This is a genomic window from Gilliamella sp. LMG 34359, from assembly GCF_984569085.1.
In genome coordinates this window covers 1,845,484-1,960,826 of record NZ_OZ474906.1, presented here as the reverse complement: position 1 = coordinate 1,960,826, position 115,343 = coordinate 1,845,484, and the positions used below count along the sequence as shown (strand labels likewise).

The following is a 115,343-nucleotide window of genomic DNA, read 5'->3' as shown; positions in this document are numbered from 1 at the left end:
TTTGTCACCATTAGGTTTAAAGTAACCACTTTCTTCCCAATGTTGATAGATAGGTTGTTCGATTTCTTGTGGATTATAAGTCGTATTTTTCATAATAAAGGCATCAATCCTAATTCAAGGCATAAAAATGGCCTTTATTCTACAGTAAAATGATATAACAATAAATTGTTAGACGCATAAAATCGATTTTGGCGAGAGTAACAATAACAATACGTACAATAAAAGAACATTTATTAATAAACAATCTTGTTTTATCACCGATTTAGATGATGAATTTTGATGATGATAGATAAACTTGTCGATTAATTTCATTTACCCAATATAAACCGTTAATGCCTATAAACTATTATGTTTTAACGTAACAACTACCATTAGCGGCTATAATAAGATAACCTCTTAGTAATTTGGCTATGGCTTTATGATAAAAATTATTGGACTACTTATGTTAACCGCATTAGCCGAAATCTTTGATTGTTTTTGTGTTTGGTTTAAAAAAAGCAGCATCCAACTGGTTTTTAGCGTTAGCAGCATTAAGTTTAATGTTGTTTGTTTGGTTACTTTCCTTACCCCCCCTGAAGCTAGCGGTCGGATTTATGCTACTTATGGTGGAATCTATATTGCTCTATCAATAAGTTGGCTTAAATTTGTAGATAATATTAAGCTGTCTACTTTTGATTTAATTGGCGCAGGGATTATCTTACTTGACACATTGGTGATAGTTTTAGGCTGGCGTTCGTAAACTAACCACAGAAGCAGTTGATATGTGTTAATGTACTCGTTTACATGTCGCTTCTATATTGAATTCCATAATCGATTTTTGAATATCACAACGTTCATATTTGGTAAATGAGCTCTCTTTTAATTCATCTTCTGAAATAAATTTATACTCCATTTCAGTTATGATATTGTTGATTTGATATTTCGATTTACATTCAAGGGCACCTTTAAATTTTGTGTAATTATTATCAGGTGAAATCGGCACAATAAGCTGATAATATTTAGATTGCACCAAAAGTCTTTCTTCCTCTTTCCCTATAAGTACAACATAATCAGCATTATTTAACGTATAAGGTTGCATTGTTCTCAACTTTGAACCGTCAAAAACGTATTTTGTGCCCCGACTATTATCGACTTCACAACGCCAAGTTCCTACCAACATTTCTGCAGTAATCTTCTGTCGCTCTTGGCAACCGATTAAAGCTAAAAAAGATATGAGGAGCACCAATAATTTTTTTAACATTTTATTTTTGGCTTAAGATTAATAATTGGTTACTATAACAAAAGTTCTAATAAATTTTTATAAATTTATTGAGTTCTGTATTAGCATGGTATGATTCTTAAGACATCAAAAACTGCATCATAACAAGCTAATCGCTGATCTTTATCAGAAATAGATTTACATGAATCAACTTTTGACTGTATTGAATTTTCGGCAAAAGCAAAAGTTGTAAATATGACGGGGAGTAATAAAACAAAAAATATTCTTTTCATACCATTTTTCTTAATTTATTAAATTATTTTTGATAATGGTATGTTATTTATAAGATTTGGGTAATAAAACGCTCCTCCCTCAAATTTTAGGGTTCTATGAGTTTCGGACATTTTATTATTAGGTGACTAATTCAATAATGTAATTACGCCCGAGTAAAGAGAGTTTACGCGAACTCTTTTTACAAATTGTAAATATATTTTTATGTTATCGATTTTTATGATTTTTTATCCCTAAAGAAGAATTGTGATGCTTTAATAGGTAATTTTAAGAATAGACGCTGTATTTATTCTAAATCTACTTTAAAAACTAACTTTATCATATTTCTATAAACTAGTTAGGCTGAAGTCATTTTTTTATGCTTTTGTTCATCAACACGTAATTGGAATAGTTTTAAGATTAAAACCAGCTTCTTTATAAGCTTTATATCTTGCTCTGGCTAACGATTTTTGTTGATCATCGACAGGAACAAAATCGATAATATCACGATAAACACCAGCAAATTCTGGAAATTGTTGTTGTAGGTTTATTAATAAATGTCGTGCACCACTACTACGCTTTTGTGGCCAACAAATTTCTACAGGAGATCCACCTTTAAGACCTTCCCCTGCTAGATTATGTGGAACAAAATTGTTGGTATCTAGCTGCCATAAATATTCGTCGATTCTTTCGGCTTGTGCTTGATCTTGACAGGCAACTAGCACCCGCTGTTTATTTTGCCACGCTTCGACGATTTTTTCGCAGGCAAGCTTTTCTTGGAATAGTACCCCAGCGTCATTAGCTGGGGTTGGGTTTTCTAATAGGTAGAAAATCACTTTTTTCATGTCAGTTAGTTACTCATTTTTGGTCAAGTAAGTATTGAATTAACATGGCAACCGGTCGGCCTGTCGCACCTTTGTTGGCACCAGATTTCCAAGCTGTACCGGCAATATCAAGATGAGCCCATTGATATTTTTCCGTGAAGCGAGATAGGAAACAAGCAGCGGTAATGGTTCCACCGTCTCGACCGCTTGCATTAACAATGTCAGCGCAGGTTGATTTGATTTGTTCTTGGAAGTCACTATCAATAGGTAGTGACCATGCTTTGTCGCCCGCTTTATTGGATGAGTTTACCAATTCTTCAATAAGTTGTGGGTTGTTGCCCATCACGCCAGTATAATGATGACCGAGAGCAATAATACAAGCGCCAGTAAGTGTGGCAATGTCGATCACCGTTTTCGGTTGGAAACGTTCAACATAGGTTAACACATCACATAACACTAAGCGCCCCTCAGCATCGGTGTTGATGATTTCCACAGTGGTACCGGACATAGTTGTTAAGATATCACCAGGGCGGTAGGAATTACCATCTGGCATATTTTCACAACCTGCCATTACACCAACCACATTGATAGGTAGTTTTAATTCAGCGACAGCTTGCATGACACCAAAGACAGTGGCAGCACCACACATGTCATACTTCATTTCGTCCATACCAGCTGAAGGCTTAATAGATATACCACCTGAATCGAAAGTTAACCCTTTACCAACTAATACATAAGGCTTGGCTTTTTTGTCTTTGGCACCATGGTACTCAATGACGGTCATAATTGATTCGTTGGCCGATCCTCGTCCAACGGCTAAGTAAGCATTCATATTGAGTTTGGCTAGTTCTTTCTCACCTAAGCAGGTAACTTTTAAGTTGATATATTGTTTGCCTAAACTTTCACCCTCCTCCGCTAAATATTTGGCATTACAGACGTTAGATGGCATGTTGGCAATGTTTTTGGTACTGGTAATCGCATCGGCAATAATTTGCCCTTGGAATAATTGACTTTCAACATGGTTGATCGTCTGTTTATCGCTATAAAGCAAAGTTATTTTTTGTAAGCTTGGTTGTTTTGATTTTGTTGATTTGAATTGGTCAAAACTGTAGGTTAAATCGCTGGTAATTTGAGGTAACTGCTTAGCGATTTCACCACTAATTGCTGGATTGAGAGTTAGAATATCCCAACAAATGTTTTTAACTTTTTTGGTAGTTAGCTCTTTTATAGCAGCTTGAATCACTTTTTTGGCTGCATTGATATCAAAATTTTTGCCTTGGCCACATCCAACTACTAATATTTTTTGTTTAGTTGAATTTGGGGTAACATATAAAAAAGTCGTTTTACCCAATTCACCGCTAATATCACCTGAATTAATTAATTGGCTTATCATGTCATTAGTCGATTGATCTATCTCTTTGATTAAGTTAGATTGTATTTTGTCAGAATTGACGGTAACGACTAAACATTCTTCTTTTTGTTTGATGATAGATATACTGTTTTTGATTGCGTATTGCATAGCGTTCTCTTGTAAGATTTTTGTGGTCAATAGTTACATTTTATCGGTTCATTAAACGATAGCAACAAAAAGATAACTAAACAACGCAAATCTGATTATAATAGTGAGATTTTATAAGACCGATAGATAGGTAAAAGAGTGATAATTCGCCGATATTTAATTAAAGAGACGATGAAAACGCAAAGCGCAATACTGTTTATTTTATTGCTGATTTTCTTTTCTCAAAAATTAATCAGAATTTTATCCAGTGCAATTGATGGTAGTATTCCTCGTGATTTGATTATGCCACTTTTAGTGTTGGGTGTGTCAAGTATGGCTGATCTTATTTTGCCATTAAGTCTGTTCTTAGGGGTATTGGTGACATTTGGACGACTCTATTCTGACAGTGAGATGGTAGCGATGCATGCTTGTGGAATTAAGAGGAGACTTAATTATCAAGTAGTTCTATTTCTCTGTGTGATTACCTGTATATTAACTACGGCCAATAGCCTTTGGTTTGGTCCTTGGTCGAGTGTGAAACAAGATCAATTAGTGGAAAACGCCAAGATCAATCCAAGTTTGGCCGGTCTGTTAGCAGGTCAATTTCAACAAACCCCAGATGGCAATTCAGTCATTTATATTGGTAATGTAGATCGAAATAAGATGGATAATGTATTTATTGCTCAGATCAATCCGAAAAACAGTCAACGTCCATCTATCATTATTGCCAATAGAGGAAAAACCGAAGAAGATAAAAACGGTAACCAATTCATTACTCTTGAGGATGCAAACCGCTATGAAGGAACAGCGCAGCTAAAAGAATTCCGAATTTCTAATTTTCATAATTATTTAGCTATTATTAAACCTAAGGAGTTAGATACCAATGTTGATGAAGATAAAATAGATGTTCAGCAATTAGGAATAATGGAACTTCACGACAATCCAACAGCCAAGGCTAAAGCTGAATTTTTTTGGCGATTAACGTTAATTATTTCGGTTCCTTTGATGGCTTTTTTGGTAATTCCCCTGAGTGTTTCTAACCCAAGACAAGGGCGACTTGCACAAATTTTGCCAGCATTATTGCTTTATTTGGTCTACTTTTTACTTTCTAGCTCGGTTAAAGCCAATGCTGGTAAAGGACGATTAGATCCAGCTTTGTGGTTTTATATGATTAATTCGGGTTATTTTATACTGGCTTTAATTTTGAATTGTTGGGATAACTTATTTATGCGTAAACTTCGTTTAAAATTTACTGCGTCTTAAGGGGAGAACGATGTTTTCGATTTTAGATCGCTATATTGGTAAAACTATTTTAAATACCATTGGGATTTGCTTATTTTTATTAATTAGTTTATCAGGAATTATCCGTTTTATCGATCAGCTTAGAAGAATCAAATTTGATTATGATGCGTTGTCTGTTGGTCTTTATTCTTTATTAATGGTTCCTAAAGATTTAGAGATATTTTTCCCTATGGCAGCACTTTTAGGTGGCTTAATCGGCTTGGGGATTTTAGCTTCACGTAGTGAGCTTATTGTAATGGAAACTTCAGGCTTTAGCCGCTTTAAAATCGCTTTAGCTGTCATGAAAACCGCTTTACCATTGGTACTAATTACAATGGCAGTTGGTGAGTGGGTTGCGCCGATCAGTGAACAAACAGCACGAAATATGCGGTCTGAAAAACTCTATGGTAACTCATTATTATCTGAACGAGGTAGTTTATGGGCGAAAGATAATAATGATTATATTTTTATTGGTCATGTCAATAGCGACAACTCAATCTCGAATATTGATATTTATAGTGTCGATAAAAATAGGTTGTTATCAATTACCCATGCTGATAGTGGCACATTTGAAAATGGCGAGTGGACGTTATCACAGATTGAAATGAATGATCTAACTAATCCACAGCAAGTAATAGGTACCAATCTTCTGAATATGCCGTGGAAGACGAATATTACTCCTGATAAGTTAAGCATAGTGGCTTTTGATCCTGAATCTTTGTCAGCTTCTGGACTTTATCAATATTCGCAATATTTAAAAGTTTCAGGTCAAGATACTAAATATTATGACTTGTTATTTTGGAAGAAATTGATTAAACCGATTTCAGTTGCTGTAATGTTGTTACTGGCTTTATCATTCATCTTCGGACCGTTACGCAGTGTCTCCATGGGTGTTAGGGTGATTATTGGTATAAGTTTTGGTTTTATTTTTTATATCGCCGATAATCTTTTCGCACAAACCAGTATCGTGATAGGTATTTACCCTTTTGTTGGTTCAATGCTAACTAGCTTAGTTTTTTTATTGATCAGTTATATTTTATTTAAACGAAAAAATTAGCTTATAAATAATTAGTTTATAAACAATAGGTATAATTACCGATTAATACTATGATATCGATATATAAAAAGGTATTGGTTCATAAAAAGATGTTGGTGTATAAAAATAAGACGTTATATACCAACTACATCGCTCTATTAAGTAAAATTGTCTCTATATATCCGGATTAAGTTCAATAATAGATCTGTGAATTCGGTGCTCATTGGCTAGTTTGCATCCCCTAATTGTATAAGGGATGCATAACAGCAATTTATTTAAACAATCTTAAATATTCTCCATAACCTTGAGCTTCAAGCTCTTCTTTGGGGATAAACTTTAGCGCAGCTGAATTAATGCAGTAACGCAATCCTCCTAATGCTACAGGTCCATCATTAAAAACATGCCCAAGATGTGAATCAGCCTCTAATGAGCGAACCTCAACACGGTTCATTCCGTAGCTGTTATCTTCTTTTTCTACTATCTGCTGTCGATTAATAGGTTTGGCGAAGCTTGGCCAACCACAACCTGAATCAAACTTGTCCAGAGAGGTAAATAGTGGTTCGCCAGAGACAATATCAACGTAGATCCCCTCACGATGATTGGCGTGGTATTGGTTATCGAATGGTGGTTCGGTACCATTTAGTTGTGTGACTTGATATTGCATAGGTGTTAGTGCTGATATGGCCTTTTCTTTCATTGATTTTTTCATCATATATCTGCCTCACGCTACGTTACTAATGTGATAACTACTCAAATGCGATAACTACTACAGAAGTTTTGTATTCGTATTAATCACGGCTATTTAACATCGATTGTAATACTTTATCTTTAACCCCAAAATAGTGGTACAACGCAGCTAATATGTGAAATAGCACTAAAATTGCTAAGAGGTCTGAGCCGATTAGATGCATTGTATGAAAAATTTGATGTAGGTTATTTGACATATCAATAGCAGGAATCGATATCAGCCAAAAAACATTAAGATCTCTCCCACTCATTAAATAACCCGATAAAGGCACAATAAGCAGTAATAGATAAATAAATCCTTGAGTAGATTTTGACAATATCCGTTGCAGTTTTTGCTCTTTAGGTAAAACATCTGGTACACCTTGCTCTCGAATTACTATTATTCGCCATACCGTTAATAGCCAAACCACGACACCCAAAGATTTATGCAATAAATAAACAATTGGCATACCACCTAAAATATTCGACATTGTCACTTTAGCAAAAAGCAGAAAAGTGACAATCACGATTAACAAGGTGGATGACCAATGGATCCATTTTTGTTTACTGCTATACTGCGGATAACTTTGCATTGCTTACTCACTTTTTGTTGCTGGCTTATCTTGCCAATTGTCAGCAATAAAATTGGCTCGTCCAGATAAGCGATAATAACGATTGTAATGTTCAGGTTGTTTCTTATAGTAATCTTGGTGGTAATCTTCAGCTGGATAAAATATTGTTGCTGGCTCTATAGCAACATTAATGGGATGATTAAATCGTTTACTTTCTTCTAATGCTTGTTTAGATGCGATTGCTTGCTGCTGTTGAAATTTATTATGATAAAAAATCACAGGTCGATAAGAATCTCCCCGATCAGCAAATTGTCCTTGAGAATCAGTCGGATCAATCTGCTGCCAAAAAATGTCGAGTAATTTTTTATAGCTGATCATCGCTGGATCAAAGGTAATTTGCACCGCTTCAGTGTGGCCAGTGTTACCTTGGCAAACTTGTTGATAGGTTGGATTTACCGTATGACCACCTGTGTAACCGGAGGTCACACTAATAACACCTTCATATTTGTCGAAAGGTTTTACCATACACCAAAAACATCCTCCTGCAAATGTTGCTTGTTCATAATGTTGCATAAAAACCCCCAATTAACTGATATTAACAGAAACGATCTTTATTTAAAATTACAACACTTACTTACCCTAAAAACAATATGTTCATATTACTTGAAACTGGTCAAATAATCACCATATTATTCATCTAATATAATTTTTAGGAGGTGTAAATATGGCTAGTGGCTGGGCATCTGATGATGCAGTTAACCAACAAATTGAAAGCACGATCACTGATGCTATCGAAATTGCCAGACGCCAACTAAAACACGATAAGCCTAGTGCCGAGTTTTGTGTTGATTGTGGCGATGCTATTGCAAAAGCAAGACAACTTGCTCTACCCGGCGTGCAATACTGTTTGGCGTGTCAGCAAGAAGTGGATAAGCAATTGGCAAAATCCGCCATGTTATACAATCGTCGTGGCAGTAAAGATAGTCAACTTCGCTAATAAGTTTCCAATAAGAGGGGGGGCCGAGTTTCTCCCCTCCCCTTTTATTTTGCATTTTTCGTCATTATTTTTTACTCTCTGATTTTGACTTACGAACGTCATCGTAAGGGTAAACCAATAATTTATCGTCAAACCATTCTGCACAAAAGATTTCTTTAATATCTTTATATCCTTGCTTTTTAATTTCATGTTTAAGCCAAGTCTCGCTTTTATGAAGTTGTTCAAGATTGTCTTGGCTAATAGCTCCATTTTCAATCACTAATACCGCAATATCTTTGTCGCCTTTTTTGATAATGGTTAATGATCCATTTAATTCGTACCAAACTTGTTTTAATTCATTAAAAGCGCAAATTCCTTGAATATTAATTAACGTTTCGAAATCTCTAACCGGTAGATTGGCTTTAATAAAATTTTCAGAGAGTAGATGACCATTTTTAACCAGTTGTATCGGCTCGCCGTCGATGGCGTCACGTAATTTTGAGTTTTTAGATTTGATGAATCGAACTAAAATAAGCAGTCCTGCCCAAATTGCCACGGCGCCAGCTGATTCCCACGCTGAAACATTAGCATTAAGTAACGTTCCCCCTACCAAAGCACCAATAACCATGCTACCAACTTGATCTAATTGCGACATCGGCGCTATCTGGCTTTTACCAGATAATTTAACGTAAATCAGTAAAATAATAAGTGCAACTAAAAATTTTGGTGCCATTTCGAGTAAATACATTCCTACCTCCAAGTGTCGATCCAATTTAAACGACAATGTTTTTGGCGTAATTGGATAAATAACAGTTAACAAGATGTATCAGGAACTAAATTTTTATTTATTTGAAATTAACGACTAATTGTTTTTTAATAGAGAGATATATTTGAGAGCATTGCTATTCTACTCTAAAAAGGAATTTAAAAAAATGATACTTGCAATAGATGTTTACTATTTAGATGATAAAGCGAAAACCGTCGGTATTTTGTTTGAGCAATTTACTGATAGTATCAAGGAGATAAAATCCGTTATCACTGATTACCAATCAAATGTTGCCCCATATCAATCAGGTCAGTTCTATCAACGTGAATTACCTTGTATATTAGCGTTATTGTCTCAGGTCGATCTCAATACAATAGATGCGATTATTGTTGATGGTTATGTCCATTTAAATGACGGTAAGCTTGGTTTAGGCGGTCATCTATATCAAACCCTTGATAAAAAGATACCTATTATCGGTGTTGCAAAAAAATCCTTTGCTGATAATAGTCAATATGTCATAGAAGTGACACGCGGTCAAAGTAATAAGCCGTTATATGTCACGTCATTAGGAACAGCATTAACCAAAGCTGCACAAGACATTAAATCGATGGCAGGCAAACATCGTATGCCAGATTTACTTACCTACTTAGATCAACAAACTAAGTTATTTAAATTTGAGTAGTCTTCTCTTGACTAACAATAGATTAAGACTCTTTTTTACTACTGAACAGCGCCAACCAATAAACTGGCCAATGAGTTTTGTTGAAAAGATTATTAGTTATATAAGCAATAGCAACTAATATTACTGCGCCAGACAAAACTGCACAAGACATTAAATCGATGGCAGGCAAACATCGCATGCCAGATTTACTTACCTACTTAGATCAACAAACTAAATTGTTTAAATTTGAGTAGTCTTCTCTTGACTAACAATAGATTAAGACTCTTTTTTGCTACTGAACAGTGCCAACCAATAAACTGGCCAATGAGTTTTGTTGAAAAGATTATTAATTATATAAGCAATAGCAACTAATATTAGCGCGCCAGACAACACTGGAAATAAAAGAAAATTAAAATCATAATCGATATTGTCCGCAGTCAATAAAATAACCAATGGATTAGCGCCGGCTGGTGGATGCACCGCTCGAAAATATTGCATTGCAACAATTGCAATGGCTACAGCTGATGCAGTAACAATCATATCATTACCGAATAGTTTAAGAAAAGCTAACCCAACAAAGGCCGATATCAAATGGCCAAAGATAACATTTCTTGGTTGCGCTAATGGTGACTGAGATACGGCAAACAAAATCACACAACTAGCCCCAAATGGCGCCATAATATAAGTGTAACCAGTTAAATGGCTTAAGCCAATAAGACACAATATAGAGACAAAACCACCAATTAAGCTTTGCAATAATTCAATATTTTTAGGCTTTGCCGGTAACTTTTCCTTGCTGAAAAAAAATGATTTCATTATTTTTTATCCTATTAGATGAGTGAGAATAAGAGTACAAACTTAAAAATGAACAATCCTGTACACTTTTATGTTAGTACAGATCTGTTCACTTATCAAACCATTTGAATCAAAAAAATAAAAAACATTCAAATTAATCGCTGATATAGCCGAATGACTCTTTTATCAAAAAGGATTGAGAAATGTCGTGAAGATGAAATTAGAGAACAATCGGGATGTATTAAAACAATGTTATATAAATATTTTGATAATAAAGGATTCACTTTCTAAACAGAAATTTACTGAAGTAAAAGCTGATCTTGGTCACTATGCGTCAATTATACAAATGGCATCTTGATTAGTTTAATCAACGAGATTTTGATGGCTTTTTATTGGTAAGAGCAAAAGAAGAAATTCATAACAATTAGGCTGTGCAACAACTGTTGATTGAACATAAAAAATTCATATAATTATGACCTCTCAATAATTATTTAGTATGTATACTATTAAATTAGTTTAATAACTGAACATTGATATTTTTATCAAAATATCGAAATTATAAGGTCTAAATTTATAAGCCAAAATATTATGAATTTATTTCGCATCACATAAATTCTTTATCCAAAAATTATTTTATTTCACTTTTTAGATAACATTGTTTTATATGAACCTGTAGCAAGGATTACACCACAGATGACAATTAATGCTCCACTAATTTGTAGCAGATTAGGCACTGATCCAGTAAATAATGCTAAAATCATAGTAAATACATGTAACTATCCCCTAAAATAGTACAGCAAAAAAGTAGAAAATTCTCTATGATAAAAGTAAAGGGGATTTAATTATGAAAAAAATGACTGAACATCAAATAGTAGCTATTTTAAAAGAAGCTGAAGCGGGTATTCCTGTCAAAGAGCTCTGTCGTAAATATGGCATGGGTAATTCAACTTTCTATAAATGGCGGGAAAAATATGGCGGAATGGAAACTTCGGATATCAAACGCTTAAAGGAGCTTGAGGCTGAAAACGGTAAGCTTAAGCAGATGTTTGCCGAACTGAGCTTAAAATCCCAGCTTCAGGAAGAAATTATAAAAAAGCTTTAGAGCCCACAAAAGCACGTAAAACGTGGGCACAGCAACTACAACAAAATCATTCTATTACTATTGCTATGAGTTGTGCCATTGTTGGCTTAAGCCGTTGTGCTTACTATTATCAACCTAAGTTACTGGATGATTCGGTGATTGTTTCGGTGTTGAATGCTATCACAGACCGGCATTTACGCTGGGGCTTTCCTAAATGCTTTAATCGTATCAGAAAGCTCGGCTATAAATGGAATCATAAACGAGTATATCGGGTGTATTGTGAATTAAAGCTTAATCTCAGGGTAAAGCGTAAAAAACGCATTCCCCCACGAACCCCAGAAAGGCTATCAGCACCCAATAAACAAGGTGAATGTTGGTCAATGGATTTTATGAGTGACAGTAGTTGTAATCAACGTCACTTTAGGACATTCAATGTCATCGATGACTTTAATCGTGAGGCGCTAGGCATTGATATTGCTGTAAGCTTACCAGCAGGGAGAGTTACCCGTTACTTAGATAAATTGGCTGAATATCATGGGTATCCATTAAAAATACGAGTCGATAATGGGCCAGAATTTACAGGAAAAACCTTTATAAACTGGGCTAAATCCCATGATATAGCCATTGATTATATCCAGCCCGGTAGTCCTTATCAAAATGGCTATATTGAACGATTTAATCGTACCTATCGTACTGAAGTACTCGATTTATATCTTTTTAACAACTTAGCACAAGCAAGGAGAATAACCGAAGAATGGTTAACGATTTATAATACCGAAAGACCGCATGAGGCATTAAATAACATGACACCGATTGAGTATAAAACACTAAAACAAGCAGCATGATTTTCTACTTGAATCTTGTACTAGGTTTGGGGTATTTACATACAGGTACTAGGTTGAAAAATACGGCTGTATTGGCTGCCCCTATTTCTTTTATGCCAAAATTCCAAAATAAATACGCCAATACCGTACCACAAACGGCCATATATACTAATATTAAATGATTTTTTATTGTTATATTACTGAGTGATATAAGTAAATTGTTGTTATAAACAGTAAATAATAAGATACCCTATGGTACCAAATAACATTGTATAAGTTGTAGTTTGTAAAGGTGTCGAGTTAGAAATATATTTTCTTGAACCAACAGTGTAAGTTGCCCATGCGAGATTACCCAATATAATAATTAGATCGCCTGAACTGAAATTAAGCGAAATTAAATTCATTATTGAACCATTACTTACGACAATAACCACGCCAAATAAGCTAATCAGCATACCGACAGTTTGGATTAGAGTAATTTTATGTTTATCAATCATTGCTGCCAACAATGCTGTTGTTATCGGAGATGTAGCCATTATCAATGCTCCATTGATAGCTGACGTAGTTTTTAAACCAATAAAAAACGCTAAATTAAAGCCGGTTATACCTAATAAACCTAGAGCTATAAATGCAATCCAGTTCTTTTGTAGTGCCATAAGATTATTTCGATCTTTTAATAACATGAAAATCATTATAATTATCGTCGCAAAAACAAACCTTTCGGTTGCAATAACATAAGGAGATGCATCCGCAACGACTGATGCGCCAGCATTAAAATTAGATCCCCAAAAAAAGGTGGAAAGAGTAATTGCTAGTAACACTCAATATCTATTGTTAGGCATGAACTCTATCTCCATAAAAATACATTAAGGATGGTCGAAAATAGATGATCTCTTTCTTGTAATAATCTAAAAGCCATTTCATTACCAATCTCACTTTCAGTGCCTGTTGTAAATACATTCATAATTAATATCCTTATTTTGATAGTATGATTGGTGTAAAATAATATTATTATCTCATTTAAAGCACAATTAACATGTTTTAAATACAGAATTCCAAAAATGAAAAAATTAATTTCTTTAAATGACCTCAATCTTTTTATAAATGTTGTTCAGGCAGGTAGCCTTACTAAAGGCTCAGAAAATCTTTCAATTCCTATGGCCACTATTAGTCGGCGCTTAACTCAATTAGAAGAATCAATAGGTGAACATCTGTTAAACCGCACTACCAGATCTGTATCATTAACTACATTAGGGCAGATGTATTTTGATCAATGTATTAATCCTTTAACAGAATGTGTAATGGCCGTAAATCACTTAAATGACAGCCACTACCAGTTATCAGGAACGATAAAAGTAACAGCACCGAGTAATTTAACTCACAAATGGCTAGCGAATTGTATTTTTTCTTTTATGAAGCAATATCCAGATATCAAGATTGATTTAATGGTAACTAACCGTATTGTTGACCTAACTGCATTGAACATTGATATTGCAATTCGAGTAGGAAATTTAGATGATAGCAATTGGGTAGCAAAAAAATTGTTTCTATCAAAAAATATTTTATGTGCATCCACTAAATATTTAGAATCAAATTCGATCCCTTTACATCCAGTAGATTTAAAGAATCACAAACTAATATGTTCTACCATTAGTAATGGATGGACATTGAAAAACACTAAGACACAAGAATTGTATGTTACAGATATGACGTTTCACTTTGTTGTTGATGACACTCAGCTAATGATAAATGCATCTAAGCAGGATTTAGGCATTTGCTTTGTCCCTGAGCAATTCGTTTATTCTGACATTCAAGATGGGAAGTTAATCCCAATTTTACCAGAGTGGATTGGTAACTCAAGTCCAGTTTATATGATGGTTAGAGATAGAGGCTACATTCCTAATAGAGTGAAAATATTTAAAGAATACATAGAGCAATACATTCGGGATGAAAATGTTAATTATCAAATTTAACATCCGAAATGTATACATCTGACACTTCAATTATAAAGATTAATTGAAGTGTATTATTTATTATCTAGGCTGATATTGTTTGCTTTGTTTTCATAGTATAACGAGTATGTATAAAGAGAATGTATATAGTGCAAAATATCATTAGGTAAAAATGTATTTTTTTCGTGGTTTTGATTTATTCTATACTACAAAGTAAAAACATAGCTAACTGGGTAATTAAAATTCATGGTTTGCCCCATTAATCGTTTATATTTTAATAATCCTTTGACCTGAATTGGCTAAGCAAATCTAGCTCTGCACAATAAAGAAAATACCAATAATAAGGACTTAAAAGGTAACAATGACTCAAGGAAATTAGACTAAAGTCTAATGTGTGAAAAACATCTGAATTAAATTCTAGTATAAGCTAATTAACTCATACAAATACCTTTACTATAGAAACTTACTGGTAAATTATACTTTATAAACAATAAGTTTTAATCAAATTCTGTTACTTACAATACCAGATAAACTGTGTTATATTTTTGACCAATAACTCTAACTAAAAATGACCTATGGACATTAAGCTCAGTAAAAACAATAAACTCTACATACATAACACGGATGATGTTTATGACATCATGCAACGTATTTTACGCCGTGAAAACAATATAGACAGAGAAAAGGGACACTTATGGATTATTGGCATGATCGAGGTGAGTTATATCCTCTATATCGAACTTATGGCTTTAGGTACAGTCAGGTCAGTAGCAGTAGATCTGATGAACGTGTTTCGTGTTGCTGTTATGAAACACGAGTTATTACTGTCCATAACCATCTATCAGACAGATTACTACCCTCAGAGGTTGATAAAGACATCACTGACCGCCTTATCCAAGTAGGCCGTATACTCAATATTCAGCTAATAGATCACCTGATTATTACAATAGAAATTATGTCGCCTACAAAGGGCTTTGGTTAATGGAAGAATTAGAGAAAAACCTTAAGTATGTTCCAACTTATCAGGTAATTGAGCAGATTAGGAAAGAAGAGAAGAAGATTGCTAGAGCAAAATTAGCATTAGAGAAAGATAAGACGAAAGTTGCTCGAGAAAGATTGGAAAAACGTCAACTCACTATGGTTACTACTCTTCTAGATAAAAGTGTTTCTATTGAAAATATTGCAAAAATAATATAGATTACAACAAAATCTATTGAGAAGATTATAAATAGAACCGGATAATTAGTGAACACCAAAAGTGTATTTATCAGGAATTACAATGAAGAATTTCCGTTTACTAAAAGATATTTCTATAAAGTTAGAAAAAGATATTACTTTAATAATAGGAAGAAATAGTAATAGAAACTATTTATATGAAGTATGGAGCATATAATGGAAGACTGGATGCAATGCCAACATATTCAATGGTTTTCGCAACAAAGTTCTGTTAATATCAATGGGAATCGAATAGATATTTTTGAGTTTAATCATCTGCCTGATAACAATATTCTTTCAGCTTGGGCAATACATTTTAGAAATCATTATTGCTTAGATACGCAAATTGATCTGTTAAGACACCCAAATAAATCAAGAAAAGATTATTTAAATGATATAAAGTTACCTACTCTAAGTGGATTTGGCCCTGGAATAAGATCTGGTGATTTTGCAGAAATTCTTGTTGCAGATTATTTAGAGTTTATATTGAATTATGATGTACCTCGCTATCGCTGGCAATCAAAAATAATAAAGGATGAGTCACCTAAGGGAAGTGATGTTATAGGTTTTTTAATAGATAATCCACAAGAAAATGACACATTAGCTATATATGAAGTTAAAGCTAAGCTATCTAGAAAAGGAGAAAACACTCTACAAAAGGCCATTGATGACTCTGCTAAAGATGAGATAAGAATAGCTGAATCTCTTAACTTTATTAAACAAAAATCAATTGATTCTAATAATTTTATTAGAACAAATATCGTTGAGAGATTTCAAAATCCTACAGATTTTCCCTATAAAGAAAGATACGGGGCGGTTTGGCTAGTATCTGATGAGTGTTGTGATATCGATACAATAATTTCAAATATAAGCACTAGTAAGCACCCTAAACAAGATGCTCTTTTTCTTCTTATAATTAAAGGTCACCAAATGATGGATCTTGTTCATGAACTTTATAGGAGAGTTGCAGATGAGGCCTGAAAGTCAATCTAAACATCTTCTAAAAACAACTCAATCCAAAGCGAAAATGTATGAGTACAATGTTCCTTCACAATACCATATACGGTTAGAGAGAGATCCTTTAGAACTTATAAGATTAACTATTGGTATTCTAGGAGATATTACAGCACAAATTAATCGCTCTCCTAATACACATACATCTAATATTGTTATAAATAACGATTATAAAGAAAACCTCATATTTTGTGCACAATTTTTTGATAATTATTTAAATGCCCAATTAAATACTCACTCTGAAACAATTCAATATCTTCTATTACTCGGTGCTTCTGCATATTATTTATGTGATCAGCCTGGAAGTGCAAGTATTTTAGCCAATGGTATAACTGAGGACTTAGCAGACTTTGAATGTGATGGGATAGAAAACCTATTATTGTGGATTTTAAAAGGAGATTTAAATAACAGCTATGGTGGTTCAGAAGGAATATTTTCGCAATACATCGATAATATTTTCATTTGTTATGAAAATTATTTTTTATCCGGTATTAATCTAGATGAATTAATTCAGAATCTGTCTAACTTAAGAGAAAAATTGTATTTTTCAGGCTCCCCTAGACAATTACTATTTATAGATATCCTTTTTGCAGTTATCAAAAAGAAAACAGAGAATGCTAGTTGGTCAGTTTTATCTAACTACTCGGGGCTACCTATTGACTATTGGGCACAAGCTTTACAAAAGAAAAGTTTTATAAAGGAGTTTTGGCCAGCTCAACATTACATTGGTCAACAAGGGGCCTTAAAAGGTATATCTTCAGTTATTCAAATGCCAACAAGTGCAGGTAAAACGAAAGCAGTTGAACTTATTTTGCGTAGTAGCTTTCTTTCTGGCAGGACATCTTTAGCACTGATTATTGCTCCTTTTCGTGCCCTTTGTCATGAGATTAAAGCTAGTTTAGCTCAGACCTTTCAAGGAGAAAATATAGATGTAGAAGAGTTATCTGATACATTGCAAATGGATTTTAATTTAGACAAACTATTTAGTTTTAACGTTTATGAAACCTTTGGAATAAACTCACCTCATAAGCGTGTTGTCGTTGTAACCCCTGAGAAGCTATTATATGTTTTACATCATTCCCCAGAGATTGCTTCACAAGTTGGACTAGTTATTTTTGATGAAGGACATCAATTTGATAATGGGAGTCGTGGGATTAGTTACGAACTACTTCTCACATCATTAAATTTATTATTTCCAAAAAGAATACAAAAAGTTTTTATCTCAGCAGTAATAAGTAACAGCCAAGCCATTGCTAATTGGTTAAATCATAATGATACTGTCATTGATGGGTCTAATTTAGTCCCCTCTTTCAAAACTATTGGGTTTACAAGTTGGACTGGCAGATTAGGAAAAATTTATTATTATTCTAGTAATATAGAACTACAGGATTACTTTGTTCCTAGAGTGATAGAACAATTAGAATTACCATCTATTGGACGAGAAAGAAATCAACGAGTATTTCCTAACAAAAACGATGGAAAATCGATAGCTCTCTATCTTGGTCTTAAATTAATACATAATGGTAGCATTGCTATTTTTTGTGGACAGAAAAGAACCGTTTCAAGTTTATGCAATACTTTAATCGATGCTATACAACGGGACTTACCTGTAAGACTCCCTAGATTTTACTCTTCAGATCCAGAGATTATAAAACTATACCAACTAATAAAGGCAAATTTTGGAGCTGCTTCTGCAGTCACAAAATGTGCCTACTTTGGAGTATTTAGTCATCATGGAAATATCCCTCAGGGCATACGTTTGGCAATAGAACATGCTATGCGAGAAAATCTAATTAAATTTGTTATTTGTACTTCAACTTTAGCCCAAGGAGTTAATCTCCCTATTCGGTACTTAATTGTAGCCGATGTACATCAAGGCCAAGAAAACATTAAAACTAGAGACTTCCAAAACTTAATTGGTCGAGCTGGGCGTTCAGGAATGCATACTGAAGGAAGTATTTTATTTGCTGATAATACAATTTATGATAATAGAAAATTTAGAAGCGATAATTGGAGATGGTACCAGATAAAGAAACTTTTAAATCCTAATGAATCTGAACCTTGCATTAGTAGTTTAATGGAAGTATTCAAACCTATTACAAGCGATAATAGAAAAATTTCTTTAAATTTTACTTATGAGCAGTTTGTAAGTACATATTTACAAGCTCCTAAAGAACTACCGATTAAAATTCTATACTATATTTTAGAAGAAAAGGCGCATTTCAGTATTGAAAATTTAAAACGACAAATTTATTTTAAAATAGATTTAATATCAGCAATTGAAAGTTTTTTGTTATTCCACTTATCCAATAATGAGATACAAAATGTTACTCAATTAGCACAATCGACACTGGCTTATAGATTAGCCCAGAATGATACTGAAAAAAATAATATTATTAATTTATTCCAGCTAATAGCTCAAGATATATCTAGAAAGGTTACAGATCCTAAACAAAAAGCTATTTATAGCAAAACGCTATATGGTCGTAATGATATAGATAAAATTAGATTATGGTTAGATGATAATATTAATCATCTTCTACTTATTGAAACACAACTTGATCTACTGAATTATATTTGGCCATTGCTAGTAGAGTTTATCAACAATGTAAATTTCAATAAATTTTCTGATCCAAATATAAGATCAACTCTTGCTCAACAATGGATTGATGGTACATCGTTCTATGAAATATTCAATTATATTTCAGTTAACTACATTAAAAAAATTCATGGTCAAAGAACTACTAACTTCAAGATAGATGATATTATTGATATGTTTGAAAATGGGCTATCTTATGATGGAACATTATTCATTAATGCTCTAATTATTTTAATAGAAGCATCTGATCAAGAGAATATAAATGGCTTAGTTAATAACCTCAAATTCCTTCAAAAAAGAATAAAATATGGCTTACCATCTAAAACTGCAATTACAATTTACGAGTTAGGTTTTATGGATAGATTTATATCAATGGATCTGGCTAATTTTATAGATATGCACGAGGCAGATAGTATAAGAGTAAAAGATATTATAAAAAATCCGTCAAAAGCACTTTTTGATAAAATTAAAACTTATCCTAGTTATTTTGTAAATTTGGCATCCACTATACAATAAATTAGTTAAAATGTTATGAGAATTCTAGCTTGGCCCAAAATGCTCCATCTCCTAGCTGACGGTTTCCAATGCTTTTACTCTGTTTAATCTGCAATTTACTTGTAGCTCCACCATTCGCTCCTGCGCATAACTATGCCGTACCCCATGAAGCATCCGTTGACCAACCTAATACTCGTTTTGAGACAGTAAAAACGAACTTGACCAACGATTACCGCCATTAATGGCATAGTGCTGTTGATAATAGATACGTCTGTCAGTTATGGTTATTGGCTCAGGCAATCTTAGTTCTTCTAAACGATTGGCTAAATGGTGAGGTATTAATACCTCCCGTATTAGCCCACCTTTACCTTTTACCGTATAAAGTACACCCTCACGCCCTGCAAATTTAGTAGTGGAATGTCTACCCTTTTTCATACAACAAAATTAAGGGGTAACTGTTTATTAAATGCCATCGGCGTCAAATAACCTAATGATGAATGCAGCCGATTGTTGTTGTACCAATATGCATAAGCAGAAAAACGTTGTCGTAGTTCATTAGTATTGGTGAATATCTCATTTTTGACAAATTCAGTTTTAATTGTCTTAAATGTTGCTTCAGCAACAGCATTATCGTAAGGACATCCTTTATGGCTCAATGAGCGAGTGATACCAAATACTTCAAAACAACTATCGAGTAATTGATTATCAAACTCTTTTCCTCGGTCTGAATGAAATAGTGCGATTGAGGATAATGGTGCTTTAATTTGGCTTAATGCTTGCATAACAAGCTCTGCTGTTTTGTGTTGTCCAACACTGAATCCGGCTATCTTTCGTGCTGAGAGTTCGAGTAATACACACAGATAATTCCATTTTTGTCCAACTTTTATATAAGTCAAATCAGCGACAATAACATTTGCTTTTACACCTACAGTAAAATTTCGCTGTAATACATTGGCAATCGCAACTGAATTAACTTCTTTAGAATGGTTTTTATAACGTTTAACGGTATATTTTGATTTCAATTATAATGCTTTCATGACTTTAGCCACATAACGACGCGATACGGTTATACCTTGATTTGACAACGCTTTTCGTATCCTTCGCGTACCATAAGATTGATAACTACGATTAAAAATAGATTGAATCTCTTGTGCATACTTTAGAACTTTTTTCTCAAGCCGCGTTTTGCACTGATAATAAAAGTAATGCCTTGATACACCTAAACATCGACACAACCAACTCAATGAATGGCGATGTCGATTTGATTGTATCACTGCGATTTTCGTGCCATTATCAGTGCGGCTTGCTTTAGGATATCGTTTTCCATCAATAACCTTTTATTCTCTTTGCGCAAGGCTAGCAACTCATTATCTTCAGTACTTCGATTATCTTTAGTTTTGAATGAACCCGTTGTGGAGTATTGTGTTAGCCATCTATCTAATGCTGATGGCGTTAACTCATACTGTAAAACTAATTCACTGCGGGTTTTACCTTGTTGATAGAGCGTTACCATCTGCTGTTTAAAATCATCTGTATAGGTTCGTCTTTCTCGTCGTTTTATTTTCATCGTATTTTCCTTTTTTAGAGTAGTTTATCTTATCCCTTAAAAAAGTTGTACGAATTAGTGTAGCCTATCCATAGCTAAGGCAGGTCGTTTATCGGAGATTCTTTCTGTATCGGGGGAGGAGAGTAAGTAATTCATGGGCACGCAAACCAGCACGATAGGCTAATTCTGTAGCAAAAGCGTTAGGGGCGATTGAGCATCAACAATTAACGCTAATTGTTGCTGACTATAAGCATGACTTTCAAATATCTGCTGATGTTCAGACTTAATTACGGGTAACTTTGTATTAGGCTCCACCACATGAGTAACATGTGTCATCATTGCTTGCATTGCCTGACGCTTCATATCAAGCGTTTTTTGTCCCACTTCTTCAGAACGCTGCTCAAAATAAGTTACTGCTATTTCAGATGTTAACTCATATACATTGATACGGTTATTAGTACAATACTGTGCAATCCGTTTCAGAGTTCATTCATAATTGCGAATAGTCCCTTTTGAATGAATAATACAACCTTGTAGACGCTTCATCACTGAACCAGCTTGTATCTCTGCTTTAGCAAACTTAGCCATTATATTTAGTTATAAAACGGCTAACCGTACTATGAGCTACATTAAAACCCTGCTTACGTAACCAACGCTGCAAATCAGCTACCGTTGCCCCTAATATACAAAGCCAATAATTCAGTCTTAAAGCGTATTAATCTTGAAAGTCGAGGCGTTCGCCTAACACCCTCTGCTATTTTAAATCAGCCATCACAGCTTGAGCATCAAATACTGTCATCATCATAATCGCTTCTTAATCTGGGCATACTCAGCAAGGGTTAATCTGTTTTGCAACACTTTGCTGGCAGATTTTAATACACTCTTTCTTCCAGTACGCGGGTCAATGCAAGAAGCAATTAAATCCTGCGCCTGTTGCTGTAAAGAACGTGCTTTCTTTAAATATACATCAGGGTACACCCCAAAAGAGATTAGTTTTTGTGTATTCTCCACCTAAAAGCGAAACAGCCGTTGTTTAGTGCCGGTAAGCTTTACGTTAATGTACAAACCTGCACCGTCTTTTGGGATATAGGTTTTAGTGGCTGGCTTGGCAAGTCGGATTGATAAATCAATTAGCAGTGTCATGGTGGTATATCCTCTTGTTCGTTGTTCAAAGTTTTTTTCATGTCAAAACTTACTGGGAACAAGGAAACAGAACGGCGTAATCACCAAATACTTACCCTACCTAAAACAACGACGAAATAGGAAAGAAGGTAAAATATCCAGTTATACTGCTGTCTAAGATAAATATAGTGGTAGACTTAAATGCACTTACTTTAAGTGCACGATAATGGTATTTAACGAAGATAATTTTACAGTTAACACTGCAATTTCAATAGGCTATGTACTTTAATAGAAGTATTTAGAAGAAGAATTGGAGCGGGAAACGAGGTTAGAACTCCCGACTTCAACCTTGGCTTTGAAGTTGGAGTTTCATTAAGTTTAATCGGTTTAGGAATGATAATAGGATCATTTTTATATAAAATTATATCGAAAAAAATTAGTTTTGGTTTTCAACTGACTTTAGGGCCTATTTCAGCTTTTATGGCTTCAATTTTGATATTATTAACTCTAATATATTCTACCAACATATTAGTTTTTATCGCCTTTTTCTTCTTTGGATTTGGACCTATTATCTGGACTATATCAACAGTATCACTAAGACAGCTAGTCACACCGAGTAATATGATAGCTAAAGTATCGTCGGTGATCATGACGGTTACTTTTGGGGCTCGGCCTTTGGGGGCTGCCATAGGAGTGTACATAAGTGTAAATTTTGGTGTGAATAGTTGTATATTTGCAGTTTTTCTTGGTTTTTTAATTCAGTTGATCATAATTCTTTTTTCAAAACCGGCCAAATTAAAAAATTTATCGGATGCAGAAGAATAAAAGCACTATTGATTAAATAACTATATTATAGAGGTGAACACTGTCAAATATTTTGGCCGTGCTCACTAATATGACCTTAAATTTAATTACCTCCACAGAACCCTAGTTATCAATTGAAAAAAGTCTGCTTACTATCTAAGTACTCCTGAAAACTTGCTTAATATATGCTCCCCAACCATAACCATGCCCCAAGCAAATCTAACAATATTTTAATTTGAATTTTAGATTGACTCTAGCCAGGTTTGGGGTATTGATCTATTTACTCTTGGGCGAAAGAATAATCTAAACTATGAAGTGAAATCTATCCTTTTAAACTTAATCAATAAGTACTATTTGGCAAGTTGTTCATGGCTTGATTTAAATTAGGTTTATCATATTATCGCTACCAATATATTCCCAAACAATAGGAATACGAATAACAACAGTGACAGTGACAGCAGTACCTATTACGAGTGATGTGGCTTCAATAGTACCAACAACCGCGAATACAGGAATAAAGATATTACTAGCAGATAATTTAAGAAAAACTAATCTATCAAAATGGCAATTAAATGGCCAAAGATAACATTCTGGATTGGGCTAATGATGGCTTAAATAATGCTAACAAAATCACATAACTTGCTCTAGAAGTCATCATCTTAAATGGCGTAATATGTAAATTGACTAGAACCAATAAGAAACCATATAGAACCAAAGTCACTAACTAAACTTTGCAATAATTCACTATTTTTGGCTTTTGGTGGTAACTTTTCCTTGCTGAAAAAAATTGATTTCATTATTCTTTATCTTAATAGATGAATGAAAGTATGAATACAAACCGCAAAAATGAATAATTCTGTTTACTTTTTATATTGGTAAGATCTGATCACATATCAAACACCTTGGATAAAAAATGAAAAAAACACCTAAATTAATAGCGAATACAGCTGAACAACTCTTTTATCAAAAAGGATTTGCAAATGTCGGAGTTGATGAGATACGAGACCAATCAGGTTGCTCTAAAACAACGCTATATAAACATTTTGGTAATAAAGATAACTTAATTTTTGAGGTTTTGAAGATAAGGAATTTACGCTTTCAACAAGATCTTAGCACGGCGATTAAAGATCTCGACCAAAATGATGCGATCATTCAGATATTCAAATGGCACCTAACTTGGTTTAAGCAAGATAATTTTAATGGCTGTTTATTTATAAGAGCAAGCGAAGAGCTTCATCATGATCAGGCTATCAAGCAACTAGCGATTGAACATAAGGAATTTATTCGTCAACTCATTAGCCAACAACTTCCTCAAACGCCACAACATATAACTTTAACTAACCAATTAATGGTAATACTAGAAGGATTACTTAATATTAGTATTGTCTACAAAGATGATAAAACACTTTATGATGCGATGATTAATGATAGTTTTGCTTTAATTACCAGTCTTCTTTGTAACTAATAGGTAAACATACTCAATTTTATAGCTATTAAAGTAATTATGAATGTGAATAATAAATTAGAATTTACTGAAAATATTATCCAAATTAAGTTAAATAATATGGAATAATTATTGATTATAGAAAACGAACCTTATTCAAAGGATGCAAGCAGTTATTTTGCATATTTTTATTAGCCAACAAATATGCAAAATTTTATAATTTAATTTATATCTATTATTTTCAAAGCAGTATTGAGAGAATCCTAAAACATTTTATTCATTATAGAGTTTATAGTTTTTTATCCCTTTATCGATCGCTTCTTGATAATTGCTAATATCATACTGTTTAGCATTAATAATCGATGAACATCTATTATGCGGAAATAATAGATAACTATAATCTAAACTTAAATCTTCTCTACCTTTTTTTTCATTATCTTTTATTTGAGCGTAAATATTATCCATTTCTTTTGGGGCTTCGTTATCATCAAGATAATCTCTAGACATACCCCAAAACGCTGATAAAGAATCTGACATTGCTGGCATTTGCTCTAAAAAATCTCTATAACATTGTGCATAAATTTCACAATATGAATAATGATTAGCTTCACAATATCTCGTTGCTTCAGTAGTTACATAATATCGCATTCTCTTATCTATATCACCATAAATACAACCAGATAATAATATTACTGTTGCTAAAAGAGAAAAACTGTAACCTAATATTCTCATAAATAAATCCTAATTATCCAATATCATCTTGATATGGCCTTATTTAACTACTTTTATAACATACCCTAAATTAATCGTATAATTGCTAACAAATTTTTGATATTTTTGTGGAGTTTTTTTAAGATCGGTAATTATAATCAACACAATTATTAATCTAACGTCCAGCATTGGTTGCTTTAGATTGGTTAATGATTTCTAATTAAAGCGTTCAACTCAAATAATATTAATACTTTTTTATATTAAAATTCCTATTACATATCTAAATTTTTCATTATTATTTTGCTTTTCTTTTCGTACAACATTTTATCAATATGATATTGATGACGAGTAATATCATATGATTTAGCATTAATTATTGAGGAGCATTGATTATGAGGATATAACATAACGCTATAATTGAAAATAGAATTTTTATCACTCTTTTCTTCACTATCTTTTAATTTAGAGTAGATGATATCCATTGGATTTTTCTGCATATTAATCGTATTTTGTTCCGATTCCGGCATGATATTAGATAGTAATTTGAGTGTATATTGCGCGCTTTCATTCAATTGATTGAAAATATTGATATAGCATTTGCCATAGATTTCACAGTAAGAATAATTGTTAGCCTGACAAGATTTAGTCAATTTATCCTTAATCTCAATTCCAGCTTTTTCCTCTAACTTTTCATGATTTGAACTACATGCACTAAGTAATAACAATGGTGCTAGAATAACAATTTTACACCTTAATATATTCATTTTAATCTCCGTTTAAATTTTCATCCTTTGCCCAAAGGATGAAAACAGTTATTTCCCTAATTTTTATTAGCCAACAAATATGTATAATTTTATAATTTAATTTATATCTATTACTTTCCGGGCTCTATTGAGAAAATCCTAAAACATTTTATTCATTATAGAGTTTATAGCTTTTTATCCCTTTATCGATCGCTTCTTGATAATTGCTAATATCATACTGTTTAGCATTAATAATCGATGAACATCTATTATGCGGAAATAATAGATAACTATAATATAAACTTAAATCTTCTCTACCTTTTTTTCATTATCTTTTATTTGAGCGTAAATATTATCCATTTCTTTTGGGGCTTCGTTATCATCAAGATAATCTCTAGACATACCCCAAAACGCTGATAAAGAATATGCTCTTGCTGGCATTTGCTCTAAAAAATCTCTATAACATTGTGCATAAATTTCACAATATGAATAATGGTTAGCTTCACAATATCTCGTTGCTTCAGTAGTTACAAAATATCGCATTCTCTTATCTATATCACCATAAATACAGCCAGATAATAATATTACTGTTGCTAAAAGAGAAAAACTGTAACCTAATATTCTCATAAATAAATCCTAATTATCCAATATCATCTTGATATGTCCTTATTTAACTGTTTTTATAGCATATTCTAAATTAATTGTATAATTTTTATTAAAATTTTGATACTTACGTGACAGATAAAAAAGAGATAGCATCATAATCAATATAGACATTCATCAACTATGTAACATTATTCGGTTTAGACTATTTACTATTTTAGAAATCAAACTTGAGAATTTGAATATAGGAATAATCGGATATTGCAACTGCTATCGTATAACTAAGACTATCATATTGGTTATATTAAAAATTAAGCATTTATATAATACTTTTTAGTATCAATGATATCTTTAAGTTTAATACATTTTTCATCGGTGATTGACACTATAACCAATTAGAAATAATAAATATTCTTTAAATCAAAAAAATAAGATTTAGTAAAAAAATCAGCAATAATTGAAAACTAGATATTCTAAAAATCTAAAAAAGTCATAACATATCCGTAATTATTGAACAATATTAGTTTATTTCTGATTCTACTTGATTTTCAAGCTCTTGCTGAAAAGCATGAGCAATTTGTAATGAAATTCCTTCCATCATCGACATCTCCACCACTATCATCAAATTTTTATAAATCCACACAAAATTTCCGCTCAAATATGTAGATTTAGCCGAAAAGGTTCCAAGATTATCCATCTTTTCAAACAAAGGCATGGGAAATGAACTACGAGATTCGAGATACTCAAGTAGTTCTTGTTCTGTTCGTAAATAGGCTTGTTTTATATTTTTCGACTCATTTATCGTAACAAATATTTCGGTTTCTCCCAGTATGTTATTATTATCATCAGTTAAAATAATCTTATAATGGTGAATAATAGCATCATTTCGGTTTTCAATTACTTCTGGTTCTGTTCCGAGAATTCCAATTAGTACTGGTTTTAATCGCCTAGAGCCCTCAAATTCGAGCTTTAAATGTACATCAGTTTTAGCCAATGCCTTTTTTAATAATTGCATTACTTGTTCTTGGCGAAAAGAGTAGTTAGCCAACTTATTTCCTTGCTCAAATGGAGTTATAAACTGTAAATACTCATCGACTTCAATATAATGCTTAATGTTCCAATCTTCATAATTTGGATTTATTTTTTCAAAACCTGTTGTAACAATTTCTTTTAATATTTTCTTTTTATTTTCTTTCTCAACATCACGACCAATATTGGCAACTACAATAGATGAGAATACAATTGCAATTGATAATATAAATATTTTTAATAAATTAATATAAGTCATCCGTTTCAGTTTTATCCTTCTAGTTAAATACCAATAGCACATTCTTTAATGTTCCCAACATAACATTTTGAATATCTTAGTTAAAGTTTGTAACTTTTTTAATCTTAATACTAAAAATAATGAGTGACAAAATGATTTGATGAACAACTATCGATTTTGATTTGTAAAAAATCTAGACGACTTAGAAAGTCGTGTATAATTATCTATAATTTAATATTTAAATAAAATACGAATAACCTCAAAATATTATTTAATTTAAAGTAAAGCTACATACTAATTTATCGCTATAAATAGTTTATAGTTAATAAACTATTTATAATTAATTGTTAATTATGAATTTTTCATACTCATCTTTAAAATCAATAAGATCAACAATTCGGTATTTTCTATTTTCATGATTATATAACAAAGCCCACCAAAACGAATTCGAATTGTTATTTTCTATTTGTCGTAATTCACCATTTTTTTGTTGATAAAAAAAAGTTGTATCATCATGTTTATTTAAATAGGGTTGATGTATGTCTGATAAATAATCGTAAATTAACGATTTATAATAATTGGCATCATCAGCCATAACATAAAAATCGTCTCCGTCTTCCATGATATTTTTTAAATGTTCTATAGTGTTCTCGCTTGGACTAATCAAAATGACCATATCTTTATCTAAAATGAATTTTGGTTCTGTCGGTAATAATTTATTTTGTTCGGCAATGCTAGTTCCAAAAGGCAAAATTATTAAGAATAAAAACATAGATATAACTTTTTTCATTTTACTCTAAACCTTATTATTAATTAGAATATTTATGTATTAACACTTTTAATCACCAATCATGATTTAATTTAAATGTTTTATAGGTTATTTGTAGCTAAATTATATATTAATTAGCCCTTGTTTAATAACAATGCAACTATAAGTAAAGATATTATCTTTTTACCTTAATTGTTTTAATTCAACTTCAAAGCTATTTAACTTAAGTATATTATAAATTATAGCTTAGAATTTTTTATTATTTATTTACCGATTATTGATTATGTTTAAAATGTAAAGCAAAAAATTTATTTAAGTAACAAACACTCAATTTAGGTTATATGTTTGTTAGTAATGATCTTGATGGCCATCGCCAAAGAGTTTATGCCACTGATACGTCAAAATTTGAGTTAGGCTTACTTTAGATTGTATAGTAGGGAACGCATTATAGGTTCCCTTTTAATGATTATTCTATTGAAGAATAAAAAGCTAGAAGCATTGATAGTCACATAGCTTACTTATATAGTTAGATAGCATAACTAGATAGCATAGTTTACATCTACACCACGAATATTATGTGCTCGACTTCTTTCTATAGATTGAATAGCAGCGATAACATCACGACCTTCTCGCATTCCATCAATTAATTTTCTTGCTTGTTTGCAATCACCAATTTGTTGGAATTGATAGTGGTTTTTATCGGCATGTTGTCGGAATTGTTCAGTAAATTCTGACACAGGGGTTAAACCTAAGCAGACAAATCCATAGTCGAAATCGAGTTCTTCAATTTGACCATTTCGAGAAACAATAAAGCGGTCCTCTTTAACTTCTTGTAATGTAGTTTCTAACATTACGTTGACGTGATTATCATCAATCATTCTCATCATTGATAAACGGCCAATCATATCTAAGTCTTTTGCTAATGCCGTCTGCATTTCAACAATAGTGGTACTTTTGGCTTTATTTTCAGAGAAATATTCAACCACATCTAAACCAACAGCCCCTCCTCCGATGACGACAATTTTTTTATCAGGAATATCAGTAAAGTATTCAAAATTGTCCATAAGATCAAAAATTGAGAAGACGTTGCGTTTCTCTTTTGCTAATTGTTCATGTAATCCTTTGATAGGAGGCAATAGAGCCTTAGCACCTGTGGCTGCAACAACCAGATCAGGGTGATGACTAGCCACCATTTCTGGCGTTGCTTTGGTATTTAAATGGATTGTGACATTATCTAATTTGTTAATACGGTTGATCAAAAATTTTGGAAGATCCGCTATACGACGTTTATAAGGAAAACGAGAAATAATGGATGATAAGCCACCAAGAAATGATTTTTCTTCATATAGGGTTACGTTACAACCAACTTCAGCTGCGGTGGCAGCAGCTTCAAGCCCAGCAGTCCCGCCCCCTATAACCACAACATTAAGTGGTGCGGTTATTTGATAACGTTTATAATCTTCATAACTGATAATATCAGGATTTACTGTACAGCGTATTGGTTTAGATTTGGCAATTCGATGATCAGCACATCCGATATTACATGAAATACAACGTCTTAAGGTATCAATTTCGTTATTTTTAACTTTTTCAACCCAATAAGGTTCGGCAATTAAACCTCGTCCCATTACAACAAAATCGGCAACGCCGTTTGCTATGGTATCAGCAATAATTTTTGGATCACGGAAATTTCCTGAGGCAATGGTTGGTTTGTTGAATTTATCTTTTACTGCTTTCGCCATATATGAGCGCCAACCATCTGGTAAGTTCATTTGATCTATTTGCATAAATAAAGTGTCATTTTGAGCAGCTGATACGTCAAAGATATCAACACCTTCATTTAAGTATTCTAGAATTTCTAATGTATCTTCTAAACTATTACCGCCTTCAATAAAATCATCAGCACTAAAACGTAACATAATTAAAAAATTAGGGCCTACATGTTTACGAATTTCATCGATGACCATACGAACAATTCGCGCACGATTTTCGACACTTCCACCGAATTCGTCAGTACGTTTGTTAAATAATGGTGATAAGAATTGACTGAGTAAGTAGGAGTGTCCGGCATGAATTTCGACAGCATCAAATCCTGCTCGTTGTACTCTTGATGCTGCTAAGCCATATTGTTTTACCACATAATAAATTTCATCGACTGACATAGGTCTTGGGGCATTGCCACCCGTTTTTGATGGAATATTTGATGCGGAAATAGGCTGCAAGCCGTTTAGTCGGCCAAAATAGGCTGAGGCCCCAGCATGGTTGATTTGTACAGCGACGGTTGCGCCGTGTTTATGCATCCGTTCAGTAAATCGAAATAGTCCCGGTATATACTGGTCATTATCAATGCGCAGTTGTGTTGTCCCATTTGTACCATATGGATAATCAATACAGACGTTTTCCAGAATAATTAATCCGGTTCCCCCTTTGGCTCGTTGTTCATAATACTGTATATGATCATCAACAAATTCACCACTTAGGGTTGCAAAGTTAGTTCCAATCGGCGGCATTACAATTCGATTTTTAATCGTGGTGCGTTTAATTGTGATAGGTTGAAAAATTGAAGAGAAATCGCTCATGTTACTCCCTCATACCATCACACAACTCTGGAGTTGTGCTTACTTTTAATTTTAAATTGATATTCGATTACCCCTATTATACACAATTTATCAATAAATATATTCTTTATTTTTCAATTAATTTATATATTTTTTCTATAGATTAATCAAAAACAGAGTTATTATTTATCAAATGGTTATGAGTTTTTGGTTCTATTTTAGTAACAAAATTAGCTTAATTTACCTGTTAATCAATGAATTAAAAATTTTCAATACAACAAGTTACCATCATTATTGAATGATCATATGAAAATGTGTTTCAAACAAAATTCAGTTTATTTTTTATTGAATTTATAAATATTTTTTATCTTTTTAATTTATTTTTTAAATAGAAAACACCACTCTTTAAGTGGTGTTATGGTAGAAATTGATCTAATTAAGGTTAGATAATGAGATGATTGCGGGCGTTTAGCTTTTATTCGCTTGACGTGAATTAATTGCAAACTGACGGCGTCCACCTGGTCTTGGTACTAAGTCACCCAACATAATCTCATAACCACCGTCAACAACTAATTCAGTACCATTAGAATAATCTGAACGTTTGCTGGCTAAATATAAAACAGCATTTGCAATATCAATTGTTTCACCAATACGACGACTGGCAATCATTCGTGTACGGCCTTCTTCAACTTCTTTATCTTCATAGAATTTTTTTGATAATGGAGTTTTAACAAAACAAGGGCAAACAGCGTTAGAACGAATGCCAAATTGTCCCCATTCGGCAGCAATTTGTTTTGATAACATGGAAATAGCAGCTTTCGTTGGGCTATATGCGCCACTATAGGTTTCTGGCGTATGTGAAGCTACCGTTGAAATATGCACCATGCGACCAGATTTTTGTTCGATCATCATACGACCAAAACGTTGAGACATAAGGAAGTAACCAGTCATGTTGACATCAATAGTTAATTGCCATTCATCAAGAGGTAAATCTTCCAACGGACAGAATTTTAAAATAGCAGCAGTATTAACCAGTACATCACACCGGCCGAACTGTTGCTTAACTAAAGCAACGGCATTATCCACACTTTTTTCATCAGTGGTATTACAAGCCAAACCTATGGCTTTGATGCCGTATTCTTTGGCTAATTCAGAGGCAAAATCTTGGCATTTGGTTTCATTAAGATCGATCAGTACTAAATTTGCTTTTTGTTTAGCAAATTCCCGGCAAATTTCAGCCCCCATACCACCGACCGCACCAGTGATGACACAGACATCACCCTCTAAACCTAACCAATTATTATTCATACAGACTCCTAATATTATCTTTATATTAATCGTCGTTATTTACGATTAATCATTTTAACTTGACGGTTTATATCTTTGACTTGCTTCACGACAAACTTTTTTAATCACTTAATCTTTTTTAGATTATTTGTAAGAAAGTCATTATTTTTAAGCTAAACTTCTATGCAAAATATTCAAAATTTGTCTTAGCTCTTTAACATCAAGCTGCCCAGGTGCTGAAGCATTTTTTGCTGCGCCGAAGGTAAGGTCAGAACCAAAGGTTTCACCAGCAACTCGACTAATTGCGCCTTTTCCTGCCATTGACATGGTAATGAGTGGTTTACGCGCATATTTGTCTTTCATTTCAGCTGTTGCGGCCAGTAAGTTTATAACGTCTTCACGCGAACGCGGCATTACTGCGATTTTCGGAATGTCTACACCGAGATCTTGCATTTTGCGTAATCTTGCGACGATTTCATCTTTTGCTGGTGTCTTATCAAAATCATGATTTGAAGCAATAACTAAAACGTTATGTTGATGAGCTAATTCAACAATTTCTTCAACATATTGATCACCAGTGAAAACTTCGATATCGACAAGATCTATCAAGCCAGTTTTAATCATCTGTTTATTTAGATTGATATAAAATTCCACCGGAGCTGGATAGACACCGCCTTCATTAGCTGTTCGAAATGTGAATAAAATTGGTTTGTGACCAATGATTGCGTGTAATTTGTTTGCTGTTTGTTTTACTTTTTCAACATCATCAACATGTTGAAAATGATCCACTCGCCATTCAACCATATCGAAATCGATTTGCGTTAAAAATTCAGTTTCATTTACTAACTCTTGTTCTGTTTTACCTACAATTGGAACGATAATCTTAGGCGCTCCAACGCCTATATCTAAACCTTTTACTGTAATCTTTGTCATCTGATCACCAATTTATTTTTTTCTTTACTCTTAATCAAAATTATTAAGAGGATAATTTATGCTGATATTAATATTTATATTAATTATATTAAGTTAACTAAAATTTTTTAGTCATTAAAACCCATTTTTTCTTTTACATAATCAATCGGAGCATCTTGTCCTGTCCAAATTTTTATTTGTGCATGACCTTGCCATAACATCATTCCGATACCGTTTAAAGTTTTACAACCTTGTGCTTCGGCAATTTCCAGTAATTTTGTTTTACGTGGGCTATAAATACAATCGGTTACAACGAGATCTTTCCTTAACATGCTAGGATCGGTAATCAAACTCTGTCCTTCTAACGGTTTCATACCGACACCAGTAGCATTGCATAATACGGCACTTTCAGCAATTTCTTGACGCAATTTAGCTTGATCATCTAAATCATAAACCGTGGCTTTACAATCAGTTTTTTCATTGATTCGCTTAGCTATTTCAACAATTTTATCAAAGCACTCATCTTTTTGGTTGAAAATAGAAATCGCTTTAACGCCGTCGAGTGCAGCCTGTACAGCAATAGCGCTTGCGGCACCACCACCACCAAGTAATGTCATTTTTTTACCAATAATATCAACACCTGCCTCTTTTAATGAACGCATGTATCCCATTCCATCCGTGTTATATCCGGTTAGAACACCGTCATCATTAGAAATGGTATTACAAGCGCCAATAAGCTCAACAGCCGGTGTTAATTTATCTAAATATTGGCAGACCAGTTGTTTATTTGGCATTGATACCGCACTACCTCGTAAACCTAATGCGCGTAATCCTTTTATCGCATCAGGTAATTTTTCTTGTGTCACCTCAAAAGCTAAATAGACATAAGGAACGTCTAGTTTAGAATAAATTATATTTTGCATTTTCGGTGATAAGCTATGTCGAATTGGATAAGCCATTAGTCCGATTAATAAAAAATGTCCATCGATGTTTGCTCTCATACTTCTCTCCAATTAGTTATTATTAAGATTCAGCGACTTGTTTAAGTAATTTTTTGGTATCTTCAAGATACATTTTAGCTCGTTCAATTGGAGAATGACTCAACGCAAATTCATCATTACAACATTCAATTGAAATCGGCATTTCTGGTAAAGCTTTTAATAATGATACTAAATCAATGCCGCCACGTCCCGGTGATAATCGATAATTTCTTGCCTGATAAAGTAATCCTTCGGTATCTTTTGGTTTCTCTTTAGTTCCATCGCATAATTGCATATAGCGCCAACAATCCTTAGGTACTTTCTGCAAGTCCTCCAGAGTATTAGCTCCACGATCAAAATGCAATGGATCAATAATCATACCTTGATTGTTTTGGTTGGCGGCTTTGAGTAATTCTACCCCAGAATTAACGGTAGGAATATCTGTCCAAGGCATTGGTTCAATATTGATTGCGATACCTAATGGGGCTGCAATTTCACATAACCGTGCAAAATTATCAGCTAAACGATTTTTATCAGGATCATTACCGGCTAATAATACTTGGCTTGCGCCTAAGCGAGCTCCTGTTTCTAATACCGGCAAAAAGTTGATAACTCGGGTATCTGGTTTGAGCCGAAAAATTTCAATATCTAAAACTTTGATACCTGTCTCTTTTAATCGTCGCTCGACTTCCCGAATTAATGGGGTATCACCAACTGTTGCATAAACCGGCTCAGTAGGTGTGGCAGGAATAAGTCTTAAACCAACATGAGTATAACCAGCTTCTGCGGCCACAATAACTTGATTTGCTGGAGATACATCTAATACCGTTAAGGCCGCAAGCCCTATAGGACGTTCAATTGCCATGCAATCCTCCTGAAATTTTAAATAATTTAGCTGAATTTAGTAAAAATAAGATGCTAATAATGTAAAACAATAAAATAAATTTATCTATAGATTTTGTTATTTTAATTTATTTTTTTTATAAATTTATACATAATAAATAAAATAATCGCTAAAATTATTTAGGTAAGATTATGAAATGAAGAAATAAAAAAAATCTATTTCACTGATTTATAGAAATAAAACGATATTAATTACTCAGTAATCAGATGCGAATTAAATTATCGGTAACTAAAAAACTATTTTATAAAATAAATTGTTTTTAATAATTGGAATGACATAACAGTTGTAAAATTAAATTATTCAACAAAGGATGCACTATGAAAAATAACTATATCCCTACTTCGATATGCTTATACATGAACTATTTTGTTCATGGTATGGGGGCAATCATTCTCGCCCAAAATATGAATTATTTGGCTAATCAATTCAATACTGATAGTGAGGGGATTGCTTATGTAATCTCAGGTTTAGGGATTGGACGCTTAATAGTTTTGTTTGTTATGGGAGCATTATCTGATAAATTTGGTCGTAAACCATTCGTTTTTTTAGGTGGACTTTTTTATATAGGCTTTTTGCTTGGCATTTTGATTAGCCCAAATCTGCAAATCGCATTTATGTTTGCTGTTTTAGGCGGTATTGCTAATTCAACGCTAGACGCAGGTACTTACCCAGCATTAATGGAATCATTTCCTAAGGCAACCGGAACCGCATCCATTTTAACCAAAGCGGCCATTGCTGGTGGACAATTTGTGTTACCGATTGTGATGACGTTAATTATCGTTTCTAATGCTTATTATGGTTGGTCATTCCTTTTCTGTGTTGCTATTTTAGCCATTAATGCTTTAGCTGTACTAAACATGCCTTTCCCAAATCATAAACAACCAATAGCTGAAGAAATTGCAAAAGAATCCGTCGAACAAGAGACCAAACCGTTACCAAAATTAAAACAAAAAGCTAACTTTTGGATTGAAGGTGTTTGTTTTATCATTATTGGTTATACATCCACCGCGACATTTTATTTAGTATCAATATGGTTACCTAAATTCTCTGAATCGGTTGCAATGATGAGTCCTTCTGCATCTGCGCAAACTATTAGTTATTATGCTATTGGGACTTTAGCCAGTGTTATTTTAACCTCAATATTAGTTAAAAGCTGGATTCGTCCGGTTTATATAGTGTTTGTTTACCCTTGTTTATCGGCAATTATGTTGTTCGTTTTATTCTTGTTCCCTTCGCCAACTTTATGTATTGCAGGTGGATTTATTTTAGGATTTACAGCAGCTGGGGGAGTTTTACAATTAGCATTAACCACCATGTCAGAATTTTATCCTGAAGGTAAAGGTAAAGTCCTTGGTATTTTCTTTACCTCTTCTAGTTTAGCTACTTTCTCTATACCAGTTGTGACCGGAATTATTTCCAAAACCAGTATCGCTAATATTATCTTGTTTGACGCCTTTATCGCGGTATTAGGGGCAATTTTAGCCTTGGTGATTATTGCTAGATATCATAAAATTTTTGAACTACCAAATCGTAGATAAGATTGTGTTATCAATTACAATCAACAATGATTAACTAATAAAAAGCCACAAGTATGCTGAGTAAGACTTGTGGTTAATCATTCAACAACCTTCCGTAGATAATCTCTTAATAAAATATTATAAATATAGGTATCGATAAACGATTTGTATCGATAGCATAACAATCCCAAATATCAAAGATAATAAACCAACGTATTGGATCGGAATGGCAAAAAAAAGTGTATTTAGTATCTTTCACTTTAATGTAATTAGTGCCACTAGAAATTATAGATGGTGCAATAAACTCTTTTTTATAATTTAGTTTAAGTCCTAGAAAGTATATATATCCCATATATTATCCACAGGATAGGCATTAAAAAATAGGAACCAATTTTCGCATGTGAACCATAAATATGGCTGAAATTAGGATAGATAATATCAATAATTATCTCAAGGATTACTGACAAAACTAGATAGCTACCTATTAAAATCCAACTTGATTTTGTTTTGGGAATAACCATAAAGTTAATAATGCTGATGCCGATTATTTTGCAGTAACATTATTATGAATGGTAAAGCACCTTATTGCAATAAGATGCTTTTTTAAAATTATGACGCAAATAAGTTATTAAATTTTCTTCATATCAATAACTTTTTTGAAACGTGAATAAACAATTAAACCTAATATTACACTTGTTGATGCGATGACAAGATCAACTAAGATGGCGTAACTAACATTTGTTACTGCTAATTTTGGTACCACTAAAGGGATAACAATAAATGATAGGCCACTTAGGGTATACATGGTTCCAACTGCAAAGCCTTTATGATTAGGAAATAATTGTTGCATAACAACCAGGGTAAGTTGTAATACACCTCCGGCTGCTGTCAACCCCATGCCAATTGCCGCTATTAAGCTCATTGTCGAATTAAGATTAAAGAGGAACATTAATAAAATTAATGCTGATAGTAGGGGCAGAATAATAATACAATAAATTGGTTTTATGAATTTTTTAACAATATAAGCAGTAGTAAACACGGAAATTATTGATGCAATACTATAATAGCTAATCAATTGTTTAGAGGCGATTGGATCCATTCCAATACCTTTTTCGGCAATCGCTGGTAACCACTGTAAAATGATGATAAAAGTAGCTGTAGTGGTAAAGCCCATAATAATTAATAAAAATCCTTCAAACAAAATATTTGGCTTGCCAATAAAATAGTCACTATGACCTTCATTGCCACAGATAACCGTATTTTTAGAAGGAAATTTTCTTGGTGTTAAAAATAAGAAATTTATAACAATACAAGCGACAAAACCAAGGAAAGCATAACCATACCATAAATCATAAGCATGGAATAGAGTAACAATAAATGGTAAGACTAATGTACCCATTGAGATAAATGCTTTAATTAAAACACTCGCTGTACCTGCGGAACGCGGAAAGCATTCGGTTAATGCTGGCATTGAACCTGTATCTAAAAATGAGTTCCCTGCCCCAATAAACATAGCCAAAAAGAATGCAACATCTATATTATGACAAAAAAGCATCCCAATAAAAAAGATTATGTAACAACACATCCCCATAAGGATAAATGGTTTACGTCCAAATTTGTCAGAGAGTATTCCACCAATAAACATTAACAATATTTTACCTACACCTATTCCTGAAGCAACATAACCTACACCAACTATATCAGTGTTAAGTTGCGCTGAAATTTCGACAGAAAATTGCATAATTACGATTAAAGCGATACTTTGAATAATGTAATTAGCATAGATAGACCCTGCTATGGAACAGGAGCTGCTCTTATAGTCATTCATTAGTTAATACTCCATTATTAATTTAAAAATTTTATAAATCTATTTAAGTTAATATTAGCGGTAAATGTGTTTTAATAAAAGAAAAAATAACCTTAGGAATTGTGCCATTAATTAATTATTATTTATATTCAAATAGTTATAATAAATAATAATATTTAAAATGGGCAAACGGAGGAATTTCATCTCAATGGTAATGAACTAATCATAAAAAAACAAATTTTTTAGTCGATATTGAGCACTTCTAAAAATTGCCCTAATATTTGCATCTCCGGACAATCAACATTGATTACATGACTTGCAGAGTCCATATAGAGATGATGACGATCTTCAAGCACTTTTTCCATCTCGTCAGCAATAGATAAACCTGTTAACGAAGGGCGTTGAGCAATATTCGGATCTTTCATTAAACGTTCTGCTAGAATGTTTGCTGGAGCCGATAAAAAGAATACTATCCCCCTTTTTTGCATATGAAGACGATTTTGATCAGCTAAAATCATTCCGCCACCGGTTGCTATAACTCGACATGGTTGGGTAACATCCTTTAAAACTTGGCTTTCTTGCTTTCTAAAACCTTCCCATCCCTCTTTTTCTACTATTTCAGCCACAGTTTGTTTGGTGGTTTCATATAGGTAAACATCGGTATCAATAAATGAGTAATGTAATTTTTCAGCAAGTAAACGCCCCATTGTTGTTTTTCCTGACGCTCGCGCTCCAACGAGAAAGATGGTTTTATTCATTTTTAAAATCTCATATCAATAACCTAGTACACTTATATGTTATTCTTTATATACATAATTGCAACAATTATTTACATATAACCATAAAATATTATAAACAGCAATTATATCAAATAATTAAACAACAAATATCTGTAAACATTTTATTACAACCAAAACAGTTTTATTAATAACTACTGGTGATTTAATTAAAATAAAAATTAGGTATCAATATTAAAAAAATTAAAAACTGCTAGATGTGACTGATTAATTTAGCCATGAGGAACGATTTATAGAAAAGTTTTCTAACTAGAAGAGAGATAAGAATATGTAATCTTAATTTAATAACTTAAATAATGTTTTAAAATTATTCTAAGAACTAAAGTATTAAAGATTACATATGTTATATTTTAAAAACCATTTTTTTGATAAACATCATCAGGATTTGGGCCTGTTCTAAAGTTTTCATTCAAACTATCGATTTGCAGCATTTCATCTTCAGTGAGTTCGAAATCAAAAATTTGTCTATTTTCCGCTATACGCTTAGGGTTAACCGATTTAGGGATAACAATAAGATCTTTTTGCACATGCCAACGTAATGTTACTTGTGAAGCAGATTTTTGATATTTTTTACCAATATTTATTAATAAAGGTTCATCAACAACCCGACCTCGAGCTAACGGACTCCAAGCCTCGATCGCAATTTGTTCTTTATTTAAGTATTCGATTAACTCTTTTTGTACTAAATAAGGATGAATCTCAATTTGGTTAATCATTGGCTTGATATTTGCTTTCGTTTTTAACAATTCAAAATGAGATTGATGAAAGTTACAAACACCAATTGCCCGAGCCATTTTTGTTTCATAAATTTTTTCTAGCGCTTTCCAAGTATCGAAAAAATGATTTTTTAATGGCCAATGGACTAAGAACAGGTCTAGATAGTCTGTTTGTAAATCTTTTAAGGATTGTTCAACCGATTTTAACGTTAGTTCATAACCTTGATTGAGGTTACTTACCTTAGTGGTTAAAAATAGGTCTTGCCTAGCGACACCCGAATTAGCAAAAGCTTCGCCAAGTATTTTTTCATTATTATAAAGTTGAGCCGTATCAAATGAGCGATAACCATCGTTTAAGGCCGTCATGATAGCGTTATTGGCTTCTTGCTGATCAACAATTTTAAAAGTACCAAAACCTAACTGTTCAATTGATACAGAATTGCTTAAGCTAATTTTTTTAATTAATGGTGTCATTTTTCTCTCATCAAATTATTCTAGCTACCGAAATTAATCAATTTTTAAAACAACATATGTTGTTTTAAGTTTATCATTTAAAAAATATATTTAAATTATCTATGTAAATAACAACATTTATTAAATAATTATATGAATAGTAGCACAAAATTAATTATTAAAAAAACTATCTCCACAATATTGGGTTAAAAATCGATAAAATTTTTGCGCTACCGGCATCAGTGGTCTGTTTTTAACGGTTGCGACATAAATTTCACGTTTTTGACGATTTTTATTCATTGGTATCAATGAAACATTTGCTTGTTCTGGAACAGGTACGTTTATCATCATGCCTATACCGTAATTGATGGATACTAAACCAATCATGGCGTTTTCACTTTCAACATGACTAACCACATTGGTCAGTTTAACCCCTGATTCGCTAATAATACTATCCAGATAACCTTTCATACCGCTACGCTCGGTATATAAAATTACCGGCTCATTAGCAATATCTTTTAGATCTAGTTTTTTGCGTTTAGATAGCGGATGTTCATTCGAGATAATAAAAACAATTTCTTGCTTAGCTAAACGCGTGAATTCTATTTCGGGATCATCATGCAAATAAGAGCATAATCCGATATCATAACGTTTACTTTTGAGCTCTTGCACAATATTAGCGCTTAAATCTTCATAAAAAGAAAATGAAATATTTTTATATTCCGGTAAGCTAGTAAACGCTTTAATAATTTTGGGTACATACCCCATACATAATGAATAAACAAAAGCTAATCGGATATGTCCATGCGATATGCTAGTTAATTCTTTTATAAATTGTTCACCTTCATTTAACGATTGTAATGCTTGATTAACGTAGAGGAGATACTGTTCCCCTTCTTTGGTCAACTCTACATTACGTCCCTTCTTCTGAAATAACTTAATACCAACCTCTTTCTCTAATTCAGCAATAGCATGACTAAGACTTGGTTGACTAATAGAAAAATATTCGGAAGTGTAAGTATAGTGTTGATTTTTAGCGAGTATCTGAAAGTATTTAAGTTGTTTTATATTCATGAATGCATTACTCTAATCAATGATTTGTTTATATTATAAGATGGTTAACACTAAAATGGAAAGTTTCAAGATTTTCTTAAATTGAATTGCTAGTTTGCTTGACGAGCTGATGTTCAAATTATTGATATACTGCCTTAATAAGAAAAAATTAGTAAAGTAGTGATTTAATCTATTGAAAATGATTTGAATAAAGGTTAACCATAGAAATAACAGATAAGTTTAAAAGCTATATCAAACCATTTAAAGCGTAACTTTTTAAATGTAGCACATACGATTTGGCAATTTGTTAACAATAGAACAGAAAAACCATAACGTAGAGTAAGGAAGAGTGTAAAAAAGCACTGAGATAATCTAGTATTGAAAACAATTAGAATTGTTTCACCGCGTATAATATTTTTACTTAACTACAATCCTTAAAATTTTAACTGACGGATATTTAAAAAGCGGAATATAACCGCGCTAATTATCTCTACAATCTAATATTAAAGCTTAATATAATTTTGAAACGTTAAATTGGCATCACCAATTAATAACAATAAGGTTATAAAAACAGTATATGCTATAGCTTTTTTGCACTATTTTAATAATCATATATCTAATTCGTGAAACATAGTATTATCTCTTTTTAACCATTCAGTTTAATTAAGCGCCATCAATCGTCATACTTTGCGTTAATTTGAAATTGATCTTTTATTACAATCAGCTTAATACATCACCCAAAGTCACCAAATAACCTTTTACGAATAAATAATATTTAACCCAGAATAGTGATTTATTTCATAAGTAGAAATGAATTGTTGAAACACAGAAAGAAAATGCAGAATGAGTACTATTTTTTGGATAAATTTGCTCAATATGCACATCAGAAAAGGTTAACACACGTGAACCTTCACCACCAATCAGCTTTATCGGGTCTTGGGTTATATACCGCCCGACAAAGGGGGCGTAGTAACGATTTAGGTTGTAGTGTAGACCTGTCTCTTCATCGTAATATTGTCCCTGAAAGCGCAGCGGGTTATCAGGGATAGCACGATTGCCAACTTCATGGTAGGTTTCATCAATAATTTGCCCATAGCCATTATACTGGCATTCATATAATGTTTCACCAAATCCATCCGTTAACCCTATCGGCGTACCGAGTTGGTCGTTTTGGTACCAGTAGAGTTGGGTTTTGCCTTGTTGGGCATTGCCCTGTACTAACGCCAGTGGCCGGAAGGAGTCGAGCTCATAGAGGTAACTTTGCCAGTATTACCGTTGATTTGGGCAAGCTGACCATCGGGCTCATATTGGTACTGCTGTTGCCAGACCGGCAGCGGGGTATCATTGAGTTCAACATCAAAACCACGGTAGATTTGGTGTGACGCCAGCTGACCGAGTTCATCATAGTGATAACGATTAATTAAGCCATTACCCTGACGCCGCTCGCGCTCTCGTCCAGCTGAGTCATAAAACATGCCAATTAAGGATTGCCCCTCTAGCGTCATTCCTCGTAGCTGACCGTTACGGTGATGGTATTCCAACCACTGCCCATCTGGTAGTTGGGTAATTTATGTTCACTTGCGGGTATATAACATAACCATTACCGTTTGGAATTTGTAATTAGATTCAATACTTTATAGCCAAAGTGGTAACACTCTGTTTTTTTAAACTATTCTCCGGTTAAATCGCAACTCACAACTTAACCATTAAAAAGTCAAAAGTCATAAAGAAAAAAGATCATATGGACAACCATCTGCTTTTACCATCTTCATCTGCTCATCAATAGGTCTCATACTGGCTGAATCAGGAACTTTATCAAAGTTATCTTTTAAATAACGACATAATACCCCGATTTTCTTTTTCTCTTCCTCTGTTAATTCACTAATTAAATCGTCACATTGAGTTAAAAAATAGCTATTATCTTTTCGAAAACAATAAAAACAACCAAGATTATTAAATAAACCCCAAGCATCTAGAACATCTTCCTTTAATGAACTTAAATATAATTTAAAATATTTGACCAGAAGTTGATAGGAATTTTCTCCCTTTTCAAGATTAGCCATCATTCCCATCCAATTAATCATAAAATTATGATATCCCCAACTCCATTCATCTGGTGAAAAATAGTCACCGTCACCTTTAAAAAAGGCAATAATTTCATTATTGTTTACAGCTCGTTCAAATTTACCCATTATGGTCACCTCTCCTTGGTAAAATGATAGTACTGAGGATTTTTATGACAAAAAAGTATCTCTAATATGCTTATCAGCTTGCAAGTTCTAGATATATTTAGATGTTCACTTGCGGGTATATAACATAACCATTACCGTTTGGAATTTGTAATTAGATTCAATACATTATAGCCAAAGCGGTAACGCTCTATTTTTTTAAACTATTCTCCGGTTAAATCGCAACTCACACCTTAATCATTAAAAAGTCAAAAGATTATATGGACAAGCATCTTCCATTTCCAATTTCATCTGTTTTTCAATAGGGTACATTTGTGCTGAACCCGGAACTTTATCAAAGTTATCTCTTAAATAACGACATAATACCCCGATTTTCTTTTTCTCTTCCGTGGTTAATTCATCCATTAAATCTTCATTTTCAGTAAAAAAAAAAGATTTCTCTTTTCGAAGAGCATAAAAACAACAAATATTGTTAAATAAACTCCAACCATCTAGAGCATCTTCCTTCAGTGAACTTAAGTATAATCTAAAATATTTGACCAACTCTTGATAAGGGTGTTCTTTATTTTTAAGATAGGACATCATTCCTGTAAAATTCATAATAAAACTATGATATCCCATGTTAAATTCCTCTGGTGTAAAATAGTCACCTTCACCTTTCAAATAGGCACTAATTTCATTATTATTTACTGCTTGTTCAAAATCACCTTTCATGGGAACTCCTCCTTGGTAAAGTGATAGTACTGAGGATTTTTATGACAAAAAAGTATCCCTTAATATGCTTATCAGCTTGCAAGTTCTAGGTTTATTTTAGATGTTCACATTCGGGGATAAAACATAAGCATTACCGTTTGGAATTTGTAATTAGATTCAATACATTATAGCCAAAGTGGTAACACTCTGTTTTTTTAAACTATTCTCCGGTTAAATCACAACTCACACCTTAATCATTAAAAAGAAAAAAGATCATATGGGCAACCATTTTTACGAGTAAAGTTAAATTGTATGTCTAAAGGGTTCATATTTTCTGCATCCGGGACTTTATCAAAGTTATCTCTTAAATAACGATATAATACTCCTATTTTCTTTCTCTCTTCCGCGGTTAATTCATCAATTAAATCTTCATGTTGAGTTAAAAAAAAGTAGGAATTATCTTTTCTGAGATGATAATAACATTCTATATTTTCAAATAAACTCCAAGCGTCTTCAACATTTTCCTCAAGTGAACTTAAGTATAATCTAAAATATTTGATCAACAATTGATACGGATGCTCTTTCTCTTCAAGACCTCCCATCATTCCCATAAAATTAATCATATAACAATGATATCCTCGACACCATTCATCTGGTGAAAAATAGTCACCTTCACCTTTAAGAAAGGGAATAATTTCATTATTGTTTACTGCTCGTTCAAATTTACCCATTATTGTAATCTCTCAAAGTTTTCAAATTGGCTTAATATTGTTTCCAGATTGTTAGTATTAATCTTTTCCGACCCTTCTAAGACAGCTTCTGGAACCCCTCCTTTAGTAAATCCCCCCGGGATCCATTGTCCTTCATATGCCCCGAATTCATTACCCGTTGACATTCCAAACTTAAAACGAATATCGTTTGGTTTAATATGAACGATATATATTCGCGTATTGGCAAGACTTTCGTTTCCCAATCCTAATCGTTCGTTTAATATCCGCCAATCGTTACCTGCTGCTCGGTATTCTTCAACGATTTTTTCCATATCGGATCTTAAACCCACAAACTTTCGTGCTGGATATGTTGTATATTTTTCAGAAAGCTTGCTTTCAATCACAATAAAACTGCCACCTTCTTGTTTAAATAAGGCCAGATGTGCATCTACATATTCTTTTGGCAAGTATTCAAGGACATTATTCGGTCGGTTACCTCTTTCTAAATTAATAATTTCATCAAACTTTTTCTGAGTCATTGGAACGTTTTTAGGTACACGGGCATTGGCCGTATTACTGGGATTTATAACTTCACCGGTGCCACTCTTCGGTATATTTTTAAACCCAATCGGATCTATCCAATTGACCGGATTAGGGCAGTATTGATAAAAATTGAGACCACCAATCAGCTTTATCGGGTCTTGGGTTATATACCGTCCGACAAAGGGGTCGTAGTAACGATTTAGGTTGTAGTGTAGACCTGTCTCTTCATCGTAATATTGTCCCTGAAAGCGCAGCGGGTTATCAGGGATAGTACGATTGCCAACTTCATGGAAGGTTTCATCAATAATTTGCCCATAGCCATTATACTGGCATTCATATAATGTTTCACCAAATCCATCCGTTAACCCTATCGGCGTGCCGAGTTGGTCGTTTTGGTACCAGTAGAGTTGGGTTTTGCCTTGTTGGGCATTGCCCTGTACTAACGCCAGTGGCCGGAAAGAGCCCTGCTCATAGAGGTAACTTTGCCAGTGCTTGTCATTGTCGGTTTCGGCAATCAGTTTATGACCTTGCCAGATAAATTCCGTGGTTTTGCCATTAACCGTTTTACTGGTACGGCGGTTAAACGGGTCATAGCTGTAGGTAATGGTTTGACCACTGGGTTTAATCACCTTGATTAGACGATGTCGGCAATCATACTCATAATGCGTCACCAGACTTTGGTTTTTACCACGCTTTTCGGTAATTAAATTACCAAAACGGTCATACTCAAAATGTTTATCACTAAAAAACAGTAGCCGATTGCCACGGTTCACTTTCGCTTCAAGCTGCGCTAAAGATTGTTTCTCACTGATTTTATTGCCGGTGGTATCATAACTAAACAGCTCTACTTTTTCCGCATGATGCTCTTCGCGATTCGCTTGGGGATAGCTGACCGTTTGCAGTTGACCTAACTTATCATAACGGTAATGGCGGGCTTGATTACCGTTGATTTGGGCAAGCTGACCATCAGGCTCATATTGGTACTGCTGTTGCCAGACCGGCAGCGGGGTATCATTGAGTTCAACATCAAAACCACGGTAGATTTGGTGTGACGCGAGCTGGCCGAGTTCATCATAGTGATAACGGTTAATTAAGCCATTACCCTGACGCCGCTCGCGCTCTCGTCCGGCTGAGTCATAAAACATGCCAATTAAGGATTGCCCCTCTAGCGTCATTCCTCGTAGCTGACCGTTACGGTGATGGTATTCCAACCACTGCCCATCGGGGAGTTTGGTGCCATCGAGCAAACCACTGGTTTTATCATAACGGTGACGAATCGTTGCCCAGTTTTGATGTTCTGCCGTCATCTGACCATCAAGATTATATTCCCAAACCAGTATATTTTGACCATCTTTAACTTTAATCAACTGACCATATGCATCATATTCATACTGCTCAATAACGCCGTCAGCAAAAATTCGCCGAACCAAGCGACCCGTGATATCACGCTGGTACTGTGTCACCAAAGGCTCCGCATCCGGTGTGTTACCATATTCCCTTTTTTCGATAATACGCCCAGCGTTGTCATAATGATAGGTGGTTCTAATGCCATCAAAGCCTATCTCTTCACTTAGCTGCCCGGTCGGGGTATAGTTTAAGTGATATACTTCACCTTTTTGGTTCTCAATCTCACTCATCTGTAAGTGAATATTGTCATAGCGAAATTTGAGTCGCTCACCATTAGGTAAGCGTTTTTCCGTTACTAAGTGCAGGGGTGAGGCATACTCATATTCCGTCACCTTGCCCGATTCATCCTTAAACCAAGTCACTTTGCCATAAGCATTATAGCGATATTCCCGTGTGGTTTTGTTCGGGTAGGTCAGTTGGGTAACTTGCCCCAAACTGTCATAGGTGTAGCTTATCGTCTGGTTTTGCCCATCACTGATGGCCGTTATTCGCCCTTGGGCATCATAGGTATAATACTCAATGCGGCCATCCGGATAGGTGGTTTGTGTTCGTTGACCGGTGGCGTCCCATGCTTGAGTTAATTTAGTACCATCCGGGTAGATAATCGCAATACACTGTCCATCTTCATTGTACTGATATTGCGTCTTTTTCCCTTCTGGCGTAATTTCTTCTATGCGGTCTCCATAACCATTGTAGCGAAACTTCCAATTGCGGTTGCCTTGTATAATCTCACTGATTTGCTCGTCCCACCAGTAATAGTAGGTCGATTGCCCGTCGGGGGTGTTAACTTCAGCCAGATTATTAAATTCATTATAGACATAATGAGTCTGACCGCCGAGTGCATCGGTTTTTACGGTCATTTGACCGTTGTCATTATACTCGTAGGTGGTCGTGTCACCATTGGCATTGGTTTCACTAATGAGTTTACCTTGTTGATTATGAATGTAGATTAAGGTCGTGCCATCTGACTGGTAAACGGTCGATTTGCGCTGCTGGGCATCCCATTCATAACGACTTTCAATACCGTTAAAGTTGGTGATTTGCCGATGACAGACTGCCGATTTCCCTTCACCTTGCCACTGCCAGCTAAATATCGCGCCCCCCGCCAGTTGACGCTGAACAATAAGATGCCCTTCCCCATAACGATAATGCTCGGTTTGATTTAATGCATTACTTGCCGCTATCAGCTCTTGCTTGTCATTGTACTGATAATGCATAATCGGGCGTAGCAGTTGCCATTCCTGTATTGCTGACTGGCGAGTGAACTCAGTTACCTCAGTGATAAGTGAAGGGGTTTGCGCTGAGTAAGTCAGTGCTATTCGCTTTAACCCACCGGCCAGCTCAAGGGCTATCAGTTTACCCTCTGTATCGTAAATCACGGTATGCTCATGGCCATATTTATCACTGATAGCCACCAGTTTGGCTGTGCTGGCGGTAGCCGAGTCTCGCTTAAAGTGATAAATACCAAACTCACTGCTAACCAGATAGTGATTCGGTTTGCGACCTAAATAGAGGGCCGCTTCGGATAATAAGTTGACAATCGCCGGCGCTGACTCGGTAGGTTGTGGGAAGCTAATAAGATTGTTTTCGTGATTTTGCCAAATAACGCGGTCATCCGCGGTAAAGGTTAACGTATGGCAAAGGCTGTGACTCCAACCATAACCCAGACCACAATTGAACTCCACCGCACTGGTTCGGTAAAGCCGCTGCCAAACAAAAGGGAACTGGCTAAACAGGGTATCATCAACTAAGGTTAATAGCTCTTCACCGGTTAACATTGATACCGGATCGAGGTTTTTTCTATGTTCTTTTCCTGTTGTATTTTTTTTTCCATTTTGCGTTTTTGGCGGAGTATTTTTTATATTTTTATTGTTGTTTAATGTAAGGATGTTTTCATCTTTGCCAGCATTCGTCACTACGTTAACTGATTTCTTACTTTCATTTTTAACAACCGTTTTTAATCCGGTCGCTTCAGCTGTTGTACCGCCTACCTTTGTCACTGAAGCTTTTAGCTGTTTTTTATTAAAAAACTGGATAAAACGTTCAGGAAGCGAACCAATTATTTCCGCAGTAGTTGCTTTTGCAACCGAAGTTTTGGTTGATATAAAACTCTTGCCTTTTTCCAGTAAATTAGCGGTGGTTCGACTGATTGTTGAAGAAGAGGTTCGTAAAACGCTTGCAGCAATAGGGATAGCTTTTCCCATTACATAGCATTCGGCAAAAAACTGCGCCACATCAACGGCAAAATCAAAAAAATCTTTACCCAATAAATAAGCTTTATCTTTTGGCGACTGTATTTCATACCAATACTCAAGGGCGGCCGTGATAATATACAGATATACTTCATCTTGAACAAAAAAATAGACGTCTTTTATTTCGTTTTCTGTTTTGGGGGGGTCTGATGGCTCTTGAGTTTGGAATAATGACTGACACGATTCCAATAATTTCTTACCGGCAGCTTGCGCAAGAAATGGATTTGTTGGGGTAAGTAGTGAAGCATATATTGCCCCGTGGTCAATCATGAAATCCCATCCATCGATGACGGACTCTATACTTTCACCGGTTTTTTCTACCGCGCGATCCGCAACCCCCTCAAAAAAATCACCACCGACTGCCGTTGCTAATGGGATTTCCTCTGATATGGGATTATCGTAAATTCGTTGAGTGGCTTCAGCCATAGCTTTATCAAAGATTTGCCACCGTTGCTCATGGACATTGTCCCATTCGGATTCTAAAAATTCAGATAAATGTTGAATAATACGTTTATAACCATTTAGCCACTCATCAACTTGTTGTTGATTTGTAAAGGGGTCCATACGAATATAATAACGCTTGCCGGGTTGACAGCCATCAATAACTGCCCGGCCATTATCATCCAATTCAAATGGGATTGCATTTTCTTCATCGGGAAAATATTCAGTATGGGACATGTTATTTGTGTAACTATCCCCTAAAATAGTACAGCAAAAAAGTAGAAAATTCTCTATGATAAAAGTAAAGGGGATTTAATTATGAAAAAAATGACTGAACATCAAATAGTAGCTATTTTAAAAGAAGCTGAAGCGGGTATTCCTGTCAAAGAGCTCTGTCGTAAATATGGCATGGGTAATTCAACTTTCTATAAATGGCGGGAAAAATATGGCGGAATGGAAACTTCGGATATCAAACGCTTAAAGGAGCTTGAGGCTGAAAACGGTAAGCTTAAGCAGATGTTTGCCGAACTGAGCTTAAAATCCCAGCTTCAGGAAGAAATTATAAAAAAGCTTTAGAGCCCACAAAAGCACGTAAAACGTGGGCACAGCAACTACAACAAAATCATTCTATTACTATTGCTATGAGTTGTGCCATTGTTGGCTTAAGCCGTTGTGCTTACTATTATCAACCTAAGTTACTGGATGATTCGGTGATTGTTTCGGTGTTGAATGCTATCACAGACCGGCATTTACGCTGGGGCTTTCCTAAATGCTTTAATCGTATCAGAAAGCTCGGCTATAAATGGAATCATAAACGAGTATATCGGGTGTATTGTGAATTAAAGCTTAATCTCAGGGTAAAGCGTAAAAAACGCATTCCCCCACGAACCCCAGAAAGGCTATCAGCACCCAATAAACAAGGTGAATGTTGGTCAATGGATTTTATGAGTGACAGTAGTTGTAATCAACGTCACTTTAGGACATTCAATGTCATCGATGACTTTAATCGTGAGGCGCTAGGCATTGATATTGCTGTAAGCTTACCAGCAGGGAGAGTTACCCGTTACTTAGATAAATTGGCTGAATATCATGGGTATCCATTAAAAATACGAGTCGATAATGGGCCAGAATTTACAGGAAAAACCTTTATAAACTGGGCTAAATCCCATGATATAGCCATTGATTATATCCAGCCCGGTAGTCCTTATCAAAATGGCTATATTGAACGATTTAATCGTACCTATCGTACTGAAGTACTCGATTTATATCTTTTTAACAACTTAGCACAAGCAAGGAGAATAACCGAAGAATGGTTAACGATTTATAATACCGAAAGACCGCATGAGGCATTAAATAACATGACACCGATTGAGTATAAAACACTAAAACAAGCAGCATGATTTTCTACTTGAATCTTGTACTAGGTTTGGGGTATTTACATTTGCGCCCCATTTATTCGGAACGATTTTGGCTAATTGTGGTATAAGTTGCCCTTTCAAGTTACCGACTTTAATAAATCGTTTACCGTCAGGCTGTTGGGCTGCCTCTACAGGGGCATCGGAAAATACAGAGGTTGAGAGTTCAAATCCATATTGAATAATAATCTGTTTATTTAAAGGACACTGCGCGGTTACTCCATTTTTATCCTTATATTCTTCTTGTGGATATCTCCAGGGGGTAAGCCCCTTCCTATTTCCTCCGCCCTTTCTTCCATGGTTTTACTGAGCTTATCATTTAATGCTAATATTTGAATGCTGCTTGCCACACCACTTTCTTGTAACTTCTTTTTATATTTAGCGTGAGCAGAGTAGTCGATATCGTCTAAAATACGAGAGAAACGCGCTAAGACAGACTGTAAAACTTCTTGTTTTCGATTCTTTTTATCCATATTTTATATCTCTGTGAGGTACTGAGTTTTTATAATGTGTATTTAATTAGCTGTTGAACCGCTTTATTTACGCCGTTTTCACCCTTTTCAATAACAAGATGCGATAATAGATGTACTAGCTTTTTATGTATAATCTCCTCATCAAATTGAAAATAGTAAGTTGGATACTCTTCCTGCAAACATTGAATAATATTACCAATTAAAGGCGTCTTATTTTTTTGCAATAGATAATCGGTAAGTTCAGCCGGCACTTGCCACCAAGGGAAAACTTGCGCCTCTGCCTGTAGTGGAACAAAAACAGTAAAAGGTTCACCATTGATCCAGTAAAAGGCAAACGCCGGTAATACTTCAGCCCAACTATCGGCCATAAAACGGATTTGTTCAGCCAAATAGGTACCATCCCAATAGCGAAAAAAAACTGTTTCACCATCAGGCATAATCACTTGGGTTAAACTGCGCAGATGAGCACAAATCGATTCAAAGGGCAAATGTGAACGTGCCAACCACCCCCAATTCTGATATTCAGTTTGGCTGACCCAATTTAAAAACGGACTATTTTCATCAAGTTGGACAATCATTGGCATCACACTATGCCAATTAGTATAGGGCGTACCGGTATAAAGCCCATAAGGAGTTTGCGAGCCATCAGTCACATAATAGTTTTTCACTGACTGCGCATCACTGACATTCGATAACACCGCGTAAAGCGGCATCTTTGCCGTGGCTGTTATTTGACTCCAGTCTGATAGTGCAAGCTTAGTCATCTTGACCCCTTAATCAACACCGATAATCGATAATGTCATTGACTTGATTATAGGGGCTTTAAAACTGTAAGGCAATTATATGATTGGTTTAATAACGGATAAAATTTAAGCTAATTCATCGCATAAATATTGGGCAATAAATGCAAATGTAGCTGTTTGAGGATATTAAACACTCCTTTTTGACTGGAATGTCTACACTTTTTCATACAACAAAATTGAGGGGTAACTGTTTATTAAATGTCATCGACGCCAAATAACCTAATGCTCGATTTTGGTTATACGTTTGTTGCTAATGATCCTGATGGTCATCGTTTAAGGGTTTGTGCCACTGATACCTCAAATTTTGCGTAATATAACAAAGGAAGTTTTAACTCAAAGTAGGACTTTTTGTACACCAATAATCGTGACTTACTAGAGTCCTTATATGAAGTATGCTTATCATGCATACTTTTATCGAATTACTTAAGGAAATCGAGATTTTATAAAGGTTAGGATCTCCTTTGCTTGAGTTGCGGTGTTTAATATTTCATAAAAATCGGGCATCTCAAGCAAAGCAACCAGCTCTGACATTGCGTTAATATGGCTAGTCTTATTAACTGCTGCTAAAGTAAAAATATATTGCGTGGGAATTTTATCATTCTTGAAAAGCATTGGTTTTTTTAATACTGTTATGCTCAATGACAGAGAGTTAACACCATCTTCTGGTTTTGCATGAGCCAGAGAGACATTTTTGCTTATCAAGAAACTGGTTCTATTTGAATTAACATTATCAATTATTTTCTCAATGTAACTTCGATTAATATAATCCTTTTGCAATAATGGCAATGCAGCTGTAAATAAGGCACTTTGCCAATCATTAGCAGAGACATTTATTTGAATCAAATCTTCTTGAATCAAGTGACGAATACCTAAACTTGGGTTTTCTATAGTGTTATTTTTATCTGTTTTATAAAAATGTCAACACCAACTGAAAAGTGATCCACTTTTTTTTTAAATCACCAGTTGAAAATTGATCCGCACTTTTACTCAGGTATGGTACCTGAGCGCATTTTGTCTTTTAGCCGATAACTATCACCATTTAGCTGGAGAACATGTGAATGATGTAATAATCGGTCTAACATTGCCGCAGTTAATGTCGCATCATCAGCAAAGGTACTCGGCCATTGGCCAAATGATAAATTGCTGGTCAAAATAATACTGCCTCTTTCATAACGTTTAGCTATCACATTGAAAAAGAGATTTGCCTCTTCTCGTCCAAACGGAAGGTAACCAATTTCATCAATAATGAGTAACTTCGGGGTCATAATCGCACGTGTCATGTATTGTTTGAGTTTATTTTGTCTTTTTGCTGTGGCCAGTTGAAGCATCAAGTCTGCCGCAGTCACAAAACGTGTTTTCTTTTTTGCTTGTACGGCTTTTAGTCCAAGCCCAATCGCTAAGTGTGTTTTACCTACACCACTAGGGCCAAGTAAAACCACATTTTCATTACGCTCAATAAAACTCAAGGCACTTAATTCTGTGATTTGTTGTTTAGGCACGCCGGTTGCGAATTTGAAATCAAAGCTATTTAATTCCTTACGAGCAGGAAAACCCGCTAATCGGTCATAAATAGTTCTTGTGCGCTCATCTCGATGAGCGTGTTCATGCTTAAGTAGCGTCAACAAAAACTCACCATAAGATTGCTCTTGCTTGATACTCTGCTCTGCAATCATTGACCAGTGAGTCGCCATTGAATTAAGTCCTAATGGTGCACATAAGCAATGAATTTGTTCAGCCAGTAACATGAGTGCCTCCTTGTAGTAATCTGTCATAGACACTCATAGCATGTTGCAAATTATATGACTCTAAAGGCGGTACAATGGTGATTGAAAGCACGGATGATTGCGCTGAACTTGTTTGATTAAGTAGCGGCAACGGTAATAAGTGCTTGACTTCCTGTGCCAGTCTTGCTGACGGTTTTTCATGGGTTGTGCCATGTATTCGTTCATGAGCAACAGCGAGTAACCATGCCCCCACTTTAGCATTGGCCAAGGGAATATCAAGTGTTAATCCCTGTGCTTTTAACTCCGCAGTAAGTGGCACGATAAAGCTGTTTTTAAGGTAATGATTAAAGCGCTCTACTTTGCCTTTCGTTTTGGCTCGATAGGGTTTACATGCACAAATTGTGAAACCATAGTCTTTAGCCATATCAACAAGTCCGGCATGATATCTATGTTCACCTTCGGCATAAGCATTACGCTCTATCACCAACGCTTTTGCGTTATCACACAATATTTGTTTAGGGACGCCACCAAAAAAATCAAAGGCTTCTTGCAAACCAATACGCCAAGATTCTGAGCGTTCATTATCAAAGAATTTGACAAAGCTTGCACGAGAATAACTGAGCGTTGCTACAAAGGCTTTTAATGCATCCTTCCCTCGACGAATAGTCGTAAAATCAATTTGCATCTGTTTACCCGGCTCTGTTTCAAAACGAATAATCGGCTCAGGTACCGTTTTTTTAAATTGAACAAGATAGCTGCGTAATAAAGATATACCGCCTTGATAGCCTTGCTGTTTAATCTCTGCAAATAAAACGGTTGCAGGGATCCAGTTCGGTTTTGCCATCGCTATTCGATTTTGTAGATAAGACTTAAACGCCGTCAGCTTAAGCGTTTTTTGTGGTCTGGGTTTATACGTTGGCATTTGTTGTTGATTAAGATGTTTTCTTACTGTATTGCGTGAAATACCTAATTCACGGGCAATATGACGAATACTTTGACCTTGTCTAAATCGAACATGAATATCCACATAACTCTCCTTGGTTAACATTTTCTATTACCCATACAAAAACGTATAGGCAACTATAAAATGGATCACTTTTCAACTGGTATTAGTGGATCAGTTTTACATTGTTGGTGACAAAAATATTGATAAAGCTCTTTTCTGATACCATTTTCGTTGGAAATTGTGCCGTACTTTTTAAAAATATCGAGCAAGTCAGTTATCTTCGGATAGGTTAAATATGAGTTAATTTGCGAATAAACGCGCTCTAGTAATAAATACTCTTCCTCATCGGACATGATTGGCGATACGATGAAAAAAGGTTTATCTTGGTTATAAAAAACCAAATTATTTACAGTACTAAAGATTATATCGAAAAAATTTGTTAATGCTAAGGCTTCGGCTGTTTCCATTGGTCCTAAAAATAGAAAATCTGGGAAAAGAAACTTCAATCTATTATAGACAATTGAAGAACTACCAATACCATTTTGACAAACAATTACGGCAACGATTTGTTGATTGGTTGATATTTTATTTTCGTCGAGAATTGCCGCAAAATAGATGGTTAAAAAGGATATTTCATCATCTGGGATATCATTATTAATGATCGGACAGATAATTTTTAAGGTTTCTTTAACAATCAAAAATAGTTTATTAAACTCTCCTTTTACTTTATCTAAAATTGGATTAATGATTGGCAAACGAAAAAGTATACGGTAATAAGCGGGTCTAAAATGGCTATAGAGTTTTTTCGAAATATCATCATTGTTATCAAATTTTATGCCTAAAAGCTGTTCAAATCTCGATATGATGATTTGCACAATATTTAAAATTAACTCCTGATCAACCGTCTTTATATCACGGTTCCCAACCGAATTGCCTAATAGCAGAGAAGTTAAGTATTGCACTTCATAAGTGTTATCATCTATTTTATATAATTTCAGTAACTCTGATGATATATGATACTCTTGCAACTTTATTATGATTTTATTTGGCATTGAGATAACTGGAATATATTCCAGTTTTTTAGTCATTCTTGGTAATAGGAATATCACCGTATAGATAAATTCTTTTTTCCTATTTTCACCTAAAAAAATTTCATTTTTTAGCATAATTTCATTGATATCGTTTTTAATATCAAGGTAGTCAACCTTCTCTTGGTTTAAAAACAGATCATACAAGAATGTATCATCTAAATTATTGGATAAATCTTTGAGTAAATTTCTGAGAAAAAAATTACGGATCGATAATTCATCTCCAACTAACGAATACCCTTTTTCTCTAGTATAAGTGATTAAAATGTCTTCGGAACTTAATAAAAGTTCTAGCTGTTTGATATCATTATTTAAAGTTGTTTTACTAATATTTAATGCTGATAAAAAATGTAATGAAGAGAGATAAGTATTTACATGATAAAGCAACATTAAAAAAATATATTTTTGTCTTTCCTCTGTTGAAAAAATATAATTTTTGCCGATTTTTCCGTTAATTAGATTCTTAATTAGAAACGCTTTACTTTTATCAGGCAAAGAGTAGTACGAAGTATTTTGCACAACCACACTTTGTTCATTTGAGGAGAGGTATTTATTGATTTTTAAAATTGAATAATCTAATTGTCGTTTAGTTATATTTAATAAATTCAATAAATACGTCTGTTCACAAGATTTTTCAATCAAAGTTAGGATAATTTTCTTTGAATTTAAGTCAATCATACCATCTTCCTTACTAATAATATCAATGATTTACATAATTTATTAGTAATATCAAGGATGTCTTTCCTTATATTTCTTCAATGAATTTGCAAGACTAATTGCATTTTTACTTATGTCCTCAACCGATCCTTTAGTTAATAAGGAACCAATACCAATACATTCAATATCCGTATTTAGCCAATCATCAACATTTTCTAACGTAACGCCACCCGATGACAGAATAGGCACATAAGGCATCGGTGTTTTAATCATATTAACTAAAGAGTTACCATAATAATTTGAAATCGGAAAAGCTTTGATCATAGCCGCACCATTTTCTAAAGCCGTGACAATTTCCGTCATGGTGGTACAACCAGGCATATAGGGGATTTGATAACGATTGCATATTTTGCATACAGTATCACTATAATTAGGGGCTATGATAAATTTGGCACCGGCAAGAATTGCTAATCGGGCAGTTTCACTATCCAGTACTGTCCCTGCGCCAACTAAAATTTTGTCACCATATTCTTGGTTAAGTTGCTGAATTATTTGCCCAGCATTATTGTTTGTGTAACTAATTTCCACACAGTCAATTCCACCGGCTAAAATACCCTCAATGATTTCTTGTGCTCTTTTGAATGTTTCAACTCTAGCTATCACTAAAAATTTACTTTGTTCTAACCGAGTAACTATATTGGTTTTAAACATGATAATTCCCCGCTCTATTTATAAGTGATAATAGTTCTTTATCGTATTGACTATGTCTTGATTATCATCTGGACTGGTGACAGGTAAGACAGGTAATCGAGGTAAGCCAACATCAATACCAGCTAAAGATAAACTTTGTTTAAGAACAGAAGGTGTGGAAGCATATTTTAAAATCCGGCGAAATTCTTCAAGAGATTGTTGCCATTGTTCAGCTTTATCTAAATTACCGGCAATAAATTGCTTATATATTTGAACGTTGTTGGTGGTCAGTAAATTAGATGTAGCTGAAATAGCACCTGTAGCACCTAGTTTCAATGCTTTAAGAATGAGGGATGATCCTCGCCAAAAAAGTGGACAAAAGTCGCCTCTATGATATAAACAAAAATCATAGGAGACAAATATCATGGTCAAAAAATTTAATATCGAATTCAAACAACAATCAGTGGATTATGCGTTATCTAATGCAGACCTTTCTATCAGCGAACTTGCCAATCATCTAGGTGTGGGTAAATCAACCCTAGATAAATGGATTAGGCAACTTTCCCCGAATAAAACCAGCCGTCGAGAGTTAACCGCTGAGCAACAGCGGATTATGGCGTTAGAAAAAGAGATTAAAGAACTGAAAATGGCTAATGATATACTAAAAAAGGCGCATGTGTACTTCATCAACAATCCAAGTCGATGAAGTACACTTATATGAAAAATCATTTAACCTGCTATCCCGTTACTAGGATATGCTCATTACTTGGTGTCAGTTCATCGGGTTATTATGCTTGGTTAAAAAGAGCAAACAAATCAGCTAAACTCAGCGAGTATATCCAAAAGCAGTATTGGCAACATAAAGCCCGTTTGGGTGCGCCAAGCCTGCTTCATGATGCAAGAGAAGCAGGCTATCAAGTTTCAGAAAGGACAATTAGCCGTGTTTTGCAACAATTGGGATTACGGAGTAAAGCAGCACGTAAATTCAAGCATAAAACAGACAAGACTCATCACAATATTGCGCCCAACACGTTAGATAGGCAATTTAATCCTGATAAGCCTAATAAAACATGGGTAACCGATATTACTTATATTAAAACGGGTGAAGGTTGGTTATATTTGTCGGTGATTATCGATTTATATGGACGAAAAGTGATTGCTAGGCAAACCAGTCGCTACATAGACCGCCATTTAGTGTGTAATACATTAAAACAAGCTTTATTTCGGTGTCACTTTCCTAAAAATGTACTCATTCATAGTGACCAAGGAAGCCAATATTGCAGTGCTGATTTCAAGCAATTATTGTTACAATATGGGCTAAGGCAAAGCATGAGTCGAAGAGGCAACTGCTTTGATAATGCGGTTGTTGAGAGTTTTTTTCATACACTCAAAACACATATTATTCATGACTGTTACTACAAAACGAGGAAGCAGGCTAATAAAGCACTATTTGAATATATTGAAATCTATTATAATCGGATACGCCGTCATTCAGCCAATGGCTGGGTATCACCGCAGCAATATCAACAACAATATTACCAAAACGAAAAAATGATAGAGGTAGGCTCTGTCTAATATTTTGGCGAGGATCAGGAGTCAGAACCAGAAAGTACCGAAAACACATCTATAGATGTGTTATCTATATAGCCAGCTATATTGTTAATATCACCACTGCTATCTTTTATGCCAATGATATTACTGATTTTAGATAGTTTAGACACCAGCTCAAAGGATAAATTGATGCCGGTATTTTTAGGTATATTATAAAGGACTATTGGGATAGCAAGGTTTTCGGCAATCATTTGATAATGATTATATAATTCATTTTCTTTCAATGAAACAAAGTACGGCGTAATTACCGATAACGCATCCACCCCGACAGCTATCATTTGCTTACCCAGTTTAATGACTTCGTCAGTGGAGTTACCACCAGCGCCAGCATAAACCGGCACTCTTTTAGCCACTATTTCTACAACTTTTTTAGCAAATTTAATTTTCATATCATTTTCTATGACATGAAATTCGCCATTGGTCCCCAATACAAAAATACCTTGAACACCATTTGCAATTAATTTTTCAATTAAAATTTCTGTTGCTTTAATATCAATATTTCCAGAGGATTCGAATGGTGTAACCATTGCAGTTATAATTCCATTTAACATACTTGTCCTCCTCTTAGAGAAGCGCCTAAACTGCCACCAGGATGCCATTGATAATACATATTTTCGGTTAAGCCTACAGCTTCTTGGAGTTTTATTGATAAACACTGTAAAATAATCACTTCAGCAAGTATGGATATTCGCGGGGGTTTGTTTAAGTTGTCCCCTTCTTGTTTTACTCCAGCAAATAAAAATATGTCGCAATGTTGAGCTAACCAAGAATTGTTATTGCCCGCAACCCCGATAATTTGTGTACCTAATTTTTGCAAAGTACAAATTGCTTTTTTTAACTCTTCTGTTTCACCACTATTGGAAATTGCAATCACGATATCACCTGATAAAACCTGCCCTGCCGAACCATGAATAGTTTCAGTTCCATCTAGAAAATAAGAAGGTATTCCTATAGATGAGAATAACGAAGCAATATAATGAGCAACATAAGAAGGTTTACCAATTCCGGTAACATGTAGCCGACTGCCTTCATTTTTTTTGCTGATGATTAAATCCTTTGCTTTATTTAAATTTTCTTCGCCAATATATTTAATATATTCTGACAATTCCGATTTGATACAATCAATATATTTTTCTAACATATACAATTCCTCTATTTACTCAATGCTATGAAAAAATTAGCTATTTTTCAAAACATCTTTAATCAAACCGCTATACACTACATGGTGAAACGAAGTATTTTTTCTAAGAAAATACCCACAATGTTGTAGTCTATATTTGGGAAGGTTGAGCCTTCTATTCCCATATTGCCGAATATCGGATATAAAACGGTAGGTAAAAAAGCTAATAAGAGTCCAACCACAAAAGAACCTAACATAGCGCCACGCCAACCACCGGTTGAATTACCAAATACACCTGCAGTACCGCCAGAGAAAAAACAGATATGAGCGGCAGGAATAATGACAACTGGAAAATCCAATGCAACCATTGTGGTTACACCAACTAAACCAGCCGCATAAGAACAAAGGAAACCGATAATTACAGCCGTTGGTGCAAAAGGAAATACAGTTGGAACATCCAACGCTGGGCGTGAGTTTGGTATGAATTTTTCAGAAATAGAGACGAATGCAGATGTGATTTCTGCTAAGAACATTCTTACACCAGTCATTAAAATTGACATTCCTGCAGTAAAAGTAAATGCTTGAATGAAAGGAAATACTAACCAATGTACTTTACCCGCTAATCCTTGAGTAAAGGTCTCGCCAGCTTTAAATGCTGAAATATAGAATAAGACAAGCATAACAACTGCAACGCCCATTAAGAAATCGCGGAAGAAAGATAACCATTTAGGAAAATGAATATCTTCTGTTGTTTTGTCGCTATATTTGCTAAATACTTTGCCTAATAGACCAGAAAGTGCATAGCCGAACATATTAAAATGACCGATAGCTTGCACATCACTGCCAGTAATTCTTCGCATAAATGGTTGACATAATTGCGGCAATGCACTTGACGCGAAACCTAAAATCGTTCCACCGATTAAAATAGCGGCGGTATTAGATAAACCATAAGATTTTAGGATTAGTGATAATACACAAGCAAAGAATAGACTATGGCCAGTGGTGAAAAAGATATTTTTAAACGGCGTAATTCTGGCAAAAACTAAATTCATTGCAAAACCTAATATTAGCGTAACAGAAGTCACTAAAGCGTATTCTGTTTGCGCCATACCCGCTGCTGCTTCTGGTGATGCAACGATGCCAACGATATGGAAACCTTCTTGAAATAATTTATTAAAATTTTGTAGAGCACTTGTCATAAGCGCCCCACCAGCACTAAAAATTAAAAAACCAATGGTTGTTTTAAATGTGCCAGTAAAAACTTCTACCCACTGTTTCTTTTGCGCTAACAAGCCAACAAACGCAACCACGCCGAGTAAAACAGCTGGAGTGCTAAGAAAACTAATTATAAAATCCATTTTAGACCTCTTATCAATTAAATTAACCCATCTTCTTTAAGAGCAAACTCTAATTTTTCTTTTATTTCGTTTTTATCCATAATATTTTGGATTCCGATAATACGTTGTGGAAGACTCTTCTTTTCTAAATCTTCGGCTACATCAGGTAACGTAATGATATATTTACCATTAAATCCAGGAACACCATCTAATGAAGAGTGTTCAAGAGCAATTGGAAAGCTATTTTCTTTGATAACTTCATTCAATTTAATTTTTAACATTAAACTTGACCCAACTCCTGCACGGCAGGCAACTAATGCTTTAATCATTTTCGATACTCCTCTCAAAGTTTTCTAAAAAATCTATAAAATCACGCGGTTTTTTCACAGCTTGTATAAAAGCTAAAAATTGCTCATCACTAAATAAAGATACTAATTCTGATAATGCGGTTAAATGATCGTCTCCGGTCGGTGAACTTAAGCTAAACAAAAACTTGACTGGATCATTGGCTGAATTTCCTGAAACAATAGCGTTCTTCAATCTAGTAAATCCTATGGCCAGTTTCTTGGCGCCGGATTCCGATGGGGCATGAGGAATGGCAATATTTTTGGTAATGACGATATATGGACCAATTTCCCTTAATATAGCGATAACTTTATCGACGTAATCAGTCGTAACCACCTCATCGATAACTAATGGTGACATCGCTAATTCTATTGCTTCCTCAAAGCTACTGGCTTCAATATCAAGTTGAATATAAGCAGCTTTGATAAGTTTAGTTAACAAAGGTTTTCTCCTTTAAAAAATCCATTTCGATTTGATTATACGAAGGCCTTGCTATTAGACAATGATTATTGGGGTTACTTTTTGTTGGTAAAAAACTGATAAAAAACAAAATGTGATTCGTAAAAGGAAAAACAAATAGTCGATGCTAATGATTAAAAATTTGCTTGCCAAAGACCCAAAGTCAGGTCAGTCAAATTTATCTAGATTTTGCTGAATGGCGTTTGATATTGATTGATGATCTATAACTAAGAGGCGATTAATTGAGTATAACTAACATTCATAGACGATATTAAAATAATAGCGTCGCCATGTTAGAGAACTTTTTATGTTTAAATATAAGCAAAAATAGAGAATTACTAAACCAATATGACTACGGAATCGAAATCATTCACGCCAATATTTTAGCATTAATAATATTTCAATAATCTTTCCGAGGAAAATGTTAGATAAAATAACGAGAGTATTTTTTATTATTTTTGGATATTTGAAATTGGAGCGGGAAACGAGGTTCGAACTCGCGACCTCAACCTTGGCAAGGTTGCGCTCTACCAACTGAGCTATTCCCGCATAAGAGGTGTTTTAAATGGTGCCCGGGGCGAGACTTGAACTCGCACGGCCAAAAAGGCCGAGGGATTTTAAATCCCTTGTGTCTACCGATTTCACCACCCGGGCGCAAAACTTAGTTCCGAAAGGTAACTGCGTTTTGGATGCTGTGCATTTTACCGATCTTAAATCTTACGTCAATAGAAAATTTAAAATAATTGTTTAACTGCTCAATGTTTGTCACATTTGAGGGAATTTTTAATCCCCCCCCTCAAAAATTGGTTTAAATATGAATAATAATGAAAATTTAATTAACGATTAAGAGTTGATTAAACACTGAAAGATGAACCACAACCACAAGTGGTGGTTGCATTTGGGTTATCTACCACAAAACGTGAACCTTGCAATCCTTCAACATAGTCTATTGTGCCACCGACAAGGTATTGTAGGCTCATAGGGTCAATAAGAAGTGAGACACCATTTTTTTCGATTGCTAGATCATCTTCATTAACTTTTTCGTCAAAGGTAAAACCATACTGGAATCCACTACACCCACCACCGGTGATATAAACTCGTAATTTAAGATTCGGGTTTTCTTCTTCGGTTACTAGCGTTTTTACTTTATTTGCAGCAGCATCAGTAAAGTTAATTGGTAAGGCATCGCTCATTTTATTCTCCTACTTTAAGTACTCTTATATTATATACTCTTGAAAAAAGAAAATACAAAATGAAAACATCAATTAGTTAAATTTGTATGGCTTGCTTGAATTTAAGTTAATTTTATGAATAAATACGACAACAATTTCTACAGAGAAGACCATAATTATGCTTAAAACATTTAAATCAGAAAAACTTTACCACGAAGCATTAACTTTAATGCCAGGAGGGGTTAATTCGCCCGTACGTGCCTTTAATGGAGTTGGTGGAACACCGTTATTCATTGAAAAAGCTGATGGTGCTTATATTTATGATGTTGATGAAAAAGCATATATTGATTATGTTGGATCTTGGGGGCCAATGATTTTAGGTCATAATGATGCCGATGTAGCAGAGGCTGTGATTAATGCTGTTCGTAAAGGTTTAAGCTATGGGGCACCAACCGAAATTGAAACAAAAATGGCCAACCTCGTTACTCAATTGATGCCATCTATAGAGATGCTACGCATGGTAAATTCAGGTACTGAAGCAACCATGAGTGCAATACGCCTTGCCCGCGGCTATACCGGTCGTGACAAAATAATCAAATTTGAAGGCTGTTATCATGGACATGCGGATTATTTATTAGTTAAAGCTGGTTCTGGAGCACTTACTTTTGGTCATCCGACCTCTCCTGGGGTACCGCAAGATTTTGTTAAACATACCTTAGTCTGTGATTATAACGATTTAGAATCGGTAAAAAAACAATTTGAGCAGTTTCCGGATGAGATAGCCGCGATTATCATTGAGCCCGTTGCCGGTAATATGAACTGTGTTCCCGCTAAAAAGTCATTCTTACAAGGATTAAGAAGTTTATGTGATAATTATGGTGCTTTATTAATTATTGATGAGGTAATGACTGGCTTTAGAGTTGCCTTAGGTGGCGCGCAAGAATATTACGATGTTATTCCAGATTTGACATGCTTAGGTAAAATTATCGGTGGTGGTATGCCGGTTGGTGCTTTTGGTGGTCGAAGCGAAATCATGCAACAATTGGCACCAACTGGACCAATTTATCAAGCGGGAACACTTTCCGGTAATCCAGTAGCTATGGCGGCTGGTTATACCACTTTGACCAAATTGATGGATGTAGGTATTTATCAAGAATTAGAGGAGAAAACCGCTACACTAGTTAATGGTCTATTGTCTGCAGCAAGACGTTTTAATGTACCATTTGTGGTTAATCATGCAGGAGGAATGTTTGGATTTTTCTTTACAACTGCTTTAGAAGTGAGCAGTTATAAGGATGTAATGAATTGTAATGTTGAATTATTCAAAAAATTCTATCATCATATGCTCGCTGAAGGTGTTTACTTTGCTCCTTCAGCCTTCGAAGCTGGTTTCATGTCACTTATGCACACAGATAAAGAGATCGATCTAACAATTGATGCAGCAAGCCGTTTTTTTAGAAACATAAGTTAACTTGATAAAATATAGTAAATTATACTCATATCGATTAAAATTTTAACTATTAACATAGGTATTAAATTTATGGTTAATCCACTAAAAGAAGGTGACAAAGCACCTCCATTTTCTCTACCAGACCAAGATGGTGAGCTAATTAGTTCAAAAGAGTTTAAAGATCAGCGTATTTTACTCTATTTTTACCCTAAAGCGATGACGCCTGGTTGTACAGTACAAGCGTGTAACTTACGTGATAGTGCTGATGATTTTAAAAAATATAATGTAGTTGTTATTGGTATTAGTACGGATAAACCGGAAAAATTATCACGTTTTGTTGATAAAGAATTATTAAACTTTACCCTACTTTCAGATGAAGATCATAAAACTTGTGATGCCTTTGGCGTTTGGGGTGAAAAAGAATTTATGGGAAAAACTTATGATGGTATTCATCGCATAAGTTTTTTGATCGATAAAGATGGTAAGATCGAAAAAGTTTTTGATGATTTTAAAACAGCTAACCATCACACTATTGTTTTAGATTATCTAAAAAATAATAGTTAATTTTTCAGATTAAAGCAGATTAATCATTTAATCTGCTTTTTTTCATTTTTTATATTATTTATCTCTTCCAAATTCGGCCACGCATTAATAATTGCTTTAACTAATGTTGCTAAGGGTATAGCAAAAAATACGCCCCAAAATCCCCATAATCCGCCAAAAATGATTACCGCTACAATGATAACTAATGGATGCAAATTAAGTTTTTCAGAAAAAAGATAAGGGACTAATAAATTACCATCAAGAGCTTGAATAAGAATATAAAAGAAAATTAAATAACTAAATTGCGCCGTGAAACCCCATTGCGAAAGCGCAATTAACACCACCGGAATACTGGAAATAATAATGCCAATGTAGGGGATTAGCACTGAAAGACCAACTAAAACAGCTAACAATAATCCATAATCCAAGCCGAAATACCAAAAAGGTATATAAACACAGACCGATAAAATAATGATATGTAAAACATTACCGACGATGTAATTCGATATTTGTTGATCCATCTCGGTAGCAACTTTATTTAATATAGTTCGATTTTTGGGTAAAGCCTTAGAACAATATCCCCATATTTTCGATTTATCTTTTAATAAGAAAAACATAATAATCGGGACTAAGACAGCATTAATAACCACCGAAACTAAACCAAATAAAGAGCTAATTGAAAACTGTAATAATGAATTACCGGTTTGCACCACTTTACTGGTTATGCCTTGAATTATCGAATCAAATAATCCAACATCAATAAGTTCAGGATAATGTTCAGGCAGAGAGGTAATAAATTTGTTGGCAAAATTCAACATTGTTGGAATATTAGTAATTAAACTAACACTTTGTTGCCAAATCAAAGGAAGTAAAATCATCATCCCAGCTAAACCAACTAACATAAACACTAATAACACGATAACGACGGCTAATGTATGCGGAACTTTTTTTTGTTGTAGATAATTGACCGGTCTATCAAGCAGATAAGATAAAACAATGGCAATTAAAATAGGCAGCAAAATTTTATTGAAGAAATAGATGATAAAAAATAACACAATGATAACAATCATTAGCGATACCACATGTGGATCGCTAAAGCGTTTTTTGTACCATTCAATAAACAATTTTAACATCTATAACTCCTTAAGTTTTTTTGCCGTTTATCTGTTAGTTATTTAACTTATTTTTTAAAACCACCCAAGATCCCTCGTGTAATTTGTCTGCCAATTTGATTAACCATTTGTCTAGTTGCACTTTTTGCAACAGATTGAACTATCCCGTCATGTTGTCCGCCTTTTGACCCAGTCCTGCCAAAAAAAATTGAACTTAAAAAATCCATTACACCACCGTGCTCATCTTGATTTGTAGAGCTTGGTTTTGAATTGCTTTCTGCTGGATTTTGATCATTGGCCGTATTGATAGTAAAACCTTGTTTGAGTTTTTCGTAGGCTGATTCACGGTCGATGGTTGTTGAATATTTGTCATAAAAGTGGGATTGATGAATGATCGACAGCTGATTATCACTATCCATTGGTCCCATTTTAGAACCTGGGGCAATGACCATGCCTCGTTGAACGATATTCGGTCGCCCCTTCTCATCTAAAAATGAAATAAGAGCCTCGCCGACACCAAGCTCCATGATAGCTTTTTCGGTATCAAAATTTGGGTTAGCTCGCATAGTTTGGGCGGCAACTTTAACCGCTTTTTGATCTTTAGGGGTAAATGCCCGTAATGCGTGCTGGACGCGATTACCTAATTGCCCAAGGATAGTTTCAGGTATATCGGTTGGGCTTTGGGTGGCAAAATAGACACCTACCCCTTTAGAACGAATTAGACGAACAACTTGTTCGATTTTTTCTAATAAAGCCGGGGAAATATCATTAAAAAGCAGATGCGCTTCATCAAAAAAGAATACCAGTTTAGGCTTATCAAGATCACCTACTTCCGGTAAATGTTCAAACAGTTCGGATAATAACCACAATAGGAAAACTGAATATAATTTTGGGGAATTATATAATTTATTGGCGGATAAAATATTGATAACTCCACGACCTTCTGCATTAGTTTGCAACAAATCATGAATATCGAACATTGGTTCACCTAGGAAGAATTCTGCACCTTGCTGTTGTAAAGTAAGTAATCCTCGTTGAATTGCCCCTATTGTTGCTGAACTAATATTGCCATATTGAGTAGTAAATTTTTTAGCATTATCACCAATAAATTGGATAAAAGTCCTTAAATCTTTAAAATCGAGTAATAATAAACCATTATCATCAGCAATTTTAAAAACTAATTGTAAAACACCAGATTGAATGTAGTTTAGATTTAAGAGTCGTCCCAATAAAATCGGACCAATATCAGAAACCGTACTGCGAACTGGAATACCTTTTTCGCCAAATACATCCCATAATTCTAAAGGTGATGACGTAGGTAACCAATCAGTTACCCCAATATTTGCTAGCCGTGATTGTAATTTTTCCGATAATACGCCTTTTTCACCAAGGCCGGTTAGATCACCTTTTACATCAGCAAGAAATACTGGTACACCGATTTGCGAAAACTTTTCCGCCATTTTTTGTAGGGTTACGGTTTTACCGGTACCTGTTGCACCAGTAATTAAACCATGGCGATTAGCCAAAGATGCAAGGATGTATAAATCATTACCTTCACTTTTGGCAATAACGATCTTTTCACTCATAAACATCTCCCATTCAAAAATTGCTATTAAAACAATTAAGAATATTGTAAGCTGATTTAGAAATAACTGCTATTATTTTAACTAATCTTGTAAGGGGGCTGTATGTTTCCAGAATATCGTGACTTAATTTCTAAATTAAAAAAATCCGATTTGCGTTTCCAAAAATTATTTGATGAACACAATGATCTTGATCAAAAAATTAAAAACATTGAATCGGGTATTGCTGTTGATACTTCAGAAAGTATTGAGAATCTAAAAAAGCAGAAACTAAAATTAAAAGATCAACTTTATGAGATTTTGAAAAAAGCTTCGGCGTAGTTATTAAATTAAGCGTTGTCGATCTTTATTATGCGAGAAAAACCCCAAGTCATGGGGTTTAATTTTATTGCAATTTTACACAAATCATTAGGCAAATCGTTATTTATTCACTTTTTCTTGTGCTTTTTTTAATTTACGGTTTTTGATTAGTGTAATTAAATTTTTATGTGGGGTTTTCATTTTTTACTCCTCTTGTTGTTATATAAATGCGCCTTAAATTGATATTTAAAGCGTTTTGTTGCTATATAAATATTATCATCCGTGATGTTTTCAATAATGTTTAATTAAACACTATAACACATTAGTTTAATATTTATACTTTTTTAGTTAATGATGTAAGCATAACTTACATCAAGTTTATTATTTTAGAACCATTGTCCAAAGCGTTTGATGTAAATCTTTTTCATTATTTGGGCAACGACACAGTAACTCAATAATGTTGCAACCAACCATGGGAAATAGGACCATGGTAAAGGTTGAAGACCAATTAAGCTGCCAATTGGTGAAAATGGAATATAAATACCCACCGCCATAATTAGCATAGTCATAACAATCACTGGGAATGCCGCCGTGCTCTGAATAAATGGAATTTTTTGTGTTCTTAGCATATGAACCACTAAGGTTTGGGATAACAACCCTTCGATAAACCAACCTGAATGGAACAATGATTCAGCTGCTACACTATTAGCACTAAAAACAAACCACATTAATGCATAAGTTGTTATGTCAAAAATGGAAGATGTTGGGCCGATCCAGATCATAAAGCGTCCAATATTTGGCGCATCCCATTTACGTGGTTTTTGTAAAAACTCTTCATCCATCTTATCCCAAGGTAATGATAATTGTGAAATATCATATAGCAGGTTTTGGATAAGCAGATGAATCGCCAACATTGGTAAGAATGGTAAAAATGCACTCGCAACTAATACCGAGAAAATATTACCAAAATTAGAACTAGCCGTCATATTAAGGTATTTCATAATATTGCCGAAAGTTTCACGACCACATATTACCCCCTCTTCTAATACCATTAAGCTTTTTTCTAGCAAAATAATATCGGCCGATTCTTTAGCAATATCCGTTGCGGTATCCACCGAAATACCAACATCGGCATCGCGTAACGCTGGAGCATCATTGATACCATCGCCTAAAAAACCAACTGTATGACCGTTATCTTGTAATAATCGAATTATGCGAGATTTTTGTAACGGAGTTAACTTAGCAAAAATAGTGCGTTGTTCGATCTGCTCTTTTAACTCAGCATCATCCATGTTTTCAATTTCGCTGCCAAGTAAAGGAATACCGGGTTCTAAACCAACTTCTCGGCATACTTTAATCGTAATAATTTCATTGTCACCGGTTAAAACTTTAACCGCAACTCCATGTTCATTTAAAGCAGAAATTGCTTCATAAGCACTCTCTTTAGGTGGATCTAAGAAGGTTAAAAATCCACGAATGGCTAATGCTTTCTCGTCTTGCACACTGTATTGGGTTTTAGTTTGTGACCCTGAAATCTCTTTCACACCTACCGCTAATACTCTGAAACCATCTTTATTATAGTTGTGGGCTAGTTCAATCAATGCTTGTTTGCGATTTTCATCCAACGGTAAATATTCACCATTTTCATAAACGAAATCCGAAATAGATAGCATTTCTTCAACGGCACCTTTACAGATCATTAAGTGATTATCATCATTGCCTTGCACAACTACAGACAAACGACGACGAACAAAATCAAACGGTAATTCATCAATTTTTCTATATAGACCCACACCAACTTTTTTAACGTTGGTTTTTTCTTCAGCAAAACGGATGATTGCTTTATCCATCAAGTTTTTCATTCCACTTTGATAGTAACTATTGAGCCACGCCAGTTGTAACACCGATGGATCAACTTGGCCGTTAATGTCTAAGTGATGTTCTAGAATAATTTTATCTTGGGTTAAGGTACCGGTTTTATCAGTACATAAAATATCCATCGCACCAAAATTTTGTATTGCGTTTAACCTTTTAACCACCACTTTGCGTTTTGCCATTCCTACCGCACCTTTGGCGAGATTGGCGCTAACAATCATCGGTAACATTTCAGGCGTTAAACCAACCGCCACTGCTAAGGCAAATAATACAGCTTCACCCCAATCACCTTTAGTAAAACCATTTATCAATAATACAATCGGAACCATTACTAACATGAAGCGAATCAATAACCAACTCACGCTATTTACGCCCCGATCGAAGGAAGTTTCAGCTCTGGAACCTACAATAGATTTTGCTAACGAACCAAAATGCGTATCTGCACCGGTAGCAACAACAATCGCTTTTGCAGTGCCACTGACTACATTGGTACCCATAAAACAGATATTATTGACATCAAGAACATTATCTTTATTAATTTCAGATGGATTCACCTCTTCTGACGTTTTTTGTGATACGGCACCTAAGGTATCGTATTTTTCAACTGGAATTGATTCACCGGTTAATACTGCTTGGCTGACAAATAGATCTCTTGATTCGATTAAGCGAATATCCGCAGGAATCATATCGCCGGCAGATAAAAATACAATATCACCGGGGACAATATCACTTAGTGGCACTTCGATATGTTCAGCTGGCATATTTCTATTTGGCCGACGTAAAACTGTAGCTGTGGTTCGAATCATCGATTTGAGTGCTTCAGCCGCTCTATTTGAGCGAAACTCCTGCCAAAAACGGAGTAAACCACTTAATGTTACCATGGTTAAAATGATAACAATACCTGTTAGATCAGTCTCTTCACCACTTTGTAGTGGTAACCAATAGTCAGTCACAAAACTAACTATAGCTAATGTCAATAAGACAAAAATAAATGGATTTTTGAATGCTAATAACAACTGAACAAAAGCCGAAGGAACTTTTTCCCGAGCTACTTCATTTTTACCATATTGTTCCAATCTTGATTTGGCATTTTCTTGGGTTAAACCCGAAAGGCTTGATTGAAATTTAGATAAAATGTTATCTAGACTGTTTTGCGCTTCCTCGAGTGCTTTTATAGTTAAAGTATTTTCTGTCTTTACTTTAGATGTGTTTTTAATCATAGTTGGTACCTATCTATATTTTTTAGACAAAAGAAACCTATTCCTTAGTTAAACATAACAAGGCATAAATAAGTTTTAATTGACCAAAATTTAAACGCAAAGCAATAACTAGCCATTAAAGCTAATGCTTGGCATGTAATAAAATTATTGAAAAATAAGTTTAATTAAGAATTAGATACAACTAGGTGGCTCTAAATGTTTATCAGTAAGATACAATACTCGTAAAAGTACTTTATGAGCACAATGATGTTTTGAGTTTGTGTGATAGCGTGTAGAAAACTGCATATCGTTCACCGTTACCGTTTTTATCAATTTCGGCTCGTGAACTGAAAAAATGACTATTTAGACAGGTTCATTAACCGATAATGATGTGTTTGAATTTATCTCCCCAAATTTTGGGGTGACCCGATTGAGTGTCCATATTTCTCCTGTAAATTGAACTCATCACTTTGTATTTCAACTTTTCTTAACCCTCATTTTTAACCACCTTTTATCGTTAAAAAAATAAGAAAAGCTCAAAAGCGTGGACTTTATACGCTTTTGTCCCCCAAAAGTCAACTAATTACCTAAAAATAGTGGTGTAAATGACTAAAAACAGCACTAATGATATGAGTTCATATACAATTAATAACTGTTTTCGATGATGTTTATCGCAACAGTTAACCACCCCTAGTTATTTACCAAGTTTGAGGGTTAACCTGACACGGTTTAGATTATGTTTACGCTAATTAATACTGACAATTTTCAATAAATAGTTACAAACTTACTTCACGCAAGGAAAAATACCGATAAATTAATCTATCGGAATTAATCTATCAGAATTAACTATCTAATTATTCAAAATAAAGAATGCCTTACGTTATAAAATTCTTAATTATATTTACAAAATTTTTAACTTAATGATATTAAAAGATGTTGAAAGTATTTATCAATAATGAATAAACTTCTTAATTAACATCAATAAAAATCATCTTACGCTATGGAATTCTTAATTATTTTTAAATGACTGAAATTAAAAGATATCGAAAGCATTTATCTTCAGTAAATTAACGCTTTAATTATCTTCAATAAAGATCGCCTTACGCTATAGAATTCTTAATGATATTTACAAAATTTTTAACTTAATGATATTAAAAATATGTTAAAAGCATTTATCATCACTGAATTAACACTTTAATTATCTTCAATAAAGACCGTATTACGATATAGAACTCTTAATTATCTTTACAGATATTTTACTTTATGATATTAAAAGATATCGAAAGTATTTATCAACAATGAATTAACTTTTTAATTAACATCACTAAAAATCACCTTACGCTATAAAATTCTTAATGATATTTACAAAATTTTTAACTTACTGATATTAAAAATATTTTGAAAGCATCTATCATTCACTGAATTAGCGCTCTAATTATTTTCAATAAAGACAGCCTTACGCTATAGAATTCTCAATTGTTTTTAACTGACTGAAATTGAAATATGTCGAAAGCATTTATCTGCGCTAAATTAACTATGATTATTCTCAATAATGCTCACCTCTCAGTTTCGATTCTGCATTATTTTACAGGAAATTTAAGCTACACATTAAATAATAAATTTATACTTAAAAAAGAAAATAAAGTCTTGGTAAATATATTGATTAACTGTCAAAGTAGAGATCTCTTACTAATCGAGAAGCAAAATTACAAGCATAGCGTCGATAATCAATATAAAAATTACTATTTATAATTGATGATTAACAAGACTTAGATAATTGCCATATCGTTTATACGGTTATTGTTAAGTGGGGATCAGGATTGTATTTTCAATCGTGAATTTTTTAACTGTTCGATCAATGTGAGTAGAGAGGAATTTAGTTGATACATAAATTGTTGATAACTGAACTCTTTTTTACTAATTTCCTCAAGTTGTAACTCCCAATGCGCGGTCATATCTGGCATTGAGACACTTTCGGGTAATGATGTAATTAAATTTTTTCCAATTTGTGTTGCACGGATAGTTTTACCTTGTCGCGTTAAAAATTGGCGTTTAAATAACAGCTCAATGATACCTGCTCGTGTTGCCTCGGTACCTAGGCCATCTGTTTCGCGTAGTATTTTTTTAATTTCTGGATCTTTAACAAATCTTGCAATACCTGTCATAGCTGACAATAAGGTGGCATCGGTAAAATATTTGGGTGGCTGAGTTTCTTTACTAAGTAACTCAGTATCAGTACATTGGACTGATTCGCCTTTTTTAACCAGTTTCGTTAATAAGCCATTATTCTCGTTGCTATCTGCTTCGTTGTCAGTTTGATAATTTTTGCTTCTGAACAGTACTTTCCAACCTTCATTTAACATCTGATTGGCTTTCGAGATAAATTTTCCACCACTTATATCAACATCAATCTGTAATTCAGCATATTTATAAGCGGGATAAAATTGGGCTAAATATTGTGTCGCAACCACTTGATATACAGCTTGCTCCTTACTGGATAAACTATCCATATTAACTTTACGCAACGTTGGGATAATCGCATGATGAGCCTCTACTTTTTTATCATTCCAGGCTTTAGAACGTAAGGCGAAATCAGCATTATTAATAGCAGTTTGCAATTCTGGGCAATTACTTTCAATCGCTGATTTTACACCTTGAATCTGTTTTAAATGGTCTTCAGGCAGAAAACGACAATCAGAGCGAGGATAAGTAATTAACTTATGCTTTTCATATAGTGATTGGCAAATATCAAGTACTTCTTGGGCACTTAGACTATTGCGTTTCGCCATTTCAATTTGTAACGCAGACAAATTAAATGGCATCGGTGGCGCTAGCTCTTTCTTTTTATTGCTAACTTTATTAATAATGCCGGTCTGACCTTGAATTCGTTGGCATACATTTTCGGCTAATGCTTTAACTAATACTCGACCTTCCTCATCCTGATAAGGGGCACAAGCCTCGCTTGGTTGCCATTTTGCTTTAAAGGTTTCATTATGTTTGGTTTGCAATATGGCATAGACTTCATAAAAAGGTTTAGGAACAAATTGGGCAATCTCTAAATCCCGCCTAACCACTAAACCCAAAATAGGTGTTTGGACTCGGCCAATGGAGAGAACTCCGCGATAACCGCTACGTTGTCCTGCGAGCGTGCAGACACGGCTCATGTTCATGCCATATAACCAATCAGCTCGAGCTCTAGCTAATGCCGAGGTCGACAACGGGATAAAATCTTGATTATTTCTTAATTTTTCCAGTGATTTTTCAACTGCGCTAGCATTTAAATCACTGATTAAACAACGTTGAATTTTTTTGCGTTTTTCCGTGGGCAACTGACAATAATTGAGTACTTCATCTACCAACAGCTGCCCTTCTCTATCAGGGTCACCTGCATGAACAATTTGATCGGCTGATTTGATTAATTCCACTAAAATATTAAATTGTTTCTGAGTACTGTTTTTCGGCAACAAAATCCATTTTTCAGGAACAATCGGTAAATCATCTAATGTCCATTTTTTATAACGTTCATCATATATTTCCGGAGTTGCTTGTTCCAATAAATGCCCTATACACCAACTAACAATATCACCATTGCCAGCTTTGATAAACCCATTCCCCTTTTGGTGAGGTTTCGGCAAAACATCAGCAATAGCTCGTGCTAAGCTAGGCTTTTCGGCGATAAATAGACGATATGATTGGTTAGTTGGCATAATCATTAATAGTATTCATAAGTTGCAAACGACATAGGTTTGATAAGGTATATCCAAAGTTAAATCTAACTGACTAATAAGTTTTACCGTCGTTAGGTTATCTATAGCGCAGTAAGCTGTTATCTGCCGCACTACCCAAGCTAAAATTAACATTACCGCGCATATCAGTGTAAGTTGTTTAGCTATATTCTGCGCGTAGGTAGCGACTTTAATTTCAAAATTATTGTTATTATCGATATGGATTAAATAAGATGATGCTCCACAAACAATAACATTATCTATCAAAATAATAAATTCTAATCCGGATTTTCCCATATCATTGGATGAATTAAAATCTTTATACCACTGTTTAACGCGTCTAAGTTTTATTATTTGCTAATACATTTTTTCATCAATTACGTTTAATTGCTAACTTTAGGATAATTTTAAACTATTAAGTTTAGTTTTTGGCTATCAAAAAGCATAATGGATAGCAATAATAATGGTTCATTTTCTTATCATTGTTGCAATATAGAGTTTCAATCTTGTTTTGCCACTTTTTATCAATAAAAATAAGAAGTTACACATCATCGCCATCTACTTTTACAAGCTTACAAAGCTCATCCTAATTTGGCTGACCAGCTAATCAAAATAAGCGACCAATTTTAATTATAACTGAACTTGGTGGCAATAGATTATTAGTATCAGATACTCGATATTTGCTTGCCAACAAACAAAATAAATGTTTGCTGTATAACCTGAGATAGCAGTTAAACCGCTTGTTAATCTATTAATTCAGGAATGTATATCAAAATATCGTCTGATTTTTAAATTTAACGCTTTTACCACCATTTTTTTAGTTTAAGCCATACTACAGAAACGATACTAATAACAATCAACAATAATATTAAGCCTACAAAAGACCACTCTTTTTCATTGAAAGGGATCCCGGCCAAATTAACACCTAGCAAGCTAGTAATAAAAGTAATTGGCGTGAAAATAATTGTAAAGAGCGACATTAAATAGATGCGTTTATTGGTAGATTCAGCCAAAATACTATTAATTTGTTCCATTAGTGAACCAATTCTAATCAGGCAACTATCAATTTCAGACACATAGTGATTTTGTTGATTTGAGATATCATGTAATCGCTGGCGGTCGTTGTCATCGATCCAAGAAATTCTTTCCGTCGATATTTTGACAAAAATATCGCGTTGCGGTGAAAGTAAACGCCTTAATATGAAGAGTTGTTTACGAACTCGACCGATTTCTTTATGCGAAAAAATTCGTTGATTGAGTAATAAATCTTCCAACTTAATAATTTTATTATGCACACTGTCAAAAGATAAATTGACCTGATCACAAATTAATTCTGAGAGTTGAATTAGCCAATCAGCGACATCTACCGGACCAATTCCTTTTTCTAAATTTTCTTTTAGTTTGATGATGGCATCAATTTTTTGGTGTCTAGTCGAAATAATGAAATTATCCGTAATATAAAAACGGAAAGTGACAATCGGATCGGGTAACTCATTTGGTGTAAAGTTAACCCCTTTAAGCACCACTAAAATACCGGAATCACAACGAATTTCTTTGGGAAATTGATTCGGTTTGATTAACTCATTTTTGACAAGATCAGGAATGAGATTGGTTTGATTAATCCAATTAATGGTTTCACTGTTGGCAAAATCAAGATGTATCCAATAAGGTTGTTTGACTGAAACTTCAGTTTTTTCATTCAAAGGATTAGCTTTACCTTTGCCATCCAATTGACAACTAAAAACAGGTTGTGCTGCAAGTAGATCTGACACCAAAATAGAATTATTGCTATTTTCATTACTCATCATCAGCCCCATTGGTTAAGTTTGTTTAATTATATACTGATTTTGAGCAAAAATGCAGCGCATCAATGATTTTCTAGTTTTAATATTTAAGGGTTCAAATAAATTTGTGGTATCGATGTATGATGTGGATGATTAAAAATACCGATTTCAACACCATACCATCGATGGATATTTTCAACCGTTAACACCTCGGTTGGTGCCCCTTGTTCAACAATTTTTCCTTGGTTAACCAAAATTATTTTGTCAGCATATAAAGCAGCTAAATTCAGATCATGCAAGATGCAACACACAGCTAATTGCTGCTTAACTGCTAATTGCTTCAATAAGCGTAAAGTATGTTGTTGATGGTAGAGATCAAGCGCCGAGGTAGGTTCATCTAAAAACAGTAATTTTTCATTCGGTTCAGGTTGCCATAATTGGGCTAAAACTCTAGCCAATTGAACTCTTTGTTGTTCGCCACCGGATAAACCTCGATAATCTCGGTCGGCAAATTGCAAACAATCGGTTTGAACCATCACTTCATGAATTGATTGATCAAAATGTATTTTCCCATAAGGTGCTCGCCCCATTGCAATCACTTCTTTTACTTTAAATGGAAAAGTAAGTTGGCTTTGTTGCAGCATTACGGTTCTTATTTTTGCCAATTGCTTTTGTGGCCACTGTGATACTGGACGACCTTGTAAATAACACTCACCTGATAGCGGTTTTTGATAACCAGTTAATAGACGCAATAAGGTCGACTTACCAGCGCCATTAGGACCGATGATAATAACAATTTCGCCGGCATTTATTGATAAAGATACATCATTAATGATCATGCGACTGCCATAACCAAAGGTTAAATTTTTAGCGGTTAACACAATAAATCTCCATGCGTTATTTATGTCTTAGAATAAGCCAAAGAAAATATGGGCCACCAATTAAACTGGTTAAAAGACCAACAGGGATTTCAGTTGGCGCGACCAATGTTCTCGCTAAAGTATCTGCTAATAAGAGCAAACATGCGCCACCAAGTGCCGAACCCGGTATTAACCATTTATGATTGGCACCGATTTGTAAACGAATCATATGAGGAACAACTAAACCAACAAAAGCAATAATGCCACTCACCGCCACTGAGGTACCAATTAACACGGCACAAAGTAATAAGAGATAACGTTTAATACGTTCAACATTGATACCTAAGTAATGGGCATCTTCATCGCCAAGTTGTAATATGTTGAGCTGATGAGCCAGTTTGATGACGCCAAATAGTGCAGGAAAAATTAAAGAAATAGATACGAATACCAGATCCCAAGACCCTTTACCTAAATGTCCCATTGACCATAACGAAAGTTGACGTAATTGTGACTCATCACTGATGTAACTAAGTCCGCCCATTACTGCGCCAATGATGGCATTAATCGCTACACCTAACAGAATCATTTTCGCAAGGTTGCATTGCTCATTAAGACTATAAAGATAGATCAAAAAGCAAATAAATAAACTACCGGCAAAAGCTGCTACCATTTTGCCATAAAGCATCATAATCGGCGGAAAAACAGCAGGAAATAAGATTGTTATACCCACCATAAGGCTTGCGCCACTGCTAATACCTAATAAACCCGGATCGGCTAAAGGATTTCTGAATAATCCCTGCATAACAGCGCCAGCACTCGATAATGCCATGCCAACCACTACCGCGAGTATAATTCTAGGTAATCGGATATTGCACCAAATATTCCATAGAGGATCATCAAATGACATACTCATTAATTGAGTAAAGGATAATTTTAATGCTCCCGAGTTTGCTGAATAGATTATTAAGATTAACAATAAAGCGAATAATCCCAATAACAATATTTGTGGACTAGATTTGCGCACCGATTAACCTCATAAATTTAATTAATAATTTACCGTAAGGCTTGGGTCAACAACGCTATATGCACGATTATCAAATTGTTGATTTGCAATTTTATCCATGATTATTTTGGCTAATTCTTTACGATATACGAAACCGTGAACTTCTTGAGCAAAATAGCATTGACCGTTATTGGTTAGTTCGCCATCACGTAAACCGCCGGGTCTTAAGATGACATAATTCAAGGTACTCGTTTGTAACCAAACTTCAGCCAAGGATTTTTCGCGCACCGCATTACCAAATGCTTGTTTAGCTCGTAAGGATAAGGTTGACCATGAATCACCACAACCAAGTGAGGTCACCAATACCATTTGTTTGATTCCTACTTGTTCTGCGCAATCAATGATATTACGCTGCGCAATATAATTGCCGGTTTCGCCACCCAAAGTTGAAATAATGGTTGCATCACAACCAGCTTGCTTGCCGATTTCCTTGACTAATTCAATATCGGTTGCATCACCTACATAGGTTTCAATATTTTGTTGAGCTAATTGTTTTGCAAAGTCAGCATCGCGGACTAAAGCAATACAACGCCACTCTGGGTGGCATTGTTTGATTAATTGCGATACTTGATAACCAGTTCCTAACTTGGCGCTAACACCAAAAATAATTACTGTTTTCATGTTATTATTCTTCAAATTAATTAATTTTTTTGGCTAACGCTCTAAATTTTTCTAGCTGATCGGCTTTTAATTGATGCTTTTCATCACGGCCAACGAAAATTTTAAACATGGATTGACCTAAATGGTTAAGGAAAATCATTGAAGCAGTCGACATTTTCATAAATTTTCTTTCGATAAATGCAATATATTGACAATGTTCTGCTTTGATATGACCGCTTAACCCTTTTTGATGACGTAAATTAAAGTATTTTTGGCTATGTGTTCCCGGTGGTAATTCACCTGATATTTCAGCAATAACGTCACCAGTATGAACTAAAAATAACACATCACCCCAAGTGGTTACTTCTTGCCAAATTTCATCAAAATGGCTACCATCAACAATTTTAGCATCCGGTATTGCTTGGATTACTTGTGTTAGCGTGACTTTATGATCTTGAGCGATTTTTTCTAACAGTTCTTCTGGATTAGATTGCATATAAGCTGCAAGGTTATCTAAAAGGGTTTGTTTTTCTGCCATAGTAATTTCCTTTAATTTTTTGTTTTTACTTGGATGTTTTGCATATGTGGATGAGATTTAGGCATACCATTACCTTGTTGCATGGCTTGTCTAGCTTGGGCCATCTTCTGTTGTAATTCGATATGTTCTGGATTATTAAGTTGCAATAACAATTGCTGCAATGCTTGAACTATATTACTCGACCAAAAACGTCCTGATAAAGTTAGGCGTAAACAACGATCTTCATTTTGCAGCAAACCGACTTCATGCCATTGCTTGATAAGTGGGTCAAAGAGTTCAGCTTGATTGGTTAATTGCGTTAAATCTACTCGCCCTTTTTCTATACCAGCTTGTAATTTATGCAACCAGTCACCCACTAAAGGTTTACCGGTTAACATCATCAACGGCTTTTTACCTTGGTCTAATAGAGCATAATATTGACTCAAATCTCGATGGATCATAAAAGATTGTCCGTCTAGCTTTCCACCAGCACATGAACCGAATCCAAAAAAGTGAGAGCCCTGTTTTATCAGAAAATTATATAAATTTCGTTCGCGACTGGTTTTTGCCCAATGAGCATTAGTTAAGTGGGTCCAACCTTGTTTAGCTAAATATTCAGCACCTTGATGGTAAAAATTGCACTTATCAGTAACCGATGGGATCGCGATTCGATTATTCTCCACCCCTTTAGCTAATGGAGTTGTCGGCAAGAGATTTAAAGAATAAAGATCAACCCCATCAAGTGGTAATTGATCAGCAATTTCTAAATCTCTTTGCCAAGTAGCCGGTGTCTGGTTAGGTAAGCCAAACATCAGGTCACAAACTAATGCCACACTATCTCGCGCAGCAATGCGTTCAAAACCTTCAATAATCTCTTTTTCTGATGATTGGCGTCCTAATCGTTGTCTAATTGCGGTATTGAAGGTTTGAATACCTATCGAAAAACGATTTGCACCAGCTTCAATATAACTATCAATTTTATCTTCATCAAAATCAGAAATTCGCCCTTCGACCGTAATTTCACAATCAGGCGCTAATGGCGCATGCTGTTTAAAATAACTTATTACTCGTGCTAATTGTCCTGCCGCTAACGCAGAAGGTGTTCCACCACCAAAATAAATAGCGTGAATTGGTGCCGATTGCATAGCCTTATTATTGATTTCGAGGGATATTTCTTGTAATAAGTAATCAATATAAGTTTTGGTATCAAATTTTTTTAATGGGTTTTGATAAAATCCACAAAATTGACAATGAATATCACAAAAAGGAATATGTATGTAGATCAGTCGTTTTTTTCCAGACAAATCTGAATTTTGCAGGATACTCCATTGCTGCTCTAGTTCTTGCGGTGGTACTGGTAGGCTTGCTTGTAATGGCATCACTGCCCAACGATTTTTAAAAGGTAAAACTGAATTTGAAGCGTAAAACGCACTTACATCAAATGATTTCATAACATCCATTCATAAAAATAATCTCGGTGAATTAAATAATAATTATTATCATTTATCAATATTTTTTTAATTTTTTTGCTGTTTATTTATCTTGAACTAAATATTTATTTAATAACTGTTCAATTTCCATCCTAAACTTGTGTGTTTTTTTTGAAAAATATTATTCAATAACTCTACTTTTTATGGTTGATAATGATAATCATTTTCATTATATTGTTCTATCTGATTTAAAATTGTGGTCGACAAATCAAGTGATAAATAAAAATTTCATAAACAAAATGTGGTTATTTTTGTTGCTCTTTAGCCTAAATAGCCTAATCAATTTCAGCTCAGCAAATGAAAGAATTGTTGTTGCAGGTGGTGCTTTGACAGAAATCGTTTTTGCCCTTGGTGCTGGAGAAGATATCGTTGGTGTGGATAGTAACAGTCGATATCCAAAACAAGTTACTCAATTACCACAAGTTGGTAATGTAAAATTGTTAAATATTGAATCAGTTTTATCCCTCACGCCCTCTTTGGTTATTAGTTTTGATGATGCGGAAATCGCTAACGTACTGAAACAAATTTCCCAAGCAAAAGTCGACGTTTTAACACTGAAACGTGTACCAAGTACAGTAGATTTGCTATATGAAAACATCAGTAAAATTGCCACTAAATTAGATAGACCAAAGGAAGGACAAGAATTGATTAAGCGAATCCAAAATAATCTTTCGCAAATCCAAAACAGAACTGCTACTCGTCGGCAAAAACCCAAAGTTTTATGCATCATGAATATGGGAGGAAACATTTTCATAGCAGGAAAAAACACTACTATCGATGCATTAATTACCATCGCCGGTGGTGAGAATCTAGCGACACATAATAGTGTTAGAACTTATACTACTGAATCACTAATTGCTATGAATCCCGAAGTTATCATTTTAACTACCCATTCAATCGAAGAGCTAGGTGGCTTTGACAAAATTAATACCATTCCAGGTATTACCGAAACAGATGCATATAAAAACCATGGCATTGTCATTATCGATGATAGCTATTTATTTGGAATTGGACCGAGAGTTTTTGAGGTAGTAAGTAAACTGTTTAACGGCTTTTACCCTGAATAAAACTACATTAGGTAATTTCTCTATTTTAATAATATTTTTATCAATTGAAGCAAGAGATGAGCATTTTTTAATAAATTATGTTTAAAAGGACTAACATGATAAATTTTAACTATTTAAAAAAAACTAGCTCATTAATAATTGGCTTGACATTAGCGTTACCCGCGCTCGCTACTGACCAAACTAAGGATGAAAAAAATGTTGATACCATGACAGTATTAGCTCAGGAAACCAACAAAAAACCGGGAACAACGACTGAAATTTCCGAACAAGATATTCGTCGTGATGGCGGTGATAATTTTGGTAGCATTATGCGTTACCAACCGCTCATTTCCGCATCAGGGAGTATTTCTGGTTCGGGTAGCGGAAAAAGTAGTTGGGACCGTGGTGGATTTACTGGTTACAACATTCGTGGTTTAAATGCCAACCGAGTATCAATTGATATTAACGGTATGCCCTTACCTATTGCTCAGGGCAGAGTTAATGGTGTTGGTCGTGCTGGTTTTGGCTCTTACGGAATCGGCCGAGATTATATTGATACCTACATGTATAATAAAGTTGATATCCAATCGGGAGCCACACCTGTAAGCAACGCCAATAATGCTTTAGGTGGCTCAGTTTCATTCCAAACTAAAACCGCAAATTATTACCTCTATCCAGGCAAAACAAATTATTTTGGTTTCCAAAATAACTATGATAGTTCAGACAGAAGTTATCACCAAGGTTTAACTATGGCAGGGGGTGATGATTATCTAAATGGTATTGTGGTTTTAAGTCGTCGTGATGGTCAACAGACTCGTAATCATGGAGATTCATTAAATACTTATCCTGAAAATTGGCACTCTAACTCAATTTTAGCTGGCTTTGGCTGGCAAATGACCGAAGAACATTTAATCAATACCACCGTCGATTACCATAATAAAACCAAAAATTCACATTATGATACTTGGGATAAACATGGTAAAAATATTGAGTCATTTGATCAGCAAAGAAGCAAAAACAATCGCTTCAATCTGGCATTCAAAGATCAATGGAAACCGACTAATATCAGTTGGATGGACAGTTTAACCACTCAAATAAATTATCAACGAACCAATGTATATGATAGTACTGACCTTCGCCACAAAACTAGAGGTAATTTTAATACTCAAACTAACTATAATACTAAAACTTATAACTTTATCACCACCTTAGTGAAAAACTATGAAAACCAAAGAGTTAGTGCAGGTTTAAATGGCAAGTGGAGTGAGGATGAAGCCCCATTTTTTACCTCTGTTGAATCAGAAGATATTAATATTCTCCCTGATGGTCCATATAGTAAACCACAAGCCGATAGCAAAAGTTATCAATTAGGAGGTTTCTTGGAAGATCGCTTCAGCTTTAGTATTAATAATAGTAATAACTTCTATTTAGTGCCTGGAGTAAGAGCCGTCTACCAAAACACTAAGCCCCGTAACCTTGATAATATGTCAGTAACCAATATTGATAGTCATCGATTAGCTAAACAATATAAAAGTAATAGCGATTTCAAAATATTACCTTCACTGGCATTTATGTATGATATCAATCCTGATTTCACAGCTTATTTACAGTACAAACGTGCGGCTCAAATGCCTAATCAGAATCAACTATATGGTTCTTATTTAGCCCACAGTAGTATAGCTTTACTTGTTGGTGACGCAAACCTTAAAACTGAAACCAGTGATAATTTTGAATTAGGTTTGAAAGGACAGCCAATTGCTGGTGTCACTCTTTCATCTTCAGCTTTTTACAATAAATATAAAAATTTCATTGCTTATACTCGTTATAAAAAAGATTTTTTTGGCATGGGTAATCGAATTGTTTATCAAGCTGAAAACCGGGATAAAGCATATATTTATGGCGCAGAATTAAGCAGTGAATTCAATATTGGTAAATGGATTGAACCGGCTAACGGTTTAAGCGCTAGATTGGCAATCGGTTATAACCAAGGTAAATCAAAATCAAGCTACTTAGCTGATAAATACGTTGAAATGGATCCCATTGCTCCCATGAAGAGTGTTGTTGGTATAGCATGGGATGATGCAAATAAATTTTACGGGGTAGCGCTTACTGCCACATTGCAAAAAGGTAAAAAAGCCAAAGCAACTTCTCGCGAAACTTATAGCAATCAAGGTAAACCAATCCCTAATTCCAAAGACGATTATTTTCGAATAGCTGGCCATGGCATTGTTGATTTAACCGGTTATATCAATATCAGCAACAATATGAAATTAAGTGGCGGAATCTATAATCTTACTGATCAAAAATATTGGGATTATCTCAGTAATAATAAATTGTATAGTACCGCCGATCATAACTATCTAAACATGTTTACCGCGCCGGGTCGAACATTCCAGTTAGGTTTGGATATAGATTATTAATTCAAAACACCAACAATAACATCTCCAACTTTGGAGGTGTTTGTTTAAAGTTTATTTTTCGAGTTAAAAAAGGATTTAAGATTCGTTATAAATAGCCATCATTTAATAGATTAATCCCTAATATTAACCATAAAGCTAATTATTGAGATATAAATTGCGACTATTTTTATAAAATAACTGTATATTATTTTGCCAATATATTGATTATAAATTTATTATTTATTTGAAAAAAAGTTTCGTTAGCGCCTTCTATTCATCAAGATTGCATCAAATTATTATCAAAGAATCCTATATTTTAGGTTGATAATGGTTCTCATTTTCACTATATTACCCAGTCTAAATGGAAAACCATGGTAGGTAAATTAACTCATGAAGAAGTTTGTAAAAAAGATTAGCCTATTGTTGCTAATTTTTAGTATCAATAGTCTTATCAACCTTAGTTCAGCAAACCAACGAATTGTTATTGCAGGTGGATCTTTGACTGAAATTGTCTTTGCATTAGGCGCTGGTGATGAGGTTGTCGGCGTTGATAAAACCAGTAGTTACCCTGAAAAAGTTAAGCAATTGCCACAGATCGGCTATTGGAAGTTGTTAAATATTGAAGGCGTATTATCACTTAAACCAACCCTATTTATAACTTTAAATGATGTAGAGCCTGATAATGTTATCGAAAAAGTGTCTGAATCTAAAGTAGATGTATTAGCCTTACAGCGTGTGCCAGGTACTATTGAGCTGTTATATGAAAATATCACTAAAATTGCCTCTAAATTGAATAAACAAAAAGAAGGTGAATTATTAATCAACAGAATTAAAACCAATCTTGCCGATATTCAAACTAAAATCGCAACTCACCCGCAAAAAACAAAAGTTTTATCTCTAATGAGTATGGGTGGCACCAATTCGGTAGCCGGCAAAAACACCACCATTGATGCATTAATTGCTATAGCCGGCGGTGAGAATCTAGCAAAACATAATAGTTTCAAAAGCTATACTGCTGAATCAATCATTGCTATTAACCCAGAAGTTATCATCCTAAATAAATATTCGATTGATCAACTTGGTGGATTAGACAAAATTGCTACTATTCCGGGGATAACTGAAACAGCTGCATTTAAAAATAATCGTATCACTATTATTGATGATAGTTACTTATTTGGAATTGGTCCACGAGTTGATGAAGCAGCAAAATTGTTATTCCAAAGCTTTTACCCTGAATAATTTAGTCCAATAATTTTAATAATATTTTTTATTAATTGAAGCAATAAATGCATACATTTGTTATTAAGCATATTAAGTATGAAAGGATATAAAGGTGAATTTTAAAAAATTAAAAAAGACAAGTTCATTAGCCATAGGCTTAACATTAGCGTTACCCGCTCTCGCTACTGATAAGCATAATGATGAAAAAGATATTGACACTATTACAGTAACCGCTCATGAAGCCACCAAAAAACCGGGAATGAATACCGAAATTTCCGAGCAAGATATTCGCCGTGATGGTGGGACTAATTTTGGTAGCATTATGCGTTATCAACCATTAATTTCGGCACCGGGTAATATTTCTGGCTCAGGAAGTGGCAAAAGTAGTTGGGACCGTAGTGGCTTTACTGGCTACAATATTCGTGGTTTAGATGCCAACCGGGTATCTATCGACATTGATGGTATGCCTTTACCTATCGCTCAAGGTCGTGTTAACTCGGTTGGTCGTGCTGGATTTGGATCTTATGGAATTGGTCGCGATTATATTGATACTTATATGTACAATAAAGTGGATATCGAATCTGGTGCAACTTCAGTAAGTAATGCCAATAATGCTTTAGGTGGTTCGGTCTCCTTCCAAACTAAAACAGCAAGCTATTACCTCTATCCAGGTAAAACCACCTACTTTGGTTTCCAAAACAACTACGATAGCTCAGACCGTAGTTATCACCAAGGTATAACGATGGCGGCGGGTGATGATTATCTAAATGGGATTGTGGTGTTAAGTCGCCGAGATGGACAACAAACACGTAATCATGGTGATTCTATTAATAGTTACCCAGAAAATTGGCACTCCAACTCGATTTTAGCTGGTTTTGGTTGGCAAATGACAGAAGAACATTTAATCAATACTACTGTCGATTACAATAGTAAAACCAAAAATTCTCACTATGATTCATGGGATAGATACGGTAAAAAAATCGAATCATATGATCATCAAAGAAGCAAAAACAATCGTTTTAATTTGGCATTCAAAGATCAATGGAAACCGACTAATATCAGTTGGATAGATAGCTTAACAACTCAGTTAAACTATCAACGTACCAATGTATTTGACGATACTGATCTTCGTCATACTACCAGAGGCAATTTTAATACCCAAACTAACTACAATACTAAAGCTTATAACTTTATTACTACTTTAGTAAAAAATTATGAAAACCAAAGATTTAGTGCTGGTTTAAATGGTAAATGGAGTGAAGATGAATCGCCATTCTTCTCATCAGCTAAGTCACCACATGCCATAGTATTTCCTGATGGTGACTATAGTAAACCACAAGCCGATAGCCGTAGTTATCAGCTAGGCGGATTTTTTGAAGATCGTATAAGCTTTAATTTTAATGACAGTAATAATTTTTATTTAGTTCCCGGTGTTAGAGCAGTTTATCAAAATACTAAACCTCGTAACCTAGAAAATATGTCATTAACCAAACTAAGTAGCAATCAATTAGGAAAACAATATAAAGGTAATAGCGATTTTAAAGTGTTACCTTCAATGGCATTTATGTATGATATCAACCCTGACTTCACTGCTTATTTACAATACAAACGTGGAGCACAGATGCCTAATCAGAACCAACTATATGGCTCTTACTTAGCGCACAGCAACATGTATGTCTTAGTTGGCGATTCGAATCTAAAAACTGAAACAAGTGATAATTTTGAATTAGGTTTAAAAGGCCACCCGGTTTCTGGTGTGACCCTCTCATCTTCAGCGTTTTACAACAAATATAAAAACTTTATTGCCTATACCCGCTATAGGAAAAATTTTGTTGGAATTGGTAATCGTTTAGTTTATCAATCTGAAAACCGCGACAAAGCCTATATTTATGGTGCTGAGTTAAGCAGTGAATTCAATATCGGTAAATGGGTTGAATCAGCTAACGGCTTAAGCGCTAGATTTGCAATTGGTTATAACCAAGGTAAATCTAAATCAAGCTATTTAGGTGATAAATATGTGGAAATGGATTCGATCGCGCCGATGAAAACTACTGTAGGTTTAGCATGGGATGATCCAAATAGAGTTTATGGAGTGGCGGTTACTGCTACATTCCAAAAAGGCAAAAAAGCTGAAGCGACATCTCGTGAGACTTATAATAACGAAGGTACACCAATTTCACACTCTAATGACGATTATTTTAGAATTGCGGGGCATGGTATAGTGGATTTAACAAGTTATATTCACATCACCAAGAACGTGAAATTAAATGGTGGGATCTACAACCTTACCGATCAGAAATATTGGGATTACTTAAGTAATAATAAATTGTATAGCACATCAGATCATAAATACCTAGATATGTTTACTGCGCCTGGCAGAACATTCCAAGTAGGTTTAGATATTGATTTCTAAAAGACTAAATTAAAGTTCCATCTTTAACATTAACTAACCCGCATTTTGCGGGTTAGTTATTCATACCTACTTCTGAACGCCTTTCCGATATTTAAATTATTGTTAAACATTAAGTTAAGTTATTGTTAAAATAATCCCATAAAATATTACATGTAATATTTACATGTAAGAAGAATGTGTTAATATAAGTCGTATAAAAACTTAAAAACACTAGATTTTTATGAATAAAAGTAAACAAACAAAAAGTTCAGCATTTTATCAACAACAATACCGGCAACGCTTAAGAGAACAAGGTTTGATAAAAAAAGAAGTTTGGATTTTACCGGAAAATAGTGATGAGTTACTTGAAATTGAAAAACTATTTCGCCAACCAGCTATAGCGAATAAATCAGCGAATAAATCTTTTTTTTGCCATGTGAAGGAAAACAATGAAATGAAAAATAGAGATATCTGGAAAATTAATGATCTTTACCAAGAATTAAAGCAAACTGACTTAGTCAAACAAGGTTTCGCTAGCGTTGAAATGATCGATGGTATCGATGCCTGTTTACATATCATTATGCATGAATATGGTGATTTACCACTTTTTTTAAGTGTTTCAAATCAACAAATAATGGTTGAAGCGCTCCTTTGGCCAGTTTCACTAATTAAAAATCCTTCATCATTTAATGAAGAGATTCTATGTGCTAGAAAACTATTTGCTTTATCAACTATAGCAATTGAAAAAACTGGCGATGGTGAAGTTAATTACATTATGTATGGTGCACTGAGTTCATCATCAACCTTAAACAATATTGTTTATGAGCTTGAAACTTTATCCGACAATGTGATCAAAGCGACTGAAGCTTATGAACATTTCTTCAATATTGAATAATTAAAGTAAAAATCCTAAAAGGAGTTAATTATGGTTATCTTCAAAAAATTGGTAACAGCATTACGCGGTGGAATAAATGAAGTTGGTGAATCAATCGTTGATTCTCAAGCATTACGCATATTAGACCAAGAAATCCGAGATGCTGATGAAGAATTAAAACAAGCAAAAGAATCATTGGCCAGTATCTTAGCAGAACAAAAATTAGCTGAAAAACAAGTTGCATCAACACAAGCGCAAATAACTGAATATGAAGCATATGCAATTAAAGCACTGGAAAATAACAATGAAGAATTAGCTTTGGAAGTCGCTGAAAAACTTTCAGTCCTTGAAAATCAACATGCTAATAATAAAAAACAGGCTGATTATTTTACCGATAGTGTTAAAAATTTGCGACAAACTATCTCACAATCTGAAATTAATATTCGCAATTTAAAGCAACAAGTTGATATCGTTAAAGCGACGGAAAGTGTCCAAAAAGCGCAATCCGCTGTCGCACATCGTTATGGTGGTTCAACAGCTAAATTACATACCGCACTTGATTCATTAGACAGGATCAAAAAACGCCAAGAGAAAGCAGCGGCTACTTTTGAAGCAAAAAAAGAGTTAGCAGGAACTGAAAATGCTGATTCACTTGATAGCAAATTAGAAGCGGCAGGTATTAAAGTTGGTAATCAAAATGCGGCATCAATTTTAGCTAGATTAAAAGAAAAACAGACAAATTAAATTTTTCGCTTTTTGATATTTTTAAGTTAAAATATCAGAAAACAAGTATAAAATAATTAATTAGTTAAAATATTGTTGTCGAGATGAAGGGAATATAATGGAACTATTTTTGGGAATATTTTTTTCTTTTCCCGTGATTATCTTTAGTGCATTGTTAACAATCTGTATCTTATATTGGTTTGTTACCGCATTAGGATTATTAACTATTGACTGTCTGGATTTTGATATTAGTGTCACTGATACATGTAGTGATATGCCACCGGCTGGATTCGGTGGTTTATTAATGAAATATGGCTTCAATGAAGTACCAATGACACTCATTATTACATTAATATCTTTAATTGGCTGGTCAATTTGTTATTTCGCATTTCGTCTATTAATCCTACCTTTGTATGATCTTACCTTATTTTATTATTTAGCTGGCATAGTACTGTTAATTATCGCATTCATCTTAGCTGTCTACTTGACTGCCATTATTATTAAACCAATTCGTCCACTATTTAAAAAGATGTTGATTACCCATAATCATAAATCATTATTAGGACAAGTTATCGAAATTCGTTCAAGTACCGTAACCAAAACTAAGGGACAAGCTATCTGTGAAGATGGTGGTGCTGGTCTCATTTTGGAAGTAAGATGCGATGAATCTTATCAGTTTAATCGCGGTGATAAAGCTGTCATCCTCAACTATGATGAAAATACTAATTGTTATGAGATAATTAGCCTAAAAGATTTTAATGGACAATAAAAGTTAATTTGGAGAAGGAAAAAATATGTTTACAAACAATGATACTATAATATACTTTTTGGTAATTGTTGGAAGTTTATTCTTATTAATTGTTGGATTCTTCGTATTATTTAAAGCGTTTTATATAAAAGTTCCGCAAGGTACCGCGCTTATCGTTAATGACATGACGTCAAAACCTAAAGTCCATTTTACTGGAGCATTAGTTTATCCAATCATCTACAAAAAAGAGTTCATGAAAATTTCGTTGATCACTTTTGATGTAGAACGAAGAGGTAAAGATGGTTTAATTTGTCAAGATAACCTTCGTGCTGATATTTGTGTCGCTTTCTATTTGCGGGTTAATGAAACCACCGAAGATGTTCTTAAAGTTGCCAAATCAATCGGTGTTGATCGCGCATCAGATCAGAAAGCAGTTAGTACATTATTTAGTGCTAAATTTTCAGAAGCATTAAAAACCGTAGGAAAACAATTTGAACTGGCAAAACTATTTGAAGACCGCTTGAATTTCCGTGAACGTATCATTGATGTAATTGGCAAAGACCTTAACGGTTATGCCCTTGAAGATGTTGCTATCGATTATTTAGAACAAACTCCAATTAAATCGCTTGATCCGGATAATATTTTTGATGCCGAAGGTATCAACAAAATTACAGCCATCACTGCTGTCCATAAAGATGAAACTAATAAACGTGAACGTGACTTAGAGCTGGCGCTGAAAAAGAAAGATACGGAAACTATCGAAGCCAAACTTGAACTTGAACGACAACAAGCTGACGCTGAAGCTCGTCAAAAACGTGAAATTGAAACAATTCGAGCCAGAGAAGCCGCTGAAACATTGAAAGTCCAAGAAGAAGAACGTTTAAAAGCGGAACAAGCTAGAATTCAAACCCAACAAGAAATTGAAGTAAGAGAAGAAAATCGCTTACGTGAAGTTGAGGTTGCCCAAAACAATCGCCTAAGAGCAATCGCGATTGAAGAAGAACGGGTTACTCGCGCTCGTTCACTTGAAATTGTAGCTCGTGAACGTGAAGTAGAGCTACAACGAATTGAAAAAGACAAAGTGCTAGAAGAAGAAAAAAAACAGATAGCCAATGTTATTCGTGAACGTATAGCTGTTGAGAAAACAGTTGCCGTTGAAGAAGAACATATTAAAGAAGTACGTGAAGTTTCCAAAGCCGATCGAGAAAAACAGACTACGATTATTGTAGCAGAAGCTAGAGCAGAACAAGAGCTGGTTAAACAAGTAAAACAAGCTGAAGCAGATGAACAATCATCAAAACATCGTGCGGTTGAAATTAGCATTATGGCACAAGCTGAATTAGAAGCCGCGGCAAAACAAGCCGAAGCGAAAAAACAACTGGCTCAAGGTATCGAAGCCGAAGAAGCAGCAATTGGTCTGGCTGAAGCTAAAGTTCGTAAAGCAGCAGCTGAAGCAGAAGAAAAAGAAGGCTTAGTCAAAGCTAATATTACCGCTGAAACCTTATTAGCAGAAGCCAAAGGTAATCAAGAAATAGGTTTAGCAGAAGCCAAAGTAATTGAAGCTAAAGCCATTGCTATTGAAAAAGAAGGTTTAGTTAAAGCCAATATTACCGCTGAAACATTATTAGCAGAAGCAAGAGGTAATCAAGAAAAAGGTTTTGCAGAAGCCAAAGTAATTGAAGCAAAAGCCAATGCTATTGAAAAACAAGGTTTAACTGAAGCAAAAGTACTGGAAGAAAAACTTTCTGCTCAAGCTCGTGGTGAAGCATTAGTCATTCGTGAAAAATTAACTGCCGAAGCTAATGGATTAGTTGAGAAGTTCCAAGCAATGGGTAACATGAATGAACAATCACAAAATCATGAAGAGTTCCGCTTAGCACTTGAAAAAGGCTTTGAACAAGCTATGGCTGCGATTGCTGCTAACAAAGAAATCGCTAGAGAACAAGCTGATGTTCTTGCTGCGGCATTCAGTAAGGCAAATATTGAAATTGTCGGTGGTAATGATAACTTCTTCAATAGCTTCTCGAAAGCTATCAGCGTTGGTAAAGCGATTGAAGGAACTGTTAACCAAAGTCCAGTACTGCAATCAGCATTACAATCAGTACTAGCTCGCTTATCGGGAAACAAAAAAATCAATTTAAAAGAGACGTTGCAAAACACTGATTTAAAAGCGTTAGCACAACAATTTTTGTCATCCGATAATGAGGATGAGTAAGTTACTATCTCAATAGTTATTTATTCAACGGCCAATCGGTTTTAGGTAGGATTAAATGCCTACCTAAACGTTAAGTATTTGAATATCATTTCAACGAGTAAAACATGTCAGAAATCCAAGACCAGCAACAAACATCAATTGATAAAGCCGTAGCGGAAGGCGGAGCTTATGAAATTCTTCGTAAACGTTTAACCTCTTTAGGACAAGAACTTAATCAAAAGACGGAAGCCCTTAATCAACAAAGGCTATCCGAGTTTGGTAAAAGTGACATGTCCATCATTAGTCGTATTCGAATTAGAACTGAAAATAATTGTGTCGCACGGGATATTGTTCGTTTTGGTGACTGGCTATTATTTGGTTATAACGTCTATTTAGGATTAAAAAAAGGAACCAAAATAGAGGATGTATTTTCCCTTTATCAATTAGTAGAACGTGATGGCTCTTATGAGGCTGATCCAGTTGATTTGTCTAATACATTCTTAAATATAGATCGATTTATCCAAGATTTTAATGAGCTGTATACTTATTATAAAAATGCTCAACTACTCCAGCTTGTTGAACGTGATGGAAAACTACTCGCTAGTTTTCAAATTGGTGAGCGAATCAGTGATATCCGAGTTTTTAGATGGTCCATATCAAGTGACAAAAAGACCATTGAGTATATCGATAACCGGGGTGAACGAGACATCGCATTACCACCCGCATATGATTTTGAATGGATCGAAACAACCCGTGAAAATATTGTTAATGGTCGATTTCCACATGTTAATGTTCTTGATACGGTATTTGTTGAAACCATCGGTGGCGACTTAACCATAAAATGTGAAAATAACACCAATGATGGTTTAGGTATTTATCGAGAGGAAGTTGTTGATCAGAATCAATCAATTAATGACGCGAAAATAGAATATGCTAAAGTGGGATCATTAATCTTATTAAAAGTCCTACCTTACCGAGAAGAAAATTGGCGTTATCTTGTATATAACACCTTAACTCAACAAGTCCATCGTATAGACTTTATTGGACAGGCATGTATTCAACTTCCTGAAGATCACGGGATTATATTCCCTGGTGGATATTACTTACAAAATGGTGATTATAAAACTTTTGACCATTCGATGTCAGGCATGCGTTTTCGACGTATTCGCCGTTCACCAAATGGTGAGGATGTGTTATATATTTTCTATGATCCAACTAACGGTCGATTAGCATTATTTAATTATAATATGATCGAACGAAAACTGGATAATCCGATATTAGGACATGGATATGCGGTTTTTGAAGATGGTCGAATGGTGGTCTTTGAAGGTGAAAATGATGAACCAACACGGGTTCATCCAATGCAGATTTGGCAAACACCTTTTTATAGTGATGAATTTGCCGCACAACAACCAACTAATAACAGCTTCCTTGGCAAAATAGGTAATGCCGAACTGGTTCGCGGAATTTCAGATCTTTACTTTATTTCACGTGAAATCGATAACCAAACCGTCTCTTCACAGCTATATAGCAAACTTAGTGAGGATACCAAGAGACTTTTCGATAACTATTTTTGGCTCAATGACGATAAACATTTAGCCTTCTCCCCTATTCTGCGTAATATTACCCAAACCAGTGAACTGGTTATTGATGAATATGAAAAAGTCGAAAGTATTCGTCGTCAATCAGAAAGCGCGATGCGTGAGGCACTCTCTAATCAGCAAGATTTATTAAGCAAACTTTATCCGGATAGTTGGCACGAAACCCAAGAATTTGTTGATGCATTAAATGCCATAAAAATGCAACTTGGCAGTTTAGTCACGTTAAGAACTTATCGTTACATCGATTTAAATCAAATCGATAAAATGGAAAATGAACTAAAAACCAGACAGAGTGAGGTTTCATTAGCCACTGCTGAATTTTTAGGAAGTGATAAAGCGCTTGAACCATTCAATGTTAAAATTGACAATATCGAGCAGCAGCTTAGCAAAGCAGATACGGTAGCGAAATTACTCAATTCGGTAGAAATTACAGAAACCATGTCTGCTGATTTGGATATGCTTTCACAATTAATCGCAACCCTAAAATTTGATGATGTTACTTTACAAACCAGAATCATCGAATCCATTGCCGAAGTCTATGCAAAACTCAACCAAACAAAGGCTAAGATCCAACAAAAACGAAAAAATTTAGCCAATATTGAAATGGTTGCACAATTTGGCGCCCAATTTAAATTATTTGGTCAAAGCATTGCCAATGCCCTAAGTATGGCAACCACGCCAGAAAAATGTGATGATGAGCTATCTCGTCTTTTACTACAACTAGAAGAGCTTGAGAACCAATTTAGTGAAAGTGAGGAATTTCTTAATGATATTCTAACTAAACGTGAAGAAATCCTAGAATCATTCGAAACACATAAACAAGCGTTATTAGAGGATAGAACCAGACGGACGGATGCCCTACTAACCGCTGCACAACGTATTTTAGACAGCATCCCAAGAAGAACCGCTAAATTTGCCGATCAAAATGAACTTAACGCTTTCTTTGTTGCTGACCCATTGGCGCAAAAAATCCGTGAAATTGTCGAAAAATTAAGAGCGCTTTTTGATAATGTTAAAGCCGATGATATTGAGTCCAAATTTAAAAGTGCCCAAGATCAAGCCATACGATCCTTACGAGATAAATCGGAAATATTTGAGTCTGGTGGAAATGTCATTAAACTAGGTCCACGGCATAAATTTAGTGTTAATACCCAAGAGCTTGATTTAACCATAGTGCCTAAAGATCAGCATCTGTTTATGCAATTAACCGGGACTGAGTTTCAAGAAAAAATAATCAATGAGCAATTAGAAGCCTATAAGCCATTTTGGACGATTTCATTAGAATCAGAATCACCATCGGTATACCGTGCAGAGTATCTCGCCTATTCGATCATTACTGCTGCTTTACAAAAAGAGAGTGGATTAACTTATGTCGATTTAACTAACCAGTTAAATCAACCTGAAATGCTTAATAAAACAGTGCGTGATTTTGCCACAATGCGCTATCGTGAAGGTTATGAAAAAGGGATTCATGACCACGATGCGGCTAAAATTCTAACAAAATTGATTCCTCTTGGCGAAGCGGCTGGTTTACTGCGCTATAACCCGTTAGCACGAAGCTTAGCCATTATTTATTGGCACTATAACCAAAAAAATGATATTGCCAAATTCTGGCCAGAACGTGCGAAAACTTGTATGGATATCCGAAAGTTATTCAGTCATGATGAAGGAATAATTAATCTTCAAGCGGAAATCTCTCAACAATTGACGGAATTTTTCAATGATAATCCAATTGCTCATCAGCCATTCCATATTAAACAAGCGTCTGAATATCTTTGCTATGTATTGGCTCAAACGCCACAACAATTTATTTTCAGTAAATATAGCAAACAATTATTTGATGGATTAAAAAATCAACTTGAACAATCGCATATGTGGGGTGATTTCAATCAATCACAAAATAATCTTAATGAAAGATTAGCAGAACGTTGGAATCTAATCGAAAGTTGGCTTAAAGGGCTTTGCACATTACCTCTGTATAGCAAACTAAACAATTATATTGCTGAAGCTGTAATTTTAAATATCTTGGATAAAGCAGATAGCCTAACAATCAGTGAGGTTGAACTTGAAGTATCGATTACCGATCTACTCGGTGAACACCCAACCATTAATCAAGGCGTGTTAAATATTAATTTAGATGACTTCTTTAGCCGTATGCGTTATCAATATAAAGTGGTTATTCCACAATTCCAACACTACCAAAGTTTACGTCAAGAAATATTAGTAAACCAACGTGAAGCACTCCATCTTGATGAATTCAAGGCTAAACCACTCAGCTCATTTGTTCGTAATAAACTGATAAATCAAGTTTATTTACCAATCATTGGCGACAATCTAGCCAAACAAATGGGTACCGTCGGAGAAACGCGTCGTAGTGATTTAATGGGATTATTACTCCTCATTTCACCACCTGGCTATGGTAAAACCACATTAATGGAATATGTTGCTAATCGTTTAGGTTTAATTTTTATGAAAATTAACGGGCCGGCATTAGGTCACAGTGTATTGTCGTTTGATCCTGAACAAGCACCAAATGCAACCGCTCGTCAGGAGTTAGAAAAACTCAATTTAGCACTGGAAATGAGCAATAACGTTATGCTCTACATTGATGATATTCAACATACCAATCCAGAATTTTTACAGAAATTTATCTCATTATGTGATGGTTCTCGCCGTATCGAAGGGGTTTGGAAAGGTAAAACCAAAACCTATGATCTGAGAGGTAAAAAATTCTGTGTAATAATGGCTGGTAACCCTTACACAGAATCTGGCGAAGTATTCAAAATACCTGACATGCTAGCCAACCGAGCTGATATCTATAATTTAGGTGAAGTACTCGGCGGTATGGATGAAGTATTTGCAACCAGTTATATTGAAAACTGCTTAACCTCAAATGCAACATTATCACCATTAGCCTTACGCGATTTAAATGATCTCTATCAGTTTATTGACCATGCACAAGGCAAACCACTTAATACCAATGAGATGAGTTATAGCTATAGCCAAGCAGAAATTAGTGAAATTGTCGCCGTAATACGTCATTTATTAAAAATTCGTGAAGTGGTATTTAAAGTTAATCAGCAATATATTGCCAGCGCAGCTCAATCAGACAAATATCGAACTGAACCTGCGTTTAAACTGCAGGGAAGTTATCGTAATATGAATAAACTTGCTGAGAAAGTGTCATCTGTCATGAATGATGCAGAGCTCAATCAAATTATTGATGATCACTACCTCGGTGAGGCACAACTACTCACCAATGGTGCAGAAGAGAACTTACTGAAACTGGCTGAAATTCGTGGAGTAATGACGGAAGATGAGACTAAACGCTGGCAACAAATAAAAAGTGACTTTATGCGCAATAAAAGTTTAGGTGGCGATGATGCGAATACCGGCTCGCAAATTGTCACCCAACTTGCCGATTTAGTGCAAAGTGTGCAAGCGTTGAAATTACAGTAGAGGGCGATTAATCAGTGTCTTTATATAGGTTATAAATATAATTTTAGGCTTGATTTTTAATGTTTTTACTCATTATGTTGAGGAAATTGCTAGAAGATAAGCCTCAAAACCTTTATTAAACCACGACAGTTGATAAGAGTTGAGCACAAACACTACAGTTACAATATTGTGTAACAATTAAAAACAGTTACACAATTGTAAATTTAAGCCTTTGTGCTTACTACTATCATCCTAAATCGGTAGTCTATTTATCTAAATTTATTCAAAAATAGAACTGGTTTATTTGTAACTATCCCCTAAAATAGTACATAAAAAAGTAGAAAATTCTCTATAATATTTTTAAGTAGAATTTTAAGGAAAATTTCAATATGAAAAAATTATCGGAACACCAAATTGTCTCTATTTTAAAAGAAGCTGAAGTTGGTATCCCTATTAAAGAGCTTTGCCGTAAATATGGTATGGCCGTTTCTACTTTTTATAAATGGCGGGATAAATATGGCGGTATGCAATCATCAGACATTAAGCGGTTAAAACAGCTGGAAGCTGAAAATCGTAAACTAAAACAAATGTATGCCAAATTAAGCTTAACCTCTCAGCTTCAGCAAGAAATAATAAAAAAGCTATAGTGCCGACGGCAGTTCGTAAGAGTTGGGCACAAACACTATAGTCACAATACGGTATAACAATTAAAATGAGTTGCGCCATTGTGAATTTAAGTCGCTGTGCTTACTACTATCAACCTAAATCGGCAGATGACACTATGATTATTTCGTTACTTAAGTCAATAACAGACAAGCATTTACGTTGGGGATTTCCTAAATGTTTTCATCGAATCAGGAAACTGGGATATACGTGGAATCATAAACGGGTTTATCGGGTTTATTGTCAATTAAAACTCAATATTCGTTCTAAACGCAATAAATGATTACCCTAACGGTATCCAGAGCCATTATCAGTACCAAGTCGTTTGGGAGAATGTTGGTCAATGGATTTTATGAGTGATCGTTCTGAAAATCATCGTAGATTTAGAACCTTTAATGTTATTGATGACTTTAATCGTGAGGCATTAGGCGTTGATAATGGAGTAGAATTTACTGCCAATAGATTCACAAGCTGGGCAAAATCACATGGAATAAGCATAGATTACATTAAACCAGGTAGTCCTTATCAAAACGGCTATATAGAACGATTTAACCGCACATATCGAACGGAGGTATTAGATTTGTATATATTTAAAAATCTGGAACAAGCAAGAAAAATAACCGAAGAGTGGTTAGAAATATATAACACAGAAAGACCGCATGAAGCATTAAATAATATGACACCAATTGAATATAGAAACATGAAACAAATAGCATGATTTTCTAATTGGTTTGTGTGCTAACAATGGGGTATTTACATATTGAATAAAAAGTTAACATTTGAAATATTGGTTTGGAGAAAATAATTAATGATTCTTAATCTTGTAGATATTAACTGTTCCTCGTTTTTTAATGATTATTTCTGCTACTAATACCATCTTTTGCAAAAGCGCCATATCAAATTCCTTTCCATTTTCAAAATAGATTCTAGCTAGACCTGATATGTAATTTTTTATCGTATCATCATTTTTTAAATTATTAATTTGAAGAGTATAATTGTTAACAAAATCATCAAATATATGCTTTTCATCATAATTTATTTTATCAATTTCTTTTTGAGACAGATTCTTTAATACATCTAATCCATATCCATCAGTGGCTAATGGCTGTTCATTCAAATATTTTCTTTGAAATTCTGTAAATCTCAGCAAAATTTCATTAATACTTTCTATTAAATTATCCATAAATTTTGAAATTATCTTGATGCTATTAGATTACCTATATCTTTGCACTAATAATTAGACAATTGATATGATAAAAGTTTTCGAACTACAGCAACTTTTAATAATATTCCTGTCTTATTCTTTGTTAACCGAGCTACTTTAGCAACGGTTATTATAGTTTTTTACTAATTTTATTATAGTTATTCAATGCGTAGTGTTAGCAGAACTCGATATTAAAAATGTACCAATTAGATCTATTCTTTTTGCGAAAGCATCCTAATTAAAATCTATCGTTTTGAATTTTTGATAATAAAATAAATATTATTTTTATTATATAATCTAACAATTCTACTCACTTATTCCTGAGAATGAAATGGGATTAAGCTCGATACTTAAAGAAAAACTTTAATTTTGCATTGCGTCATTGCTATCTGGATATTCTTTAATGACACTTTTTATATTTTTTAAATACGTGTTATTGCTAAGACATTCATTAGATATACTCTGACTAAATTATCTAAATCCTTAAATTTTAGTTCTTCTTTCTCATTATAAATTTTTTATTTAGCGTTTATATAATGTTACTTTTCTATTTATCAGTATTGATTATCATCATAGACATATACTTTTATAACCTTTACATCAAAAGTTGAAATCTTTTTATGATTATTATTAATATCATCAATTATTGAATTCTCAATATTGTTGCAATTCCACCTAGTTAGTGCCTATTAAACGCTACCATTGTAATTTTAATTGCATGTCATTAAATTGAAACTCTATTTTCCTAACTATACAGTCTATCCTAGTTTAGATTTAAATATCAAAGTATTGCTTTATATGCAAAAACACATTGTTTTGCCAAAGATAACCATAAATGTTATTACTATAAATCTTATTACTACAAATATTTACACGTTTTTATTCCTGACGATAATCTTGAACTTATCACTAAGCTGAACACCTAAATAGTTTAGTCAATTTAATCAAGTTAGTTTTTATTTTATTATTTCAATTATTCCCAAAAATAAAATTACGTATCTACCAGAATTCAGTTCTGAAACCGCAAAACAAAATAATAACCACCTGTTTTTTATACTTTTAAAAGTAAAACACGGCGAGAAATCCATATTTTTGACATAATAACATTTGAATTCATCAGGATTGTTATATTTAGGCGTTTTAGATTTCAATTTTAATTGGTCTACTATTTGATTATAAAACAATTTTTTATCTTCTATATTGATCAAATCTCTTTTTATCAAAACAGATTGGCTAAATAATGAAAATGTTGAAAGGTAATTATTGGCAAAATCGGAAAAAATAATTTCAATTTGCTCATTATCTATATCATAGATAAAAGTCTGTTTATACAATAACGCTAATGTCCCATCAAATAATGTTTCATATTTGGTATATTTTTTATTCTGTATTCTTTTTATCTGCATTGTATACGTTTTAAATACCCATCTTCACTATGTAAATATCCGATTGTTAGTACATAAATCAACGAGAAAATTATGCCATTTTGTCTGCAATATAAGCCCTAATAGGGGATTCCTTTAATACTCTCTAACCATTTATGATAGTATTGATGTAATTCCATAACAGATATAATTTTATCTGAACTCTCTTCAGGCGCAAAAATATTAATTTTTATAGGATTTTTTGATAATCTTTTACCTAAATCTAATTTGACAGTATAAAGTGAATAATTAGCTCTAGGTATCATAAAATATCCATATGAACAGCCTTTTATAAGCATTTTTATGTTATTTTTTTCAACTTTAGTACACAAACCATAAAAAGCGTTACTCAGCCTATCTGAACTATTCACAAAAATATTACCGAGTTCATCCATATATTTTATAAAATAAATTGTATAACTACCTGTAAATTTGTATTTTTTATTCAAAATCAGATCATATATTTCGGGATCATTAGTTTTTTGTGTCCATAAACTCATTGTGGCTTTTATGCTTTGATTTTTGGAATCTAAACAGGCTAAATTAAAGCTTTGACAATTTTCTTTATTGCTCATTATTTTTATATTACTCGTTGTTTTTTCGATTTATAACTACAAATTTTGTTATCAGGATAAGAACTATAACCCTTTAAAATTTTATTTAGATCAAATCTTTTACTATCATCAATTTCAATTTTTTAAAGGAAATCTTTTCTTGCATAATAATTGGTTATAAATTCCAATTCATATTCTAAACAATAACGATATATTAAGCACACAGAATCGAAAATACTTTATCGGCAATTTTAACTCATACTGCAATGTCGACACTTCTTAATACAACAAAGTTGAAGGATAAGGTTTTGTTAAATGCCGTCGCATCAAAAAACTAGTGAGGAATGCAGCGGATTGTTGTAGTACCAATATGCATAAGCAGAAAAACCTTGTCTGGATTCCTTGTTTTAGTTCATTGGTTTAGTTCATTGGTATCGGTGAATACCTTATTTTTGACAAATTAAGTTTTGATTGTCTTAAATGTCACTTTAGTAACAACATTATCGTAAGGACATGCTTTGTGGCTCAATGAGCGAGTGATAGCCAATAACTCAAATCAACTATCAATTAATTATCAAACTCTTTTCCTCGGTCAAAATGACATAGTACGATTGAGGATAATGGTGCTTTAATTGGGCTTAGCTGGCTTAACAAGTTCGGCTATTTTATGTTGCCCGACACTGAATCCGACTATTTTTCATGTCGAGAGTTTTAGTAATACACACTGATAATTCCATTTTTGCCCCACTTTTATATAAATCAAATCAGCGACAATAACATTCACTTTTACACCGACAGTAAAATTTTTTTGTAAAACATGGCAATCGCAACGGAATTAACTTCTTTAGAACGTTATACCGTTTACGGTATATTTTGCTTTCAATGATAATGATCTCATACTTATTTGTTAAATTTTTTTGTGTAATGCGTTACCTTGTTCGGCCGCTTTTGTATACCAATAAAACGCCTTTTGCTTATCTTGCTCTGTGCCCTCACCATCATCATACATATAGGCTAAAAAAAATTGGGCATCAGCATTACCTTGCTCAGCATCTTTCTTACAGGGAGTAAAGGCTTTTTTGTAATTTTCCTTGTACCAATATTCACTGCATTGATTTGCATACCCGGCAAAAGAAAATAAGAGTGATAATATGACTAATAATCCTTTTTTCATGATTTTCCTTTTATTATATTTATATTAATAACGAAAACTTACTTACGCTTTTTAAGTGTTATTTTAGGAATTAACTATCAATGTATTTATAAAATTTATACAAAATTATTAATAGGATTTTTTATAAAAAATCTAAGAAAACTATAACGAGTTTTTCACAAAAAATCATTAATAGAATGGCCATTTTGATCCTGGGGAGAGAACATAAAAAGCACTCATTGAGTGCTTTTTTGTGAAAAATGGTGATTTAAAGTGTTTTTTGAAATAATTTAATTATTCTGTTAATTGCTCTAATTTATTACAAGCCTTTCCAAGATGCCCTTCACAAGCTAGTTGGTAATACTTTTTCGCTAAAGATTTATCTTGCTCAATACCATCACCTTTATCATACATACGCGCTAAACGATATTGTGCTTCAGCATCACCTTGTTCTGCTACTTTTGTATACCAATAGGCAGCTTTAACTTTATCCTGCGCTGTGCCTTCACCTTCATAATAGATAATCGCTAAATTATATTCAGCGTCAGCATTACCTTGCTCTGCCGATTTTGTATACCAATAAAGCGCCTTTTGCTTATTTTGCGCTGTACCATCACCGAAATAATACATATTCCCTAAATTTTTTTGTGCAATGGGGGAACCTTGCTCCGCCGCTTTTGTAACCCAATATACCGCTTTTTGTTTATCTTGCTCTATGCCATCACCCTTATAATACATATTCCCTAAATTGTTTTGCGCCGCAAATTGGCCTTGCTCCGCGGCTTTTGTATACCAATAAAACGCCTTTTGTTTATCCTGCTCTATGCCGTTTCCTTCATCGTAAATAAGCGCTAAGTTATATTGGGATTCAGCATCATCTTGTTCTGCTGCTTTTGTATACCAATATACCGCCTTTTGCTTAACTTGCTCGGTACCATCACCATGACTATACATAAACGCTAAATTTTTTTGTGCTTTGGCGTAACCTTGCTCTGCCGATTTCGTATACCAATAAAACGCCTTTTGTTTATCTTGTTCTGTGTCATCACCTTCATCATACATATACGCTAAATTAAATTGGACTTCAGCATTGCCTTGTTCTGCTGCTTTTGTATACCAATATACTGCTTTTTGTTTATCTTGTTCTATACCATCGCCTTTACTATATATAACCGCTAAATTGTTTTGTGCGCTAAATTCACCTTGTTCTGCTGCTTTTGTATACCAATATATTGCCTTTTGTTTATCTTGCTCTATGCCTTCACCGTCACTATACATAAGCGCTAAATTATATTGGCCGTGAGTATTACCTTGTTCTGCTGCTTTTGTATACCAATAAAATGCTTTTTGTTTATCTTGCTCGGTGCCTTCACCGTAATAATACTTATTCGCTAAGTTGTTTTGAGCGATGGAGTTACCTTGTTCCGCTACTTTTGTATACCAATATAATGCCTTTTGTTTATCTTGTTCCAAGCCATCACCTTTATCATAAATGACCGCTAAATTATATTGGGCGTCAGCATTGCCTTGTTCTGCTGCTTTTGTATACCAATATACCGCCTTTTGCTTATTTAGTTCGATGTCATCACCTTCATCATACATATATGCTAAAAAAAATTGGGCTTCAGCATTACCTTGCTCAGCTTCTTCTTTACAGGAAGTAAAAGCTTCTTCACTACTCCCCATAAGCCAATATATTTTACATTGATTTGCATAAACAATAGAAGAAAGTAAGAGTGATAATATGATTAGTAATCCTTTTTTCATAATTTTCCTTTTATTATATTTATATTAACAACGAAAACTTACTTATACTTTTTAACTGTTTTTTAGCGATATTAACTACCAATGTATTTAGAAAATTTATACAAAATTATTATCAGGATTTTTATAAAAAATCCAAGAAAACTATAACGAGTTTTTCATAAAAAATCATTAATAGAATGGCTATTTTGAGCCAAATTAAAAATGCATCAACGCATTTTGGATCTTGAGGGGAAAACATAAAAAGCACTCATTGAGTGCTTTTTTGTGAAAAATAGTGATTTAAAGCGTTTTTTTAAATAATTTAATTATTCTGTTAGTTGCTTTAATTTACTACAAGCCTCTTGAGAATCTCCATCGCAGGCTTGTTGATAATAGTTTTGTGCTAAGGTTCTATTTTGCTCAACACCATCACCTTTATCATACAAAAGCGCTAAATTGTATTGGGCTTCAGCATCACCTTGTTCCGCCGCTTTTGTATACCAATATACCGCCTTTTGCTTATCTTGCTCTATGCCATCTCCTTCATCATACATAATCGCTAAATTATATTGGGCTTCAGATAATCCTTGTTTTGCTGCTTTTGTATACCAATATACTGCCTTTTGGTTATCTTGTTCTATACCATCACCGTTATAATACAGATCTCCTAAATTGTTTTGTGCAATGGAGTTACCTTGCTTCGCCGATTTTTTATACCAATAAAGCGCCTTTTGCTTATCTTGCTTTATACCATCACCTTCATCATACATAACAGCTAAATTATTTTGGCCATCAGCATCACCCTGCTCCGCCGCTTTTGTATACCAATAAATCGCCTTTTGCTTATCTTGCTTTATGCCTTCACCATTATCATACATAAAGCCTAAATTATTTTGGGCGCTAGCATCACCTTGTTTTGCTGCCTTTGTATACCAATAAAACGCCTTTTGGTAATCTTGCTCTATACCATCACCTTGATCATACATAAGAGCTAAATTATATTGGGCATCAGAATCACCCTGCTCCGCCGCTTTTGTATACCAATATACAGCTTTTTGTTTATCTTTCTCTATGCCATCTCCTTCATCAAACGTAACCGCTAAATTATATTGGGCTTTAGTATTACCTTGTTCTGATGCTTTTGTATACCAATAAAACGCCTTTTGTTTATCTTGCTCAACACCATCACCTTTATCATACATACTTGCTAAAAAATATTGGGCTTCAGCATTACCTTGCTCTGCTTCTTCTTTACAGGAGGTAAAGGCTTTTTCATAATTTTCCTTATACCAATATTCACTGCATTGATTTGCATACACGGCAAAAGAAAATAAGAGTGATAATATGACTAATAATCCTTTTTTCATGATTTTCCTTATACTATATTTATATAACAACGAAAACTTACTTATACATTTTTAAATGTTAGTTTAGGGATATTAACTACCAATGTATTTAGAAAATTTATACAAATTTATTAATAGAATTTTTATAAAAAAATCCAAGGAAACTATAACGAGTTTTTCAGAAAAAATCATTAATAGAATGGATTTTTTGATCCAAATTAAAAACGCATCAACGCATTTTGTTCTTTGGGGAAAAAAGAAAAAGTACTCATTGAGTGCTTTTGGTGAAAAACGCTGATTTAAGGTATTTTTTGAAATAATTTAATTATTCTGTTAGTTGCTTTAATTTACTACAAGCATTTTTATGATGCCATTCACAAGCTTGTTGGTAATACTTTTTCGCTAAGGATCTATTTTGCTCAATACCATTACCTTTATCATACATAACGGCTAAATTATATTGGGCGTTAACATCACCTTGTTCTGCTGCTTTTGTATACCAATATAACGCCTTTTGCTTATCTTGCTCTATGCCTTCACCTCTATCATAAGTGACCGCTAAATTATATTGGGCCTCAGCATCACCTTGTTCTGCTATTTTTGTATACCAATATAACGCTTTTTGCTCATCTTGCTCAGTGCCATTACCGAAATAATACATGTTCCCTAAATTTTTTTGTGCATTGGCATTACCTTGTTCCGCCGATTTTTTATACCAATAAAACGCTTTTTGTTTATCTTGGTCTATGCCTTCGCCTTCATCATACATATATGCTAAAAAATATTGGGCTTCAGCATTACCTTGCTCTGCTTCTTCTTTACAGGAGGTAAAGGCTTTTTCATAGTTTCCCTTATGCCAATATTCACTGCATTGATTTGCATACCCTGCAAAAGAAAATAAGAGTGATAAGATGACTAAAAATCCTTTTTCATGATTTTCCTTATATTATATTTATATTAACAACAAAAACTTACTTATACTTTTTAACTGTTTTTTAGGGATATTAACTATCAATGTATTTATAATAATTTATGCAGAATTATTATTAGGATTTTATAAAAAATCTAAGAAAACTATAACGAGTTTTTCAGAAAAAATCATTAATAGAATGGCTATTTGGATCCAAATTGAAAACGCATCAACGCATTTTTGATCTTGGTGAGAGAACAGAACAAGCACTCGTTGAGTGCTTGTTATGAAAAATGGTGATTTAAGGTGTTTTTTGGAATAATTTAATTATTCTGTTAGTTGCTTTAATTTACTACAAGCATTTTTATGATACCATTCACAAGCTAGTTGGTAATACTTTTTCGCTAAAGATTTATTTTGCTCAATACCATTACCTTTATCATACATAACCGCTAAATTATATTGGGCTTCAGCATCACCTTGTTCCGCCGCTTTTGTAAACCAATATAACGCCTTTTGCTTATCTTGTTCTATGCCATCACCATTATCATACATAACGGCTAAATTGTTTTGCGCCCTAAGCCCACCTTGTTCTGCCGATTTTGTATACCAATAAAACGCCTTTTGTTTATCTTGCTCTATACCATCACCTTTATCATACATAACCGCTAAACTATATTGTACCCCAACATTACCTTGTTCCGCTAATTTTGTATACCAATATACAGCTTTTTGTTTATCTTGTTCTAAGCCATCACCTTTATCATACTTAACCGCTAATTCATATTGGGCGACACTCAAATCTTGCTCTGCCGCTTTTGTATACCAATATATTGCTTTTTGCTTATCTTGTTCTATTCCATCTCCTTCATCATACATAATCGCTAAACTATACTGGGCATAAGGATTATCTTGTTTTGCTGATTTAGTATAAAAATAAAACGCCTTTTGTTTATCCTGCTTTGTACCAAAACCTTCATCATACATAAACGCTAAATGATATTGGCCTTGAGCATCACCTTGCTCTGCATCTTCTTTACAGTAGGTAAAGGCTTTTTCATAATTGTTCTCATACCAATATTTACTGCATTGATTTGCATACCCAGCAAAAGAAAATAAGAGTGATAATATGACTAATAATCCTTTTTTCATAATTCTTCCTTATATTATATTTTTATTAACAACAAAAAGTTACTTATACTTTTTAACTGATTTTTAGGGATATTAACTATCAATGTATTTATAAAATTTATACAAAATTATTATTAGGATTTTTATAAAAAATCCAAGTAAACTATAACGAGTTTTTCACAAAAAATCATTAATAGAATGGCTATTTTGATCCAAATTAAAAATACATCAACGCTTTTTAGATCCTGGGGAGAGAACAGAACAAGCACTCGTTGAGTGCTTGCTGTGAAAAATGGTGATTTAAGGTGTTTTTTTTAAATAATTTAATTATTCTGTTAGTTGCTTTAATTTACTACAAGCCTCTTGAGAATCTCCATCGCAGGCTTGTTGGTAATACTTTTTCGCTAAGGATCTATTTTGCTCAATACCATCACCTTTATCATGCATAACCGCTAAACGATATTGTGCTTCAGCATTACCTTGTTCCGCCGCTTTTGTATACCAATATGCAGCTTTAATTTTATCCTTCAGTGTACCTTCACCTTCATAATACATAAACGCTAAATTGTATTGGGCGATAGCAATATCTTGCTCTGCCGCTTTTGTAAACCAATATAACGCCTTTTGGTTATCTAGCTCTGTGCCTTCTCCTAAATAATACATAACCGCTAAATTATATTGGGCTTCAGCACCACCTTGTTCCGCCGCTTTTGTAAACCAATATAACGCCTTTTGCTTATCTTGTTCTATACCTTCTCCTTCACTATACATAGTTCCTAAATTGTTTTGGGCCTCAGCTAATCCTTGTTCTGTGGCTTTTGTATACCAATAAAACGCCTTTTGCTTATCTAGCTCTATGCCTTCTCCATTATAATACATATTTCCTAAATAATATTGGGCTTCAGCATCACCTTGTTCTGCCGATTTTGTAAACCAATAAAACGCCTTTTGTTTATCCTGCTCTATACCTGCTCCTTTATAATACATAATCGCTAAATTATATTGGGCTTCAGCATCACCCTGTTCCGCCGCTTTTGTAAACCAATATAACGCCTTTTGCTTATCTTGTTCTATGCCTTCTCCTTCACCATACATAATTCCTAAATTGTTTTGGGCCTCAGCAAATCCTTGTTCTGCCGATTTTGTATACCAATAAAACGCTTTTTGTTTATCCTGCTCTGTACCTCTTCCTTTATAATACATAACCGCTAAATTATGTTGTGCCTTAGCCAATCCTTGCTCTGCGGCTTTTGTATACCAATAAAACGCTTTTTGCTTATCTTGTTCTATTCCATCTCCTTCATCATACATATACGCTAAATTATGTTGTGCTTCAGCAAATCCTTGTTCTGCGGCTTTTGTATACCAATAAAACGCTTTTTGTTTATCCTGCTTTGTACCGTAACCTTCATCATACATATACGCTAAATAATATTGGGCTTCAGCATTACCTTGTTCAGCCACTTTTTTACAGGGAGTAAAGGCTTTTTTATAATTTTCCTTATGCCAATATTTACTGCATTGATTTGCATACCCAGCAAAAGAAAATAAGAGTGATAATATTAATAATCCTTTTTTCATAATTCTTCCTTATATTATATTTATATTAACAACAAAAACTTATTTATGCTTTTTAACTGTTTTTTAGGGATATTAACTACCAATGTATTTAGAAAATTTATACAAAATTATTAATAGGATTTTTAGAAAAAATCCAAGAAAACTATAACGAGTTTTTCACAAAAAATCATTAATAGAATGGCTATTTTGATTAAGATTAAAAATACATTAACTCATTTTTATCTTGGGGAAAAAACAGAACAAGCACTCGTTGAGTGCTTGTTGTGAAAAATGGTGATTTAAGGTGTTTTTTGGAATAATTTAATTATTCTGTTAGTTGCTTAAATTTACTACAAACATTTCATGATTCCCTTCATAAGCTAGTTGGTAATACTTTTTAGCTAAAGATTTATTTTGCTTAACACCATCTCCTTTATCATACATAACCGCTAAATTGTATTGGGCGTCAGAATCACCCTGCTCCGCCGCTTTTGTAAACCAATATACCGCCTTTTGCTTATCTTGTTCTACGCCATTACCTTCATAATACATAAACGCTAAATTATATTGGGCGATAGCAATATCTTGCTCTGCCGCTTTTGTAAACCAATAAAACGCCTTTTGCTTATCTTGTTTTATGCCGTGACCTTTATCATACATAACCCCTAAATTAGATTGTGCATAGGGGTAACCTTGCTCCGCAGCTTTTGTACACCAATATACTGCCTTAACTTTATCTTGTTCTGTGTCATCACCTTTACCATATATAATCGCTAAATTATATTGGGCCATAGCAATATCTTGTTCTGCCGCTTTTGTAAACCAATATATTGCTTTATCTTTATCTTGCGCTGTGCCTTCACCTTGATAATACATTATTGCTAAATTATATTGCGCCTTAGATACTCCTTGTTTTGCTGCTTTTGAAAACCAATAAAACGCTTTTTGTTTATCTTGCTCTATGCCATCACCTTCATCATACATAATCCCTAAATTATATTGAGTTTCAGCATAACCCTGCTCCGCGGCTTTTGAAAACCAATAAAACGCTTTTTGCTTATCTTGCTCTATGCCATCACCTTTATTATACATAACCCCTAAATTGTGTTGTGCTTCTGAATCACCTTGTTCTGCTTTTTCCTTAAAAGAAGTAAAAGCTTTTTCGTAATTTTCCTTATGCAAATATTTGCTGCGTTTATTTGCATGCCCGGCAAAAGGAAATAAGCGTGATAATATGTTTAATAATGACTTTTTCATGATTCTCCTTATGTTATATTAATATTAACAACGAAAACTTACTTATAATTTTTAAATGTTAGTTTAGGGATATTAACTATCGATGCATTTATAAAATTTATACAGAATTATTAATAGGATTGTTATAAAACAATCCAAGGAAACTATAACGAGTTTTTCACAAAAAATCATTAATAGAATAGATATTTTGATTAAGATTAAAAATACATCAACGCTTTTTAGCTCCTGGGGAGAGAACAGAACAAGCACTCGTTGAGTGCTTGTTGTGAAAAATGGTGATTTAAGGTGTTTTTTTGAAATAATTTAATTATTCTGTTAGTTGCTTTAATTTACTACAAGCCTTTTGATAATCTCCATCGCAGGCTTGTTGGTAATACTTTTTCGCTAAGGATCTATTTTGCTCAATACCATCACCTTTATCATGCATAACCGCTAAACGATATTGTGCTAGAGCATCACCTTGTTCCGCCGCTTTTGTATACCAATATACAGCTTTAACTTTATCTTGCGCTGTACCTTCACCGAAATAATTCTTTATCCCTAAATTGTTTTGTGCAATAGAGTTACCTTGCTCTGCGGCTTTTGTATACCAATAAAACGCTTTTTGTTTATCCTGCTTTGTACCGTAACCTTCATCATACATATACGCTAAATAATATTGGGCTTCAGCATTACCTTGTTCAGCCACTTTTTTACAGGGAGTAAAGGCTTTTTTATAATTTTCCTTATGCCAATATTTACTGCATTGATTTGCATACCCAGCAAAAGAAAATAAGAGTGATAATATGACTAATAATCCTTTTTTCATAATTTTTCCTTATATTATATTTATATTAACAACGAAAACTTACTTATGCTTTTTAACTGATTTTTAGGGATATTAACTACCAATGTATTTAGAAAATTTATACAAAATTATTATTAGGATTTTTATAAAAAATCTAAGAAAACTATAACGAGTTTTTCACAAAAAATCATTAATAGAATGGTTATTTTGATTAAGATTAAAATACATCAACGAATTTTTTATCCTAGGAGAGAACAGAAAAAGGGGATTTAAGTCGGCTTTTGAAGTATGGAATGTCGACATGTTTTCATACAGCAAATTTAAGGGGTAACGCTATATCAATAAGGTAAAACCCACAGTGAATTAGTTTTACAGTATTGTGTTAGCCATCAGCATTAGAGAGATGACCAACACAATACTCCACAATAGGTTCATGCCAAACTAAAGATAATCGAAGTACTGAAGATAATGAGTTACTCGCTCAACGCAAAGAGAACAAACGGTTATTGATGGAAAACGATATCTTCTAGCAAGCCACACTGATAATGGCACGAAAATCGCAGTAATACCATCAAATCAACATCACCATTGATTAAGTTGGTTGGGTCGATGTTTAGCTATAGCAAGGCATTACTTTTATTATCAGTGCCAAACATGCCTTAAGAAAAAGTTTTAAAGTATGCACAAAAGATTCAATTTATTTTTTATATCATAGCTATCAATCTTATGGTACGCGAAGAATACGAAAAGCGTTGTCAAATCAAGGCATAATCGTATCGCGTCGTGATGTGGCTAACGTAATGAAAGCATTATCATTGAAATCAGGATATACCGCGAAACGGTATAAAAACAGTTCTTCTCTCTAAAGTATCATTACACAAAACCAATCAATTGGCCTTTAAAATTGCGTACGGCTTTGAGCATTTTTAATATCAGAAACGATTGTGGTTTAAATTAGCATAGCCTTTTTTTTCGCACGGTGTTTATTTTTAGCTGCAAGTATATTCCAGTTGAAACAGAAAGATAGGAGTACAATCAAAAAACAGGTACCTTTTTATAGAATCAAAGATAAATTTTTTCTTCTAAATAAAATAAAAAGATTAGTCTTATTTATAGTAGTTTAAAGGGGATACTTTCGGGAGTTGGCGGATAAACCGCCCGTGAACGGAGTCACTGTTGGTTTACTAATTTTTCAAATGAACTTGTAGTGATCAAGTATTTTCGTACACCAATTTAGCTTGCGCAGCAATGGCCGGTGGTAAACCGGCATTAAAACTAGGTAGGTGTTTTAAAACTATATAGGTGTTTTAAAACTATGTGAGCGTATTAAAACTATGTGGGCGTATTAAAACTATGTGGCCGTATTAAAACTATGTGGCCGTAGTTGGTCAAAGAAAAATCGGGATTTATTTTTTCATGATAGGTAAACCAGATGTATATCTCTTTTTCTGCTATCTTCCTAAGGTTTTTTACTTATTCTTTGCTTTCGTAAATACGGTTTAATTTAAAACGTCATTAACTGAACAAATCCAAGCACATCTTCTAGGCAGCTTAATGAACTTTGATATCAAACAAGGGGGATCTGTACAGCAGAAAAGTTGCCTTAAAACAGGGAAATGGCAATAAATAGTCACTTATCTAGAGGTATTTAGGTTTAAATATAAGCCCAAATACCTCAAAAAAGTGCGGTTAGAAATTTAGTTTGAGTAGAGTTTTACTGTACAAAGGCCGCAATAAAAATTAAAGTGGTTTATACATATGGTAATTTATCAGTACCTGATTTTTTCTGTATATTTTGTTAGTCCGCTTTATTATAAAACCCCATTTTTGGAAAACTGGCATGGCCACTTTTGAAGCATCTACAGTTAATTGTGAAAAATTTTTCTGGTGGGCCAAGTCAAGTATATGGTCATAGAGTTTTCTTGCTACGCCGCGCTTTTGAAAGTCAGGATGCACGTAAAAACAGTCTATGTAACCATCATCTTTAAGTTCAATAAACCCAGCAAGGCGTGAGCCAAAGATAGCCATCCAAGGCTGAGTGTTATCTAAACGTTTTAACCACATCTGATAATCTGGAGGTGTTGGGCTCCACGCTTCTTGCTCTGCTTTGCTATAAATATCGGTATCAATAGCATGAATAGTCGAATGAAACAAATCGCATATTGCAGTAGCATAGAGTGGTGAGTATGGTTTTACTGCGATTTTAGATGCCACATTACCCAACGTGTTCCCTACTTTCATTATGATTGGCTCCAACAAGACTTTGCACTTCATTATCGCCAACATTAACAAAACGGGCTTGCGTACTAATAGCTTCGTAAATATCCACATTAATAGCTTATTGTGGTTTGCACCATGTTCTGCTTTTTTTAACTTTACCTTTACCAAAGGCTTTAAAGTCTGTCGCGACAATAACGAAACAGCGAATAGTCCTTTCGATTTATTGCTATATTTGGCGTAAATTGTCTTTGAACGTTTATTGATATTGGACGGATGATATTAATGTAACATCCAGCTACTTGCAAGCCAACTCAAAAAAAGCCTTGCAGTGCAGATAACAGCATAGAGAATGTCCCACTCCATCATCAAGGTAGTTTCAAGCACGGTATTAAAATACTGGAAGTCTCCACGCATACTATTAAGTTTTATATTGTCACGTAACTATAGCTAAATCAGATTGTTACTAGTAAGTCGAATGGGGGCTTTAGCGATGTTGGTGCCGGTTTCGGGACTATAGTGACAGAAAAGTTTTTTAACCCTAACCAATCTTGTTATGTGGTATTGAGTATTTTAATTTCTATAATTAAACTTTCCGATTGCCTAAAGTAGAGATAAAAAAGCTGTCTAAAGTAGATCGCCTATTTTAAAATTGTGTAGTTTTTAATTATCTCATTATACTTTATATAGCACTTTTCAATAAAATTTTTGGTTTCATTTAGTATGTTTTCCAGATTACTAATTATATGAAACTCTTCAAAAATATTTCCATCTGAAGTATAAAACTGCCCTTTTATTTCTAT

At 34.1% G+C, this 115,343-nt stretch carries 104 protein-coding genes, 2 tRNA genes and 3 pseudogenes (2 of these 109 only partly in view); 30 read left to right on the top strand and 79 right to left on the bottom strand.

Annotated elements, in window-relative coordinates; all coding sequences use genetic code 11:
* Positions 1 to 93, bottom strand: the 5' portion of a protein-coding gene (locus tag AC5LXV_RS09165; protein ID WP_493466222.1) for a valine--tRNA ligase. Its footprint begins 2,766 nt before the window's first position; the window shows 93 of its 2,859 coding nt (coding positions 1–93); the start codon lies at positions 91 to 93; the stop codon falls past the left edge of the window.
* A gap of 325 nt (positions 94 to 418) precedes the next feature.
* On the opposite strand from AC5LXV_RS09165, the gene AC5LXV_RS09160 reads away from it, so the two are divergent.
* Entirely contained in the window at positions 419 to 739 is a 321-nt protein-coding gene (locus tag AC5LXV_RS09160; RefSeq protein WP_493466221.1) for a YnfA family protein, read from the top strand.
* 27 nt (positions 740 to 766) lie between these two features.
* Here the strand turns inward: AC5LXV_RS09160 and AC5LXV_RS09155 are convergent, their stop codons facing one another.
* The 4 genes from AC5LXV_RS09155 to AC5LXV_RS09140 form a co-directional block, all read right to left on the bottom strand.
* The gene (locus AC5LXV_RS09155) at positions 767 to 1,240 is read right to left on the bottom strand and encodes a hypothetical protein (RefSeq protein ID WP_110433676.1); all 474 of its coding nucleotides are present in this window, start codon (positions 1,238 to 1,240) and stop codon (positions 767 to 769) included.
* 80 nt (positions 1,241 to 1,320) lie between these two features.
* On the bottom strand, positions 1,321 to 1,491 hold the full coding sequence (locus AC5LXV_RS09150) for a hypothetical protein (RefSeq protein ID WP_181415957.1): 171 nt from the start codon (positions 1,489 to 1,491) through the stop codon (positions 1,321 to 1,323).
* Between the two features lie 369 nt (positions 1,492 to 1,860).
* A complete protein-coding gene (locus AC5LXV_RS09145) occupies positions 1,861 to 2,313 on the bottom strand; it encodes a DNA polymerase III subunit chi (RefSeq protein WP_493466220.1) in 453 nt (150 codons plus the stop codon).
* Between the two features lie 13 nt (positions 2,314 to 2,326).
* Positions 2,327 to 3,811 carry a leucyl aminopeptidase gene (locus AC5LXV_RS09140; protein ID WP_493466219.1) on the bottom strand — a complete coding sequence of 495 codons (1,485 nt, stop codon included), beginning with the start codon at positions 3,809 to 3,811 and terminating at the stop codon, positions 2,327 to 2,329.
* Between the two features lie 138 nt (positions 3,812 to 3,949).
* Between AC5LXV_RS09140 and lptF the strand changes: the two genes are divergently transcribed.
* Positions 3,950 to 5,053, top strand: a complete 1,104-nt coding sequence (gene lptF, locus AC5LXV_RS09135) for an LPS export ABC transporter permease LptF (RefSeq protein ID WP_493466218.1) — start codon at positions 3,950 to 3,952, stop codon at positions 5,051 to 5,053.
* Positions 5,054 to 5,063: 10 nt separating this feature from the next.
* Positions 5,064 to 6,128, top strand: coding sequence for an LPS export ABC transporter permease LptG (gene lptG / locus AC5LXV_RS09130; RefSeq protein ID WP_493466217.1), 1,065 nt, complete (start codon positions 5,064 to 5,066; stop codon positions 6,126 to 6,128).
* 250 nt (positions 6,129 to 6,378) lie between these two features.
* Here lptG and msrB read toward each other — a convergent pair whose 3' ends face one another.
* The 3 genes from msrB to msrA form a co-directional block, all read right to left on the bottom strand.
* Positions 6,379 to 6,804, bottom strand: coding sequence for a peptide-methionine (R)-S-oxide reductase MsrB (gene msrB / locus AC5LXV_RS09125; RefSeq protein ID WP_110433744.1), 426 nt, complete (start codon positions 6,802 to 6,804; stop codon positions 6,379 to 6,381).
* A 91-nt stretch (positions 6,805 to 6,895) separates the two neighbouring features.
* Positions 6,896 to 7,426, bottom strand: coding sequence for a cytochrome b (locus AC5LXV_RS09120; protein WP_493460906.1), 531 nt, complete (start codon positions 7,424 to 7,426; stop codon positions 6,896 to 6,898).
* A gap of 3 nt (positions 7,427 to 7,429) precedes the next feature.
* Positions 7,430 to 7,978, bottom strand: a complete 549-nt coding sequence (gene msrA / locus AC5LXV_RS09115; RefSeq protein ID WP_493466216.1) for a peptide-methionine (S)-S-oxide reductase MsrA — start codon at positions 7,976 to 7,978, stop codon at positions 7,430 to 7,432.
* A 151-nt stretch (positions 7,979 to 8,129) separates the two neighbouring features.
* Here msrA and AC5LXV_RS09110 point away from each other — a divergent pair, with 151 nt between their 5' ends.
* Positions 8,130 to 8,402, top strand: coding sequence for a DksA/TraR family C4-type zinc finger protein (locus AC5LXV_RS09110; protein ID WP_493466215.1), 273 nt, complete (start codon positions 8,130 to 8,132; stop codon positions 8,400 to 8,402).
* Between the two features lie 64 nt (positions 8,403 to 8,466).
* Here the strand turns inward: AC5LXV_RS09110 and AC5LXV_RS09105 are convergent, their stop codons facing one another.
* The gene (locus tag AC5LXV_RS09105; RefSeq protein ID WP_110423601.1) at positions 8,467 to 9,129 is read right to left on the bottom strand and encodes a DUF421 domain-containing protein; all 663 of its coding nucleotides are present in this window, start codon (positions 9,127 to 9,129) and stop codon (positions 8,467 to 8,469) included.
* Between the two features lie 184 nt (positions 9,130 to 9,313).
* Between AC5LXV_RS09105 and AC5LXV_RS09100 the strand changes: the two genes are divergently transcribed.
* Positions 9,314 to 9,829, top strand: a complete 516-nt coding sequence (locus tag AC5LXV_RS09100) for an endonuclease V (protein ID WP_065651941.1) — start codon at positions 9,314 to 9,316, stop codon at positions 9,827 to 9,829.
* Between the two features lie 22 nt (positions 9,830 to 9,851).
* Here AC5LXV_RS09100 and AC5LXV_RS09095 read toward each other — a convergent pair whose 3' ends face one another.
* Together AC5LXV_RS09095 and AC5LXV_RS09090 are read right to left on the bottom strand one after the other, a co-directional pair.
* A complete protein-coding gene (locus AC5LXV_RS09095) occupies positions 9,852 to 10,007 on the bottom strand; it encodes a hypothetical protein (RefSeq protein WP_493466214.1) in 156 nt (51 codons plus the stop codon).
* A gap of 77 nt (positions 10,008 to 10,084) precedes the next feature.
* Positions 10,085 to 10,624, bottom strand: coding sequence for an HPP family protein (locus AC5LXV_RS09090; protein WP_110433685.1), 540 nt, complete (start codon positions 10,622 to 10,624; stop codon positions 10,085 to 10,087).
* 823 nt (positions 10,625 to 11,447) lie between these two features.
* On the opposite strand from AC5LXV_RS09090, the gene AC5LXV_RS09085 reads away from it, so the two are divergent.
* Positions 11,448 to 12,529, top strand: a protein-coding gene (locus AC5LXV_RS09085) for an IS3 family transposase (protein WP_493466188.1) whose coding sequence is annotated in 2 segments (ribosomal slippage) — positions 11,448 to 11,691 and positions 11,691 to 12,529 — 1,083 coding nt in all. Because the reading frame shifts where the segments join, the coding sequence is not laid out codon by codon here.
* A gap of 4 nt (positions 12,530 to 12,533) precedes the next feature.
* On the opposite strand, the gene AC5LXV_RS09080 is transcribed toward AC5LXV_RS09085, so the two are convergent.
* Together AC5LXV_RS09080 and AC5LXV_RS09075 are read right to left on the bottom strand one after the other, a co-directional pair.
* Positions 12,534 to 12,704 carry an EamA family transporter gene (locus tag AC5LXV_RS09080; RefSeq protein ID WP_493467986.1) on the bottom strand — a complete coding sequence of 57 codons (171 nt, stop codon included), beginning with the start codon at positions 12,702 to 12,704 and terminating at the stop codon, positions 12,534 to 12,536.
* Between the two features lie 28 nt (positions 12,705 to 12,732).
* The gene (locus tag AC5LXV_RS09075; RefSeq protein WP_493466213.1) at positions 12,733 to 13,329 is read right to left on the bottom strand and encodes a DMT family transporter; all 597 of its coding nucleotides are present in this window, start codon (positions 13,327 to 13,329) and stop codon (positions 12,733 to 12,735) included.
* A 240-nt stretch (positions 13,330 to 13,569) separates the two neighbouring features.
* Here AC5LXV_RS09075 and AC5LXV_RS09070 point away from each other — a divergent pair, with 240 nt between their 5' ends.
* The 5 genes from AC5LXV_RS09070 (at position 13,570) to AC5LXV_RS09050 (ending at position 19,804) form a co-directional block, all read left to right on the top strand.
* Positions 13,570 to 14,481, top strand: a complete 912-nt coding sequence (locus tag AC5LXV_RS09070; RefSeq protein WP_493466212.1) for a LysR family transcriptional regulator — start codon at positions 13,570 to 13,572, stop codon at positions 14,479 to 14,481.
* Positions 14,482 to 15,154: 673 nt separating this feature from the next.
* Positions 15,155 to 15,442: a JAB domain-containing protein gene (locus tag AC5LXV_RS09065; RefSeq protein WP_493466211.1), complete on the top strand. Its 288-nt coding sequence runs from the start codon at positions 15,155 to 15,157 to the stop codon at positions 15,440 to 15,442.
* The gene (locus AC5LXV_RS09060) at positions 15,442 to 15,657 is read left to right on the top strand and encodes a hypothetical protein (protein ID WP_493466210.1); all 216 of its coding nucleotides are present in this window, start codon (positions 15,442 to 15,444) and stop codon (positions 15,655 to 15,657) included. Before AC5LXV_RS09065 ends, AC5LXV_RS09060 begins: the two co-directional genes overlap by 1 nt.
* Positions 15,658 to 15,852: 195 nt before the next feature.
* On the top strand, positions 15,853 to 16,656 hold the full coding sequence (locus AC5LXV_RS09055) for a Hachiman antiphage defense system protein HamA (protein ID WP_493466209.1): 804 nt from the start codon (positions 15,853 to 15,855) through the stop codon (positions 16,654 to 16,656).
* Positions 16,622 to 19,804, top strand: a complete 3,183-nt coding sequence (locus tag AC5LXV_RS09050) for a DEAD/DEAH box helicase (RefSeq protein ID WP_493466208.1) — start codon at positions 16,622 to 16,624, stop codon at positions 19,802 to 19,804. Before AC5LXV_RS09055 ends, AC5LXV_RS09050 begins: the two co-directional genes overlap by 35 nt.
* Positions 19,805 to 19,969: 165 nt before the next feature.
* Here AC5LXV_RS09050 and AC5LXV_RS09045 read toward each other — a convergent pair whose 3' ends face one another.
* The 6 genes from AC5LXV_RS09045 to AC5LXV_RS09020 all read right to left on the bottom strand — a co-directional run bounded on the left by AC5LXV_RS09045 (position 19,970) and on the right by AC5LXV_RS09020 (position 23,140).
* A complete protein-coding gene (locus AC5LXV_RS09045) occupies positions 19,970 to 20,218 on the bottom strand; it encodes a hypothetical protein (RefSeq protein ID WP_493466207.1) in 249 nt (82 codons plus the stop codon).
* Positions 20,215 to 20,805 (bottom strand): IS3 family transposase, encoded by a 591-nt coding sequence (locus AC5LXV_RS09040; RefSeq protein WP_493466206.1) that lies wholly within the window; start codon positions 20,803 to 20,805, stop codon positions 20,215 to 20,217. The genes AC5LXV_RS09045 and AC5LXV_RS09040 overlap by 4 nt, the downstream gene beginning before the upstream one ends.
* Positions 20,806 to 21,057, bottom strand: a complete 252-nt coding sequence (locus tag AC5LXV_RS09035; RefSeq protein ID WP_493466205.1) for an IS3 family transposase — start codon at positions 21,055 to 21,057, stop codon at positions 20,806 to 20,808.
* Complete coding sequence (locus AC5LXV_RS09030; RefSeq protein WP_493466204.1) at positions 21,054 to 21,350, bottom strand: transposase; 297 nt, start codon at positions 21,348 to 21,350, stop codon at positions 21,054 to 21,056. The genes AC5LXV_RS09035 and AC5LXV_RS09030 overlap by 4 nt, the downstream gene beginning before the upstream one ends.
* A gap of 159 nt (positions 21,351 to 21,509) precedes the next feature.
* On the bottom strand, positions 21,510 to 21,692 hold the full coding sequence (locus AC5LXV_RS09025; RefSeq protein WP_493466203.1) for a hypothetical protein: 183 nt from the start codon (positions 21,690 to 21,692) through the stop codon (positions 21,510 to 21,512).
* Positions 21,693 to 22,900: 1,208 nt separating this feature from the next.
* Complete coding sequence (locus AC5LXV_RS09020; protein ID WP_493466202.1) at positions 22,901 to 23,140, bottom strand: hypothetical protein; 240 nt, start codon at positions 23,138 to 23,140, stop codon at positions 22,901 to 22,903.
* Between the two features lie 1,028 nt (positions 23,141 to 24,168).
* Between AC5LXV_RS09020 and AC5LXV_RS09015 the strand changes: the two genes are divergently transcribed.
* Positions 24,169 to 24,720: a TetR/AcrR family transcriptional regulator gene (locus AC5LXV_RS09015; RefSeq protein WP_493466201.1), complete on the top strand. Its 552-nt coding sequence runs from the start codon at positions 24,169 to 24,171 to the stop codon at positions 24,718 to 24,720.
* 252 nt (positions 24,721 to 24,972) lie between these two features.
* Here AC5LXV_RS09015 and AC5LXV_RS09010 read toward each other — a convergent pair whose 3' ends face one another.
* The 10 genes from AC5LXV_RS09010 to AC5LXV_RS08965 all read right to left on the bottom strand — a co-directional run bounded on the left by AC5LXV_RS09010 (position 24,973) and on the right by AC5LXV_RS08965 (position 35,394).
* Complete coding sequence (locus AC5LXV_RS09010) at positions 24,973 to 25,431, bottom strand: hypothetical protein (protein ID WP_493466200.1); 459 nt, start codon at positions 25,429 to 25,431, stop codon at positions 24,973 to 24,975.
* Between the two features lie 251 nt (positions 25,432 to 25,682).
* The gene (locus AC5LXV_RS09005; protein ID WP_493466199.1) at positions 25,683 to 26,174 is read right to left on the bottom strand and encodes a hypothetical protein; all 492 of its coding nucleotides are present in this window, start codon (positions 26,172 to 26,174) and stop codon (positions 25,683 to 25,685) included.
* A 282-nt stretch (positions 26,175 to 26,456) separates the two neighbouring features.
* Entirely contained in the window at positions 26,457 to 26,780 is a 324-nt protein-coding gene (locus AC5LXV_RS09000; protein ID WP_493466198.1) for a hypothetical protein, read from the bottom strand.
* Positions 26,781 to 27,276: 496 nt separating this feature from the next.
* Positions 27,277 to 28,044: a hypothetical protein gene (locus tag AC5LXV_RS08995; protein ID WP_493466197.1), complete on the bottom strand. Its 768-nt coding sequence runs from the start codon at positions 28,042 to 28,044 to the stop codon at positions 27,277 to 27,279.
* A 319-nt stretch (positions 28,045 to 28,363) separates the two neighbouring features.
* Positions 28,364 to 28,813: a hypothetical protein gene (locus AC5LXV_RS08990; protein WP_493466196.1), complete on the bottom strand. Its 450-nt coding sequence runs from the start codon at positions 28,811 to 28,813 to the stop codon at positions 28,364 to 28,366.
* A 518-nt stretch (positions 28,814 to 29,331) separates the two neighbouring features.
* Positions 29,332 to 31,371, bottom strand: a complete 2,040-nt coding sequence (locus tag AC5LXV_RS08985; protein ID WP_110433696.1) for an oxidoreductase — start codon at positions 31,369 to 31,371, stop codon at positions 29,332 to 29,334.
* A 447-nt stretch (positions 31,372 to 31,818) separates the two neighbouring features.
* The gene (locus AC5LXV_RS08980) at positions 31,819 to 32,658 is read right to left on the bottom strand and encodes an SDR family NAD(P)-dependent oxidoreductase (RefSeq protein ID WP_110423610.1); all 840 of its coding nucleotides are present in this window, start codon (positions 32,656 to 32,658) and stop codon (positions 31,819 to 31,821) included.
* Positions 32,659 to 32,805: 147 nt separating this feature from the next.
* Positions 32,806 to 33,570, bottom strand: a complete 765-nt coding sequence (gene aroD, locus AC5LXV_RS08975; RefSeq protein ID WP_493466195.1) for a type I 3-dehydroquinate dehydratase — start codon at positions 33,568 to 33,570, stop codon at positions 32,806 to 32,808.
* 107 nt (positions 33,571 to 33,677) lie between these two features.
* Positions 33,678 to 34,550 (bottom strand): shikimate dehydrogenase, encoded by an 873-nt coding sequence (locus AC5LXV_RS08970; RefSeq protein ID WP_110423612.1) that lies wholly within the window; start codon positions 34,548 to 34,550, stop codon positions 33,678 to 33,680.
* 22 nt (positions 34,551 to 34,572) lie between these two features.
* Positions 34,573 to 35,394: a sugar phosphate isomerase/epimerase family protein gene (locus tag AC5LXV_RS08965; RefSeq protein WP_110423613.1), complete on the bottom strand. Its 822-nt coding sequence runs from the start codon at positions 35,392 to 35,394 to the stop codon at positions 34,573 to 34,575.
* A 356-nt stretch (positions 35,395 to 35,750) separates the two neighbouring features.
* Here AC5LXV_RS08965 and AC5LXV_RS08960 point away from each other — a divergent pair, with 356 nt between their 5' ends.
* A complete protein-coding gene (locus AC5LXV_RS08960) occupies positions 35,751 to 36,971 on the top strand; it encodes an MFS transporter (protein ID WP_493466194.1) in 1,221 nt (406 codons plus the stop codon).
* A 607-nt stretch (positions 36,972 to 37,578) separates the two neighbouring features.
* On the opposite strand, the gene AC5LXV_RS08955 is transcribed toward AC5LXV_RS08960, so the two are convergent.
* The 10 genes from AC5LXV_RS08955 to AC5LXV_RS08910 all read right to left on the bottom strand — a co-directional run bounded on the left by AC5LXV_RS08955 (position 37,579) and on the right by AC5LXV_RS08910 (position 50,248).
* Positions 37,579 to 38,778 (bottom strand): MFS transporter, encoded by a 1,200-nt coding sequence (locus AC5LXV_RS08955; protein ID WP_110433702.1) that lies wholly within the window; start codon positions 38,776 to 38,778, stop codon positions 37,579 to 37,581.
* Between the two features lie 221 nt (positions 38,779 to 38,999).
* Positions 39,000 to 39,515: a shikimate kinase AroL gene (aroL, locus tag AC5LXV_RS08950; RefSeq protein ID WP_493452161.1), complete on the bottom strand. Its 516-nt coding sequence runs from the start codon at positions 39,513 to 39,515 to the stop codon at positions 39,000 to 39,002.
* 389 nt (positions 39,516 to 39,904) lie between these two features.
* Positions 39,905 to 40,744: an aldo/keto reductase gene (locus AC5LXV_RS08945; RefSeq protein WP_493444574.1), complete on the bottom strand. Its 840-nt coding sequence runs from the start codon at positions 40,742 to 40,744 to the stop codon at positions 39,905 to 39,907.
* 150 nt (positions 40,745 to 40,894) lie between these two features.
* Complete coding sequence (locus tag AC5LXV_RS08940; RefSeq protein ID WP_034882622.1) at positions 40,895 to 41,797, bottom strand: LysR family transcriptional regulator; 903 nt, start codon at positions 41,795 to 41,797, stop codon at positions 40,895 to 40,897.
* A 777-nt stretch (positions 41,798 to 42,574) separates the two neighbouring features.
* Positions 42,575 to 43,003 (bottom strand): RHS repeat-associated core domain-containing protein, encoded by a 429-nt coding sequence (locus AC5LXV_RS08935; RefSeq protein ID WP_493467985.1) that lies wholly within the window; start codon positions 43,001 to 43,003, stop codon positions 42,575 to 42,577.
* On the bottom strand, positions 42,994 to 43,317 hold the full coding sequence (locus AC5LXV_RS08930) for a hypothetical protein (protein ID WP_493466193.1): 324 nt from the start codon (positions 43,315 to 43,317) through the stop codon (positions 42,994 to 42,996). Before AC5LXV_RS08930 ends, AC5LXV_RS08935 begins: the two co-directional genes overlap by 10 nt.
* A 180-nt stretch (positions 43,318 to 43,497) precedes the next feature.
* Positions 43,498 to 43,968 carry a hypothetical protein gene (locus tag AC5LXV_RS08925; protein ID WP_493466192.1) on the bottom strand — a complete coding sequence of 157 codons (471 nt, stop codon included), beginning with the start codon at positions 43,966 to 43,968 and terminating at the stop codon, positions 43,498 to 43,500.
* A gap of 237 nt (positions 43,969 to 44,205) precedes the next feature.
* On the bottom strand, positions 44,206 to 44,679 hold the full coding sequence (locus AC5LXV_RS08920; protein WP_493466191.1) for a hypothetical protein: 474 nt from the start codon (positions 44,677 to 44,679) through the stop codon (positions 44,206 to 44,208).
* Positions 44,680 to 44,915: 236 nt separating this feature from the next.
* Positions 44,916 to 45,389 carry a hypothetical protein gene (locus AC5LXV_RS08915; RefSeq protein WP_493466190.1) on the bottom strand — a complete coding sequence of 158 codons (474 nt, stop codon included), beginning with the start codon at positions 45,387 to 45,389 and terminating at the stop codon, positions 44,916 to 44,918.
* Entirely contained in the window at positions 45,389 to 50,248 is a 4,860-nt protein-coding gene (locus AC5LXV_RS08910) for an RHS repeat-associated core domain-containing protein (protein ID WP_493466189.1), read from the bottom strand. Before AC5LXV_RS08910 ends, AC5LXV_RS08915 begins: the two co-directional genes overlap by 1 nt.
* A gap of 81 nt (positions 50,249 to 50,329) precedes the next feature.
* Here AC5LXV_RS08910 and AC5LXV_RS08905 point away from each other — a divergent pair.
* Positions 50,330 to 51,411, top strand: a protein-coding gene (locus AC5LXV_RS08905) for an IS3 family transposase (protein ID WP_493466188.1) whose coding sequence is annotated in 2 segments (ribosomal slippage) — positions 50,330 to 50,573 and positions 50,573 to 51,411 — 1,083 coding nt in all. Because the reading frame shifts where the segments join, the coding sequence is not laid out codon by codon here.
* Positions 51,412 to 51,641: 230 nt separating this feature from the next.
* On the opposite strand, the gene AC5LXV_RS08900 is transcribed toward AC5LXV_RS08905, so the two are convergent.
* Together AC5LXV_RS08900 and AC5LXV_RS08895 are read right to left on the bottom strand one after the other, a co-directional pair.
* On the bottom strand, positions 51,642 to 51,899 hold the full coding sequence (locus AC5LXV_RS08900) for a hypothetical protein (protein ID WP_493466187.1): 258 nt from the start codon (positions 51,897 to 51,899) through the stop codon (positions 51,642 to 51,644).
* Between the two features lie 29 nt (positions 51,900 to 51,928).
* Positions 51,929 to 52,663 (bottom strand): DUF4123 domain-containing protein, encoded by a 735-nt coding sequence (locus tag AC5LXV_RS08895; RefSeq protein WP_493466186.1) that lies wholly within the window; start codon positions 52,661 to 52,663, stop codon positions 51,929 to 51,931.
* Between the two features lie 261 nt (positions 52,664 to 52,924).
* Between AC5LXV_RS08895 and AC5LXV_RS08890 the strand changes: the two are divergent.
* Positions 52,925 to 53,014: pseudogene (locus tag AC5LXV_RS08890) on the top strand (VOC family protein); the annotation flags it as partial.
* Positions 53,015 to 53,125: 111 nt separating this feature from the next.
* Here AC5LXV_RS08890 and AC5LXV_RS08885 read toward each other — a convergent pair.
* The 6 genes from AC5LXV_RS08885 to AC5LXV_RS08860 form a co-directional block, all read right to left on the bottom strand.
* Positions 53,126 to 53,560: a PTS sugar transporter subunit IIA gene (locus tag AC5LXV_RS08885; protein ID WP_493466185.1), complete on the bottom strand. Its 435-nt coding sequence runs from the start codon at positions 53,558 to 53,560 to the stop codon at positions 53,126 to 53,128.
* Between the two features lie 125 nt (positions 53,561 to 53,685).
* Entirely contained in the window at positions 53,686 to 54,447 is a 762-nt protein-coding gene (istB, locus tag AC5LXV_RS08880) for an IS21-like element helper ATPase IstB (RefSeq protein WP_110444317.1), read from the bottom strand.
* A complete protein-coding gene (gene istA, locus AC5LXV_RS08875) occupies positions 54,434 to 55,474 on the bottom strand; it encodes an IS21 family transposase (RefSeq protein WP_110444318.1) in 1,041 nt (346 codons plus the stop codon). Before istA ends, istB begins: the two co-directional genes overlap by 14 nt.
* Positions 55,475 to 55,518: 44 nt before the next feature.
* Positions 55,519 to 57,138 carry a BglG family transcription antiterminator gene (locus tag AC5LXV_RS08870; protein WP_493466184.1) on the bottom strand — a complete coding sequence of 540 codons (1,620 nt, stop codon included), beginning with the start codon at positions 57,136 to 57,138 and terminating at the stop codon, positions 55,519 to 55,521.
* Between the two features lie 51 nt (positions 57,139 to 57,189).
* Entirely contained in the window at positions 57,190 to 57,828 is a 639-nt protein-coding gene (locus AC5LXV_RS08865) for a beta/alpha barrel domain-containing protein (RefSeq protein WP_493466183.1), read from the bottom strand.
* Between the two features lie 18 nt (positions 57,829 to 57,846).
* Complete coding sequence (locus tag AC5LXV_RS08860) at positions 57,847 to 58,233, bottom strand: dihydrodipicolinate synthase family protein (protein WP_493466182.1); 387 nt, start codon at positions 58,231 to 58,233, stop codon at positions 57,847 to 57,849.
* Between AC5LXV_RS08860 and AC5LXV_RS08855 the strand changes: the two genes are divergently transcribed.
* Positions 58,232 to 59,382, top strand: a protein-coding gene (locus AC5LXV_RS08855) for an IS3 family transposase (protein WP_493466181.1) whose coding sequence is annotated in 2 segments (ribosomal slippage) — positions 58,232 to 58,478 and positions 58,478 to 59,382 — 1,152 coding nt in all. Because the reading frame shifts where the segments join, the coding sequence is not laid out codon by codon here. The genes AC5LXV_RS08860 and AC5LXV_RS08855 overlap by 2 nt on opposite strands.
* A 14-nt stretch (positions 59,383 to 59,396) precedes the next feature.
* Here the strand turns inward: AC5LXV_RS08855 and AC5LXV_RS08850 are convergent.
* The 8 genes from AC5LXV_RS08850 to erpA form a co-directional block, all read right to left on the bottom strand.
* Positions 59,397 to 59,969 carry a dihydrodipicolinate synthase family protein gene (locus AC5LXV_RS08850; RefSeq protein ID WP_493466180.1) on the bottom strand — a complete coding sequence of 191 codons (573 nt, stop codon included), beginning with the start codon at positions 59,967 to 59,969 and terminating at the stop codon, positions 59,397 to 59,399.
* Positions 59,963 to 60,559: an SIS domain-containing protein gene (locus tag AC5LXV_RS08845; protein WP_493466179.1), complete on the bottom strand. Its 597-nt coding sequence runs from the start codon at positions 60,557 to 60,559 to the stop codon at positions 59,963 to 59,965. Before AC5LXV_RS08845 ends, AC5LXV_RS08850 begins: the two co-directional genes overlap by 7 nt.
* A 77-nt stretch (positions 60,560 to 60,636) precedes the next feature.
* Positions 60,637 to 61,896, bottom strand: a complete 1,260-nt coding sequence (gene ulaA / locus AC5LXV_RS08840; RefSeq protein WP_493466178.1) for a PTS ascorbate transporter subunit IIC — start codon at positions 61,894 to 61,896, stop codon at positions 60,637 to 60,639.
* Between the two features lie 17 nt (positions 61,897 to 61,913).
* Positions 61,914 to 62,204 (bottom strand): PTS sugar transporter subunit IIB, encoded by a 291-nt coding sequence (locus AC5LXV_RS08835; protein WP_493444566.1) that lies wholly within the window; start codon positions 62,202 to 62,204, stop codon positions 61,914 to 61,916.
* The gene (locus AC5LXV_RS08830; RefSeq protein ID WP_493444565.1) at positions 62,197 to 62,661 is read right to left on the bottom strand and encodes a PTS sugar transporter subunit IIA; all 465 of its coding nucleotides are present in this window, start codon (positions 62,659 to 62,661) and stop codon (positions 62,197 to 62,199) included. The genes AC5LXV_RS08835 and AC5LXV_RS08830 overlap by 8 nt, the downstream gene beginning before the upstream one ends.
* A 491-nt stretch (positions 62,662 to 63,152) precedes the next feature.
* Positions 63,153 to 63,228 (bottom strand) — tRNA-Gly (locus tag AC5LXV_RS08825).
* 17 nt (positions 63,229 to 63,245) lie between these two features.
* Positions 63,246 to 63,333 (bottom strand) — tRNA-Leu (locus AC5LXV_RS08820).
* A 200-nt stretch (positions 63,334 to 63,533) separates the two neighbouring features.
* Complete coding sequence (erpA, locus tag AC5LXV_RS08815; RefSeq protein WP_110433712.1) at positions 63,534 to 63,872, bottom strand: iron-sulfur cluster insertion protein ErpA; 339 nt, start codon at positions 63,870 to 63,872, stop codon at positions 63,534 to 63,536.
* 157 nt (positions 63,873 to 64,029) lie between these two features.
* Between erpA and hemL the strand changes: the two genes are divergently transcribed.
* Positions 64,030 to 65,322 (top strand): glutamate-1-semialdehyde 2,1-aminomutase, encoded by a 1,293-nt coding sequence (gene hemL, locus AC5LXV_RS08810; protein WP_493466177.1) that lies wholly within the window; start codon positions 64,030 to 64,032, stop codon positions 65,320 to 65,322.
* Positions 65,323 to 65,391: 69 nt separating this feature from the next.
* Positions 65,392 to 65,865 carry a thioredoxin-dependent thiol peroxidase gene (gene bcp, locus AC5LXV_RS08805; protein WP_493466176.1) on the top strand — a complete coding sequence of 158 codons (474 nt, stop codon included), beginning with the start codon at positions 65,392 to 65,394 and terminating at the stop codon, positions 65,863 to 65,865.
* Positions 65,866 to 65,888: 23 nt separating this feature from the next.
* Here bcp and AC5LXV_RS08800 read toward each other — a convergent pair whose 3' ends face one another.
* On the bottom strand, positions 65,889 to 66,977 hold the full coding sequence (locus AC5LXV_RS08800) for an AI-2E family transporter (RefSeq protein ID WP_493466175.1): 1,089 nt from the start codon (positions 66,975 to 66,977) through the stop codon (positions 65,889 to 65,891).
* A gap of 47 nt (positions 66,978 to 67,024) precedes the next feature.
* Complete coding sequence (locus tag AC5LXV_RS08795) at positions 67,025 to 68,542, bottom strand: helicase HerA-like C-terminal domain-containing protein (protein WP_493466174.1); 1,518 nt, start codon at positions 68,540 to 68,542, stop codon at positions 67,025 to 67,027.
* A gap of 102 nt (positions 68,543 to 68,644) precedes the next feature.
* Between AC5LXV_RS08795 and AC5LXV_RS08790 the strand changes: the two genes are divergently transcribed.
* On the top strand, positions 68,645 to 68,860 hold the full coding sequence (locus AC5LXV_RS08790) for an HP1242/YdcH family protein (RefSeq protein ID WP_110433717.1): 216 nt from the start codon (positions 68,645 to 68,647) through the stop codon (positions 68,858 to 68,860).
* A 365-nt stretch (positions 68,861 to 69,225) separates the two neighbouring features.
* Here the strand turns inward: AC5LXV_RS08790 and mgtA are convergent, their stop codons facing one another.
* From mgtA to hutW, 9 genes and pseudogenes are all read right to left on the bottom strand, one after another.
* On the bottom strand, positions 69,226 to 71,934 hold the full coding sequence (gene mgtA / locus AC5LXV_RS08785; RefSeq protein ID WP_493466173.1) for a magnesium-translocating P-type ATPase: 2,709 nt from the start codon (positions 71,932 to 71,934) through the stop codon (positions 69,226 to 69,228).
* Positions 71,935 to 73,727: 1,793 nt separating this feature from the next.
* On the bottom strand, positions 73,728 to 75,620 hold the full coding sequence (locus tag AC5LXV_RS08780; protein WP_493466172.1) for a DNA topoisomerase III: 1,893 nt from the start codon (positions 75,618 to 75,620) through the stop codon (positions 73,728 to 73,730).
* 15 nt (positions 75,621 to 75,635) lie between these two features.
* Positions 75,636 to 75,989, bottom strand: a complete 354-nt coding sequence (locus AC5LXV_RS08775) for a GNAT family N-acetyltransferase (protein WP_493467984.1) — start codon at positions 75,987 to 75,989, stop codon at positions 75,636 to 75,638.
* A gap of 452 nt (positions 75,990 to 76,441) precedes the next feature.
* Positions 76,442 to 77,443 (bottom strand): zinc transporter ZntB, encoded by a 1,002-nt coding sequence (zntB, locus tag AC5LXV_RS08770; protein ID WP_493466171.1) that lies wholly within the window; start codon positions 77,441 to 77,443, stop codon positions 76,442 to 76,444.
* An 86-nt stretch (positions 77,444 to 77,529) separates the two neighbouring features.
* On the bottom strand, positions 77,530 to 78,303 hold the full coding sequence (locus tag AC5LXV_RS08765; protein WP_493466170.1) for a heme ABC transporter ATP-binding protein: 774 nt from the start codon (positions 78,301 to 78,303) through the stop codon (positions 77,530 to 77,532).
* 16 nt (positions 78,304 to 78,319) lie between these two features.
* Complete coding sequence (locus tag AC5LXV_RS08760) at positions 78,320 to 79,306, bottom strand: FecCD family ABC transporter permease (RefSeq protein WP_493466169.1); 987 nt, start codon at positions 79,304 to 79,306, stop codon at positions 78,320 to 78,322.
* Positions 79,307 to 79,327: 21 nt separating this feature from the next.
* Positions 79,328 to 79,966, bottom strand: a complete 639-nt coding sequence (locus AC5LXV_RS08755; protein ID WP_493466168.1) for an NAD(P)H-binding protein — start codon at positions 79,964 to 79,966, stop codon at positions 79,328 to 79,330.
* 16 nt (positions 79,967 to 79,982) lie between these two features.
* Positions 79,983 to 80,483 carry a heme utilization cystosolic carrier protein HutX gene (gene hutX / locus AC5LXV_RS08750; protein WP_086358062.1) on the bottom strand — a complete coding sequence of 167 codons (501 nt, stop codon included), beginning with the start codon at positions 80,481 to 80,483 and terminating at the stop codon, positions 79,983 to 79,985.
* A 125-nt stretch (positions 80,484 to 80,608) separates the two neighbouring features.
* Positions 80,609 to 81,913: pseudogene (gene hutW / locus AC5LXV_RS08745) on the bottom strand (heme anaerobic degradation radical SAM methyltransferase ChuW/HutW); the annotation flags it as partial.
* 182 nt (positions 81,914 to 82,095) lie between these two features.
* Here hutW and AC5LXV_RS08740 point away from each other — a divergent pair.
* The 10 genes and pseudogenes from AC5LXV_RS08740 (at position 82,096) to AC5LXV_RS08695 (ending at position 99,969) form a co-directional block, all read left to right on the top strand.
* Positions 82,096 to 83,019 carry a heme/hemin ABC transporter substrate-binding protein gene (locus tag AC5LXV_RS08740; protein ID WP_493466167.1) on the top strand — a complete coding sequence of 308 codons (924 nt, stop codon included), beginning with the start codon at positions 82,096 to 82,098 and terminating at the stop codon, positions 83,017 to 83,019.
* 95 nt (positions 83,020 to 83,114) lie between these two features.
* The gene (locus tag AC5LXV_RS08735; protein ID WP_493466166.1) at positions 83,115 to 85,418 is read left to right on the top strand and encodes a TonB-dependent receptor domain-containing protein; all 2,304 of its coding nucleotides are present in this window, start codon (positions 83,115 to 83,117) and stop codon (positions 85,416 to 85,418) included.
* Between the two features lie 369 nt (positions 85,419 to 85,787).
* On the top strand, positions 85,788 to 86,636 hold the full coding sequence (locus tag AC5LXV_RS08730) for a heme/hemin ABC transporter substrate-binding protein (protein WP_493466165.1): 849 nt from the start codon (positions 85,788 to 85,790) through the stop codon (positions 86,634 to 86,636).
* Positions 86,637 to 86,730: 94 nt separating this feature from the next.
* Positions 86,731 to 89,031 carry a TonB-dependent receptor domain-containing protein gene (locus AC5LXV_RS08725; protein ID WP_493466164.1) on the top strand — a complete coding sequence of 767 codons (2,301 nt, stop codon included), beginning with the start codon at positions 86,731 to 86,733 and terminating at the stop codon, positions 89,029 to 89,031.
* A 220-nt stretch (positions 89,032 to 89,251) separates the two neighbouring features.
* Positions 89,252 to 89,905 (top strand): YjfI family protein, encoded by a 654-nt coding sequence (locus AC5LXV_RS08720; protein ID WP_493466163.1) that lies wholly within the window; start codon positions 89,252 to 89,254, stop codon positions 89,903 to 89,905.
* A gap of 30 nt (positions 89,906 to 89,935) precedes the next feature.
* Positions 89,936 to 90,628 (top strand): PspA/IM30 family protein, encoded by a 693-nt coding sequence (locus AC5LXV_RS08715; RefSeq protein WP_110433730.1) that lies wholly within the window; start codon positions 89,936 to 89,938, stop codon positions 90,626 to 90,628.
* Between the two features lie 97 nt (positions 90,629 to 90,725).
* Positions 90,726 to 91,376 carry a hypothetical protein gene (locus AC5LXV_RS08710; RefSeq protein WP_110433731.1) on the top strand — a complete coding sequence of 217 codons (651 nt, stop codon included), beginning with the start codon at positions 90,726 to 90,728 and terminating at the stop codon, positions 91,374 to 91,376.
* Between the two features lie 25 nt (positions 91,377 to 91,401).
* On the top strand, positions 91,402 to 93,570 hold the full coding sequence (locus AC5LXV_RS08705) for a hypothetical protein (protein ID WP_493451538.1): 2,169 nt from the start codon (positions 91,402 to 91,404) through the stop codon (positions 93,568 to 93,570).
* Positions 93,571 to 93,674: 104 nt separating this feature from the next.
* On the top strand, positions 93,675 to 98,609 hold the full coding sequence (locus AC5LXV_RS08700; protein WP_493466162.1) for a DNA repair ATPase: 4,935 nt from the start codon (positions 93,675 to 93,677) through the stop codon (positions 98,607 to 98,609).
* A gap of 368 nt (positions 98,610 to 98,977) precedes the next feature.
* A pseudogene (locus tag AC5LXV_RS08695) lies at positions 98,978 to 99,969 on the top strand (integrase core domain-containing protein).
* 87 nt (positions 99,970 to 100,056) lie between these two features.
* On the opposite strand, the gene AC5LXV_RS08690 reads toward AC5LXV_RS08695, so the two are convergent.
* From AC5LXV_RS08690 to AC5LXV_RS08640, 11 genes are all read right to left on the bottom strand, one after another.
* On the bottom strand, positions 100,057 to 100,434 hold the full coding sequence (locus AC5LXV_RS08690) for a hypothetical protein (protein WP_493466161.1): 378 nt from the start codon (positions 100,432 to 100,434) through the stop codon (positions 100,057 to 100,059).
* A gap of 977 nt (positions 100,435 to 101,411) precedes the next feature.
* Complete coding sequence (locus tag AC5LXV_RS08685; protein WP_493466160.1) at positions 101,412 to 101,861, bottom strand: hypothetical protein; 450 nt, start codon at positions 101,859 to 101,861, stop codon at positions 101,412 to 101,414.
* Positions 101,862 to 101,959: 98 nt separating this feature from the next.
* Positions 101,960 to 102,454 carry a hypothetical protein gene (locus tag AC5LXV_RS08680; protein ID WP_034882658.1) on the bottom strand — a complete coding sequence of 165 codons (495 nt, stop codon included), beginning with the start codon at positions 102,452 to 102,454 and terminating at the stop codon, positions 101,960 to 101,962.
* A gap of 886 nt (positions 102,455 to 103,340) precedes the next feature.
* Positions 103,341 to 103,607, bottom strand: a complete 267-nt coding sequence (locus AC5LXV_RS08675) for a tetratricopeptide repeat protein (protein ID WP_493466159.1) — start codon at positions 103,605 to 103,607, stop codon at positions 103,341 to 103,343.
* 273 nt (positions 103,608 to 103,880) lie between these two features.
* The gene (locus AC5LXV_RS08670) at positions 103,881 to 105,353 is read right to left on the bottom strand and encodes a tetratricopeptide repeat protein (protein ID WP_493466158.1); all 1,473 of its coding nucleotides are present in this window, start codon (positions 105,351 to 105,353) and stop codon (positions 103,881 to 103,883) included.
* Between the two features lie 305 nt (positions 105,354 to 105,658).
* A complete protein-coding gene (locus AC5LXV_RS08665; protein ID WP_493466157.1) occupies positions 105,659 to 106,699 on the bottom strand; it encodes an SEL1-like repeat protein in 1,041 nt (346 codons plus the stop codon).
* 304 nt (positions 106,700 to 107,003) lie between these two features.
* The gene (locus AC5LXV_RS08660; protein ID WP_493467983.1) at positions 107,004 to 107,591 is read right to left on the bottom strand and encodes a tetratricopeptide repeat protein; all 588 of its coding nucleotides are present in this window, start codon (positions 107,589 to 107,591) and stop codon (positions 107,004 to 107,006) included.
* Between the two features lie 324 nt (positions 107,592 to 107,915).
* Positions 107,916 to 108,740 carry a tetratricopeptide repeat protein gene (locus tag AC5LXV_RS08655; protein ID WP_493466156.1) on the bottom strand — a complete coding sequence of 275 codons (825 nt, stop codon included), beginning with the start codon at positions 108,738 to 108,740 and terminating at the stop codon, positions 107,916 to 107,918.
* Between the two features lie 306 nt (positions 108,741 to 109,046).
* Positions 109,047 to 110,300: a tetratricopeptide repeat protein gene (locus AC5LXV_RS08650; protein WP_493466155.1), complete on the bottom strand. Its 1,254-nt coding sequence runs from the start codon at positions 110,298 to 110,300 to the stop codon at positions 109,047 to 109,049.
* Positions 110,301 to 110,612: 312 nt separating this feature from the next.
* Entirely contained in the window at positions 110,613 to 111,536 is a 924-nt protein-coding gene (locus AC5LXV_RS08645) for a tetratricopeptide repeat protein (protein WP_493451551.1), read from the bottom strand.
* A 307-nt stretch (positions 111,537 to 111,843) separates the two neighbouring features.
* A complete protein-coding gene (locus AC5LXV_RS08640; protein WP_493466154.1) occupies positions 111,844 to 112,344 on the bottom strand; it encodes a tetratricopeptide repeat protein in 501 nt (166 codons plus the stop codon).
* A gap of 608 nt (positions 112,345 to 112,952) precedes the next feature.
* On the opposite strand from AC5LXV_RS08640, the gene AC5LXV_RS08635 reads away from it, so the two are divergent.
* Positions 112,953 to 113,189, top strand: a complete 237-nt coding sequence (locus tag AC5LXV_RS08635) for an IS3 family transposase (RefSeq protein ID WP_493467982.1) — start codon at positions 112,953 to 112,955, stop codon at positions 113,187 to 113,189.
* A gap of 874 nt (positions 113,190 to 114,063) precedes the next feature.
* Here AC5LXV_RS08635 and AC5LXV_RS08630 read toward each other — a convergent pair.
* Entirely contained in the window at positions 114,064 to 114,564 is a 501-nt protein-coding gene (locus AC5LXV_RS08630; protein ID WP_493466153.1) for a GNAT family N-acetyltransferase, read from the bottom strand.
* Positions 114,565 to 115,181: 617 nt separating this feature from the next.
* Positions 115,182 to 115,343, bottom strand: the final stretch of a protein-coding gene (locus tag AC5LXV_RS08625; RefSeq protein WP_493460348.1) for a hypothetical protein. The gene runs 237 nt beyond the window's last position; the window shows 162 of its 399 coding nt (coding positions 238–399); its start codon lies beyond the right edge, outside the window — the gene reads right to left on this strand; its stop codon occupies positions 115,182 to 115,184.

Excerpts from the sequence above, each read along its gene's own strand:
- AC5LXV_RS09160 (WP_493466221.1), top strand. The coding sequence starts at position 419 with ATGATAAAAATTATTGGACTACTTATGTTAACCGCATTAGCCGAAATC.
- AC5LXV_RS09155 (WP_110433676.1), bottom strand. The coding sequence starts at position 1,240 with ATGTTAAAAAAATTATTGGTGCTCCTCATATCTTTTTTAGCTTTAATC.
- AC5LXV_RS09150 (WP_181415957.1), bottom strand. The coding sequence starts at position 1,491 with ATGAAAAGAATATTTTTTGTTTTATTACTCCCCGTCATATTTACAACT.
- AC5LXV_RS09145 (WP_493466220.1), bottom strand. The coding sequence starts at position 2,313 with ATGAAAAAAGTGATTTTCTACCTATTAGAAAACCCAACCCCAGCTAAT.
- AC5LXV_RS09140 (WP_493466219.1), bottom strand. The coding sequence starts at position 3,811 with ATGCAATACGCAATCAAAAACAGTATATCTATCATCAAACAAAAAGAA.
- lptG (WP_493466217.1), top strand. The coding sequence starts at position 5,064 with ATGTTTTCGATTTTAGATCGCTATATTGGTAAAACTATTTTAAATACC.
- msrB (WP_110433744.1), bottom strand. The coding sequence starts at position 6,804 with ATGAAAGAAAAGGCCATATCAGCACTAACACCTATGCAATATCAAGTC.
- AC5LXV_RS09120 (WP_493460906.1), bottom strand. The coding sequence starts at position 7,426 with ATGCAAAGTTATCCGCAGTATAGCAGTAAACAAAAATGGATCCATTGG.
- msrA (WP_493466216.1), bottom strand. The coding sequence starts at position 7,978 with ATGCAACATTATGAACAAGCAACATTTGCAGGAGGATGTTTTTGGTGT.
- AC5LXV_RS09110 (WP_493466215.1), top strand. The coding sequence starts at position 8,130 with ATGGCTAGTGGCTGGGCATCTGATGATGCAGTTAACCAACAAATTGAA.
- AC5LXV_RS09105 (WP_110423601.1), bottom strand. The coding sequence starts at position 9,129 with ATGTATTTACTCGAAATGGCACCAAAATTTTTAGTTGCACTTATTATT.
- AC5LXV_RS09100 (WP_065651941.1), top strand. The coding sequence starts at position 9,314 with ATGATACTTGCAATAGATGTTTACTATTTAGATGATAAAGCGAAAACC.
- AC5LXV_RS09095 (WP_493466214.1), bottom strand. The coding sequence starts at position 10,007 with ATGCGATGTTTGCCTGCCATCGATTTAATGTCTTGTGCAGTTTTGTCT.
- AC5LXV_RS09090 (WP_110433685.1), bottom strand. The coding sequence starts at position 10,624 with ATGAAATCATTTTTTTTCAGCAAGGAAAAGTTACCGGCAAAGCCTAAA.
- AC5LXV_RS09070 (WP_493466212.1), top strand. The coding sequence starts at position 13,570 with ATGAAAAAATTAATTTCTTTAAATGACCTCAATCTTTTTATAAATGTT.
- AC5LXV_RS09065 (WP_493466211.1), top strand. The coding sequence starts at position 15,155 with ATGGATTATTGGCATGATCGAGGTGAGTTATATCCTCTATATCGAACT.
- AC5LXV_RS09060 (WP_493466210.1), top strand. The coding sequence starts at position 15,442 with ATGGAAGAATTAGAGAAAAACCTTAAGTATGTTCCAACTTATCAGGTA.
- AC5LXV_RS09055 (WP_493466209.1), top strand. The coding sequence starts at position 15,853 with ATGGAAGACTGGATGCAATGCCAACATATTCAATGGTTTTCGCAACAA.
- AC5LXV_RS09050 (WP_493466208.1), top strand. The coding sequence starts at position 16,622 with ATGAACTTTATAGGAGAGTTGCAGATGAGGCCTGAAAGTCAATCTAAA.
- AC5LXV_RS09045 (WP_493466207.1), bottom strand. The coding sequence starts at position 20,218 with ATGAAAAAGGGTAGACATTCCACTACTAAATTTGCAGGGCGTGAGGGT.
- AC5LXV_RS09030 (WP_493466204.1), bottom strand. The coding sequence starts at position 21,350 with ATGAAAATAAAACGACGAGAAAGACGAACCTATACAGATGATTTTAAA.
- AC5LXV_RS09025 (WP_493466203.1), bottom strand. The coding sequence starts at position 21,692 with ATGAAGCGTCAGGCAATGCAAGCAATGATGACACATGTTACTCATGTG.
- AC5LXV_RS09020 (WP_493466202.1), bottom strand. The coding sequence starts at position 23,140 with ATGGCAGCCCCCAAAGGCCGAGCCCCAAAAGTAACCGTCATGATCACC.
- AC5LXV_RS09015 (WP_493466201.1), top strand. The coding sequence starts at position 24,169 with ATGAAAAAAACACCTAAATTAATAGCGAATACAGCTGAACAACTCTTT.
- AC5LXV_RS09010 (WP_493466200.1), bottom strand. The coding sequence starts at position 25,431 with ATGAGAATATTAGGTTACAGTTTTTCTCTTTTAGCAACAGTAATATTA.
- AC5LXV_RS09005 (WP_493466199.1), bottom strand. The coding sequence starts at position 26,174 with ATGAATATATTAAGGTGTAAAATTGTTATTCTAGCACCATTGTTATTA.
- AC5LXV_RS09000 (WP_493466198.1), bottom strand. The coding sequence starts at position 26,780 with ATGAGAATATTAGGTTACAGTTTTTCTCTTTTAGCAACAGTAATATTA.
- AC5LXV_RS08995 (WP_493466197.1), bottom strand. The coding sequence starts at position 28,044 with ATGACTTATATTAATTTATTAAAAATATTTATATTATCAATTGCAATT.
- AC5LXV_RS08990 (WP_493466196.1), bottom strand. The coding sequence starts at position 28,813 with ATGAAAAAAGTTATATCTATGTTTTTATTCTTAATAATTTTGCCTTTT.
- AC5LXV_RS08985 (WP_110433696.1), bottom strand. The coding sequence starts at position 31,371 with ATGAGCGATTTCTCTTCAATTTTTCAACCTATCACAATTAAACGCACC.
- AC5LXV_RS08980 (WP_110423610.1), bottom strand. The coding sequence starts at position 32,658 with ATGAATAATAATTGGTTAGGTTTAGAGGGTGATGTCTGTGTCATCACT.
- aroD (WP_493466195.1), bottom strand. The coding sequence starts at position 33,570 with ATGACAAAGATTACAGTAAAAGGTTTAGATATAGGCGTTGGAGCGCCT.
- AC5LXV_RS08970 (WP_110423612.1), bottom strand. The coding sequence starts at position 34,550 with ATGAGAGCAAACATCGATGGACATTTTTTATTAATCGGACTAATGGCT.
- AC5LXV_RS08965 (WP_110423613.1), bottom strand. The coding sequence starts at position 35,394 with ATGGCAATTGAACGTCCTATAGGGCTTGCGGCCTTAACGGTATTAGAT.
- AC5LXV_RS08960 (WP_493466194.1), top strand. The coding sequence starts at position 35,751 with ATGAAAAATAACTATATCCCTACTTCGATATGCTTATACATGAACTAT.
- AC5LXV_RS08955 (WP_110433702.1), bottom strand. The coding sequence starts at position 38,778 with ATGAATGACTATAAGAGCAGCTCCTGTTCCATAGCAGGGTCTATCTAT.
- aroL (WP_493452161.1), bottom strand. The coding sequence starts at position 39,515 with ATGAATAAAACCATCTTTCTCGTTGGAGCGCGAGCGTCAGGAAAAACA.
- AC5LXV_RS08945 (WP_493444574.1), bottom strand. The coding sequence starts at position 40,744 with ATGACACCATTAATTAAAAAAATTAGCTTAAGCAATTCTGTATCAATT.
- AC5LXV_RS08940 (WP_034882622.1), bottom strand. The coding sequence starts at position 41,797 with ATGAATATAAAACAACTTAAATACTTTCAGATACTCGCTAAAAATCAA.
- AC5LXV_RS08925 (WP_493466192.1), bottom strand. The coding sequence starts at position 43,968 with ATGGGTAAATTTGAACGAGCTGTAAACAATAATGAAATTATTGCCTTT.
- AC5LXV_RS08920 (WP_493466191.1), bottom strand. The coding sequence starts at position 44,679 with ATGAAAGGTGATTTTGAACAAGCAGTAAATAATAATGAAATTAGTGCC.
- AC5LXV_RS08915 (WP_493466190.1), bottom strand. The coding sequence starts at position 45,389 with ATGGGTAAATTTGAACGAGCAGTAAACAATAATGAAATTATTCCCTTT.
- AC5LXV_RS08910 (WP_493466189.1), bottom strand. The coding sequence starts at position 50,248 with ATGTCCCATACTGAATATTTTCCCGATGAAGAAAATGCAATCCCATTT.
- AC5LXV_RS08900 (WP_493466187.1), bottom strand. The coding sequence starts at position 51,899 with ATGGATAAAAAGAATCGAAAACAAGAAGTTTTACAGTCTGTCTTAGCG.
- AC5LXV_RS08895 (WP_493466186.1), bottom strand. The coding sequence starts at position 52,663 with ATGACTAAGCTTGCACTATCAGACTGGAGTCAAATAACAGCCACGGCA.
- istB (WP_110444317.1), bottom strand. The coding sequence starts at position 54,447 with ATGTTACTGGCTGAACAAATTCATTGCTTATGTGCACCATTAGGACTT.
- istA (WP_110444318.1), bottom strand. The coding sequence starts at position 55,474 with ATGTTAACCAAGGAGAGTTATGTGGATATTCATGTTCGATTTAGACAA.
- AC5LXV_RS08870 (WP_493466184.1), bottom strand. The coding sequence starts at position 57,138 with ATGATTGACTTAAATTCAAAGAAAATTATCCTAACTTTGATTGAAAAA.
- AC5LXV_RS08865 (WP_493466183.1), bottom strand. The coding sequence starts at position 57,828 with ATGTTTAAAACCAATATAGTTACTCGGTTAGAACAAAGTAAATTTTTA.
- AC5LXV_RS08860 (WP_493466182.1), bottom strand. The coding sequence starts at position 58,233 with ATGATATTTGTCTCCTATGATTTTTGTTTATATCATAGAGGCGACTTT.
- AC5LXV_RS08850 (WP_493466180.1), bottom strand. The coding sequence starts at position 59,969 with ATGTTAAATGGAATTATAACTGCAATGGTTACACCATTCGAATCCTCT.
- AC5LXV_RS08845 (WP_493466179.1), bottom strand. The coding sequence starts at position 60,559 with ATGTTAGAAAAATATATTGATTGTATCAAATCGGAATTGTCAGAATAT.
- ulaA (WP_493466178.1), bottom strand. The coding sequence starts at position 61,896 with ATGGATTTTATAATTAGTTTTCTTAGCACTCCAGCTGTTTTACTCGGC.
- AC5LXV_RS08835 (WP_493444566.1), bottom strand. The coding sequence starts at position 62,204 with ATGATTAAAGCATTAGTTGCCTGCCGTGCAGGAGTTGGGTCAAGTTTA.
- erpA (WP_110433712.1), bottom strand. The coding sequence starts at position 63,872 with ATGAGCGATGCCTTACCAATTAACTTTACTGATGCTGCTGCAAATAAA.
- hemL (WP_493466177.1), top strand. The coding sequence starts at position 64,030 with ATGCTTAAAACATTTAAATCAGAAAAACTTTACCACGAAGCATTAACT.
- bcp (WP_493466176.1), top strand. The coding sequence starts at position 65,392 with ATGGTTAATCCACTAAAAGAAGGTGACAAAGCACCTCCATTTTCTCTA.
- AC5LXV_RS08800 (WP_493466175.1), bottom strand. The coding sequence starts at position 66,977 with ATGTTAAAATTGTTTATTGAATGGTACAAAAAACGCTTTAGCGATCCA.
- AC5LXV_RS08795 (WP_493466174.1), bottom strand. The coding sequence starts at position 68,542 with ATGAGTGAAAAGATCGTTATTGCCAAAAGTGAAGGTAATGATTTATAC.
- AC5LXV_RS08790 (WP_110433717.1), top strand. The coding sequence starts at position 68,645 with ATGTTTCCAGAATATCGTGACTTAATTTCTAAATTAAAAAAATCCGAT.
- mgtA (WP_493466173.1), bottom strand. The coding sequence starts at position 71,934 with ATGATTAAAAACACATCTAAAGTAAAGACAGAAAATACTTTAACTATA.
- AC5LXV_RS08780 (WP_493466172.1), bottom strand. The coding sequence starts at position 75,620 with ATGCCAACTAACCAATCATATCGTCTATTTATCGCCGAAAAGCCTAGC.
- zntB (WP_493466171.1), bottom strand. The coding sequence starts at position 77,443 with ATGAGTAATGAAAATAGCAATAATTCTATTTTGGTGTCAGATCTACTT.
- AC5LXV_RS08755 (WP_493466168.1), bottom strand. The coding sequence starts at position 79,966 with ATGAAAACAGTAATTATTTTTGGTGTTAGCGCCAAGTTAGGAACTGGT.
- hutX (WP_086358062.1), bottom strand. The coding sequence starts at position 80,483 with ATGGCAGAAAAACAAACCCTTTTAGATAACCTTGCAGCTTATATGCAA.
- AC5LXV_RS08740 (WP_493466167.1), top strand. The coding sequence starts at position 82,096 with ATGGTTGATAATGATAATCATTTTCATTATATTGTTCTATCTGATTTA.
- AC5LXV_RS08735 (WP_493466166.1), top strand. The coding sequence starts at position 83,115 with ATGATAAATTTTAACTATTTAAAAAAAACTAGCTCATTAATAATTGGC.
- AC5LXV_RS08730 (WP_493466165.1), top strand. The coding sequence starts at position 85,788 with ATGAAGAAGTTTGTAAAAAAGATTAGCCTATTGTTGCTAATTTTTAGT.
- AC5LXV_RS08720 (WP_493466163.1), top strand. The coding sequence starts at position 89,252 with ATGAATAAAAGTAAACAAACAAAAAGTTCAGCATTTTATCAACAACAA.
- AC5LXV_RS08715 (WP_110433730.1), top strand. The coding sequence starts at position 89,936 with ATGGTTATCTTCAAAAAATTGGTAACAGCATTACGCGGTGGAATAAAT.
- AC5LXV_RS08710 (WP_110433731.1), top strand. The coding sequence starts at position 90,726 with ATGGAACTATTTTTGGGAATATTTTTTTCTTTTCCCGTGATTATCTTT.
- AC5LXV_RS08705 (WP_493451538.1), top strand. The coding sequence starts at position 91,402 with ATGTTTACAAACAATGATACTATAATATACTTTTTGGTAATTGTTGGA.
- AC5LXV_RS08700 (WP_493466162.1), top strand. The coding sequence starts at position 93,675 with ATGTCAGAAATCCAAGACCAGCAACAAACATCAATTGATAAAGCCGTA.
- AC5LXV_RS08690 (WP_493466161.1), bottom strand. The coding sequence starts at position 100,434 with ATGGATAATTTAATAGAAAGTATTAATGAAATTTTGCTGAGATTTACA.
- AC5LXV_RS08685 (WP_493466160.1), bottom strand. The coding sequence starts at position 101,861 with ATGCAGATAAAAAGAATACAGAATAAAAAATATACCAAATATGAAACA.
- AC5LXV_RS08680 (WP_034882658.1), bottom strand. The coding sequence starts at position 102,454 with ATGAGCAATAAAGAAAATTGTCAAAGCTTTAATTTAGCCTGTTTAGAT.
- AC5LXV_RS08675 (WP_493466159.1), bottom strand. The coding sequence starts at position 103,607 with ATGAAAAAAGGATTATTAGTCATATTATCACTCTTATTTTCTTTTGCC.
- AC5LXV_RS08670 (WP_493466158.1), bottom strand. The coding sequence starts at position 105,353 with ATGAAAAAAGGATTACTAATCATATTATCACTCTTACTTTCTTCTATT.
- AC5LXV_RS08665 (WP_493466157.1), bottom strand. The coding sequence starts at position 106,699 with ATGAAAAAAGGATTATTAGTCATATTATCACTCTTATTTTCTTTTGCC.
- AC5LXV_RS08655 (WP_493466156.1), bottom strand. The coding sequence starts at position 108,740 with ATGAAAAAAGGATTATTAGTCATATTATCACTCTTATTTTCTTTTGCT.
- AC5LXV_RS08650 (WP_493466155.1), bottom strand. The coding sequence starts at position 110,300 with ATGAAAAAAGGATTATTAATATTATCACTCTTATTTTCTTTTGCTGGG.
- AC5LXV_RS08645 (WP_493451551.1), bottom strand. The coding sequence starts at position 111,536 with ATGAAAAAGTCATTATTAAACATATTATCACGCTTATTTCCTTTTGCC.
- AC5LXV_RS08640 (WP_493466154.1), bottom strand. The coding sequence starts at position 112,344 with ATGAAAAAAGGATTATTAGTCATATTATCACTCTTATTTTCTTTTGCT.
- AC5LXV_RS08630 (WP_493466153.1), bottom strand. The coding sequence starts at position 114,564 with ATGAAAGTAGGGAACACGTTGGGTAATGTGGCATCTAAAATCGCAGTA.